General features: G+C 72.9%; 104 protein-coding genes and 1 pseudogene (2 of these 105 cut by a window edge). 46 read left to right on the top strand and 59 right to left on the bottom strand.

From position 1 onward, the window contains the following. Positions 1-322, top strand: the final stretch of a protein-coding gene (locus tag OP18_RS30785) for a polyprenyl synthetase family protein (protein ID WP_033362630.1). It extends 731 nt beyond the left edge of the window; 322 of the gene's 1,053 nt are visible here — the last part of the coding sequence; its start codon lies beyond the left edge, outside the window; its stop codon occupies positions 320-322. On the opposite strand, the gene OP18_RS30780 is transcribed toward OP18_RS30785, so the two are convergent. The 4 genes from OP18_RS30780 to OP18_RS57775 all read right to left on the bottom strand — a co-directional run bounded on the left by OP18_RS30780 (position 258) and on the right by OP18_RS57775 (position 1,925). Further along, the gene (locus OP18_RS30780) at positions 258-593 is read right to left on the bottom strand and encodes a lycopene cyclase domain-containing protein (RefSeq protein WP_052387586.1); all 336 of its coding nucleotides are present in this window, start codon (positions 591-593) and stop codon (positions 258-260) included. The genes OP18_RS30785 and OP18_RS30780 overlap by 65 nt on opposite strands. A 40-nt stretch (positions 594-633) precedes the next feature. Further along, a complete protein-coding gene (locus OP18_RS30775; protein ID WP_052387585.1) occupies positions 634-969 on the bottom strand; it encodes a lycopene cyclase domain-containing protein in 336 nt (111 codons plus the stop codon). Positions 970-971: 2 nt separating this feature from the next. Then, on the bottom strand, positions 972-1,328 hold the full coding sequence (locus tag OP18_RS30770) for an Rv2175c family DNA-binding protein (RefSeq protein ID WP_052387584.1): 357 nt from the start codon (positions 1,326-1,328) through the stop codon (positions 972-974). 99 nt (positions 1,329-1,427) lie between these two features. Beyond that, positions 1,428-1,925, bottom strand: coding sequence for a hypothetical protein (locus OP18_RS57775; protein WP_033362557.1), 498 nt, complete (start codon positions 1,923-1,925; stop codon positions 1,428-1,430). An 89-nt stretch (positions 1,926-2,014) separates the two neighbouring features. On the opposite strand from OP18_RS57775, the gene OP18_RS30760 reads away from it, so the two are divergent. After that, positions 2,015-3,997: a Stk1 family PASTA domain-containing Ser/Thr kinase gene (locus OP18_RS30760; protein ID WP_033362556.1), complete on the top strand. Its 1,983-nt coding sequence runs from the start codon at positions 2,015-2,017 to the stop codon at positions 3,995-3,997. Between the two features lie 200 nt (positions 3,998-4,197). After that, the gene (locus tag OP18_RS30755; protein ID WP_033362627.1) at positions 4,198-5,052 is read left to right on the top strand and encodes a deoxyribonuclease IV; all 855 of its coding nucleotides are present in this window, start codon (positions 4,198-4,200) and stop codon (positions 5,050-5,052) included. Between the two features lie 34 nt (positions 5,053-5,086). Here the strand turns inward: OP18_RS30755 and OP18_RS30750 are convergent, their stop codons facing one another. From OP18_RS30750 to OP18_RS30735, 4 genes are all read right to left on the bottom strand, one after another. Continuing rightward, positions 5,087-6,121 (bottom strand): threonine aldolase family protein, encoded by a 1,035-nt coding sequence (locus OP18_RS30750; RefSeq protein WP_033362555.1) that lies wholly within the window; start codon positions 6,119-6,121, stop codon positions 5,087-5,089. Then, positions 6,114-7,508, bottom strand: a complete 1,395-nt coding sequence (locus OP18_RS30745; protein WP_033362554.1) for a class II 3-deoxy-7-phosphoheptulonate synthase — start codon at positions 7,506-7,508, stop codon at positions 6,114-6,116. Before OP18_RS30745 ends, OP18_RS30750 begins: the two co-directional genes overlap by 8 nt. Positions 7,509-7,576: 68 nt before the next feature. Then, positions 7,577-8,968, bottom strand: coding sequence for a dihydrolipoyl dehydrogenase (gene lpdA, locus OP18_RS30740; protein WP_033362553.1), 1,392 nt, complete (start codon positions 8,966-8,968; stop codon positions 7,577-7,579). Then, positions 8,965-9,930 carry a magnesium transporter CorA family protein gene (locus OP18_RS30735; protein WP_033362552.1) on the bottom strand — a complete coding sequence of 322 codons (966 nt, stop codon included), beginning with the start codon at positions 9,928-9,930 and terminating at the stop codon, positions 8,965-8,967. The genes lpdA (OP18_RS30740) and OP18_RS30735 overlap by 4 nt, the downstream gene beginning before the upstream one ends. Positions 9,931-9,958: 28 nt before the next feature. Between OP18_RS30735 and OP18_RS30730 the strand changes: the two genes are divergently transcribed. Next, a complete protein-coding gene (locus OP18_RS30730; protein WP_033362551.1) occupies positions 9,959-10,747 on the top strand; it encodes a thioesterase family protein in 789 nt (262 codons plus the stop codon). 489 nt (positions 10,748-11,236) lie between these two features. On the opposite strand, the gene OP18_RS30725 is transcribed toward OP18_RS30730, so the two are convergent. The 4 genes from OP18_RS30725 to OP18_RS30710 all read right to left on the bottom strand — a co-directional run bounded on the left by OP18_RS30725 (position 11,237) and on the right by OP18_RS30710 (position 14,872). Further along, complete coding sequence (locus OP18_RS30725; protein WP_156089907.1) at positions 11,237-11,461, bottom strand: hypothetical protein; 225 nt, start codon at positions 11,459-11,461, stop codon at positions 11,237-11,239. A gap of 138 nt (positions 11,462-11,599) precedes the next feature. Beyond that, the gene (locus tag OP18_RS30720) at positions 11,600-13,471 is read right to left on the bottom strand and encodes an endonuclease/exonuclease/phosphatase family protein (protein WP_052387583.1); all 1,872 of its coding nucleotides are present in this window, start codon (positions 13,469-13,471) and stop codon (positions 11,600-11,602) included. Next, positions 13,434-14,081, bottom strand: a complete 648-nt coding sequence (locus OP18_RS30715; protein WP_156089906.1) for a winged helix-turn-helix domain-containing protein — start codon at positions 14,079-14,081, stop codon at positions 13,434-13,436. Before OP18_RS30715 ends, OP18_RS30720 begins: the two co-directional genes overlap by 38 nt. Positions 14,082-14,455: 374 nt before the next feature. Then, positions 14,456-14,872, bottom strand: coding sequence for an NYN domain-containing protein (locus OP18_RS30710; RefSeq protein ID WP_052387581.1), 417 nt, complete (start codon positions 14,870-14,872; stop codon positions 14,456-14,458). A 68-nt stretch (positions 14,873-14,940) separates the two neighbouring features. Between OP18_RS30710 and OP18_RS53305 the strand changes: the two genes are divergently transcribed. Beyond that, positions 14,941-16,950, top strand: a complete 2,010-nt coding sequence (locus OP18_RS53305) for a GGDEF domain-containing protein (protein WP_052387580.1) — start codon at positions 14,941-14,943, stop codon at positions 16,948-16,950. Between the two features lie 159 nt (positions 16,951-17,109). Here the strand turns inward: OP18_RS53305 and OP18_RS30700 are convergent, their stop codons facing one another. From OP18_RS30700 to OP18_RS30645, 12 genes are all read right to left on the bottom strand, one after another. Continuing rightward, positions 17,110-18,396 carry an AAA domain-containing protein gene (locus OP18_RS30700; RefSeq protein WP_033362548.1) on the bottom strand — a complete coding sequence of 429 codons (1,287 nt, stop codon included), beginning with the start codon at positions 18,394-18,396 and terminating at the stop codon, positions 17,110-17,112. A gap of 85 nt (positions 18,397-18,481) precedes the next feature. Then, positions 18,482-19,969 (bottom strand): hypothetical protein, encoded by a 1,488-nt coding sequence (locus OP18_RS30695; protein WP_033362547.1) that lies wholly within the window; start codon positions 19,967-19,969, stop codon positions 18,482-18,484. A 3-nt stretch (positions 19,970-19,972) separates the two neighbouring features. After that, positions 19,973-21,100 (bottom strand): hypothetical protein, encoded by a 1,128-nt coding sequence (locus tag OP18_RS30690; RefSeq protein ID WP_211273722.1) that lies wholly within the window; start codon positions 21,098-21,100, stop codon positions 19,973-19,975. Positions 21,101-21,146: 46 nt separating this feature from the next. Then, positions 21,147-21,950, bottom strand: coding sequence for a hypothetical protein (locus tag OP18_RS30685; protein ID WP_033362622.1), 804 nt, complete (start codon positions 21,948-21,950; stop codon positions 21,147-21,149). 66 nt (positions 21,951-22,016) lie between these two features. Further along, entirely contained in the window at positions 22,017-23,066 is a 1,050-nt protein-coding gene (locus tag OP18_RS30680) for an acyltransferase family protein (protein WP_052387579.1), read from the bottom strand. Between the two features lie 130 nt (positions 23,067-23,196). Then, complete coding sequence (locus OP18_RS58770) at positions 23,197-23,679, bottom strand: DsbA family protein (RefSeq protein WP_162189858.1); 483 nt, start codon at positions 23,677-23,679, stop codon at positions 23,197-23,199. Positions 23,680-24,019: 340 nt separating this feature from the next. Then, positions 24,020-25,207, bottom strand: a complete 1,188-nt coding sequence (gene tuf, locus OP18_RS30670) for an elongation factor Tu (RefSeq protein ID WP_033362545.1) — start codon at positions 25,205-25,207, stop codon at positions 24,020-24,022. A gap of 236 nt (positions 25,208-25,443) precedes the next feature. Further along, positions 25,444-26,526: an FHA domain-containing protein gene (locus tag OP18_RS30665; protein WP_033362544.1), complete on the bottom strand. Its 1,083-nt coding sequence runs from the start codon at positions 26,524-26,526 to the stop codon at positions 25,444-25,446. A 209-nt stretch (positions 26,527-26,735) separates the two neighbouring features. Continuing rightward, on the bottom strand, positions 26,736-27,239 hold the full coding sequence (locus OP18_RS30660; protein ID WP_033362543.1) for a DUF2199 domain-containing protein: 504 nt from the start codon (positions 27,237-27,239) through the stop codon (positions 26,736-26,738). 9 nt (positions 27,240-27,248) lie between these two features. Then, positions 27,249-28,055 carry a pyrroline-5-carboxylate reductase gene (gene proC / locus OP18_RS30655; RefSeq protein WP_033362542.1) on the bottom strand — a complete coding sequence of 269 codons (807 nt, stop codon included), beginning with the start codon at positions 28,053-28,055 and terminating at the stop codon, positions 27,249-27,251. 75 nt (positions 28,056-28,130) lie between these two features. Beyond that, positions 28,131-29,159: a 6-phosphofructokinase gene (locus OP18_RS30650; protein ID WP_033362541.1), complete on the bottom strand. Its 1,029-nt coding sequence runs from the start codon at positions 29,157-29,159 to the stop codon at positions 28,131-28,133. 162 nt (positions 29,160-29,321) lie between these two features. Next, positions 29,322-29,978: a MerR family transcriptional regulator gene (locus OP18_RS30645; RefSeq protein ID WP_033362540.1), complete on the bottom strand. Its 657-nt coding sequence runs from the start codon at positions 29,976-29,978 to the stop codon at positions 29,322-29,324. Between the two features lie 82 nt (positions 29,979-30,060). Between OP18_RS30645 and OP18_RS30640 the strand changes: the two genes are divergently transcribed. After that, complete coding sequence (locus OP18_RS30640) at positions 30,061-31,035, top strand: hypothetical protein (RefSeq protein ID WP_052387577.1); 975 nt, start codon at positions 30,061-30,063, stop codon at positions 31,033-31,035. Position 31,036: 1 nt separating this feature from the next. Next, positions 31,037-31,423 (top strand): ABA4-like family protein, encoded by a 387-nt coding sequence (locus OP18_RS30635; RefSeq protein WP_033362539.1) that lies wholly within the window; start codon positions 31,037-31,039, stop codon positions 31,421-31,423. Positions 31,424-31,472: 49 nt separating this feature from the next. Here OP18_RS30635 and OP18_RS30630 read toward each other — a convergent pair whose 3' ends face one another. Next, on the bottom strand, positions 31,473-31,970 hold the full coding sequence (locus tag OP18_RS30630; RefSeq protein ID WP_245635575.1) for a polyadenylate-specific 3'-exoribonuclease AS: 498 nt from the start codon (positions 31,968-31,970) through the stop codon (positions 31,473-31,475). A gap of 30 nt (positions 31,971-32,000) precedes the next feature. Continuing rightward, positions 32,001-32,891, bottom strand: a complete 891-nt coding sequence (locus OP18_RS57770; RefSeq protein WP_162189857.1) for a phosphotransferase enzyme family protein — start codon at positions 32,889-32,891, stop codon at positions 32,001-32,003. A 294-nt stretch (positions 32,892-33,185) separates the two neighbouring features. On the opposite strand from OP18_RS57770, the gene OP18_RS30620 reads away from it, so the two are divergent. Then, positions 33,186-33,878: a Crp/Fnr family transcriptional regulator gene (locus OP18_RS30620; protein WP_033362537.1), complete on the top strand. Its 693-nt coding sequence runs from the start codon at positions 33,186-33,188 to the stop codon at positions 33,876-33,878. A gap of 185 nt (positions 33,879-34,063) precedes the next feature. Next, entirely contained in the window at positions 34,064-37,624 is a 3,561-nt protein-coding gene (locus OP18_RS30615; RefSeq protein WP_081971254.1) for an adenylate/guanylate cyclase domain-containing protein, read from the top strand. On the opposite strand, the gene OP18_RS30610 is transcribed toward OP18_RS30615, so the two are convergent. After that, positions 37,611-38,318 carry a lysophospholipid acyltransferase family protein gene (locus tag OP18_RS30610; RefSeq protein WP_033362536.1) on the bottom strand — a complete coding sequence of 236 codons (708 nt, stop codon included), beginning with the start codon at positions 38,316-38,318 and terminating at the stop codon, positions 37,611-37,613. The genes OP18_RS30615 and OP18_RS30610 overlap by 14 nt on opposite strands. Before the next feature lie 180 nt (positions 38,319-38,498). On the opposite strand from OP18_RS30610, the gene OP18_RS30605 reads away from it, so the two are divergent. Continuing rightward, a complete protein-coding gene (locus OP18_RS30605; RefSeq protein WP_033362535.1) occupies positions 38,499-39,332 on the top strand; it encodes a DUF308 domain-containing protein in 834 nt (277 codons plus the stop codon). Positions 39,333-39,341: 9 nt separating this feature from the next. Here OP18_RS30605 and OP18_RS30600 read toward each other — a convergent pair whose 3' ends face one another. The 6 genes and pseudogenes from OP18_RS30600 to OP18_RS30575 form a co-directional block, all read right to left on the bottom strand. Continuing rightward, complete coding sequence (locus OP18_RS30600; RefSeq protein ID WP_156089911.1) at positions 39,342-40,130, bottom strand: alpha/beta hydrolase; 789 nt, start codon at positions 40,128-40,130, stop codon at positions 39,342-39,344. Between the two features lie 11 nt (positions 40,131-40,141). Beyond that, a complete protein-coding gene (locus OP18_RS30595; RefSeq protein WP_052387575.1) occupies positions 40,142-41,545 on the bottom strand; it encodes a flavin-containing monooxygenase in 1,404 nt (467 codons plus the stop codon). 396 nt (positions 41,546-41,941) lie between these two features. Next, a complete protein-coding gene (locus OP18_RS30590; protein WP_033362533.1) occupies positions 41,942-42,616 on the bottom strand; it encodes an endonuclease/exonuclease/phosphatase family protein in 675 nt (224 codons plus the stop codon). Next, positions 42,613-43,557: an ROK family glucokinase gene (locus OP18_RS30585; RefSeq protein ID WP_033362532.1), complete on the bottom strand. Its 945-nt coding sequence runs from the start codon at positions 43,555-43,557 to the stop codon at positions 42,613-42,615. The genes OP18_RS30590 and OP18_RS30585 overlap by 4 nt, the downstream gene beginning before the upstream one ends. A 77-nt stretch (positions 43,558-43,634) precedes the next feature. Continuing rightward, positions 43,635-43,994 (bottom strand): annotated as a pseudogene (locus OP18_RS55735) (hypothetical protein); the annotation flags it as partial. Continuing rightward, positions 43,991-44,437, bottom strand: a complete 447-nt coding sequence (locus OP18_RS30575; RefSeq protein WP_033362531.1) for an SRPBCC family protein — start codon at positions 44,435-44,437, stop codon at positions 43,991-43,993. The pseudogene OP18_RS55735 and the gene OP18_RS30575, both read right to left, overlap by 4 nt. A gap of 84 nt (positions 44,438-44,521) precedes the next feature. Between OP18_RS30575 and OP18_RS30570 the strand changes: the two genes are divergently transcribed. Genes OP18_RS30570 through OP18_RS30560 form a run of 3 tightly spaced genes read left to right on the top strand, consistent with a single transcriptional unit; the run spans position 44,522 to position 48,644 of the window. Then, positions 44,522-46,306 (top strand): AMP-dependent synthetase/ligase, encoded by a 1,785-nt coding sequence (locus tag OP18_RS30570; RefSeq protein ID WP_033362530.1) that lies wholly within the window; start codon positions 44,522-44,524, stop codon positions 46,304-46,306. Positions 46,307-46,338: 32 nt separating this feature from the next. After that, entirely contained in the window at positions 46,339-47,943 is a 1,605-nt protein-coding gene (locus tag OP18_RS30565; protein WP_052387573.1) for a sensor histidine kinase, read from the top strand. Between the two features lie 32 nt (positions 47,944-47,975). Next, positions 47,976-48,644: a response regulator transcription factor gene (locus OP18_RS30560; RefSeq protein ID WP_033362529.1), complete on the top strand. Its 669-nt coding sequence runs from the start codon at positions 47,976-47,978 to the stop codon at positions 48,642-48,644. Positions 48,645-49,770: 1,126 nt separating this feature from the next. Here OP18_RS30560 and OP18_RS30555 read toward each other — a convergent pair. From OP18_RS30555 to OP18_RS30540, 4 genes are all read right to left on the bottom strand, one after another. Further along, entirely contained in the window at positions 49,771-50,898 is a 1,128-nt protein-coding gene (locus OP18_RS30555) for a glycosyltransferase family 4 protein (RefSeq protein WP_033362528.1), read from the bottom strand. Next, complete coding sequence (locus tag OP18_RS30550; protein WP_033362527.1) at positions 50,895-52,151, bottom strand: M48 family metallopeptidase; 1,257 nt, start codon at positions 52,149-52,151, stop codon at positions 50,895-50,897. The genes OP18_RS30555 and OP18_RS30550 overlap by 4 nt, the downstream gene beginning before the upstream one ends. 31 nt (positions 52,152-52,182) lie before the next feature. Continuing rightward, positions 52,183-52,404, bottom strand: coding sequence for a hypothetical protein (locus OP18_RS30545; RefSeq protein ID WP_033362526.1), 222 nt, complete (start codon positions 52,402-52,404; stop codon positions 52,183-52,185). Between the two features lie 71 nt (positions 52,405-52,475). Then, a complete protein-coding gene (locus OP18_RS30540) occupies positions 52,476-53,873 on the bottom strand; it encodes an NYN domain-containing protein (RefSeq protein WP_081971253.1) in 1,398 nt (465 codons plus the stop codon). Positions 53,874-54,001: 128 nt separating this feature from the next. On the opposite strand from OP18_RS30540, the gene OP18_RS59880 reads away from it, so the two are divergent. From OP18_RS59880 to OP18_RS30505, 7 genes are all read left to right on the top strand, one after another. Then, the gene (locus tag OP18_RS59880; protein ID WP_052387572.1) at positions 54,002-54,949 is read left to right on the top strand and encodes a GAF domain-containing sensor histidine kinase; all 948 of its coding nucleotides are present in this window, start codon (positions 54,002-54,004) and stop codon (positions 54,947-54,949) included. Between the two features lie 37 nt (positions 54,950-54,986). Next, on the top strand, positions 54,987-56,720 hold the full coding sequence (locus tag OP18_RS30530; RefSeq protein WP_033362525.1) for a DEDD exonuclease domain-containing protein: 1,734 nt from the start codon (positions 54,987-54,989) through the stop codon (positions 56,718-56,720). 1,918 nt (positions 56,721-58,638) lie between these two features. After that, positions 58,639-60,456 (top strand): RelA/SpoT family protein, encoded by a 1,818-nt coding sequence (locus tag OP18_RS30525; protein WP_033362612.1) that lies wholly within the window; start codon positions 58,639-58,641, stop codon positions 60,454-60,456. A gap of 17 nt (positions 60,457-60,473) precedes the next feature. Continuing rightward, positions 60,474-60,989 (top strand): NUDIX hydrolase, encoded by a 516-nt coding sequence (locus OP18_RS30520; RefSeq protein ID WP_033362524.1) that lies wholly within the window; start codon positions 60,474-60,476, stop codon positions 60,987-60,989. Next, complete coding sequence (locus OP18_RS30515; protein ID WP_033362523.1) at positions 60,986-61,813, top strand: nucleotidyltransferase family protein; 828 nt, start codon at positions 60,986-60,988, stop codon at positions 61,811-61,813. The genes OP18_RS30520 and OP18_RS30515 overlap by 4 nt, the downstream gene beginning before the upstream one ends. A gap of 36 nt (positions 61,814-61,849) precedes the next feature. Next, complete coding sequence (locus OP18_RS30510) at positions 61,850-62,137, top strand: Lrp/AsnC family transcriptional regulator (protein WP_033362611.1); 288 nt, start codon at positions 61,850-61,852, stop codon at positions 62,135-62,137. 171 nt (positions 62,138-62,308) lie between these two features. Beyond that, positions 62,309-63,325, top strand: a complete 1,017-nt coding sequence (locus OP18_RS30505) for an aspartate-semialdehyde dehydrogenase (RefSeq protein ID WP_033362522.1) — start codon at positions 62,309-62,311, stop codon at positions 63,323-63,325. A gap of 37 nt (positions 63,326-63,362) precedes the next feature. Here the strand turns inward: OP18_RS30505 and OP18_RS30500 are convergent, their stop codons facing one another. Continuing rightward, positions 63,363-65,300 carry a S9 family peptidase gene (locus OP18_RS30500; protein WP_033362610.1) on the bottom strand — a complete coding sequence of 646 codons (1,938 nt, stop codon included), beginning with the start codon at positions 65,298-65,300 and terminating at the stop codon, positions 63,363-63,365. Between the two features lie 68 nt (positions 65,301-65,368). Between OP18_RS30500 and OP18_RS30495 the strand changes: the two genes are divergently transcribed. Next, the gene (locus OP18_RS30495) at positions 65,369-66,202 is read left to right on the top strand and encodes an alpha/beta hydrolase family protein (RefSeq protein ID WP_033362521.1); all 834 of its coding nucleotides are present in this window, start codon (positions 65,369-65,371) and stop codon (positions 66,200-66,202) included. A 608-nt stretch (positions 66,203-66,810) separates the two neighbouring features. On the opposite strand, the gene OP18_RS30490 is transcribed toward OP18_RS30495, so the two are convergent. From OP18_RS30490 to ctaE, 5 genes are all read right to left on the bottom strand, one after another. Beyond that, on the bottom strand, positions 66,811-67,539 hold the full coding sequence (locus OP18_RS30490) for an MBL fold metallo-hydrolase (protein ID WP_033362520.1): 729 nt from the start codon (positions 67,537-67,539) through the stop codon (positions 66,811-66,813). Between the two features lie 158 nt (positions 67,540-67,697). Next, positions 67,698-69,341, bottom strand: coding sequence for a cytochrome bc1 complex cytochrome b subunit (qcrB, locus tag OP18_RS30485; RefSeq protein ID WP_033362519.1), 1,644 nt, complete (start codon positions 69,339-69,341; stop codon positions 67,698-67,700). Then, positions 69,338-70,432 (bottom strand): cytochrome bc1 complex Rieske iron-sulfur subunit, encoded by a 1,095-nt coding sequence (qcrA, locus tag OP18_RS30480; RefSeq protein WP_033362518.1) that lies wholly within the window; start codon positions 70,430-70,432, stop codon positions 69,338-69,340. The genes qcrB and qcrA overlap by 4 nt, the downstream gene beginning before the upstream one ends. Beyond that, complete coding sequence (gene qcrC / locus OP18_RS30475) at positions 70,429-71,295, bottom strand: cytochrome bc1 complex diheme cytochrome c subunit (RefSeq protein WP_033362517.1); 867 nt, start codon at positions 71,293-71,295, stop codon at positions 70,429-70,431. Before qcrC ends, qcrA begins: the two co-directional genes overlap by 4 nt. An 80-nt stretch (positions 71,296-71,375) precedes the next feature. Next, the gene (gene ctaE / locus OP18_RS30470; protein WP_081971252.1) at positions 71,376-71,975 is read right to left on the bottom strand and encodes an aa3-type cytochrome oxidase subunit III; all 600 of its coding nucleotides are present in this window, start codon (positions 71,973-71,975) and stop codon (positions 71,376-71,378) included. A gap of 129 nt (positions 71,976-72,104) precedes the next feature. On the opposite strand from ctaE, the gene OP18_RS30465 reads away from it, so the two are divergent. The 6 genes from OP18_RS30465 to OP18_RS30440 all read left to right on the top strand — a co-directional run bounded on the left by OP18_RS30465 (position 72,105) and on the right by OP18_RS30440 (position 76,325). Beyond that, complete coding sequence (locus tag OP18_RS30465; protein ID WP_389249547.1) at positions 72,105-73,031, top strand: cytochrome c oxidase assembly protein; 927 nt, start codon at positions 72,105-72,107, stop codon at positions 73,029-73,031. Beyond that, the gene (locus OP18_RS30460; RefSeq protein ID WP_033362515.1) at positions 73,028-73,420 is read left to right on the top strand and encodes a helix-turn-helix domain-containing protein; all 393 of its coding nucleotides are present in this window, start codon (positions 73,028-73,030) and stop codon (positions 73,418-73,420) included. The genes OP18_RS30465 and OP18_RS30460 overlap by 4 nt, the downstream gene beginning before the upstream one ends. Positions 73,421-73,422: 2 nt before the next feature. Beyond that, a complete protein-coding gene (trpD, locus tag OP18_RS30455) occupies positions 73,423-74,466 on the top strand; it encodes an anthranilate phosphoribosyltransferase (protein WP_033362514.1) in 1,044 nt (347 codons plus the stop codon). A gap of 152 nt (positions 74,467-74,618) precedes the next feature. Next, on the top strand, positions 74,619-75,440 hold the full coding sequence (locus OP18_RS30450; protein ID WP_033362513.1) for a hypothetical protein: 822 nt from the start codon (positions 74,619-74,621) through the stop codon (positions 75,438-75,440). A gap of 49 nt (positions 75,441-75,489) precedes the next feature. Continuing rightward, positions 75,490-75,711, top strand: a complete 222-nt coding sequence (locus OP18_RS30445; protein WP_033362512.1) for a hypothetical protein — start codon at positions 75,490-75,492, stop codon at positions 75,709-75,711. Positions 75,712-75,791: 80 nt separating this feature from the next. Further along, entirely contained in the window at positions 75,792-76,325 is a 534-nt protein-coding gene (locus OP18_RS30440; RefSeq protein ID WP_033362511.1) for a phospholipase, read from the top strand. Between the two features lie 43 nt (positions 76,326-76,368). Here OP18_RS30440 and OP18_RS30435 read toward each other — a convergent pair whose 3' ends face one another. Beyond that, positions 76,369-76,812, bottom strand: coding sequence for a cytochrome c oxidase subunit 4 (locus tag OP18_RS30435; RefSeq protein ID WP_033362510.1), 444 nt, complete (start codon positions 76,810-76,812; stop codon positions 76,369-76,371). A 16-nt stretch (positions 76,813-76,828) separates the two neighbouring features. Next, positions 76,829-77,707 carry an aa3-type cytochrome oxidase subunit II gene (gene ctaC / locus OP18_RS30430; protein ID WP_245635574.1) on the bottom strand — a complete coding sequence of 293 codons (879 nt, stop codon included), beginning with the start codon at positions 77,705-77,707 and terminating at the stop codon, positions 76,829-76,831. Positions 77,708-77,795: 88 nt separating this feature from the next. On the opposite strand from ctaC, the gene OP18_RS30425 reads away from it, so the two are divergent. Next, positions 77,796-78,932 (top strand): cysteine desulfurase family protein, encoded by a 1,137-nt coding sequence (locus OP18_RS30425; protein ID WP_081971251.1) that lies wholly within the window; start codon positions 77,796-77,798, stop codon positions 78,930-78,932. A gap of 31 nt (positions 78,933-78,963) precedes the next feature. Next, positions 78,964-79,179 carry a sulfurtransferase TusA family protein gene (locus OP18_RS30420; protein ID WP_033362507.1) on the top strand — a complete coding sequence of 72 codons (216 nt, stop codon included), beginning with the start codon at positions 78,964-78,966 and terminating at the stop codon, positions 79,177-79,179. A gap of 13 nt (positions 79,180-79,192) precedes the next feature. On the opposite strand, the gene OP18_RS30415 is transcribed toward OP18_RS30420, so the two are convergent. The 5 genes from OP18_RS30415 to OP18_RS30395 all read right to left on the bottom strand — a co-directional run bounded on the left by OP18_RS30415 (position 79,193) and on the right by OP18_RS30395 (position 82,885). After that, complete coding sequence (locus tag OP18_RS30415) at positions 79,193-79,600, bottom strand: DUF4395 domain-containing protein (RefSeq protein ID WP_033362506.1); 408 nt, start codon at positions 79,598-79,600, stop codon at positions 79,193-79,195. A 118-nt stretch (positions 79,601-79,718) separates the two neighbouring features. Then, positions 79,719-80,129 carry a thioredoxin family protein gene (locus tag OP18_RS30410; protein ID WP_033362505.1) on the bottom strand — a complete coding sequence of 137 codons (411 nt, stop codon included), beginning with the start codon at positions 80,127-80,129 and terminating at the stop codon, positions 79,719-79,721. A gap of 44 nt (positions 80,130-80,173) precedes the next feature. Further along, positions 80,174-81,154 (bottom strand): carbohydrate kinase family protein, encoded by a 981-nt coding sequence (locus OP18_RS30405; protein WP_033362504.1) that lies wholly within the window; start codon positions 81,152-81,154, stop codon positions 80,174-80,176. Positions 81,155-81,303: 149 nt separating this feature from the next. Then, complete coding sequence (locus OP18_RS30400; protein WP_033362608.1) at positions 81,304-81,672, bottom strand: HesB/IscA family protein; 369 nt, start codon at positions 81,670-81,672, stop codon at positions 81,304-81,306. Between the two features lie 94 nt (positions 81,673-81,766). Then, on the bottom strand, positions 81,767-82,885 hold the full coding sequence (locus OP18_RS30395) for a glycerate kinase family protein (RefSeq protein ID WP_033362503.1): 1,119 nt from the start codon (positions 82,883-82,885) through the stop codon (positions 81,767-81,769). 65 nt (positions 82,886-82,950) lie between these two features. Here OP18_RS30395 and nadA point away from each other — a divergent pair, with 65 nt between their 5' ends. The 5 genes from nadA (at position 82,951) to OP18_RS30365 (ending at position 90,959) form a co-directional block, all read left to right on the top strand. Then, on the top strand, positions 82,951-84,114 hold the full coding sequence (gene nadA / locus OP18_RS30390; protein WP_033362502.1) for a quinolinate synthase NadA: 1,164 nt from the start codon (positions 82,951-82,953) through the stop codon (positions 84,112-84,114). 181 nt (positions 84,115-84,295) lie between these two features. Next, positions 84,296-85,639, top strand: coding sequence for a UDP-N-acetylglucosamine 1-carboxyvinyltransferase (murA, locus tag OP18_RS30385; RefSeq protein ID WP_033362501.1), 1,344 nt, complete (start codon positions 84,296-84,298; stop codon positions 85,637-85,639). 79 nt (positions 85,640-85,718) lie between these two features. Beyond that, positions 85,719-86,342 (top strand): DUF3043 domain-containing protein, encoded by a 624-nt coding sequence (locus OP18_RS30380; protein ID WP_033362500.1) that lies wholly within the window; start codon positions 85,719-85,721, stop codon positions 86,340-86,342. A 190-nt stretch (positions 86,343-86,532) separates the two neighbouring features. Further along, positions 86,533-89,922: a WG repeat-containing protein gene (locus tag OP18_RS60985; RefSeq protein WP_245635573.1), complete on the top strand. Its 3,390-nt coding sequence runs from the start codon at positions 86,533-86,535 to the stop codon at positions 89,920-89,922. A 38-nt stretch (positions 89,923-89,960) separates the two neighbouring features. Beyond that, on the top strand, positions 89,961-90,959 hold the full coding sequence (locus tag OP18_RS30365; protein ID WP_033362498.1) for an aldo/keto reductase family protein: 999 nt from the start codon (positions 89,961-89,963) through the stop codon (positions 90,957-90,959). A 46-nt stretch (positions 90,960-91,005) separates the two neighbouring features. On the opposite strand, the gene OP18_RS30360 is transcribed toward OP18_RS30365, so the two are convergent. Then, positions 91,006-91,782, bottom strand: coding sequence for a site-2 protease family protein (locus OP18_RS30360; protein WP_033362497.1), 777 nt, complete (start codon positions 91,780-91,782; stop codon positions 91,006-91,008). A gap of 5 nt (positions 91,783-91,787) precedes the next feature. Continuing rightward, positions 91,788-91,988: a hypothetical protein gene (locus OP18_RS30355; RefSeq protein WP_033362496.1), complete on the bottom strand. Its 201-nt coding sequence runs from the start codon at positions 91,986-91,988 to the stop codon at positions 91,788-91,790. 106 nt (positions 91,989-92,094) lie between these two features. Here OP18_RS30355 and OP18_RS30350 point away from each other — a divergent pair, with 106 nt between their 5' ends. Together OP18_RS30350 and cobS are read left to right on the top strand one after the other, a co-directional pair. Further along, entirely contained in the window at positions 92,095-93,873 is a 1,779-nt protein-coding gene (locus tag OP18_RS30350; RefSeq protein ID WP_081971249.1) for a bifunctional adenosylcobinamide kinase/adenosylcobinamide-phosphate guanylyltransferase, read from the top strand. After that, the gene (cobS, locus tag OP18_RS30345) at positions 93,861-94,610 is read left to right on the top strand and encodes an adenosylcobinamide-GDP ribazoletransferase (protein ID WP_033362495.1); all 750 of its coding nucleotides are present in this window, start codon (positions 93,861-93,863) and stop codon (positions 94,608-94,610) included. The genes OP18_RS30350 and cobS overlap by 13 nt, the downstream gene beginning before the upstream one ends. A 962-nt stretch (positions 94,611-95,572) precedes the next feature. On the opposite strand, the gene gcvT is transcribed toward cobS, so the two are convergent. Continuing rightward, on the bottom strand, positions 95,573-96,670 hold the full coding sequence (gene gcvT, locus OP18_RS30340) for a glycine cleavage system aminomethyltransferase GcvT (RefSeq protein WP_033362494.1): 1,098 nt from the start codon (positions 96,668-96,670) through the stop codon (positions 95,573-95,575). Positions 96,671-96,784: 114 nt separating this feature from the next. On the opposite strand from gcvT, the gene OP18_RS30335 reads away from it, so the two are divergent. Continuing rightward, positions 96,785-98,344 (top strand): leucyl aminopeptidase, encoded by a 1,560-nt coding sequence (locus OP18_RS30335; RefSeq protein WP_033362493.1) that lies wholly within the window; start codon positions 96,785-96,787, stop codon positions 98,342-98,344. 40 nt (positions 98,345-98,384) lie between these two features. Here OP18_RS30335 and OP18_RS30330 read toward each other — a convergent pair whose 3' ends face one another. Next, positions 98,385-98,699, bottom strand: a complete 315-nt coding sequence (locus OP18_RS30330) for a hypothetical protein (protein ID WP_033362492.1) — start codon at positions 98,697-98,699, stop codon at positions 98,385-98,387. A 158-nt stretch (positions 98,700-98,857) separates the two neighbouring features. On the opposite strand from OP18_RS30330, the gene lpdA (OP18_RS30325) reads away from it, so the two are divergent. From lpdA (OP18_RS30325) to OP18_RS30315, 3 genes are all read left to right on the top strand, one after another. Beyond that, complete coding sequence (gene lpdA / locus OP18_RS30325) at positions 98,858-100,240, top strand: dihydrolipoyl dehydrogenase (RefSeq protein WP_033362491.1); 1,383 nt, start codon at positions 98,858-98,860, stop codon at positions 100,238-100,240. A 48-nt stretch (positions 100,241-100,288) separates the two neighbouring features. Next, a complete protein-coding gene (gene sucB / locus OP18_RS30320; protein ID WP_033362490.1) occupies positions 100,289-102,160 on the top strand; it encodes a 2-oxoglutarate dehydrogenase, E2 component, dihydrolipoamide succinyltransferase in 1,872 nt (623 codons plus the stop codon). Positions 102,161-102,252: 92 nt separating this feature from the next. Beyond that, on the top strand, positions 102,253-103,152 hold the full coding sequence (locus tag OP18_RS30315; protein WP_033362489.1) for a TIGR01777 family oxidoreductase: 900 nt from the start codon (positions 102,253-102,255) through the stop codon (positions 103,150-103,152). Here OP18_RS30315 and OP18_RS30310 read toward each other — a convergent pair. Continuing rightward, positions 103,125-104,345, bottom strand: coding sequence for an extracellular catalytic domain type 1 short-chain-length polyhydroxyalkanoate depolymerase (locus OP18_RS30310; RefSeq protein ID WP_033362488.1), 1,221 nt, complete (start codon positions 104,343-104,345; stop codon positions 103,125-103,127). The two genes, OP18_RS30315 and OP18_RS30310, sit on opposite strands and share 28 nt — an antisense overlap. Positions 104,346-104,466: 121 nt before the next feature. On the opposite strand from OP18_RS30310, the gene lipB reads away from it, so the two are divergent. Continuing rightward, positions 104,467-105,099: a lipoyl(octanoyl) transferase LipB gene (gene lipB / locus OP18_RS30305; RefSeq protein WP_211273721.1), complete on the top strand. Its 633-nt coding sequence runs from the start codon at positions 104,467-104,469 to the stop codon at positions 105,097-105,099. Here the strand turns inward: lipB and OP18_RS30300 are convergent. Beyond that, a complete protein-coding gene (locus OP18_RS30300) occupies positions 105,083-105,676 on the bottom strand; it encodes a DUF6928 family protein (protein ID WP_033362487.1) in 594 nt (197 codons plus the stop codon). The two genes, lipB and OP18_RS30300, sit on opposite strands and share 17 nt — an antisense overlap. Positions 105,677-105,776: 100 nt before the next feature. On the opposite strand from OP18_RS30300, the gene lipA reads away from it, so the two are divergent. Both lipA and OP18_RS30290 read left to right on the top strand, forming a co-directional pair. Next, positions 105,777-106,712: a lipoyl synthase gene (gene lipA / locus OP18_RS30295; RefSeq protein WP_081971247.1), complete on the top strand. Its 936-nt coding sequence runs from the start codon at positions 105,777-105,779 to the stop codon at positions 106,710-106,712. A gap of 24 nt (positions 106,713-106,736) precedes the next feature. Then, positions 106,737-107,435, top strand: a complete 699-nt coding sequence (locus tag OP18_RS30290; RefSeq protein ID WP_033362486.1) for a DUF4191 domain-containing protein — start codon at positions 106,737-106,739, stop codon at positions 107,433-107,435. A 9-nt stretch (positions 107,436-107,444) separates the two neighbouring features. On the opposite strand, the gene OP18_RS30285 is transcribed toward OP18_RS30290, so the two are convergent. Then, complete coding sequence (locus tag OP18_RS30285) at positions 107,445-107,810, bottom strand: RDD family protein (protein ID WP_052387566.1); 366 nt, start codon at positions 107,808-107,810, stop codon at positions 107,445-107,447. Between the two features lie 182 nt (positions 107,811-107,992). Here OP18_RS30285 and glnA point away from each other — a divergent pair, with 182 nt between their 5' ends. Together glnA and OP18_RS30275 are read left to right on the top strand one after the other, a co-directional pair. After that, the gene (gene glnA, locus OP18_RS30280; RefSeq protein ID WP_033362485.1) at positions 107,993-109,417 is read left to right on the top strand and encodes a type I glutamate--ammonia ligase; all 1,425 of its coding nucleotides are present in this window, start codon (positions 107,993-107,995) and stop codon (positions 109,415-109,417) included. A gap of 139 nt (positions 109,418-109,556) precedes the next feature. Then, positions 109,557-110,537 (top strand): DUF2804 domain-containing protein, encoded by a 981-nt coding sequence (locus OP18_RS30275; RefSeq protein ID WP_033362484.1) that lies wholly within the window; start codon positions 109,557-109,559, stop codon positions 110,535-110,537. Between the two features lie 179 nt (positions 110,538-110,716). Here the strand turns inward: OP18_RS30275 and OP18_RS30270 are convergent, their stop codons facing one another. Next, positions 110,717-113,611, bottom strand: a complete 2,895-nt coding sequence (locus OP18_RS30270) for a bifunctional [glutamine synthetase] adenylyltransferase/[glutamine synthetase]-adenylyl-L-tyrosine phosphorylase (protein WP_033362483.1) — start codon at positions 113,609-113,611, stop codon at positions 110,717-110,719. Further along, on the bottom strand, positions 113,611-114,411 hold the full coding sequence (locus OP18_RS30265) for a type 1 glutamine amidotransferase (protein WP_389249166.1): 801 nt from the start codon (positions 114,409-114,411) through the stop codon (positions 113,611-113,613). The genes OP18_RS30270 and OP18_RS30265 overlap by 1 nt, the downstream gene beginning before the upstream one ends. Before the next feature lie 48 nt (positions 114,412-114,459). On the opposite strand from OP18_RS30265, the gene OP18_RS30260 reads away from it, so the two are divergent. After that, positions 114,460-115,343, top strand: the 5' portion of a protein-coding gene (locus OP18_RS30260; protein ID WP_052387592.1) for a S66 peptidase family protein. 7 nt of this gene lie beyond the right edge of the window; 884 of the gene's 891 nt are visible here — the first part of the coding sequence; it begins with the start codon at positions 114,460-114,462; its stop codon lies off the right edge, out of view.

Below are 115,343 nucleotides of genomic sequence, written 5' to 3'. Positions count from 1 at the left end.
CGGGGACCCGGCGGTGACGGGCAAGCCCGCCGGGGACGACCTGCGGGAGGGCAAGCGCACCTACCTGATCGCGGCGGCCCTGGAGAACGGGGCGCCGGCCGCGGTGTTCGACGAGCTGCTCGGCAACCCGGAGCTGGACGCCGGCGGGGTGGCCCGGCTCCGGGAGGTGATCGTGGACAGCGGGGCGCTGCGGCGCACCGAGGACAGGATCGGGCACCTGACCGGGGAGGCCCTGGCGGCGCTGGACGGGGCGCAGGTCACCGAGGAGGCGCGGGAGGTCCTGACCGGTCTGGCCCAGGCGGCGACGCAGCGGACAGTCTGACCCACAGCGACAGGGTCACCACGATGAGGGCGAAGCCGAACGCGAGGTCCTCGATCGGGGCGTACACGAGCCGGATGCCGAGGATGTCGTCCGGGTTGTAGAGGACCACGCCCCGCCCGGTGAGCACGCCGTTGGAGAGCAGCTGGAAGCCGAAGATGATCGGGTACGTGCACCAGAACACGCGCCCGAGGACGATCCGGCTGCGCAGCACGAACACGTCGATGAGGACCGCGACGAGCACGCCCAGGCCGGCCGCCGCCGTGTAGGTCACGACCGCCGCCCCGCGGGCCGCGGCGTCCGCCGCACCCCGGTCACGGCCGCCGCCGGGCGGCGAGGCGCAGCAGGGTCTGCCGGGTCGCCTCGAAGCCGAGGATCGCACAGACCGGCACGACGAGGAAGAACAGGACCTCCTCGAGGGGCAGGCCGCCCGGGAACACGACGCCGAGCATCTGCGCCGGGTCGAACGTCCAGTGCCCGGCGCGGATCGCGAGCAGGTCCCACACGACGAACACGGCCGCGACGGGCGCGATGGTCAGGGTGAGGCGCCGCACCTGCCGGAGCACGCCGACCTTCAGCAGCGGCTCGAGCCACAGCGCGCCGAACAGGCAGCCGGCGAGCACCAGCAGGTACGTCAGGTGCTTGAGCACCGTCAGAAGCCCAACGCCTGCGCGCGGCGCTTGACCTCGGTCGCGCGGTTGCCGCGCAGCGCCTCCGCGGGCGTGCCCGGCAGGGTGTCGTCGGGCGTGTACAGCCACCGCAGGGCCTCTTCGTCGTTGTACCCAGCGTCGTGCAACACCGTGAGGACGCCGGGCAGGTGCTTCACCACGCCGTCGTCGCTGATGAAGTCGGCCGGCACGCGCAGCACACCGTCGGTACGGACGGCGAGGATCTTGCGCTCCCGGACGAGCTGGTGCACCCGGTTGACCGGGATGCCGAGGCGTTCAGCGACGTCGGGCATGGTCAGCCACTCGGTTGGGCCCACAGGTTGTTCGGTCACAGGGAACACAGTGCCATGTCGCTGCGACGACAACTGACGGAGGGGAACGGCTGTGGGGCTCTGGCTCAAGGTCCACCGTGAGGTCACCGGTGCCTGGCGCTCCGCGTGCTACGACGTGTACCGGCAGGTGAGCCGCCGGAAGCTGGCGCAGCTGCTGACGCAGGAGACCGCCGAGTTCGCGCCGCGGCACCGGGCACCGGCCGCGCCGCGCCGGCCGCGCCGGGTGGCGGCGACCAGCGGGGTCGCGCTGCTCGTGGCTGGCGGGGCGGCCGGGACGTACCTGGCGGTCGCCGGCAGCCTCACCGCGCTGCGCACGCCGCCGCCCGCGCCGGCCGCGGCGGCCGGCGCGGCCGGGCCGGCGGTCACCGCGCCGGACGTCACCGGCGGCGGGCCGGCCCAGCCGACGCAGGCGCAGCCGACCCAGGCCCGGCCGCAGGTGCGCCGGTCCGCGCCGCCGCCGGTGCTGGCCATGCCGGCGGTGCCGCCGCCCGCGGGGCGGCCCACGACGAACACCCCGGAGAGCACGCCGACGCCGGCGGCCAGCTCCAGCCCGGCCCCGTCGGCCAGTGCGTCACCGTCCGCATCGGTGCCGTCGCCGACACGCACGGCCTCAAAGACCCCGAAACAAGGACAAAGCAGTGTCGGTATGGCAGGACGCTGAGGAATCCGGTTCACCAGCCGTACACTCGCAGCCAATGGATACCACGGTCGCCGATCCCCTCCTCGGTGCGCTTGTAGACGGGCGCTACCGCGTTCGCTCCCGTGTCGCCAAAGGCGGCATGGCGACGGTCTACACCGCTCTCGACGAGCGGCTCGAGCGCACCGTCGCCCTCAAGATCATCCATCCGGCGCAGTCGCACGACCCGCAGTTCGTCAACCGGTTCACCGACGAGGCGAAGACGATCGCGCGCCTGACGCACCCCAACGTCGTCGCCGTGTACGACCAGGGCACCCACCACGGCCTGCCGTACCTGGTGATGGAGTTCGTGCGGGGCCGCACGCTGCGCGAGGTGCTCGCCGAGCGCCGCCGCCTGCAGCCGCAGGAAGCCCTCGCGATCATGGAGCAGATGCTGGCCGCGATCGCCGCCGCGCACCGCGCCGGCCTCGTGCACCGGGACGTGAAGCCGGAGAACGTCCTGGTCGCCGAGGCGCCCGGCGACACGCACAACCTCATCGACGGCGTGGTCAAGGTCGCCGACTTCGGCCTGGCCCGCGCGGTCGAGGCGAGCGCCGACGAGACCGGCTCGCACCTCATGGCCACCGTCGCGTACGTCGCGCCGGAGCTGGTCACCGACGGGCACGCCGACCCGCGCACCGACGTGTACTCCGCCGGCATCGTGCTGTTCGAGATGCTCACCGGCCGGGTGCCCTACGAGGCCGACCGTCCCGTCGAGGTCGCGTGGCAGCACGTGGACCGGGACGTGCCGTTCCCGTCGCGGTACACCCCGGGGCTGCCGGCGGCGGTCGACGACCTGGTGACCAGGGCGACCCGCCGCGACCCCGGCGCCCGACCGACCGACGCCGGCGCGATGCTCGCCGAGGTGCAGGCGGTCCGCGAGGACATCGGCGTCGAGCTGGCCACCCGCTCGCGGCCCCTGGCACAGCCGACGGTGATCGTGCCGCAGGTCGAGTCGGTGCCGCAGTCGCACAACGTGTACCGCACGGGCTCGGTCGAGCCGGCCCGCCCGTCCTGGTCGCGGCTGCCCACCCCGGCACCGGCGCAGCAGGTGGCGCGGCGCCGCCGGGCGCAGGAGGAGCCGGACGGTCCCGCCGCCCGGCTCACGGAGCTGCTCGCGCAGATCAACGCCAACCCGCGGACCCGCCTGACGGTGATCGCGGCGATGCTCACGCTGGGCCTGCTCGTCGCGGTCGGCGGGTACTGGATCGGCGTCGGCCGGTACACCGACACCCCCGACCTGACCACGATGAGCAGCGACATGGCCGGCCAGCAGGCGCGGGCCGCCGGCTTCAAGGTCAAGTTCGGGCCGCCGCGGTTCGACACGAAGATCGCCAAGGACAAGGTCCTCGCGCAGGACCCGCCGGCACACTCACGCATCCTGGACGGCGGCACGATCACGCTGACGCTGTCGCTCGGCCCCGAGATCCACAAGGTCCCGGACATCGCCGGCAAGGAGTACGACCTCGCCCTCGTCGACGTCCAGGCGACCGGGCTGCAGGCGGCCCGCGCCGAGAAGTTCGACGACGCGGTCCCCGCCGGGTACGTGATCGAGACCGAACCGAAGATCGGCACCGAGGTCAAGCCCGGCTCGACGATCAAGGTCTTCGTCAGCAAGGGCCCCAACCCGGTCAAGGTCCCCCTCCTCATCGGCAAGAACGTCGAGGAGGCCAAGCAGGCCCTCGCCAAGGTGAAGATCACCGTCGGCAAGATCGAGCCCGTCGACAGCGACAAGCCCAAGGACGAGGTCGTCTCGCAGAGCATCGGCGACGGCAACAGCGTCACCGACGGCATGGTCATCGACCTGCAGATCTCGAAGGGCCCGGCGCTGCTCACCGTCCCCGAGGTCCGCAACCAGCAGCTCGACCAGGCCAAGCAGATCCTGGAGTCGATGGGCTTCACCGTCGACGCGCAGGGCTTCGGCACCGTGCGGCAGATGGACCCGCAGCCGGGCACGCAGGTCCCGCCGGGGACCCGGATCCGCCTGCTGGCGTACTTCTAGTGGTCGCGACGACACCGGTCGGCGGGCGCAGGCCCGCCGCCGGCGGCACCACCCGGGCCAGCAAGCCCGCGACCGTCAAGCCCGCCGCCGCTGTCAAGCCCACGGGCGCCGTCAAGCCGCCCGCCGCGGCCAAGCCCGCTGCCGAAGTCGGCTCCGCCGAGCAGGACGCGGCCAGGCAGCGGGACGCCGGCACGGCCGGGCTGACGCCCGTCGGCGGGCACGCGCCGGCCGCCGGCGGCCTGGCCAGGGCGTCGTTGCGCTACGTCGAGCAGACCGGCGCGACCGCCGTGCAGGTGTACGTGTCCAACCCGCGCGGCTGGGCGCTCACCGACGGCGACCCGGACCAGGACGCCGCGTTCCTCGACGGCTGCGGCGAACGCGGCGTCGCCGCCTACATCCACGCCGCGCTGCTGGTGAACCTCGGCTCCCCCACCGCCGCCACCGTCGAGCGGTCGGTCGCCTCGCTGGAGCACGCGCTGCGCCGCGGCAAGGCGATCGGCGCCCGCGGGGTGGTGTTCCACGCCGGCTCGGCGGTCGACGCCGGGCACGCCGACAAGGCCCTGGACGTGGTCCGTGACGTGCTGCGGCCGCTGCTGGACCGGGCGGTGCTGGAGGGCTGGCCGCCGCTGCTGGTCGAGCCGAGCGCCGGGGGTGGCCGTTCGCTGGCGTCGCGGGTCGAGCACCTGGAGGCGTACCTCGCCGCCGTCGACCACCATCCGCACCTCGGGGTGTGCTTCGACACCTGCCACGCCTGGGCCGCCGGTCACGACCTGGCCACTCCGGGCGGCATGACCGCGACCCTCGACGCGCTGGTCCGCGCGACCGGCCCCGGCCGGCTGCGGCTCATCCACGCCAACGACTCGAAGGACGCGTGCGGCTCGACCCGGGACCGCCACACGTCGCTCGGCAAGGGCACGATCGGCGCGGCGGCGTTCGCGGAGCTGGCCCGGCATCCGGCGGCGGCGGGCGTACCGCTGATCGTGGAGACCCCGAGCGGCGAGCTGTCCGCCGACCACGCCGCCGACATCGCCCTGCTCCGCGCCGGCCTGCGCTGAGACAGTGCCGGCGCGGCCCGGGTGAAGCCCCAGGTCAGCTCAGCAGCTTGGTGAGCACCGACACGGTCGTGGCGACGTCGTCGTCGGTCAGGTCCAGGTGCGTGACGAGGCGCACCGTGCGCACCCCGAACGGCGACACGAGCACGCCCAGCTCCCTGGCCGCCGCGGTCAGCCGCGCCGCGTCGAGCGGCGCGTCGCGCAGGTCCAGCAGCACCAGGTTCGTCTCGACGCGGGCCGGGTCGACGACGCCGAGCGGGGCCAGCCCCGCCGCCAGCTGGCGGGCCCTGGCGTGGTCGTCGGCGAGCCGGTCGATGTGGTGGCGCAGGGCGTACAGGCCGGCGGCGGCGAGGATGCCGGCCTGGCGCATCCCGCCGCCGAGGCGCTTGCGGATGAGCCGGGCCTCGGCGATGCGGGCGGCGGAGCCGATGACCAGCGAGCCGACGGGCGCGCCGAGGCCCTTGGACAGGCAGACCGACAGGGTGTCGAAGAGCCGCCCGTACTCGGCGAGGGGCACGCCGGTGGCGACGTGCGCGTGCCAGATGCGGGCGCCGTCGCAGTGCAGCAGCAGGCCGGCGTCGTCGCAGACGGCCCGCAGCCGCCGCAGGGCCGGCAGCGGGATGACGGTGCCGCCGCCGCGGTTGTGGGTCTGCTCGACCGCGACGGCGCGGGTCGGGACCGTGTAGCCGCCCGGCGGGCGGATCATGCCGGCGACGACCTCGGGGTCCAGCGCCCCGCCGAGCGCCGGCCACGTGCGGGTGGAGATGCCGCCATACGCCGCGGCCGCACCCATCTCGTACGTGACGACGTGCGCGTCGGCGTCGCACAGCAGCTCCTCGGCGCGGGGCACGACGAGCTGCAGCGCGATCTGGTTGGCCATGCAGCCGGACGGCGTGAACAGGGCCGCCTCGTGGCCGAACAGGGCCGCGGCGTACTCCTGCAGCTCGTGCAGCGACGGGTCCTCGTCGAAGACGTCGTCGCCGACCGGCGCCTCGGCCATGGCGGCGCGCATCGCCGGCGTCGGCCGGGTCACCGTGTCGGAGCGCAGGTCCGCGACCCGGGCGTCAGCCACGCAGCATCTCCGCGACGAGGAACGCCAGCTCCAGCGACTGCTGCGTGTTGAGCCGCGGGTCGCAGGCGGTCTCGTACCGGCCGGGGAGGTCCTCGTCGACGATCGCCTGGGCGCCGCCGAGGCACTCGGTGACGTCCTCGCCGGTCAGCTCGACGTGCAGGCCGCCGGGGTGCGTCTCCAGCTCGCGGTGGACCTCGAAGTAGCCGAGGACCTCGTCGACGATCCGGTCGAAGTGCCGGGTCTTGTACCCGTTGGACGACTCGTGCGTGTTGCCGTGCATCGGGTCGCACTGCCACACGACGCGGCAGCCGGCGGCGGTGACCTTCTCCACGATCGGCGGCAGCGCGTCGCGGACCTTGTTGCTGCCCATGCGGGCCACGAACGTGAGCCGGCCCGGGATGTTGTCCGGGTTGAGCTTCTCGAACAGCTCGAGGGCCTGCTCGGGGGCCGTGGTCGGGCCGAGCTTGACGCCGATCGGGTTCGCGATGCGGGACATGAAGTCCACGTGGGCGCCGTCGATCTGCCGGGTCCGCTCGCCGATCCACAGGAAGTGTCCGGACAGCCCGTACGGGCGGCCGCCGGCGATGCGGGCGAGGGGGCGCTCGTACTCCAGCGCGAGGGCCTCGTGCGAGCAGTACAGGGTGACGGTGCGCAACGCCTCGTCGTCGTTGACGCCGCAGGCCTGCATGAAGCGCAGCGCCCGGTCGATCTCGCGGGCGATCGCCTCGTAGCGCTGCCCGGCGGGTGACGTGACGACGAAGCCCTTGTTCCAGTCGTGCACGGCGTGCAGGTCGCCCATGCCGCCGCCCAGGTAGGCACGCAGCATGTTCATGGCGCTGGACGAGTTGGCGTAGGCGCGGACCATGCGCTGGGGGTCGGCGACGCGCGCCTCCGGGTCCTGGTCCAGCGAGTTGATCATGTCACCGCGGTACGCGGGGAGCCCGAGCGAGTCCAGCGCCGCGGAGCGGGGCTTGGTGAACTGGCCGGCGACCCGGCCGAGCTTGATGACGGGCAGCGACGCGCCGTAGGTGAGCACGACGGCCATCTGCAGCAGGGTGCGGGCGTTGGCCAGGACGTGCGCCTCGGTGTTGTCGGCGAACGTCTCGGCGCAGTCGCCGCCCTGCAGCATGAACGCCTTGCCGTCGGCGACCAGCGCGAGCCGCTCGCGCAGCTGGTCGACCTCGTAGGGCGCGACGATCGGCGGCACCGAGGACAGCAGCTTGCCGACCTCGTCGACCGCCTGCTGGTCCGGCCACGGCGGGGTCTGCGCCCGGGGCAGGGTGCGCCAGTGGTCGAGACCGAACTCGTCGTCCTCGGAGTTGCCGGCGACGGCGACTCGGGAGATCTCGGGTCCGGGGTATGTGAAGTGGTGCCACTCCTGCCGCATACCTCGAAGCGTACCGACCTCTCAGGACCGGCGGTCGTCGCCGTCCCGCCGGTCCTAGAAACTGAGAGTCACATGTTGATCATGTGCCCGGCCAGGCCGTGGATGGCCTCCTTGACGGCCTCGCCGAGGGTCGGGTGGGCGTGCACGTTGCGGGCGACCTCGTGCACGGTGAGGTCCCACTGCTGGGCGAGCGTCAGCTCCGGCAGCAGCTCGGTGACCTCGGGGCCGATGAGGTGGGCGCCGAGCAGCTCGCCGTACTTCGCGTCACTGATGATCTTCACGAAGCCGGTGGCGTCGCCGAGGCCGTGCGCCTTGCCGTTGGCGGTGTAGGGGAACTTCACCACCTTGACGTCGAAGCCCTGCTCGCGGGCCTGCGCCTCGGTCCAGCCGAAGCTCGCGACCTGCGGCTGGCAGTACGTGGCGCGCGGGATCATGACGTAGTCGAGCTCCATGGTCTCCGCCCCGGCGATCGTCTCCGCGGCGATGATGCCCATCGACTCGGCGGCGTGCGCGAGCATCAGCTTCGCGGTGACGTCGCCGATGGCGTAGATGTGCGGCACGTTGGTGCGCAGCCGCCCGTCGACCGCGATCGCGCCGCGCTCGGTGAGGGCCACGCCGGTCTTCTCCAGGCCGTACCCCTCGACGCGGGGCTGGAAGCCGATCGCCTGCATCAGCTTGTCCGCCTCGAGCACCTCCGTCTTGCCCTTGTTCGAGACGGTGACCTTCACGCCCTCGCCGGTCTCCTCCACCGACTCCACGCGGGTGGAGGTGAGCACGGTGATGCCGAGGCGCTTGTAACGCTTCGCCAGCTCGGCGGAGACCTCCTCGTCCTCGAGCGGGACCATCCGGTCGAGGAACTCCACGATGGTGACCTTGACGCCGTAGTTGTGCAGCACATACGCGAACTCGACGCCGATCGCGCCGGCGCCGGCGATGATGATCGAGGACGGCAGCTCCTCGCTGAGGATCTGCTCCTCGTAGGTCACCACCCGGTCGGACCGCGAGGTGCCGGGCAGCAGCCTGGTGGTGGCCCCGGTGGCGATGATGCAGTTGGCGAACGTGACGGTCTCGTCGCCGACCCGCAGCGTGTGGTCGTCCACGAAGACGCCCTTGCCCTGGTACTGGCGGATCTCGTTCTTCTTCATCAGGTAGTGCACGCCCTTGACCCGGCCGTCGGCGACCTTGCGGCTGCGCTGGAACGCCGCACCGTAGTCGAAGGTCACCGACCCCTGGATGCCGAACGTCTTGGCCTCCGCGGTGAAGATGTGCGCCAGCTCCGCGTTGCGCAGCAGGGCCTTGCTGGGGATGCAGCCGACGTTGAGGCATACGCCGCCCCAGTACTTGTCCTCCACGATCGCGGTGCGCAGGCCGAGCTGCGAGGCGCGCACGGCGGCGGTGTAGCCGCCCGGACCGGCGCCCAGCACGACGACGTCGAAGTGTTCGGTCTGTTCAGTAGTCACAGCCAGTCCTTGCGTTTGAAGGTGAGGTACAGCGTCACGGACAGCACCACGATCAACGCGGCGGAGGTCACGAAGCCTGAGCGGTGCTCGAAACCCGGAAACGGCAGATTCTGCCCGTAGTAACCCGTAACAGCGGTGGGCACCGCGATGATGGCAGCCCAGCTGGTGACCTTCTTCATGATGTTGTTCATCCGGTTGCCCTGCACCGCCAGGTTCGACTCCAGGATGGTCGCCACGAAGTCGCGCAGGCTCTCGGTCCATTCCGTGACGCGCAACACATGGTCGTACAGGTCCTGGTAGTAGGGGGCGATCTCCTCGTCGACGAGCTTGGCCCGGGTCAGGCCGTTGACCACCTCGCGCATCGGCAGCACGATCTTGCGCAGGTGACTGAGGCCACGCCGCAGCCGGAAGCTGCGCTGCTGCACCTCCCGCACCGCCTGCGGGGTCTCCTCGAAGAGTTTGTCCTCAAGCGCCTCGAGCGCGTCGTCGAGCTCCTGCACCGCGTCGAAGTGCCCGTCGACGACCACGTCGAGCAGCCCGTGCACCAGGTACGCGACCCCGTGCGGCGCCAGCTCGGCCGTCGCGTCCCACCGGCGCACCACCGAGTCCACGTCGAAGCCGTCGCCGTGCACCGTGACCAGCGCCCGTGGCGTGATGAACGCCGACACCGGGCACACCGTCAGCTCGCCCGGCCCGCTGTCGAAGCTGGCCTGGTACGCGCTGAGGAACAGGTGCCCCCGGTAGTGCCCGAGCTTCGGCCGCTCGCGCGGCGACGACGCGTCCTCGATCGCCAGCTGGTGCAGCCCGAACTCCTCCTGCACCTGGTCGTACTGCTGCGGCGTCGGCGACTGGAGATCCAGCCACACGACCGTGCCCTCGGCCGCGAGGTGCTCCGAGATATCGTCGATCGGGAAATCCTCGGCCACGAGGTCACCGTTGCGGTAGAGCCGCGTGCGCGCCATGCCGTCATCCAACCAGAAGGAGGCAGGTGTGGCAGGCTTCGGCGCCGCGACACAGGTCCGCGCCACCGGCGACGGCGGCTTCGACGCCGAGCTGGATCCACTGTGGACCGTCGGCGGCAAGCCCAACGGCGGCTACCTGCTGGCCATCCTCGCCCGCGCCGCCATCGGGTCCGCCGCCACCCACCCCGACCCGCTGTCGGCGAGCGCGGTGTACCTCTCCCCGCCCGACCCCGGCCCGGCCGCCGTCACGGTCGAGGTGCTGCGCACGGGGCGCTCCGCGACCCAGGTCCGGGCCCGTCTGACCCAGAAGGACCGCACCTGCGTGGAGGCCCTGTTCACGCTCGGCACCCTCGCCGCCGCGGCCGCGCCCCGCTGGGTCGACGCCGCACCCCCACCGGTCCCGGCCGCGGACACCCTGTCCCGCACGCCCGCCCAGGCCCCCGGCACCGGCCTGCGCATCGACATGCTCGACCAGTTCGAGCAGCGCATCGACTGGCAGGGCGTCGGCGACCCACCCGGCGAGCTGCGCGGCTGGCTCCGCCTGCCGGACGCGCCCTGGGACCCGGTCTCGCTGCTCTTCGCCGCCGACGCCTTCCCGCCGGCGACGTTCACCCTGGGCAGCAACGGCTGGACCCCGACGCTGGAGCTGACGGTGTACGTCCGCGCGCTGCCCGCCCCGGGCCCGCTCCGCGTCCGCCAGCGCGCCCGGCTGCTCACCGACACCTTCGTCGACCAGGTCTGCGAGATCTGGGACGCCGACGGCCGGGTCGTCGCCCAGGCCACCCAGCTCGCCGCGTACCGCATGCCCCCGGCCTGACCGCCCACGCCCCGGGCCACGTCGCCCAGCCCCCGGGCACGTGCCGGAGCCGGCCAGGTACTCCGCCAAGCCCAGCCCGCTGAGGAACGGCGCCCACCACGACTCCGCCAAGTCCAGCCCCTAACGGAAGCCCAGCCACGACGGCGCTAGGAAGCGCAGCGCCCGATCCCCCCAGTCCAACCGGCCTGCAAGGTGCGACCGCAGGGAGCATGGGGGCCGCGGGTGGGAACCCCCGCCGCGCGCCGCCCGCGGCGCGCAGCCAGCACAGTGCCCCGCCAAGTCCAGCCCCTAACGGAAGCCCAGCCACGACGGCGCTAGGAAGCGCAGCGCCCGATCCCCCCAGCCCAGCCGGCCTGCAAGGTGCGACCGCAGGGAGCATGGGGGCCGCGGGTGGGAACCCCCGCCACGCGCCGCCCGCGGCGCGCAGCTGACACAGCACAGCAACAGGCCCCCGCGCCGCTTGCGACGTGGGGGCCTGTTTGAAAAGAGTTAGTGCTTGACGCGCTTGCGCACGGTCTTGCTGGCGGTCCGCCAGGCGTTGACCGCACGCTGGCGCGGCGTCGGCTTCCGGCGGCGCCGCACGACCGTCACCACCGCAACGATCACGGTGGCCACGCCCGCGGCGGCGGTCACCAGCGGAACGGGCCGACGGCGTGCCACGTCCTTGCCCTGCTCGGCCAGGTCGGCCGCGCGCTGCTTGGTCTTGGCGGACATCGTGTCGACCGTGTTGCCAAGGTCGTTGCGCGTGTCGGTGGCGGTGCCACCGATCGTGCTCCCGTTCGCATGTGTGACGCTCATCGCTGCCCCTTTCTCTCTCTGAGCGTCAGGTTGCCCAGCGACGGGCCGGCTCAATCAGGTCAATGTTGTGACGATCGGCGCATGGTCCGACGTCACTACCCCGCCGACGCTGACGTCGGTGCAGGTCAGCCCCCGGACGAGGACGTGGTCGATCTGCTTGACGGGGCGGTCGGCGGGGAACGTGCGCACGGGGCGGAACGCGGCGAAGCCGTCGGCGTACCCGGCGGCGGCGAACGCCCGCATGGACGCGTCGCCGGGTTCGATGTTGAGGTCGCCGGCGATGAGGGTGGGCCGGCCGGCACCGAAGCGGGTCGCGAACGCGGCGATCTCGCCCACCTGGACGAGGGGTTCGGCGTCCGGGGGCGGCTGGATGTGGGTGGAGACGACCGCGATCTCCCGGCCGCCGAAGCGCACGACGACGCCGAGGGCCTGGGCGCCGGTCGGTGCGCCGGCGGCGGTCAGCGGCACGGTCTCGACGGCGCCGACGGGCAGGTCGGTCAGCACCGCGTCGCCCCAGACGGCGTCGGCGGCCGGGGCGAACCAGTACCGCATGCCGAGCTCGGCGGCGAGGACGCTCAGGTCGTCGTGGCCGCCGTTGAGCAGCCAGGCCCGGTCGACCTCGGACAGGACCACCACATCCGGGTCCGACGCGGCGATGGCCCGGGCGGCGGCACCGGGCCGGTAGGTGCCGTCGAGCCCGAAGCCCATGCGGATGTTGTACGCGACGAGCCGCAGCCCCCGTCCTGGCTCGGCGACGGCGGAGGCGGCCGGTGCCGTGGTGACCCCGAGCAGCGGCACGAGCAGGCACACGGCGAGGGCGGCGAGCCCGGAGCGCCAGGTCAGCCCGACCGCGGGGGTGCCCCGGCCGGCCCGCAGCAGGACCGCCGCGGGTCCGGCGGCCACGGCGAGGGGCACCCACTGGTTGGGGTAGCCGAGGTCGTACGCCGCGTAGTACGCCACGGCGGCGACGGCGAACACCACCATCCCGCCGAGCGCGGCGTACCCGGCCCGGGGTCCACGCCCGGCGTCCTGGTCGGGTGCGGCGTCGGCCTCGGCGGCGCGGAAGGCCCGGCCGAGGGCGCCGCAGCCGAGCAGCAGGGCGAGGAACAGCCCGTCGGGGCCGCCGTACCCGAACAGGGCCGCGGCGGCGAGCAGCAGCACCGCGGCGAGGACCCGGTCGACGCGGCCGCCGAGCCGCCCGGTGGCGCCGGCCAGAAACCCGGCCACGGCCAGGCCGAGCAGCAGCTCCGGCAGGGCGGGCGGGGCGGTGGTGGCGACGGGCTCGAACCGGTACGACACGGCGACCGTGGCCACCGCCGGTGACAGCGCGAACATCCCCGCGAGCAGCATGGCCGGCCCGGCCAGGAACCAGGCCCCGGCGGAACTGCGCCCGGGCGCGGCGCGGCGTTGGTACCAGAGCAGCACCAGGCACTCCAGGGCCACGATCGGCGCGGCCCACCAGCGCGACTGCCAGCTGAGGTCGACGGTGCGCAGGGCGGCGTGCTGCAGGGCGGCGGCGGCCAGCCCGAACGGCACCCCGGTGGCGGCCGGCCCGCCGCGCACCGCGCTCGCGGCGAGCCAGCAGAGCCCGGCGAGCAGGCCCACGGAGGCGACGTACAGCTGCGGCTGCCCACCGTGGACGAACACCAGGGCGAGCCGGGCGGCGGCGAGACCGGCGGCGCCGGCGAGCGCGACCTTCGCCGCGTCCCACCGGGCGGCGAGCGGCACGACCGCGAACGGCACCAGGAACCACAGCAGGGCGAACGCGCCCATGAGCTCCGCCGGCGTGGAGGCCGCCTGCCCGAAGATCGTGATGATCGACGGGAGCCAGACCCGCAGCAGGTCGGTCAGGAGCAGGGTCCCCGCGGCGACGGCGAGGACGCGGGGGTCAGTCCTCGCGAACGACAACCTGGACGGCGGCGTCATCGTCGAGACGATAGCCGACGCCGCGCACGGTGGCGATGATCCGGGCGGCCTCGCCGAGCTTGACCCGCAGGCGCCGCACGTGGACGTCGACGGTGCGCTCGGTGCCGACCATGTCGTAGCCCCACACCTGGCGCAGCAGCTGCGCGCGGCTGAACACGCGGCGCGGGTGCTCGCACAGGAACAGGAACAGGTCGTACTCGCGGCGGGTCAGCGGCACGGGCGCGCCGTCGCGCAGGACGAGCCGGGAGCCGGTGCACAGGTACAGCGACGGGGCGTCGGGTGCGGCCGCGCCGATCCGCTTGACCCGGGTGGTCTCGGTCGCGCCGCTGGCGGCGGGCTCGGGGGCCTCGACCAGCCGCAGGTTGCGCCCGGTGTGCTGGGACGGGCCGTGCTGCAGCGTGTGCGCCGGTGCCCCGGTGCGCGGCAGCGCGGCGCTGGTCTGCGGGCCGCGCTGGATCTGCTGCTTGGCCTGGCTGGCGGCGAGCGCCTCGAGGTCGCTGATCAGACGGGACGCCTCCGGTGGGAGCTCGTCGCCGTTGAGGGTGATGTGCACGGTGATGGTGACCACCGACGGCGTCACCTCAGGAGCGCCGACGACCGAAACGGCCATTTTCATTTCCTCTCGAAAAGCCTTTGGAATGACGCCGAATCAACGGTTAGCCGCTCTACAAAGGCCGTCGAAATGGTGTGCACGCCGCGAGACCCAGAGTGGGTCAAGGAGTACCTCTTGGCACATGGGACCGACCTTACCAGCATCGTCACGCCCCGCGACAGTGCTGTTACCTGCCGCACAGAATAGATCGATGACAATTTGTCTGATGTTTTTGGCCGACATTCACCGGCCATTCACGACACGTCTACGAGTCCAGCTTCGTCACCCTACGATGACCGGTCAATCTCTTCCCACATCGTAGGAAGATCCGCTGGCGGATAGTCGGCAAACCCATGCCAAGGTGCGCACATATTGCCGACAAATCCTATCCGCTAGGTAGCATCCGGTCGTCCATCATATGAGATCGACGCCAGCAACTCGCCAGGACTGACAATACTCGCCCCGAGTTCGCGCACCCGTTGGCGGAGCGCCCTGTCGGCGGTCACCACCGCGACCGGACGATGCCGCACATTGTCGGCGACGAGCGCGACGATGTGGTCGTCACCGGATCGCGGCGCGGCTTCCACGTGCACGCCCTCCACCGCCGGCACGCCACCCGCGGCACCCTCCACGACCAGCGTGAACGCGCCGGACAGCGCGGCCGGCAGGGCGGCGGCGTCCCGCGCGGCGAGCGCGTCGCGCAGCCGGACCGCGGCGCCGCGCCGGTCGCGCCACCAGCCGTCGGGCACGGAGCCGACGACGTTCGCGCCGTCCACGACGATCAGCGGCTCGGCCTGTGCGGCATCCATGTGAGCAGTCTTACCCGCCGAACGCTCATCAGCCGCCGTACCGCGCCGATGTCGTGCGCGGAGGCGCCATGGAACAGATCCGCGAGACGGCCGGTGTCACCCTGCGCGCCATTGTGCGGTACGTACGCGCCAGGGGCGGCGACACCGCGGTCGCGCACATGCTCAACCTCGCCGGCGAGCACGAGCCGCCCGAGGCCTACGACGACGCCCGCCGCTGGTGGTCGTACGAGACGAAGATCAACGTGTTCGCCGCGGCCGCGCAGGCGCTCGGCGACGAGTCGGTCGGGCTGCGCGTCGGGCAGAGCATCCTGTCGTACTCCGTGAACACCCCGCTGCGGCTGGGGCTGCTCCTGCTCGGCGGGCCGACACAGCTCATCCGGCTCATCGCGACGACCAGCGCCAAGTTCAACGCCACCGCCGACATGGCGACCCTGTCCACGGGGCACGGCACCGCGACCGTGCAGTACCGGCTGCGCGCCGGCTACCAGCCCAGCCGCTACGACTGCGACTACACCCGCGGGCTGCTCACCCAGCTGCCGGCGCTGTTCGGGCTGCCGACCGCCACCGTCACCCACGACATCTGCCAGGTCGCCGGGGCCGAGGCGTGCGTGTACACGGTCCGCTGGCGGCAGCGGCGACTGCTGTCCTGGCTGTGGCGCGGCCAGCGCCGCACCGCCGACGCCGCCGACGACGCCCTGGCCGGGCGGATGGAGCTGCTGCAGCGCACCGTCGCCGAGCTGGTCGCCGCCGAACAGCCGGAGCGGGCCCTCGCCCTCGTCGCCGACCGGGCCGGCTACGCGGTCAACGCCCAGGCGTTCCTGCTCGTCGCCTCGCCCGCGCCGGACCAGCCGCGGCAGGTGCACGGCTACGGGCTCACCGACGCGGAGATCGCCGTGCTCACCGACGCGCCGCCGACCAGCTTCGCCGGCACGATCGTGGCCGAGATCGCCTCGCCGAACCGTTACTACGGCTATCTCGTCGCGTACTGCGAGGACTTCTTCGACGCCGAGCGGCGGATGCTGGACGCGTACGCGAACCTGGCCGCCGTCGCCCTCGACGCGCTGTCGGCCCTGGACACCGCCGCCGAACGGCAGCGCACCGCGGAGCGCCTGCTCGCGCTGGCCCGCCAGCTCACGCTCGCCCGGACCCCGGCCGAGGTCGCGACCGTCACCGCGGACGCCGTCCGCTCCGTCATGGGTGCCGACTCCGCCACGGTACTGCTGCACCAGCACGGCAAGCTGCGGATGGCCGCCAACGCGGGGGTGAGCGACAGCCGGCTGCGCAAGGCGCAGAACCTCACCGTGTCCCGGCAGGACACGGACCTGTTCGACCGCTTCCGTGCCGGCACCGGCCAGCCCCGCGTCTACGACCGCACCTGCACCGACCCGTTCATCCTCGCCATGCTCGACACCTTCGACCACGACATGATGATCATCGTGGACATCGCGTTGCCGGAGCACCCGTACGGCATCCTCGTCGCCGCCTACGACACGCCCCAGGGCACCGCCCGCGCCCGCGAGATCATCAACCGCATGTCCGGCGTCGCCGACCAGGCCGCCACCGTGCTGCGCACCTGCGAGCTGCTCGAGGAGACCTGGCGCCTCGCGCACGCCGACCCCCTCACCGGCCTGGCCAACCGCCGCGCGTTCATGGCCGCGCTCGACACCGCCCTCGGCGTCGGCGGCGGCGGCGTGCTCTTCATCGACCTCGACGGCTTCAAGACCGTCAACGACACCCTCGGCCACGCCGCCGGCGACGAGCTGCTCACCGCCGTCGCCGCCCGGCTCACCGCCCAGGCCCGCACCGGCGACCTGGTCGCCCGCCTCGGCGGCGACGAGTTCGTCGTGCTCGCCCACGGCACCTCGGGCGCCGACACCCTGCCCGAGCTCACCGGACGCATCCAGCGGGCGTTCACCGAGCCGATCACCCTGACCGGTGCCGGCGCCCCCCGCACGGTCCCCGCCCGCGCCAGCGTCGGCGGCACCCGCTTCCACGCCGGCGAACCACCCCGGCACGTCCTGCACCGCGCCGACACCGCCATGTACGAAGCCAAACGCGCGACGCTCAGCAGTTACTAGTCACCAGCTTCGGGCGGCTCCCGGGCCCGGTAGGCGGGGCGAGGTTCGCGGCGAGCCGGGTGCGGCTCGGCTGACCTCGGACACTTGACCGCCGAGGACCGGGCCGTCGAGGCGTCGCGTTGATCGGCAGTTGGGCTGCCGCAGTCAGCCGCGCCGAAGCTAGTGACCGCCGCTGAGGTGGGCGAGCATGGCCTGGTTGGCTTCCCAGCCGTCGGGGAAGCGGACCGGGACGTTCAGGTGGACCGGTTCGGCGGACGGGTGGGTGTCGAGCAGCTCGGCGATGCCGGCCCTGGCCACGACGATGCAGGCGTGCCGGTGGCGGGAGGCGAGCACGCACAGGCGGCCGGCCTCCAGGTGGAAGGCGCTCGCGTCGCGGCGGCCGGACAGCGGGTGCAGGATGACGGTCACGTCGTACTCGCGGCCCTGCAGGCGGTTCGCGGTGTCGACGGTGACGTCGGCGGCGACGGTGCCGGCCAGGGCCTGGCGGATCGCGGCGACCTGGTCGCGGTGGGCGGCACCGACGGCGACCCGGTCGACGGTGACGGGGCGGCCGTCGGGGGCGTGCTCGGAGTAGGCGACCGGGCCGAGCTGCAGCAGGCGGGTCACCAGGTCGGCGATCGCGGCGACCGCCTCGCGGTCGGTGCGCACCGTGTGCCGGGCGGGCAGCTCGTGCAGCGCCCAGCCGGTACGCCGGGCCGTCTCCAGCGTCGCGTCGAGGGTCGCGTCGCCGAGGGCGCGGGCGGAGAACTCCAGGCGCCGGTCGGCGGGTTTCGTGCCGGCCTGGAACGGGGTGAACGGGTAGAACGCCGAGGACACCACCTCGGCCGCCGACGGCGGGAGCCGCCACGACACCGGCAGGCGGTGCACGGGCAGGTCCGGGTTGTGCCGCAGCAGCACGGCGACGGCGCTCTGCATCGGGTCCCACGACAGGCCGGCCCAGCGTTCCACGGCGACGACCGAGAACGGGTCGAGCTGACCGGGATCGCCGACGAAGAGCGCGCGGGAGAACCGGCCGGCGACGCGCAGCAGCATGTCGGAGCGCATCTGGTACGCCTCGTCGACGATCGCCCGTTCCCAGCTGCCGTCGGTGACGGTCGCCCACTTGGCGGCGGTGCCGATGGTGACGGCGCTCGCGGCCATGTCACCGACGGCGCCGCTGACCGTGACGGTGCCGTGTTTGATGACGCGTTGCGCCGGGACGTACGTCGACGCCGACAGCCGGCCGATGGCGAGCGTGGGCGCGGCGGTGGCGAGCCGGTCGATGAGGTCGTCGACCTGCTCGTTGGTCTGGGCGACCACCATGAGCCGCTCGCCGGCCTCGGCGAGGGTCCGGGCGGCCCGCACCACGAGGGTCGACTTGCCGGCGCCCGGCGGTGAGTCGACGACCACGCCGCGCCCGGCGGCGGAGCCGAAGTCCCGCAGGATGTCGTCGATCACGGTGGTCACGTCGTCCCCTCCGCTGCGCTCCGGCGCCGCCGCGAGCCAAGCACCGCGCCCATGGTTCGCGGCCCTCCGCTGCGCTCCGGCCCGCTCACGACCAGTCCTCCGCGGCGTCGTTGTCGCTGGGACCGTAGTCGACGACCGCTGGCGGGCCGCCGTGCGTCCAGGGGGTGTCGTCGCGGCTCGGGAACCGGCCCGGCGGCTGGTAGGCATCGGTGACCGGACCGTACGTGACGCGCTCCCCCACCTCGGGCACCGACCCGGGCGCCGGCTGCTTCGTGGAGCGGCCCATGCCCTTGCTCAGCTCCAGGACCACGTCCACGCTGGACACCGACACCACCATCGCCTGCTGGGCCAGGCGCGCCGGGCTCACCAGCAGCGCGCCCGGCTCCAGGCGCACCGGGTCCTCGGTCTGCACCGTGATGTGGGGCCGCAGCGCCGCCTTCTTGCCCGACGTGTCGACCCGGTTCGGTGACGCGGCGACGACGGTACCGGTGAACGCCTCCCCGGACAGGCGGAACTCCGCCATCACCAGCGGGTCGTCGAGGGCGCGCTGGGCGTCGTAGCGGGCCTGCTCCCGCTCCAACCGGTCGAGACGGCCGGCGGCGGCGACCGCGCTGTCCCGCCGGGGCTGCGGCAGCGCGGTCCCGTCGGCGAGGGCCATGTGGTACATGGTGAACACGTCGCGGTCCATCGCCCACCGGACCTCGACGGACGCGCCGGCCGGGCGGGCCCGCAACAGCCGCACGGCCCGCCAGGTGAGGTCCCAGGTGGGGCGCATCTGCTCGGCGACGGCGGTGGTGAGCGCGGCCAGGGCCCGCTCCCGGGCGAAGTCGTCGCCGTCGGAGCGGGCGACCGCGGCGAGGGCCGGCGCCAGGATCTCGTTGTCGAAGGTCGGGTCGGTGCTCGGACCGGCCGGCGGGGAGCGCAGCGGGTCCTCGGCGAGCGCGGCCGCGGCGGCGCCGTCCAGGCCGCCGGGCGGGTCGATCCAGCCGAGGAGCGCGGCGAGGTTCGCGTCCTCCAGGCCGCTCTGCCCGGTGGCCCAGTGGTTGCCGAGGACCTCCGTCATCGCCAGCAGCATCGAGGAGCCCGGGTGGTCGGCGCGTTCCCGCAGGAACGTCAGCCACTGCCCGAGGATCGGCACGGTGCGGTGCACCGGGTACGGGCCGAACGGCCGGCGGAACCGGGTCGAGCGCCCCAGCAGCCGCACGAACTCGATGCCGCCCCGGTTGGGCACGATGACCTGCGGCGCCTCGGCGTAGCGCAGCTTCGTGCCGCTCGCGGCGGTGTCGACGCCGCGGGCGCAGCCGTCCACGTACGACAGCACGACCCTGGCCAGCTCGGCGACGAAGTCGAAACGCTGGGTACGGTCGCGCGGGTTGGCCACCACCAGCAGCCGCGGCTGGTCCGGATCGGTGCCGACGATCGCCGCCAGGGGCGCGGCGGCCTCACCGGCGAGGCTCAGCGGCACGAGGACGAGGGGCCGCTCGGCGATGTGTGTGTGCCGGACCGTGGTCAGCGGCTGCGCCCGGCCCGACTCGACCGCCTCGGCCCGCGCCAGCGCGGTCAGGATGCTCACGATCTATCCGATGCCGTCGAGGCACTCGGTGCGCAGCTTGTGCGCGAAGCGCAGCAGCCCCGCGATCTCCTCCTGGCCGGCGCCCGGGGTCAGCGTGCCCCGGGCCAGGCCCAGCACCGTGCCGATGCTCTCCACGCCGCCGAGGTCGTCACGCACCGAACGGCCCAGCGCCGACGTGGACCCGGCGGCCTCGTCGCGGCAGAAGAACGCCATCTCGCAGGTGCCGAGACAGTCCGGGCTGTACCGGGCGTCGATCGTGCTGACCGCCTTGCGCAGCTCGTCGGCGGGGCGGGTCGGCTGCTGGTCGGCATCGTAGGCGAGGTCGAAGGACAGCCCGGCCGGCAGCGCGTCGAGGATCGCCTCCAGCCGGGTGAGCCGCGACAGCTGCCGCCGCAGCACCGTCAGCTGCTTGCGCACGTCGACGAGGGTGGCGGTCGGCCGGTTCGCGAAGTTCTCCGGGCAGACCAGCACCACCTCGTGCGACACCGTCTCCGGCGGGTGCCCCAGCTCGGCGAGCAGCTCGCGCATGGCCATGACGTACACCGCGGACTGGGTCGCGGCCGCGGCGGTCTTGCCCGGGTCGGCCTGCCCGTCGATGACCGCGAACGACTTGATCTCCACGACGTGGAACTTGCCGCCGGCCCGGAACGCGATCAGGTCCGGCTCCAGGTACGCGTAGTACCCGGCGATCTCCAGCCGCAGCATCGGGTGGTCGAAGAGCGTCCCGGCGTCGTCACGGTCCGACGCGGCCCGGGCCAGCAGCGCCTTGGTGCGGGCGTACCGGACCTCGCGGCTGGCGTTGCCGCCGACGTTGGACAGGTCGTCGTAGGCGACCTCGGGGATCGCCAGCCCGAGCCGCTCCCGCAGCAGCTGCAGCAGCTCCGCCGCGCCGTCGGCCTTGACCTGCGCCTCGAAGGCGTTGCCGCGGGCGATCGCGAACCGGGACTGGCCGAAGCCGGCGGGGAAGCCGAGCTGCCCGGCGACGGCGCCCTTGTTGACCCCGGCGGCGTCCATCAGCCCGCGGCGGCCACACCCCGGGTTGCTGGTGAGCGCCGCGATGGTGCGCGCGTTGTGGTTGCGCGGCGCCACCGTGCCGCGGATGCGGTCCAACCGGTCGACCAGTGGGTCCATGAGCGGTCTTCTTTCGGGGAAGCGGTTCGCGGTGTGGTGCTCGTGTTCATGTGGCGCCCGCCGTCCGGCGGATGCGCTGCAACCTGGCGCCGAACAACGCCTCGGATCCGTCGAGGCGTTCCTCGGCCCTGGCCGCCGCCGCGGCGCGGTCCGCGGTGTCGGCCTCCAGGTGCACGTCGAGCTCGGCCTGGGCGAGGCCGGCGACGGTCTCGGGGGTGATCCCGGCACCGCCCACGCCGCCGGCGCCAGGGATGCTCGCGGCGAACCGCCACAGCAGCCGCCGCGCGTCGTGGGCGTCCTCGGGCAGTTGCGCCACCCGCTGGGCCACCTTGATCGCGCCGGTGAGGAAGTCGACGCGGGCGCTGAGCGGGCCGACGACCCGCGTCCGCAGGGGCCAGGTGGACAGCGCGAGCAGCCCGCGCGCCGGCGACAGCAGGTCGGCGGTGAGCGCGGGACACAGGTAGTACGGCCGGCCGAACGGCTGGACGCGGAACGAGCGTTCCTCGTCGCGGCGTAGGCTGGTCAGGCGCGCCGCGACCAGCTCGCCCGGGAAGAAGGCGTCGTGGACGGCGATGATGAGCTTCGGCGCGGCCGGCACCGTGAGCAGGGTCAGCGCGTGGTGCACCTGCTCACGGATCGACAGCATCGGCTTGTGTACGGGCTGCGGCGCCGGCCTGGCCTGGTCCTCCAGGTCGGCCAGGGCGTCGTCCCAGGCGTGCTCGGCCTGGCGCAGCTCGGCCCGCAGGGCACGGGCCTGCATCCGGTCACCGGTGGTGGCGGCCCGCCGCAGCTCGCCACGCAACCGGTCGATCCGCCGCTCGAGCATCTCGATGGTGATCGGTTCGGACACGAACGGCACGGTAGCTGGTTCCAGCAAGTTCCAGCAAAGACCAGTGTCGGCGTGTCGCCTTGCTTTTTACACCGGTACTGGTTGCGCCCGGTCGTCGAGCCGTCCGGCAGGTGCCCGGGACGGCAGCGGGACAAGCCTCGGCCGGCGCCTGGCGGCCAGGTCCTCGACCCAGCCCAGCGCCAGGACCACCAGCGTGACCAGGGCGAACACCAGCACGAGCTGGAGCAGTCCGCCGTACGGGCCGAGCAGCGACACACCGGCCGCGACCGCCGCCAGCCGGACCGCGGTGATCACCGCCTCGTGCCACAGGTAGATGGTCAGCGCCCGCCGGTTGATCGCCTCCACCGCCGGCTCGGCCGCGCCGAGGCTCAACGCCGCCGGCGCCGCGTGCAGCATCACCAGCAGGAAGGCCGTCGACCACAGGGCGTCGGCGATGGGCGCGTCGTTCATGTCGTACCCGCGCGGGCCGGGGTGGCTGTACAGGATGGCCAGGCCGATGCCGCCCATCACCAGGCACGCCGGCCAGAGCACCTTGCGCGAGATGCGCTGCAGGGTGCCGTCGTGGTGGGCGAAGCCCAGCATCCACATCGGCGCGTACATGAAGAAGTCGCGGACCATGCCGCCGGTGCCGTGACCGGTCTCCCACAGCGCGACGAGGACCCCGAACGGCACCAGCACCGTCGGGACGGGTGCCTTGCGGAACAGCCACAGCATGAGCGGCGACAGGATGATGAACCAGAGGTAGGAGCGGACGTACCAGATCTGGCTGAACCAGACCCCGCCCTTCTCCGACGTCGGCGGATCGTCCAGCGGCAGGAACCACAGCACCAGCCGCCAGCTGTGCTCCAGCCCGCCCATCAGGGACATGAGCACCACGGCGAACGCGCCGAGCACCCAGAACGGCACGACGATGCGGCGCATGCGGCGCCCGATCGCCTTGAGGCCGAGACCGTCGCCACCGCGGTCGAGCGAGGCGGCCATGAGGGAGCCGCCGAGCGCGAACATGAGGCCCATGGCAGGGAACGCGACGGTCAGCCACGCGAAGCCGAGGGTGTGGTAGGTCACCACCCGGACGATCGCGACGGCTCGCAGGAGGTCTACGTACCGGTTCCGCATCCCCTACAGGTTGCCCTGACGGTCTTAGCGGCAACCTTCGTTCAGCTCAAAATTGGCTGTGTTTCTTCTCAAAGATTCTAGGAAGGACAAGCCGTAACCCTCCCGGCAATCGACGCTGTTCACCCTGATCTCACCCGATTACCCTCTTTTCGGCAGTCTCAAGCGTCTCGCGGAGCGAGTCGAAGTCGAACCCGCCCTCGTGCGGGACCCCGTTGACGAAGAAGGCCGGGGTGGACCGGACACCGGCCGACCGGCCCGCGGCCATGTCCTCGTCGACCCGCTGGTAGTGGGCGCGGGTGCCGCCGGTGCCCGGGAGGCCGAACTGCTCGGCGTACCGGGACAGGTCCGCGTCCTCCAGGCTGTCCTGGTGCGACAGCAGCAGCGCGTGCATCCCCCAGAACGACCCCGCGTCGGCGGCGGCCTCGGCGAGCAGGGCCGCCGGCATCGCGCGCGGGTGCTGGTCGACGAGCGGGAAGTGCCGGAACGCGAACCTCAGCCGGCCGGCGAAGTGCAGCTGCAGCCGCTCCACCACGCCGAACGCCCGCCCCGAGTACGGGCACTGGTAGTCGCCGTACTCAAGCAAGGTCAGCGGCGCGTCAGCAGGCCCTTGCACATGGTCGTTGTCCATCCGCAGCAGTTGCCCGGCGGCGGGCGGTTCATGCAGTGCTGGCTGCGCGCCGCGGGCGGCGCGCGGCGGGGGTTGCTGTGCTGGCTGCGCGCCGCGAGCGGCGCGCGGCGGGGGTTCCCACCCGCGGCCCCCATGCTCCCTACGGTCGCACCTTGCAGACCGGCTGGACTGGGGGGATCGGGCGCTGCGCTTCCCAGCGCCGCCGTGGCCGGGCTCCCGTTCAGGATTGGGCTTGGCGGAGCCGGCGTGGGCGGCGTTCGTCATTCGCTCGCGTTGACCTTGGAGACGACACGCTGGGTGGGTCTCCAAGGTCGACGCTGCTGCGCTAGTCGAGCAGGGTGGTGACGGTGCCGGCGGCCACGGTGTGACCGCCCTCGCGGACGGCGAAGCCGAGGCCGGGGTGCATGGCGACCGGCTTGCCGAGCTCGACGGTGAGGTCGACGGTGTCGCCGGGCATGACCATCTGGAGGTCACCCAGGTCGACGGCGCCGACCACGTCGGTGGTGCGGAAGAAGAACTGCGGCCGGTAGTTGGCGAAGAACGGCGTGTGCCGGCCACCTTCGGAGGTGGTGAGGGCGTACAGGTGCGCGGTGAAGCGCCGGTGCGGCGACACCGAGCCGGGCACCGCCACGACCTGGCCGCGCTGCACGTCGCCGCGGCGGATGCCGCGCAGCAGCAGGGCCGCGTTGTCCCCGGCCTCGGCGCGCTCCAACCGGCGGCCGAAGGTCTCCAGGCCGGTGACCACGCTCGAGCGGGTGGGACCGAGGCCGACGACCTCGACCGGGGCGTTGAGCAGCAGCGTGCCGCGCTCGACGGCGCCGGTGACCACGGTGCCACGGCCGGTGATCATGAGCACGTTCTCGATCGGCATCAGGAACGGCTCGGCGAGCACGCGGGCGGGCACCGGGACGTACCGGTCGACCGCGTCGAGCAGGTCGAGCACCGAGCGGACCCCGACCGGGTCGCCCCGCAGCGCCCGCAGCGCGGAGACCCTGACGACCGGCACGTCGTCGCCGGGGAAGCCGTAGCCGGTGAGCAGCTCACGGATCTCCAGCTCGACGAGGTCGAGCAGCTCGGCGTCGTCGACGGCGTCGGCCTTGTTCATCGCCACGACCAGGTGCGGCACGCCGATGCGCCGCGCGAGCAGGACGTGCTCGCGGGTCTGCGGCATGACCCCGTCGACCGCGCTGACGACCAGGATCGCGCCGTCGACCTGCGCCGCGCCGGTGATCATGTTCTTCACGTAGTCGGCGTGGCCGGGCATGTCCACGTGCGCGTAGTGGCGGGTGGCGGTCTCGTACTCGACGTGGGCGATGTTGATGGTGATGCCCCGGCTGACCTCCTCCGGCGCCCGGTCGATCCCCTCGAAGGAGGTGTACCGGTTGACGGACGGGTCGAGCTCGGCGAGCACCTTGGTGATCGCGGCGGTCAGGGTCGTCTTGCCGTGGTCGACGTGACCCATGGTGCCGATGTTGAGGTGCGGTTTGTTCCTCGTGTACGCCTGCTTGGTCATCTGACACTCCACAGTGGATGTGTGGTGGGTGTGCAGAACCGTGCGGCCACCCGGGAGGTGGGTGGCCGGGCCACCCTCCTCCGTCGGTTCCGCATGAAGGCTGCGGGAGGAGGGTCAGCTTCGCAGGGCCTGGGCGCACGCGACCGCCGAGGCGGCCGATAGGCCTGCCTCGAAGAGGGCGGTCGTCGTGATCACGCCGTGAACATAGCTCGCCGTCGCTGCGGACGGCAACGCGTTTACTGCTTGGGCAGGCGCAACGCGATCGTCGGGGCGTCGGCCATGACGGAGTTGGGGGCGCCGCCCTTGGCGACCGAGGCCGGCGGGCGGTCCGCGCGGCCGACGGTGACCTCCGGGTAGAGCTCCACCTCGTCCCACTCCCCCATCGCCTTGGGCTCACCCCGGTGCAGGTCGACCTCGCGGGGCGGCACGGAGGAGCCGGTGCGGGCCAGGACCGCGGCGCCGTTGGTGCTGACGTCGGTGACCAGGACCATGCCGTCGCGCAGCTCGAGCCGGACGTGGCTGCGGCTGACCCGGCGGGTGGACTCGTCGTCGAGCCAGTTGCCGATGGTGATGCCGCCGGGCTCGTCGGGCGCCCGGCCGACGACGACCGGGCGGGCCGCGGTCAGCGGGAAGCGGGCGCGCACGATGCCCTTGATCCGCACCGCCATCGTCATGGCGGGCGGGCGGGGGCCGGCGTCGATCAGCCGCTCGCCGTGGCGCGGGCACAGCGGAGCGCCACTGGGCAGCGCGGGCGGTGGCTGGCCGGCGCCGGCAGCGGGCTGCCGGCCGAACGTCGGGCAGTCGGCGGCCGGGCAGCGCCAGAACCGGCCGAGCACCGGGTGCGGCCGCGGCGACGAGCCGGTCGAGGGGGCCAGGGCCAGCTCCATGCCGCCGGCCGCGCCGGTGGTGAGGTAGACCGGGCCGGGGTGGCCGGGCAGCGGGGTCCGGGTGATCACCGGCAGGCCGGTGAGCCCGGCGACCTCCCGGACCCGGGCGGCGGTGCGCCCGCCGGGCGGCAGCATCTCGATCAGCCCGTCGTCGGACCAGCGGCGCAGCACCATGCGCTCGTTGGAGGTGAAGTCGGTGTCGGACATGGCGCCACGCTCGGCGACGGCGTACAGGGCGACGTTGCCGTCGCCGAGCTGCCGGCTCAGGGCGTCGACGAACATGCCGAGGCGCAGCAGCGCGGCCGGGCGGCCGCCGTCGAGGTCGACGCTGCGGGCGGCCTCCACCAGGTCGATGACCCCACCCACCGCGAGGGGGTCGACGCTGAGTCTCCGCTCGACCGCGTCGAGCGCACGGCTGGTTTCGAATCGCACCCGGTTATCATGCCGCAAAGCCGCCGCCGACCACGTCCGCGGCCGACGGCGGGCTTCACGCCGCGCTCCTCGGCTGGGGAAGGGCACCGAGCGCGGGACTCGCGACGGGCGGGGGGCCACCGGTCACGGTCGCGACAAGCCTCACTACCCGTAACGTTAAAGCACCGCTGCGTACGCAGATACGGGTGAATGCCTGAATGAACGCGGTGTCAGCCGCCGCAGACGGCGGCGACCGCCGTCAGCTCGTGGGCGGCGATGCCGTCGCGCTGGTGGGCGGCGAGGGGGTGCTCGTGCGCGCGGACCTCGACGAGGGGGCGCAGCCCCGGCGGGCGGGTGTGCACCCGCACGCGCAGGCGCAGCGTCTCCGGGTAGCCGGGGATCCGGTTGGCGAGCTGGCCGAAGAACGGCGGCTCGGCGGCCCGCTGCGGGTCCTCCCACTGCTCGACGGCGCGGGCGAACCCGGCGGCGCTGAGGCTGACCCAGACGCTGTACGTGAGCGCGTCGCGCACCCCGTGGATCGGCACCTCGATCAGCGCGCGGATGAAGAAGTGCTGCTCCTCGAGCTCGGGCAGCTCGACGAAGCAGAGTTCCTCCTCGAGGAACGACGCGCCGCCGACCCCCGGCACGCCCCACGTGTCGGGCGCGGAGAACGACCACATGCTCGGCACGTCGCCGAGGTCCTGCCCGCAGCAGGTACAGGTGATGACGGTCACGCCGCAGATTCAACCACTCTGCGCGGCGAGCTCCCTGGCACGGTCCCGGGCGGCCTCCAGCGCGGCCAGCAGCGCCGCGCGCACACCGTGGTTCTCCAGCTCGCGGATGGCGTTGATGGTGGTGCCGGCCGGTGAGGTCACCGCCTCGCGCAGCTTCACCGGGTGCTCGCCGGACTCGCGCAGCATCACCGCGGAGCCGATCGCGGTCTGCACGATGAGGTCGTGTGCGACCTGGCGGGGCAGGCCGAGCAGGATGCCGGCGTCGGTCATCGCCTCGACCAGGAAGTAGAAGTAGGCGGGGCCGGAGCCGGACAGCGCGGTCACCGCGTCCTGCTGCGACTCGGGGACCCGGATGGTGCGCCCGAGCGGCCGGAACATCTCCTCGGTGAGCGCGAGGTGCTCGGCGGTGGCGTGCGAGCCGGCCGAGATCGCGGTCATCGCCTCGTCGACGAGCGCCGGGGTGTTGGTCATGACCCGCACCACGGGCGTGCCCTCCGGCAGGTGCCGGGCGAAGAACGAGGTCGGCAGGCCGGCGCACAGCGACACGACGAGCTTGCCGGCGGGCAGCTTCGGGCCCAGCTCGGCCAGCAGCGTGCCGGCGTCCTGCGGCTTCACCGCGACGGTGAGCACGTCGGCCTCCCGCAGCGCGGTCGCGCTGTCCACGACCCGGATGCCGTAGCGCTCCTCGAGCTCCTTCGCCCGCTCGGGGCGGCGGGCGGTGGCCAGCAGGCGGTCGGCGGACCAGCCGGCCCGCAGCAGCCCCGACAGCAGCACCTCGCCGAGCTTGCCGGCGCCGAAGACGGCGATGGTCCGCACGAACGCACTCCCTAGGGTTGAGAAGACGTCGCGGGCCCGGCCCCCGCGACGGGGACCGGGCCGCGACGGACGGGCTCAGGAGCCGAAGAAGACCTCGGCCTCGGTGTACCGCTCGACCGGGACGGTCTTGAGCTCGCGGGTCGCGTCGGCGAGGGGCACCCGGACGATGTCGGTGGACTGCAGCGCGACCATCTTGCCGAAGTCGCCCTCGTGCACCGCGTCGATGGCGCCCAGGCCGAAGCGGGTGGCGAGGACCCGGTCGAACGCGGTCGGCGTGCCACCGCGCTGGATGTGGCCGAGCACGACCGTGCGGGCCTCCTTGCCGGTCTTCGCCTCCAGCTGCTCGGCGAGCCACTGGCCGATGCCGCCGAGGCGGACGTGGCCGAACGCGTCGAGCTCCTGGTTGTGCAGGACCATCTGGCCGTCGAGCGGCTGGGCGCCCTCGGCGACGACGACGATCGGCGAGTACTGCGTCTGGAAGCGCTTCTCGACGTAGCCGGCGACCTGGTCGACGTCGAACTGCCGCTCCGGCAGGAGGATGACGTTGGCGCCACCGGCGAGGCCGGCGTGCAGCGCGATCCAGCCGGCGTGGCGGCCCATGACCTCCACGACGAGGGTGCGGTGGTGCGACTCGGCGGTGGTGTGCAGCCGGTCGATCGCCTCCATCGCGATGTTGACCGCGGTGTCGAAGCCGAACGTGTAGTCGGTCGCGCCGAGGTCGTTGTCGATCGTCTTGGGCACGCCGACGACGTTGACGCCCAGGTCGGTCAGCTTCGCCGCGACGCCGAGGGTGTCCTCGCCGCCGATGGCGACGAGCGCGTCGATGCCCAGCTCGGCCAGGTTGGACTTGATCTTCTCGACGCCGCCGTCGATCTTGAACGGGTTGGTCCGGGAGGAGCCGAGGATGGTGCCGCCGCGCGGCAGGATGCCACGGACCTGCGCGATGCCCAGCTCGCGGGTGTTGCCCTCGAGCGGGCCGCGCCAACCGTCACGGAAGCCCACGAACTCGTGACCGTAGGTGGAGATTCCCTTGCGGACCACGGCACGGATGACCGCGTTGAGGCCGGGGCAGTCGCCGCCGCCGGTCAGTACGCCGATACGCATGCTAGATCTTGCCTTCCTGGTTGCGGTGCTGCCCGGCCGCGCTGCCCACCCCTGCTGACGGGCAGGCTGGCGACACGGCCGAGCCGGAGGGTCCCACTCGTTGGCGACGCTGCCGTTTCACAGCGCACTGTAGTCGCTCCTCCTGAACGTGCCGACGTCGCATCAGTCGGCCTCCGCCGCCTGACAGTTGTCCTCGCGAATGCCGAACATCTTGGCCGACTCGTGCTCCTGCGCCATCCGCCGCAGGGCCGCCAGCAGGGAGTTGCCCAGCACCGCGCCGACCACGGCGGCGTGCACCTTACTCTCGTTGTCACTCTCGCGGGCGACGAAACCCAGATCGTGCACCGCGATGCGCTCCGCGGCGTCCGCGTAGTGCTCCAGCAGGTACTCCGCATCGGCTCCGACCTGCTGAAACGCGGCGATCACCTCGGCCGCGGCATGCCGGGTGCGGGCGTCGTCGGACAGCAGCCAGCCGCGCTGCGCGATCAGTGCGCTCACCCGGTCGTGCGCGGCGGTGAGCACGGCCGGATCGCCGCCCTCCCGCGTGCCGACGGTGGCCGGCAGGGCCTTGCCGAGCACCTCGTGCACGTCGGGATCCGGCTCGTCGAGCTTCGTGAGCAGGTCGCGGATGGTCGCGATCGGCAGCCGGCCGACGTCCAGCAGGACCCGCACCAGGCGCAGGCGCTGGACGTGGCGATCGTCATACCGGGCCTGGTTCGGGCTGGTGAGCTCGCCCGACGGGAGGAGCCCTTCCCGCAGGTAGTACTTGATCGTCGGCACCGGAACGCCGGCCTTCTGGCTCAGCTCAGCGATTCGCATCGGGCTCCTTTCACGCTTGACATGGATAGTATAGCTTCCCGATAGTGGACAGCACCGCTATCCATTTATCCGGGAGTCTCTGATGCGTCTCGCACAGCTGCACCGCCCGCTCATCGTCACCGCCGCCGCCATGTCCCTGCTCGCCGTCCTCACCGGCGCGGGGATCCTCCTCGACGACCGCGAGCTGCTCGGCGTGCCGATCTGGCTCAAGCCGTTCAAGTTCTCGGTCTCCATCGCCGTCTACTCGGCCACCTTCGCCTGGATGCTGTCGCTGCTGGACCGCCGGCAGCGGCTCGGCTGGTGGCTCGGCACCGTGAGCGCCGGCACCCTCATCACCGAGATCGTCATCATCGTGGCGCAGGCGGCCCGCGGCCGGCAGAGCCACTTCAACAACCAGACCGCGCTGGACTCCACGCTGTACAGCGTGATGGGCGCCACCATCGCGATCGCCTGGGTCTGCACGCTGATCCTGGCGATCCTGCTGCTCATCCAGCGGCTGCCGGACCGGGCCGACGCCCTCGCCGTGCGCTTCGGGCTGATCGTCGGCCTCGCCGGCATGATGGTCGGCTTCCTGATGACCATGCCGACCAAGGCGCAGCTCGACCTGCCCGACGGCGAGGCCCCGAAGATCGTCGGCGCGCACAGCGTCGGGGTGGCCGACGGCGGCGCCGGCCTGCCCCTGGTCAACTGGAGCACCACCGGCGGCGACCTGCGCATCGGGCACTTCATCGGCATGCACGCGCTACAGGCGCTGCCACTGCTCGGGTTCGTGCTGGCGCTCGCGGCGCGGCGCTTCGCCCGGCTGCGCCCGGGCCGGGTGCGGGCCCGCATCGTGACGGTCGCCGGCACCGCGTACGGGGCGCTCACCGTCCTGCTGGTGTGGCAGGCGCTGCGCGGGCAGTCGGTCGTCCACCCCGACGCGCTGACCCTGGCGGCCCTCGGCGGCCTGCTCCTGGCGACCGCCGGCGGCACGGTCTGGGCCCTGCTGACCCCCGCCGGCCCCGCCGGCACGCCCGTCCCCGTCGCCGCCGGCCCGGTGCCGGCCGAGGTGCGCTGACATGGCCGGCCCGCTGTTCCAGCTCGCGTTCCTGGTGGTCGTCCCGTTCTGGGCGCTCATGATCGTCGCGCCCGGGTGGCGGCGGACCGGGCGGATCGCCGCCTCCCCGTACATCGTGCTGCCGGCGCTGGTCGTCTGGGCCGTGGCGGTCGCCCCGGTGCTGCCGGACTTCGCCGCGGAGATGCTCGACCCGGACCTCGCCGGGGTGCGCGCCCTGTTCGCCGACGACGACGTGGTCGCCGCCGTGTGGGCACAGGTGCTCGCCTGGGACCTGTTCGTCGGCCGGTGGATCTACCTGGACAGCCGCGAGCGGCGGATCCATCCGCTGGTGATGGCGCCGGTACTGGTGCTGACGCTGCGCTCCGGCACCGCCGCGAGTCAAGACTGAGCCCATGGCTCGCGGCTCCTCCGCTGCGCTCCGGGCCGCTCACGGGACGTCACGCCCGGCGCATGACGGCCCAGCGGGCCAGGTTGTGCCGGGCGTCGACGAGCGCGTCGTGCCGCCCCTCCGCGACCGGCAGGGTCGGCCGGCCCGCCTCGTCCCACAGCTGCCGCAGGTCCTTGGTGAACCTGGGGATCTCCCGGGGCAGCGTCGGCATCGGCCCCCAGAGCTGGGCGAGGGCCACGTGGTCGTAGGCCGCGTACCAGGCCCACAGCTCCAGCTCGTCCGCCTCGCCGGCGCGCAGCGGCTCGACCAGGAACTCCAGCAGCTCCTCGCGGATGCGCTCCCGGGAGCGCCACGCCTTGTCGGCCGGCGAGGGCAGCTTGTCCAGCACGTTGCGGCGCACCCACGGCACGGCCCGCGAGCCGTCGAACTCCGTGGAGACCGCGTAGTACTCCCGGCCGTGCTCGTCCACCACCCCGATGGAGACCAGGTCGATCAGGCGACCGTCCTCGATGAACTCACAGTCGTAGAAGTAGCGATACACCGACACCGCCCCCATCCTGCCGGGCCGCGGACGGGCCTACACCAGCAGGGTCGCCAACCGGGTCAGCTCGGCGTGGTCACGGGGCGTGCCGCCGCCGGCGTGGATCCGCGCGGCGACGGCGGCGGCCCGAGCGGCGGCGCACAGGGCCAGCATCGCCGGCAGGACCGCGCGGCACTCGTCGGCCGGCACCGGCCCGGCCCGTACGTACGCCTCGACGAGCGTGTCGGTGCCGGTGCCGCCGGCGCACAGCACGGCGTGGGCCAGGTCGTACAGCAGCGGACCGGTGCCGGCGGCACTCCAGCCGATCAGGCCGACCCGGCCGGTGCCGGTGTCCAGGCGGAACCGGCCGGCCGCCGGCGCGCCGTGCCGGACGCCGTAGGTGAGCTGGTCGGTGACCATGATCCGGCGCACCGCCGCCGCCGTCTCGCTGACCGCCGGGCCGAGCCACGGCTCCATCGCCAGGTGCGGCGCCGCGACCGGCACCGGTGCCGCCTGGAACTTCGCCAGGTCGGGGTGCACGAACCGGCGCAGGCAGCGGTGCGCGGCCCCCAGCGCGCCGCCCCACCAGTGCTGGTCGAGCGGGTCGTCGGCGTGCAGCGGGCGCCCCGGCACCAGGCGCAGCAGGGCCAGGACGCCGTCGCCGGCCTGGGTGGTCAGCGCGCCGTCGGCGGCCCGGACCGGGCGGCCGGCGCACAGGCCGGAGGCCTCGACGTGTTCCGCGGCACACAATCCGGCCTCGAAGCCGCGCCGAGCGGTCGCCGGCGCCCATTTCGCCACGAATCGACCCGGGTCCCCCGGCGACGTATCGAATTGTCCGTCGTCGATCTGGACCTGCCAGGCGGTGGCGCCGAGAGGAATGCACGGACCGGGGCTGCACTGCCAACTCCTGCGCAGCGTGGTGTGCACCTGGGCGGACTCGGGGGCCACGCAGCGCATTATGCGCCCGCATCGGCGTCCGTGTCCGGAAAACGCCGGTACCCGGGGGTCCGGTGCTCGCACCACCGGCACCCCCGGGTGCCCGACGCCAACCCCGCCCCCCGGCGGTTCGCGTGCTGGCACTAGCCTGCCTGCGTGCTCATGTGCGGGCTGTCGGTGAGCCGATGCGGGGGATGTACAGACTCCGACACGCGCGTCATGATCTGGTAGAAGTTCCGTACTGCGCTCGCGATCACCTACGGTGATCATGAGTCCGATCAACGCTGCACCGGGAGGGGTTTGACCGTGGAGGGTCGGCTGCCAGATCCCGGCGACGCACTGACCGGTGTGGAAATGTTCAGTGGTCTGGAGCCCGACGTGCGTCAGCGGGTCATCCAGGCGGCGGTGCCACGGACATACCGCAAGGGCCAGCTGCTGTTCGTCGAAAACGATCCGGGCGAATCACTCATCGTGCTCAAGCGCGGTGCCGTGATGGTGTTCCGGACCGCGCCGACCGGCGAGCGCGCGGTCCTCTCGGTCGTCCGCCCGCCCGACACGCTCGGCGAGGTGTCCCTGCTCGACGGCGCGGCCCGCTCGGCGTCCGCGGAGGCGATCGAGGACTGCCAGGCCCTCGCCCTGTCCCGGCACGCGTTCATCGAGCTGGTCCACGCCAACCCGCGCATCCTCGACGCCGTCATGCGCTCGCTGGGCGCGCTCATCCGCCGGCTCACCGAGCAGAACGCCGACCACGTCTTCCTCGACCTGCCGGGCCGGGTCGCCAAGACGCTGGTCCGCCTCGCCGGCGAGACCAACGCGCCGATGGTCACCATCGAGCTCAACCAGAGCCAGCTCGCCGAGATGGCGGGCGGCTCGCGGCAGAGCGTCAACCAGGCCATCGGGTCGTTCGCCAGCCGCGGCTGGCTGCGCACCGAGGGCCGGCGCATCGTCGTGACCGACCTCAGCGCCCTGCGCCGCCGCGCCGGCATGACCGACCGCTGACCCGGGGCCCGGGCGCGCCGCGGCGCGCCCGGCCTGCCGGCTCCGCGCCGCACACCCACCGACCATTTGTCGTTTCTCACCGTGCCCCGCGCGGCGGTCCCCGCCCCGCGGTGGGGTCCCTGGCAGGACATCTGGTTGGTCGGGTGGCCGGCGTGTGAGGATGTGGCGAGGGTCCGAGTTGGGGAGTGTCGGCGATTTCCAGTCAGTGCGCACGCTGTGGCCGCCAGGCAGGCGACGGCGATCGGTTCTGCGGTGGTTGCGGCGCCGAGCTGAGCCCGGCCTGCGCGACGTGCGGGCGGTCGCTCAGCGCTGACGCGTCGTTCTGCACCGGCTGCGGCACCCCGCGCGCCGCGACCGGCACCGCCGCCGGCGGCCCGGCCCGCGCCGACCGTGGCGCCGGTCACATGGGTCGCGCCACCGTGCCGATCCCCGCGACCCGCAGCGAGGACCGCCGCCGCATCAGCGTGCTGTTCGTCGACCTGATCGACTTCACGCCCTACGTCGAGCGCGCCGACCCCGAGCTGGTCCGCGAGCTGCAGAAGGGCTTCTTCTCCACCGCCCGCGAGGTCATCGGGCAGTACGGCGGCGTGGTCGAGAAGTACATCGGCGACGCGGTGATGGCGCTCTTCGGCGCGCCGGTGGCCACCGAGACCGACGCGGTGCGCTGCGTGCGGGCCGGCCTGGAGCTGCAGCGGGTCCTGGCCCGCTACGCCAGCACCGGCGACGGCGAGCGGGCGCTGCGCTTCCGGGTGGGCGTCGCGACCGGCGAGGCCCTGGTCGACGTGGCCGCGGCCCGCGACGGCGGCCAGGCGATCGTCGCCGGCGACGTGGTCAACACCGCGTCCCGGCTGCAGTCGCTCGCCCCGCCCGGCGGGGTCCTCGTCTGCGGCAGCACGTATGCGCTGACCAAGTCCTCGATCCGCTACGAGGCGCAGCCGCCGGCGACGCTGCGCGGGCGCTCCACCCCGACCGAGGTGTGGCTGGCCCTCGCGCCGCTGCGTCGCAACCACCCCGACCGGGAGGCCGGCTCCACCCCGCTGGTCAACCGGACCCACGAGCTGAGCCTGCTGGTCAACGCCCTGCACCGGGGGCTGCGCGAGCGCACCCCGCAGCTGGTCACCGTCATCGGCCACGCCGGCATCGGCAAGAGCCGCCTGGTGCACGAGCTGTTCCTGCACGCCGAGCGGCTCTTCGACGCGCCCGTCGCGTGGCGCACCGGGCGCTGCCCGCCGTTCGGGGAGAACGTGACCTACGCCGCGCTCGCCGACATCGTCAAGGCGCAGGCCGGCATCCTGGACACCGACACCGCCGAGACGGCCCGGGAGCGGCTCGACACCGCGCTCGGCGCGATCGTCAGCCCGTCGGAGGCCGAGCGGCTCGCCGACGCGCTCAGCCCGCTCGTCGGCCTGCCCGGGCCGAAGCTCGCGCCCGACGAGACCGAGTCCGCTTGGCGCCGGTTCGTGGTCGCGCTCGCCGCGCACCGCCCGACCGTCCTGGTCTTCGAGGACCTGCACTGGGCCGACGAGTCGATGGTCCGGTTCGTGGAGCGGCTGGGCGCGTCGGTGCGTGACGTGCCCCTGCTGCTGCTGTCCACGGCCCGCCCGGAGTTCCTGGAGCGCAACGCGAGCTGGGCCGGCGCCATCGCCGGGTCGGTCACGATCACGCTGCCGCCGCTGCGCGACGCCGAGATCGCCACCATGTACGCGCACCTGCTCGGCCAGGCGGCGTTCCCCGGGCACTCGCTCAACTCGCTGGTCGAGCTGGCCGACGGCAACCCGCTGTACGCGCTGGAGTACACCCGCATGCTCGCCGAGCAGGGCAACCTGCGCACCTCCGACGCGCTCGGCCGGGTCCTGCCGATGCCCGACAGCGTGCACGCCGTCATCGCCAACCGGGTCGACCTGCTGGAGGCCGCGGACCGGGCGGTGCTGCAGGCCGCCGCCGTGGTCGGGATGAACTTCTGGCCGGGCGCGGTCGCCGCCGCGATGAGCCGCCCCGCCGACGGCATCGAACGCTCGCTGCGCCGGCTGGAGCAGCGCGACCTGATCCACGAGCAGGCCGCCTCGACGATGGAGGGCCAGACGGAGTACCGCTTCGGCCACGTCCTGGTCCGCGACGTGTGCTACCAGCGGCTGCCGCGCACCGAGCGGGTCGCCCGGCACGAGCTGACCGCCGCCTGGCTCGACAGCGTCGCCGCCGACCGCGACACCGACCTGGCCGAGGTCGTGGCCAACCACCGGTACACCGCCTACGAGATCGCCAGCTCGCTCGGCCTCGACGCGCCCCGGTACAGCGTCCCCGCCCGCGACGCGCTGCACCGGGCGGCCCGGCGCACGTACGCGCTGCACGCCCTCGACGCGGCCGCCGCCCACGCCGGCAAGGCCCTGGCCCTGTGCGACGACGCCACCGACCAGGGCGAGCGGCTGCGCATCGAGCTGCTCGCCACCGAGATCGCCTTCTACGCCGACCCGGACTCGTTCCTCGGCGCCGGCGGCACCGACCAGCTCGCCGGGCTCGCCGATCGGCTCTACGCGGCCGGTGAGCAGGCCAGCGCCGCCCGGGCCTGGACCATCCTCGGGCAGGCGGCGTGGCTGCGCGCGGACCGGCTCGGCGCGCTGTCGTGCCTGGACCGGGCGGTGGAGCTGTTCGACGAGCTGCCCGACGCGCCGGAGAAGGCCGACGCGTACGCGGAGCTCGGCCGGCTGCACATGTCCAACTTCGAGGTCGAGCCGGCCGTCGCCGCGGCCAGCGCCGCCGCGGAGATCGCCGACCGGCTTGGCCTCATCGAGGTCGCCACCAGCGCCCGGATCACCATCGGCACCGCGCTGTTCCAGGCCGGCGACCGCTCCGGGCTGGTCGAGCTGCAGGCCGCCCTGGAGGTGTGCCGGGAGCGGCGGCTGCTGTCGGAGCACCGGGCGATGCGCAACGTCGCCTGGGCGCTGGTGGAGGACGGCGACTGGACCGCCTCGGCAGCCATGTACGAGAGCAGCCGCAAGACGGTGCCCGGCAGCCACACCCTGGCCACCGGCTACTCGAACGTGGCGCAGGTCGCGTACTTCACCGGCGACTGGCCGACCCTCATCGGCGTCGCCGAGCGCGACCCGGCCTCCGAGTGGGACCTGCAGGTGCGCGGGGCGCACGCCTGGATGAAGATCCTGCGCGGCGAGCCCTTCGTCAACCCCGAGGAGATCGAGGACCTCGTCGCCGCCGGGCGCCGCAGCGGCTTCTACCGCCTGCAGTGGACCGTGCTCGGCCACGGCGCGCTGTGCCGCGCGCTGCAGGGCCGGGAGCGCGACGCGGAGGCGCTCATCGTCGAGCTGGCCAAGACGTGGCGGGAGGTGCGGGCCATCGCCAGCGGCGAGTGGATCGACGCGACCGCGCACGCCGCGGTCCTCGCCGGCCGGGTCGCGATGATGGCGATCCGCGACATGCTCGCCGACGTGCCGCACCGCACCCCGTGGGTCGAGGCGGCGATGCGGACCATCACCGGGGCGATCGCCTTCGTCGACGGCGACTTCGCCCGGGCCGCCGACATGCACCTGGCCGCCGCGGAGCTCTACGGCGAGATCCCGAACGCCTCCGCCCGCATCCTGTCGCTGACGTGGGCGGTGCAGGCGCTGGGGCGGCTCGGCCCGGACTCGGCCGACCGGCTCGAGCCGTGGCGCAGCGAGCTGGTCGCCTTCGCCACCCAGGCGGGGGCGCCGATGCTGCTGGCCCTGGCCGAGCTGCCGCCTACGCCGCTATAGGCTGCTCGGCCTTGCTGGCCGGCGGGGCGCTCTTGACCTTCTGCGCGTACATGTCGATGTACTCGCGACCGGACAGCGTCATCAGCTCGTACATGATCTCGTCGGTGACCGCGCGCTCGATGAACCGGTCCCCCGCCATCCCGGCGTAGCGCGAGAAGTCCAGCGGCGCGCCGAAGCGGATGTGCACCCGCTTCAGGTTCGGCAGGATCTGCCCGATCGGCTGGACCTTGTCCATGTTCATCATCGCCACCGGTACGACCACCGCGCCGGACTCCAGCGCCAGCCGGGCGACGCCGGTCTTGCCCCGGTAGAGCCGGCCGTCCGGGGAGCGGGTGCCCTCCGGGTAGATGCCGAAGACGCCACCCTCGCGCAGGATCTTGAGGCCGACCTCCAGGGCCGCGCGGGCCGCCTTGCCGCCGGAGCGGTCGATCGGGACCTGGCCCGTGCCGGCGAAGAACATCTTGGTGAGCCAGCCCTTCACCCCTTTACCGGTGAAGTATTCGGCTTTCGCCGGAAATGTGACCCGCCGCTTCACGCTCAGCGGCATGAAGATCGAGTCGGCGAAGGAGAGATGGTTGCTGGCGATGATCACCGGCCCCTCGGCGGGGACGTGTTCGAGGCCCTCCACCTTGGGGCGGAAGATGAGCTTCAGCACCGGCCCGAGGACGATGTACTTGAGGAACCAGTAGAGCACCGCTCAACCTTCCACGATCTGCCAGACAATCGGTGATGACCGTCGCAAAGAGCCTACGAACCAGTACGGCACACCACAACGCACTCCCGGAAGCACCACTGGGCATGTCAGGATTTCGGTCAGCGGTTTTTTCGCGGCGGACCCGGTCGTCGCGGTGTCGGCCGCAGGGAGGGGCAGGCGGTGCCAGGGGGTGGGGCGCGGCGCGGCCGGCGCGACAACGGCCTGGTAGCGCAGGAGTACGCGGTCGTCGGGGACGTCGACCCCAGGGTCGGCGAGCATCTGCTGGACGTCCTGGCCGCCGGTGGCATCGCGGCATACCTCCAGCCTGCCACCGACCTGCACCCGGTGACGCGCACCACGACGCTGCCCGCCAGACCCACCGATCGGCTCTACGCTGATCGTGACCATCTCGCCACGGCCCGCGACTACTTCAGCCAGCTCACCGCCGTGCCCGAGCAGCACACCCCACCCGCCGAGGCGGCCCAGCCGGCCACGGCGACACCCGCCCCGGAGGCCAAGACGAGCCGCAAATCGGACGACGAGACGTTCGCCAGCATCATCGCCGGCTTCCACACCACCGTCGATCCGACCAGCGCGCCCTGGCCCGCCGCCGAGGATCTCGACTCCTCCGGCGCCGCCGCCGCCGACATGGACACCGAGCCGGCGCCGCGCACCCCGCTGCGCCGCGCCTCCGACGCCGTCGACCGCTCGCTGCTGGACGGCCTGGACTCCTTCGGCGCCGACCTGCCCGACGACGAGGACGACGAGGCCGGGTACACGCCGCCGCCTCCCCCGCCGCTGCCGCGCATCGCGCCGTCGACGCTGCTGGCGGTCATCGGCCTGGTCGCCGGCCTGATGCTGCTGATCTGGCCCGACCTGCTGCCGGTCTTCGGCCCGCAGTCGACGCTGTTCCTCGGGTTCGCGCTGCTGCTCAGCGGGTTCGTCAGCCTGATCCTGCGGCTGCGCCCCGGCGACGAGGAGGACGACGACCCGGACAACGGCGCCCGCGTCTGACAAGCCCGGCTAGCCCGGCAGCTTCTCCAGCCAGTCCAGGATCGCGTCGATCGGCTCCTGCCAGCGGGCGTCGAGCATCAGGTCGTGGCCCATCCCGGGGAAGAGCAGGGGCGAGCCGCCGTACCGCCGGGCGACCCACTCCAGGGCGGACGCCGACACGATGCGGTCGTCGGGGCTGCCGGCGACGAGCACCGGCGGGGCGCCGACCGGCTGCTCCGGCTCCCGGCGGCGGATCAGCTGGCGTTGCGCGCCCGCCGGCACCCGCTGCAGGCGGGCCGCGTACGACTGCGCCTCCTTCGCCGGCAGACCCCGGCTGAACAGTTGCCCCGCGCGCACCGAGACGCGGCCGCCGAACAGGCCCGGGACCGTGCCGCCGGGGTTGCGGCGCAGCAGGCCCAGGGCGGTGGCTGGCCCGCCGAAGACGGGGGCGACGAGGACACCGGCCCGGGCCGGGTACCTGGCCAGGGCCATCGCCACGACGAGGGCGCCGGCGCCGTGGCCGACGAGGACCGCCTGCTTCGGCAGGCCGGCGGCGACCTGGGTGACGTCGTGGACGTAGTCGCGCAGCCGGGCGTCGGGGTCGGCGCCGCTGCCGCCGTGGCCGCGCAGGCTCATCGCCGAGGCGGGGAAGCCGCGGCGGGCCGTGTGCTCGAGCCAGTGCTGGGCGAAGGCCCAGGCGCCGTGGCCGTACCCCGGGACGAACAGCACCGGGGGGCGGTCCTGCGGCGACTCGGGCTGCTCGGTGAGGACCTCCCGCTGGACGGGCTTCGGCGGGTCGGACCACTCGTCGGCGCGCATCACACGGGTGGTCAACGGACCGCCTCCAGCTCGTGCAGGGACTTCTCGAGCGCCTGCAGGTACACGAAATGGCTGACCTCGAACCAGTGCCGCGTCGAGTCGGTGACCTTGCCGGCGGTGAAGCGGCGGTCGCCGTCCTGCCGCAGCCGGGCCCAGAGGGCCTGGGCCTTGGCCGGGGACGCGTCGAGCACGCGCAGCCACTGGGCGATGAACACCGTCTGCCAGTGCGCGAGCGTGAACACGCCCGAGTCCGGCTGCAGCAGGCCGGCCACGGCGAGGGTCGGGTGGGTCCGCGACAGCATCTGCAGCGCCAGCCGCGGCCGCCCCGCGGCGTCCGTCGACAGCAGCTCCGGGGCGAGGAAGTCGAAGTTCGGCAGGTACCCGGTGGCGAACACCACCAGGTCCGGCTCGACGGTGCGCCCGTCGGCCAGGACGACCTCGGTGCGCTCGAACCGCCTGATGTCCGGCAGCGGCGTGATCCCGCCGTGGCCGAGGTAGTAGGGCAGCTGGCTGTTGACCAGCGGGTGCATCTCCAGCAGCCCGTGGTCGGGCTTCTGCAGGCCGAACCGGGTGAGGTCGCCGACCGTCATGTTGATCGTGCGCTGCAGCAGCCACTGGCGCAGCCGGAACGGCAGCCGCATCGCCAGGATCCGGTCGTTGACCTGGTCGGCGGGCTTGCCGAGGGCGTACTTCGGCGCGTACCAGTAGCCGCGGCGGGTCGAGTGCCAGCACTTCGCCGCCTGCTGGGCCGCCTCGACCGCGATGTCGCAGCCGCTGTTGCCGGCGCCGACGACGAGGACCTTGCGCCCCCGCAGCTGGGCCGCGTCCTTGTACTGGCTGGCGTGGATCACCTTGCCGCGGAAGTCGGCGAGCCCCTCGTACTCGGGCATCTTCGGCGACCAGTTGTGCCCGTTGGCGGCGACGACCGCGGCGTAGCGCATCGTGCGCGGCGCCCCGCCCCGCGAGCCCCGGACCGTGACGTCCCAGCGCGGGGGCCCACCGTCGGGGTCGTCGGCGGGCTCGACCCTGGCCACGTCGGTGCCGAACCAGATGTGCTCGCGCAGCGAGAAGTGGTCCGCGTACCGCTCGAAGTACGCCAGCAGCTGCGAGTGGTGCGGGTAGTCGGGCCAGTCGTCCGGCATCGGGAAGTCCGGGAACTGCGTGAACGGCTTCGACGAGATCAGGTGGGTGCTGGAGTACACGGGGCTGCGGTCGTGCCGCCAGTTCCACCCGCCGCCGACGCCCGTCTCGCGCTCGTAGCAGTCGACCCCGAACCCGGCCTCGCGCAGGTTCTTGATCGCCGCCAGCCCGGTGCCGCCGGCGCCGATGACGCAGACGGTGTCGCCGCGGTCGTAGACGGGCTCGCCGTCGCGCCAGTGGGTCGCGCCGCCGGACAGTTCGTCGAAGCTTGTCACCCGCGTCGTCTCCCCACTGCACCACGCATGCCTGTCGCGCGCAGATCCTCGTCCGCTCAGCGCTGGTTTGTCCAGTCCCGCACGTGACGGCCGGTGCGCCCCTCCGGGCCACCGGTGGCGGGTGAGTTGACCTTGGACACTTTGACCGGTCCAGGGCGGTCAAAGTGTCCAAGGTCAACCGCGCGTTGGGTGCTGCGGCCGTCCACGGCCGCGTGGCCGCGACCGCCAGGTCGCGTCCGGGGTGACTGCACGCGGACCTGGCAGGGAGGCCGTTCACGGCCGACCGGTGGCTGACGGGAGCGACGGCCCGGACCACCGCGGACCGGAGCCAGCAAGGACCACGGACCGCGGCGGCTCCGGCGACGAGGGCACGGGCCGGGGACCCCGAAAAAGCGGTCAGTCTGGCAGGTCCAGTTCCACGACGACCGGGAAGTGGTCGCTGGCCAGGCGGGCGGCCGGGGTGTCGACGACCTCGTAGGACAGCACGGTGACGCGGGGGTCGACGAAGACGGCGTCGAGGCGGTCGCGCGGGGCGGCGCACGGGTACGTGTGGCGTTCGTCGGCGCCGGCCGCGTCGACGAGGCCGTCGGCGAGGGTGCGCCAGGCGGCGCCGCCGGAGTTCTCGTTGAGGTCGGCGGCGAACACGACCGGCTCGGCCGGCTCCGCCAGGCGTGCCTTGAGCACGGCGGCCTGGGCCGGGCGTTCGGTCGCGTCGGTGGACAGGTGGGAGCCGACCGCGACGAACGTGGCGCGGCCGACCCGGCAGCGCACGAACGCGGCGCCGCGCATGTGGCGGCCCGGGGTCAGCGGGTACCTGATGTCGAACCCGTCGAGCGGGCGGACCCGCAGGTTCGTCAGGATCAGGTTGCCCAGCGCGGGCAGGCCGCCCCCGGCGACGACGAGCTCGAAGTCGCGGGCCAGGTCCGCCGACTTCTGCCGCCACCGGAAGCGGCGGGGCGCCTCCTGCAGGATCGCCACGTCCGGGGCGACGCCCCGCACCACCTCGGCGAGGGCCCGCCGGTCGTCCCGCAGGCTGTGCAGGTTGTACGACAGGACCCTGAGCTTGGTCATACGCGCGCCAGGTCGGCGGCTCCGACCACTCCCGCGAGGTTGCCCATGAGGGCGGGGCGGACCTCGGCGACGGGGAGCCGGCCGCGCTGGGCGAGCTGCTCCTCGTAGCTGGCGCGGGCCGGCTTCATGAGCAGGTCCCCGGCGTCGATGACCCCGCCGCCGACGACGATGACCTGGGGGTCGAGGATCTGCACGATGTCGGCGAGGGCGACGCCGAGCCAGCGGCCGATCTGCTCGAACGCGCCGATCGCGACGGTGTCGCCGAGGCGGGCGGCCTGGGTGACGGCGGGGCCCCTGATCGCGTCGGGGTCGCCGCCGGCGAGGCCGAGCAGCTGCTCGGCGAGCTCGGGCCGCTCCCGCGCGTCGGCCTTGGCGAACCGGACCAGGGCGTTGCCGCTGGCGTACTGCTCCAGGCAGCCGAGCCGGCCGCAGCCGCAGGGGTGCCCGCCGGGGACCATCGTCATGTGGCCGAGCTCGGCGGCGATGCCGTTGGTGCCGCGGATCAGCGAGCCGTGGATGACGATGCCGCTGCCGATGCCGGTGCCGACGGTGAACAGCACCATCGAGTTGTCGGCGTCGCGGCCGGCGCCGAACTGGAACTCCGCCCAGGTCGCGGCGTTGCCGTCGTTCTCCACCACGACCGGCAGGCCGACCGCGGCGGTGATCTTCTCGCGCAGCGGCTCGTTGCGCCAGGCCAGGTTGGGTGCGAACTGCACGATCGAGCGGGTCGCGTCGATCCAGCCGGCCGCGCCGATGCCGACGGCGTCGACGGGGTGGCTCGCGGCCAGCTCCCGGATCACCTCGATGATGCGGTCGGCGGTGCGGGCGGGGTCCTCGGCCGGCGTGTCGCGCCGGGTCTGTGCGAGGACGTCACCCGCGCTGTCGACGACGCCGCCGAGCACCTTGGTTCCGCCGATGTCGACTCCGATGGTCAGCCCCACCGCGTCTGTCTCCTCTCGCACAGGCGCTATGCCTCAGGATCAATCTTGGGCTTGACGGCCTTCTTGGCCATCGGTTTCGGCGACTTCGGTGTCTCCGTGGTGGCGTGCTGCCACACGTCTTCGGTGTTGTCCGCGGCTTCCGGTGTACCGGTGGATCCGCTGTCGCGCGCCGCGCCGGGGCGGGCCTGGGTGCCGGCGGCGCCGAACGCGCGCAGGACGCCGGCGAGGCCCACCGCCAGGTCGCCGACGCCGGTGGCCAGGCGCTCGGCGAAGTCCGGGTCGGGGTCGCGGGCGGCGGCGATGGCCTTGCAGACCGGGCACACGCAGCACTCGGCGGAGCCGGTCGCGAACCCGGCGGTGCTGTTCGCGGCCACCGACAGGGCCGCGAGGGCGGTCGCCACCAGGCGCTCCGCCTCCTCGCGCGGGTCGCGCGTCACGCCGCGCCCTCGACGCGCCGCTTGAGCTCCTTGAGCGCGGTGTCCATGATCATCTTCTCGGCCTTCCGCTTGAACATGCCGAGCATGCCGATCGCCAGCTCCACGGACAGCGAATAGGTCACCGTGGAGGTCCCGTCCGCGTTGGCGGTAATGTCATAGGAGCCGTCCTGCTGCTTCTGCATCTTCGACGGCGCGACCAGGCTCCATTCGATGCGGGTCAGGTCCTCGGCGTATTCGTACCGCAGGGTGTATTCGTCGGAGACCGGTCCCGAGTCCAGCACGAAGCTGACCTGACTCGCGTAGCCGTCCTCGTACTCCTCGATCACCTCGACCGACTTCACGGCCGCCACCCATTCGGGGTAGCGGGCGAAGTCGGCGATGACCTCGGCGATGCGCTCCGGGGGCGCGTCAATGACGATCGACTGCGTCGAAGTGTCGGCCATGCGTGGCAGGCTACCTCTGCGGTGCGCCTGGCGATCCGTCGGCAGGGTAGGTTCCCGAATACGGGTTGAAAGAAGGAGTCGTACGTGCGCGAGTTCACCGTGCCCCCGGCGGTCACCGTCGGCGATCACGCCACGCTCACCGACCCCGTGTGGGACAACGCGGCGGCGGCGCCGGACGCGGTGCAGTTCCAGCGGCAGACCGGTGCCGGCTGGCAGGACGTCACCTGCGCACAGTTCCACGACGAGGTCGTCACCCTGGCCCGGGGCCTGCTCGCGGCCGGCATCGAGCCGGGCGAGCGGGTCGCGCTGATGAGCAAGACGCGCTACGAGTGGACCCTCATCGACTACGCCATCTGGTCCGTCGGCGCGGTCACCGTGCCGATCTACGAGACCTCCAGCGCCGAGCAGGTCGCCTGGATCCTCGAGGACTCCGGCGCGGTCGCCTGCTTCGTCGAGACCGACGCGCACCGCGACACCGTCGCGGCCATCCGTGACCAGCTGCCGGCCGTCGCGCACGTGTGGCAGATCGACGGCGCGCCGGGCGCGGTCGACGTGCTCGGCGCCGACGGCGCCGCGGTCCCCCGCGAGGACGTCGACCGGCGGCGCGCCGAGGCGAAGGCCGACGACCTCGCCACGATCATCTACACCAGCGGCACGACCGGCCGCCCCAAGGGCTGCATGATCACGCACCGCAACATGCTGTCGGACATCGTCAACGCGATCCCCGAGCTGCAGTCGCTGTTCCACCAGGGGGCCCGCACGCTGCTGTTCCTGCCGCTGGCGCACTCCTTCGCCCGGCTGATCCAGATCGGCGTGGTGCAGGCCCGGGCCACGATGGGGCACACCGCCGACACCAAGAACCTGGCCGCGACCCTGCAGACCTTCCGGCCCACGTTCGTGCTGTCGGTGCCCCGGGTGTTCGAGAAGGTCTACAACACCGCGAAGCAGCGCGCGCACGCCGACGGCAAGGGCGCGATCTTCGACCGGGCGGAGCGGGTCGCGATCGACTTCAGCGCCGCCCAGCGGCCCGGGCCGCTGCTGAAGGTGCAGCACGCCCTGTTCGACCGCCTCGTCTACAGCAAGCTGCGCGCCGCGCTCGGCGGCCAGTGCGGCCGGGCGATCTCCGGCGGCGCGCCCCTCGGCGAGCGGCTCGCGCACTTCTACCGCGGCATCGGCGTCACCATCTTCGAGGGGTACGGGCTGACCGAGACCTCCCCCGCCACCAACGCCAACCGCGACACCGGCGCCCGCATCGGCACCGTCGGCCGCCCGCTGCCCGGGGTCACGATCCGCATCGACGACGACGGCGAGATCCTCGTCCAGGGCGACATCGTGTTCAAGGGGTACTGGAACAACCCCGCCGCGACCGCCGAGGCGATCGACGCCGACGGCTGGTTCCACACCGGTGACATCGGCGAGCTGGACGACGACGGGTACCTGCGCATCACCGGCCGCAAGAAGGAGCTCATCGTCACCGCCGGCGGCAAGAACGTGGCGCCGGCCGTGCTCGAGGACCGGGTCCGCGCGCACCCGCTGGTCAGCCAGTGCATGGTGGTCGGGGACCGGCAGCCGTTCATCGCCGCCCTGGTCACCATCGACCCCGACGCCCTGCCGGCCTGGGCCTCGGCGCACGGCAAATCCGCCGACATCGCCGCGCTCACCGACGACGCCGAGCTGCGCGCGGAGATCCAGCGGGCGATCGACGACGCGAACACGGCCGTGTCGAAGGCCGAGGCGATCAAGGTCTTCCGGATCCTGCCGCAGGACTTCACCGAAGCGACCGGGACGCTCACTCCGTCGTTGAAGGTGAAGCGGAACGTGGTCCTGAAGGAGTACGCCGGCGACATCGCCGCCATCTACGAGCGCTGACGCTGCCACCTACCGGTAGGGAGGACCATTCGTTGACCGAGCTGACGGTGCTGGGCGACCGCCCCCGAGGCGCCGTGATCGCGGTTCGTGTCCTGATGCTCGCGCTCGTCGCGGCACTGCTGCTCATCGACGGCGCCCACACGGACGAGCTGCTCTGGTTCGCCCTGCTGCTCGTCGCCGCGGCGATCGCCACCGTCGCGCCGCCCGGCCACCGGGTCGCGCAGCTCGGCCGGGCCGCCGAGGTGCTCGTCCTCACCCTCGCCGCCTCGACCACCGACGACAGCTTCCTGGTGTTCCTGCCGGTGCCCGTCATCGGCTCGGTGCTCGCCGGCGCCAGGCGCACCACGGCCGTGCTGCTGGGGCTGGCGGCGGTGGTGCTCGCCGCCGGCGGGGCCGCGGAGGGGATGCTCACCGACCGCGGCTACCTGGGCGCCTGCCTGCAGTGGCTGGTGCTGGCCGGGGCCGGCGCCTACCAGGCGGCCGTGCTGCAGCGGGTACTGCTGGCCCGGCGCACCGACGAGACGCCGCAGCCGTACGTCGAGGCCACCCGCCTGCTGACCCAGCTGCGCAGCGTCGCCCGGCAGCTGCCCGGGGCGACCCTGGACCCGGGCGGCCTCGCCGAGCACCTCCTCGACGAGGTCCGGGCCATGGTCCCGTCCTCCCGGGGCGCGGTGCTGTCCGGCAGCGGCGGCGGGCGCCTCGTCGTGCTCGCCCAGGCCGGCGTGGAGCGCCTCGACTGGGAGACCGCCCTGGACACCGAGAGCTCCGTCGCCGACGCGTGGGCCACCCAGCAGCCGGTCGTGTCGAGCCGCTCGCAGGCCCGGTCGGTCACCCCGAGCCGCGACATCTCCTCGATGGTGGTGCCGCTCGTCGCCGGGGTGCGCACCGTCGGGCTCATCATCCTGGAGAGTGACAGCGCCGGGGCGTACCCCCCGCCGGTCCTCGCCCGGGTCACCGGCCTGACCGGCGCCGCCGCGCTGCGCCTGGAGGCCGCGCTGCTGTTCGACGAGGTCCGGTCCCTGGCCACCACCGAGGAGCGCCAGCGGCTCGCCCGCGAGATCCACGACGGCGTCGCCCAGGAGCTCGTCATGGTCGGCTACGGCATCGACAACGCGGTCGCCGCGCTGCCGGACGCCACCGCCGCCGAGGAGGAGCTGCGCGTCCTGCGCGCCGAGGTCACCCGGGTCATCACCGAGCTGCGGCTGTCGCTGTTCGAGCTGCGCAGCGAGGTCGACCGGTACGGCGGGCTCACCGCCGCGATCGCCGACTACGCGCGTACCGTCGGCGCCTCCGCCGGCCTGCGCGTGCACCTCTCGCTCGACGAAACCACCGCCCGGCTGCCCGCCGCGGTCGAGGCGGAACTGCTGCGCATTGCCCAGGAAGCCATCACGAACGCGCGGAAACACGCCGGCGCGGAGAATCTTTGGGTAACGTGCGCGGTCGATCCACCGTTCGCACAGGTAGAAATCTCCGACGATGGAAGCGGCATAGGTGAGAACCGCCCGGACGGACGCTATGGTCTTGCGATCATGGCCGAGAGAGCGGAACGTATCCGAGGCCGGTTGGAGATCACACCGCGCGTGCCGAATGGGACCACAGTGGCGGTTGTGCTCGGAACCGCACCGCGTGCGCGGTAGCGTGAAGGCACCAGAGGGAGAGAGCACCGGGAATGTCGACTACCGCGACGCCGACGACACGCACCAAAGTTCTGCTCGTCGACGACCACGATCTCATCCGCAGAGGGCTGCGGCACGCGTTCGAGCGTGACCGCCAGTTCGAGGTGGTGGGTGAGGCCGCGACGGCCGCCGAGGCGATCCGCCAGGCCGGGGCGCTGCAGCCTGACGTGGTCATCATGGACCTGCGCCTCCCCGACGGCAGCGGCCTGGAGGCGACCAGGGCCCTGCGCAAGACCAGCAACACCATGGGCATCGTGGTGCTGACCATGTACGCGGGCGACGACCAGCTCTTCGGGGCCCTCGAGGCCGGCGCGTCCGCCTTCGTGCCGAAGACCGCCCCCGCCGACGAGGTGGTGGCGGCGGCCCGCCACGCGGCCTCCGCCCCCAGCGCGTTCACCGCCGCCGACCTGGCCGAGGCGATGAAGCGCCGGCTCGCCCCCAGCGGCCCGCAGCTGTCCCCCCGCGAGGGCCAGGTGCTGCGCCTGCTCGCCGACGGCATGAGCGTCGCCGGCATCGCCAAGCAATTGTTCGTCTCCGAGTCCACCGCGAAGACGCACATCTCGAAGCTGTACGAGAAGCTCGGCGCCGCCAACCGCGCCCAGGCCCTCATGACCGCGCTCCGCCTCGGCCTGCTCGAAGCCCCCGACGCCCCGAAGTTCTGACTTTCCGATAGGCGCTGGCCGATCTGCCCCCAACCCCCAGAACGGCCAGCCTGTCGTTTCTCCATCCGGCGACCCGCCCGACAGCACCACCGGCGCATTGACTGCGGTCGCGGTGGCGGGCGGGAAATGTCGGGAAATGTGCGCCGTTTCTTGTGCTTTCTCCCCGGGCGTGATTCGGGTTCCTCCGCAGTTGCGAGGTTCGCTTGGGTGCCGATACCCGAGGTGGCCACGGACCTGGAGCCGGCCTGATGTTCGCCTGACGGCGGATGGTCACGCCGTCCGGGGTCTTCCCCGGTGCCGGGCCGGTCCGGTGGCAGCCCCCGCGCTCCTCGATCCGCCGGGCATGACTGACGCACGGCCGCCGACGAGCACCGTGACACCAGCGAGGCCGGCACCCGTCCCGCCCGCTTTACCCTGCTTTACCCTGCTCGCTTACCCTGCTCGCGTCCTGGGAGCCACGGGCGAGTCAGCCACGCCACTCAGGGCGTGACCAGTCTGCGCGGCGCAGCGCGCGGGTCGTGTCCAACCGGTGCCCCGGCCCACGCGGACACACCGGCCGGAGCCACCGCAGCCCACAGTCGGCGCGGACCGCACCCCACGTGGACACGACCACCGATCAACCCAGCCGCACACCTCAACCCGCCACCGCTCACTGCCACACGGCCCAGCCCGCCCGCGCCCCACGCGGAGCGCAGGCCACCCGAACCACCGCCTCGGCCCACCCGAACCAAACCAACCCGCCCACCAGGCCAACCCACCACCACACAGCCCAGCCCGCCCCCGCCCCACACGGAGCGCAGGCCCCCCGAACCACCGCCTCGGCCCACCCGAACCAAGCCAACCCGCCGCCAGGCCAACCCGCCGCCAGGCCAACCCGCCGCCAGGCCAACCCGCCCACCAGGCCAACCCGCCCCACCAGCCCGACGCGGCGACCAGCCGGTCGAAGGTCGGCCCGGGCGCGAGCACACGCGGGCCCGGCGGTGCGACCACGCCAAGCGACCACGCCAAGCGACCACGCCAAGCGAGCACGCCAAGCGAGCACGCCAAGCGAGCACGCCAAGCGTCCAGGCGGTCGGCGGGCAGAGGAAGACCGGGGCGGGTGAGCGGCGAGCAGCCAGCCGGGCGGTCAGCTCGTCGGGGTGAGCAGCGTGCGGAGGCGGTCGGCCTGGGTTTCCCAGCGCCAGTCCGACTCGACCCAGGCGCGGCCCGCGGCGCCCATCTTCGTGGCGAGGGTCCGGTCGAGCAGCAGGGTGGTGATGCGGTCGGCGACGGCGGCGACGTCGCGGCCGGGGACGACGAAACCGGTCTCGCCCTCGCGGACGGCGTCGGGGGCGCCGCCCGAGTCGCCGGCGACGACGGGCAGGCCGGTGGCGGAGGCTTCGAGATAGACGATGCCGAGGCCCTCGACGTCGAGGCCGCGGCGGCGGGTGCGGCACGGCATGGCGAAGACGTCACCTGCCGCGTAGTGGGCGGGCAGCTCCGCCCAGGAGACCGAGCCGGTGAAGACGACGTCGCGCTCGACGCCGGACTCGCGGGCGAGGCGCTCCAAAGTGGCACGGTACGGGCCGCCGCTCACCATGAGCAGGGCGGCGTCGGGGACGGCGCGCCGGATCAGGGGAAGCGCCCGGATCAGCACGTCCTGGCCCTTGCGCGGCACGAGGCGGGACACGCACACGATCACCGGACGGTCGGTGAGGTGGTGGCGGGCGCGGATCAGGTGCCGGTCGACCTGCGGCGAATACGCGTCGACGTCGACGCCGGGGGCGAGGCGCTGCAGGGACGTGAGCCCGTCCAGGACCCGGGCGAGCCTCGTGCGCGTGTACTCACCGAGGTACGTGACGACGTCGGCGCCGCGGCCGATGCGGCGCAGCAGCGTGCGGGCGCCCGGCAGCGCGGCCCAGCCGACCTCGTGGCCGTGGGTGAGGGCGACCACCCGCCCGACGCCGGCGCGGCGGCGCAGGCCGTCGGCGAGCAGGCCGAGCGGGGCGGCGGCGCCGAACCAGACGCTGTCGCAGCCGTGGGCGCGGGCCAGCTCGGCGGCGCGGCGGGCGACGCCGGGGGTGGGCAGGAGCATGCCGGTCGCCTCCCGCACCACCTCGAACGGCTGCTCCGCGTCGAACTTCGCCGCGTCCCGGAACGTCGATGCATACACGACGACCGAACCGGCGGACTGGCGCACGGCGAGGTTATGCACGAACTGCTGGATGCCGCCGGGGCGGGGCGGGAAGTCGTTGGTGACGAGCAGGCTGGTCATCGCTCGCCCCGTGCCCAGGCCCGGGCCTCCGCCATCCGCTGCACCGCGGTCGGGTGCGACCCGAACAGGAACTGCTCCACCGGGTTGGGGTCGGGGTCACCGAGGTTGACCAGGGAGAGCCGGCCCTGCATGGCCTCGAACCCGGCGGGGTCGTCGGTGAGCCGCAGGGCGTGCCGGTCGGCGCGGGCCTCGACGCGCCGCGACACGAACGCCTGCGCCGGGCCGGCGAGCAGCCCGGCCACGGTGGCGACCGCGACCAGCAGGGCCACCGCGCGGGGCTCGCCGATCGTGTCGACGCCGGCGCGGCGCAGCAGGGCACCCCACGAGCCGAGCAGGTAGAGACCGCACACGGCGGCGGCCGCGCCGAACGCGCCGAGCAGGGTGCCGGTCAACACGTCGCCGTCCTTGGCGTGGCCGAGCTCGTGCGCGACGACCGACTCGACCTCCTCCGGGGGCGCCTTCTCCAGCAGGGTGTCGTAGACGACGATGCGGCGGGTCGGGCCGAGCCCGGAGACATACGCGTTGACGGCGCGGGTGCGCCGGGACGCGTCGGCGACGAGCACGTCGCGGACGGGGACGCCGTCGCGCTCCGCGAGGGCGATGAGCCTGGTCCGCTGCTCGCCCTCGGCCATCGGGGTGAACTTGTTGAACACCGGCTCGACCAGGACCGGGAAGACGAACGACAGCAGCACCGTGAGCAGCGCCGCCCCGGCCGCACCCCACGCCCACCACCAGCGCGGCGCGAAGTGGGTGATGGTGAAGAAGCCGACCAGCGCGATCGCGCCGATCACGGCGCCGACGGCATAACCCTTGAGCATGTCGACGGTCCACCCGGACCAGTCCTGCGTCGAAAGCCCGTAACGCCGCAGGATGGACTGGCGCCACGCGGCGAGGGGCAGCGCCGCGACCTCGCCGATGAAGACGACGGCGAGGCCGCCGAGCAGCGCCCGGGCCAGCCAGTGGCCGCCGAACGGCCGCGACACCTGCTCGACGATCCACGCGCCGGCCGGCGTCAGGCCGAGCAGGAGCGCGACGAGCAGGCCCAGGGCCAGCGACAGGTAGGTGCCGGGGCGCAGCGCCGCGTGGAACGCCCGGCCCTTGGCGACCGCGTCGGCGGGCAGCGTGTCGAGCGCGGCGAGCTGGTCGGCGCGCGGTGCCGGCGGCGCTGACCAGGGCACCCGCAGCGCCGCGACCACCACCACCGCGACGAGCAGCACCGCTAGGGTGATCGCCGCCCATGCGCGAGGGGTCACGCCGCACCTCCAGGTCGGAAACTCCGCAAGCTTATGCGGCGCGGTGCCGCCCCGGCCGGCGTGGTGCCGGCGTCTCGACGTGCGTGGGGTCCAGCACGGTGACCTCGAACCCGGCGCGCTCGAACACCTCGATCGCCCGGACCTCGGCCGCACCGAGCTGGTGCAGGGCGGGTGGGGTGTCCAGCAGCAGGGTCACCACACAGCCCCCGCAGGCGGTGTCACGCACTGAGCAGGTCTCGCAGTCGACGAGCATCGCTCCTCCTCCGTTGACCGTCCGTAGCACCACGGTAAGCGGGGGGTACGACAAAAACGCGTTTGCGCAGGTCAGGAGCGTGAGAGGCGGCGCAGCAGGGTGTCGTTGCCCAGTGGGTACGCGCCGTGGCGGCGCACGCCGTCGATGACCTCCTTGTCGGAGGAGATCACCACGACCGGCCGGCCGGCCGGCTCGGCCCTGACCAGGCGGCGGATCAGCTCGTCGGCGGTCTCGCCCTTCTTGGAGAAGAGCACCCGCACGCCGCGCGGCGCCGGCGGCAGCCCGACGACCCGCTCGGCGCCGTCGAACACGACGGTCACCTCGGCCCTGGTCTGCGCGACCAGGCCACCGACGCCGGTGATGAGGCGGTTGCGCTGCTGCTCGAGGGAGAGCTCCCCGTAGCCCTTCTTGGTGACGTTGTACCCGTCGACGATCATGTGCGCCTTCGGCAGGCTCAGCAGCTGGTCGAGCCGGGCCGGGTCGTCGGCGTCCAGGGCGCGGGCCGCGCCGGTGCCGGCGGCGTTCTCCGGCCGGTCGGCGTCGTGCTCGGCGACGAAGTCCGCGGGGAGCCGGTCGGTGGGGTCGAGGGCCAGCTCACGGCGCAGTCCCACGGCGGCCTGGCCGATCGTCTCCAGCAGCAGCCACAGCCGGGCGTCGTCGACGGCGCGGGCGTCCTTGGCGCTCTGCCGCTGCGCCCCGGCGGCGGTCTCGGCCTCGGCGAGCTTGGCCCGCATGCGGCGCAGCTCGGCGTCGTGGTCGGCGGTGGCCCGCGCGGCCCGGCCCTTCTCGCTGGCGAGCATCTCGGTCGCCTTGCGCTCCTTGGCCTGGCTCTCCCGCAGCGCCTTGCCCAGCGAGCGGACCTCCTCCCGCAGCCCGGCGGTCTCGTCGCGGAGCCTGGCCAGCTCGTCGCGCAGCTTGTCGGCCTCGACGCGGGCGACGGCGCGGTCGTGCTCGGCGCGGGCCAGCCGCTGCTCGACGTCGCGGACCCGCTCGGACGCGGCGGCGCCCTGCGCCTCGGCGCGGACCGCGTCGGTGGCCCGCTCCACCAGGTCGCGCCAGCCGTCGGGGCGGGCGAGATAGGCCAGCGCGGCCACCTCGACGGGGTCCGCGGCCGGCGGCGCGACCCCTTCCAGGATGGAGGCGCCCAGGTCACCGGCGTCGTTGACGACCCTCGTGGCGAGGCGCTGGCGCAGCAGCGGGTCCCCGGACAGCTGCATCGCGATGACCGGGCCGCCGAGCCGGGCGCGCCGGTTGGGCGCGAACTTCGCGACCCGCCGCAGCGGCATCGGCAGCTCGTCGAGGGGCAGGCCGGTCATGGCGCCGGCGGCGAGGGAGATGACGCGCTGGCGGATGGTCTCGGGCAGGACCGGCTCGGCCCCGCCGTCGGAGTCCGGCAGGTCGACCGGCTCCGGCGCAGGCGTCACCGCGGCCTCGTCGTCGAGGTCGTCGGGAGCGTCGTGCGCGGGCATCACTCCAGTGTCGCATTGTCGACCAGATTCGCCCCGGATGGTCTCCAGACAGCCGGCTTCCCTCGAAAGGCTAAAAGCTGACTTATCCTTATTTCACCCGATTGGGTACGCCCGCGAGGAGGCACCACATGCAGCCGCCGGTACCCGAGAACGAGGCGGAACGCGTCTCGGCACTGCACGACCTCGCCGTGCTGGACACCCCGCCCGAGACCGATTTCGACGACATCGTCCGGATCGCATCCGAGGTGTGCGGCGCGCCGATCTCGCTGGTCACCCTGGTCGACACCCAGCGGCAGTGGTTCAAGGCCAAGATCGGGCCCGTCGGACCGGCCGAAACGCCCCGGGAGGTCGCGTTCTGCGCCCACGCGATCATGGGCCGGGACCTGATGGTCGTGCCGGACGCCACCGCCGACGCGAGGTTCGCCGACAACCCGTTCGTCAACGCCGAGGACGGCATCCGGTTCTACGCCGGCGCCCCGCTGCTGACCAGCGAAGGGGCGGCCCTGGGCACCCTGTGCGTGGTCGACCACGCGCCGCACCGGCTCAACCTGGACCAGATGCGGGCGCTGCGCGCGCTGGCCAAGCAGGTCACCGAGCTGCTCGAACTGCGCCGGCTGGTCGCCGCGACCGCCCTGGACGGGCAGCTGGAGGCACGGTCGGTCGACCTGACGTATCTGACCGAGGCCCGCATCCGGGAGCTGCGTCCGATAGCGGATGCCCGCAACATCGCCATCACACTTGGCGTCGCGGATGCGGCATCGGTACAGGCGGATCCCGGCAAACTCTCCAGAGCGCTGGACTACGTGATCTTCTCTGCCCTCAAGGTGGCCCCCGCGGGTGGACGGGTCGCGGTGCGGGTGCTGGCGACGCCGGTGCCGGCGGTCGAGCTCAGCCATGCCGGCGGCTCGATCGCCCCCGAGTGGGAGGCCGACCTGCGGGGCGTCCGGGTGGCCGACGAGCTGGTCCCGCGGGCCGTCGCCGACATCCTGCGGGCGCACGGGGCGACCGTCGTGCGCACCAGCCAGACGTTCGGCTCGCCGGACGTCCGGTTCGAGCTGCGGTTCCAGCCGCACTGACCGATTTTTTGTCACACCCTGGTCGTAGTGTGCGCGCGTGGCCGACTACCACCAGGAAACGCTCGATGCCCTGTTCGACGACCCGCGCGCGGCGACGCTGTTCGCCACGACGTTCGTGGTCGTCGACCTCGAGACGACCGGCGGCGCGCCGGACGGCGGCGGCATCACCGAGATCGGCGCGGTCAAGGTCCGCGGCGGCGAGATCCTCGGCGAGTTCGGCACGCTGGTCAACCCGGGTGAGCGGCTGCCCGCGTTCATCACCGTGCTGACCGGCATCACCGAGGCGATGCTGGTCGAGGCGCCCACGATCGACGCGGTGCTGCCGGCGTTCCTGGAGTTCATCGCCGGGGCGGTGCTCGTGGCGCACAACGCGCCCTACGACACCGGGTTCCTGAAGGCGGCCTGCGCCAAGCACGGTCACGCGTGGCCCAAGCCGATCGTGCTGGACACCGCGGCGATCGCCCGGCGGGCACTGGTCGCCGACGAGGTCCCCAACAACAAGCTCGCCACGCTCGCCCGGCATTTCCACGCGAGCACCCAGCCGATCCACCGCGCACTCGACGACGCCCGCGCCACCGTCGACGTGCTGCACGGCCTGATCGCCCGGCTCGGCAGCCACAAGGTGCACACCGTCGGCGACACGATCGAGTTCGTCAAGGCGGTCAGCCCGTCCCAGCGGCGCAAGCGGCACCTGGCCGAAGGGCTGCCCGACGCCCCCGGGGTCTATGTGTTCCGCGGCCACAAGGACCGCCCGCTCTACATCGGCACCAGCTCGTCGATCGCGACCCGGGTCCGCAGCTATTTCACCGCCGCCGAGAAGCGCGCCCGCATCGACGAGATGATCAACGCGGCGGAGCGGGTCGAGGCGATCCTCTGCGCGCACTCCCTGGAGGCCGAGGTGCGCGAGCTGCGACTGATCGCCGCGCACAAGCCGCCGTACAACCGCCGCTCCAAGTTCCCCGAGCGGGTCATGTGGCTCAAGCTCACCGCCGAGGCCTATCCGCGGCTGTCGGTCGTGCGCGAGGTGCAGGCCGACGGGGCGGCGTATCTGGGGCCGTTCGGCTCCCGGCGCGGCGCCGAGCTGGCCGCCGCCGGCATCTACGACGCGCTGCCGATCCGCCAGTGCACCCACAAGCTGTCGCTGCGCACGAAGACCCCCGCGTGCGCGCTCGCCGAGCTGGGCCGCTGCCCCGCGCCGTGCGAGCACCGCATCTCCCCCGACGACTACGAGGCCGCGGCCGCCGAGCCGTTCCGCACCGCCACGACCGGCGACCCCGGCACGGTCGTGCGGGGGCTCATGGCCCGCATCGAGACGCTGTCCGCCGCCGAGCGCTACGAGGACGCGGCGACGATCCGCACCCGGCTAATCGCGTTCCTGCGCACCGCGATCCGCATGCAGCGGCTCGCGTCGCTGACCAGATTGCCCGAGCTGATCGCGGCCCGGCCCGCGGCGAAGGGCGGCTGGGAGCTCGCGGTGGTGCGCCACGGCCGGCTCGCCGCCGCCGGCGTGTCACCCCCCAGGGTGCATCCACAGCCGACGCTCGATGTGGTTCTCGCCACAGCGGAGACCGTCCAACCGGGACACGGGCCGACGCCGCGCGCGACGCCCGAGGAGACCGAGCGGATCCTCGCCTGGCTCGAGCGACCGGAAACACGCCTGGTCAAGGCCGACATGGGATGGTCATCACCGGCCACCGGCGCCGGCCGGTGGCGCCCGTTCCTCGCCCGCGCGGAGGCCGCCGCGTCGGTGCGGATCGACTTGGAGGGGTGAGCGCATCAGACGATCGCACATACTCAAATGACCGATCGGATGCCACGAGGGAAACTAGGCTGGAACCTACCCAAACCCAGGCCCGCCCGGCCCGTCGGTGAGGAGGTGCCGCATGGAGCCCGGTCTGCATCAGTCCGGCGCGCCCCTTGATGCTGGCCCCTCCACGGTCACCGGCGCCGGGGGCGGCAATCCGGGGTCCGGTGGCGTCAACTCCGGGTCCGCGTCCGCGCACAGCGAGTTCATGTTGGACCCACTGACGCCCGGGGGCAAGCCCAACGAGCCGGCGGGTTTCCTGCACACGCTGCCGACGGGTTTCACGGCCGCCGGCGGGTCGCCGTTGCCCCCCGTGCCTGGCGGCGCGTCGCCGTTGCCGTCTTTACCTGGCGCCACGTCGCCGTTGCCATCCATGCCTGGTGCGACGTCGCCGTTGCCTTCCGTGCCCGGCGCGACGGACGCCCACCAGCTGCTCGACGCGGTGGGCGAGGTGCTGCTCGGTCCCCGGGGGTTGCCGACCGCGGCGATCAACGTCCCCGAGTCCCCGGCCCGCCGGCGGCGTCTGGAGCCGCACCAGGACCGCAACAGCCGGGACCGGGTGCAGCCGGAGCCGCAGCGGGCGTATGTCGACAGGACCCCCGCCGACCAGCCCGACCCCGGCCACCCCGAGTCCGACGGCCGGCCCGCCGATCACGAGGCGAACGGCAGGCCCGCCGGTCACGAGGCCAACGGGCACGGGCCGGGGAGCGTCAAGACCGGCGACCCGGGGCCCGAGGGGCGCGGGTCGGGCGAGCGCGAGGCCGGCGGGCACGAGCCGGGCGGTCAGAGGTCCGACTGTCAGGAGTCCAGCCCTCAGGAGTCCGGCCCTCAGGGATCCGGCGTTCGAGGATCCGGCGGCCAGGCATCCGGCGCTGAAGAGTCCGGTAGTCAGGGGTCCGGCGGCCGGGGGTCGGCTTCCACCGACGCTTCCACCGACAGGGACGCTCTGGACCGCGGCGCTCAGGATCGGGTCCCGCAGGATCGGGTCCCGCAGGATCGAGTTCCGCAGGATCGAGTTCCGCAGGATCAAGTCTCGCAGGGCAGCGGTAGGTCGGACCCGGGTTCGCAGGAGCGCGGCGGTCAGCGCCGGGATGCGCGGGAGTCCGGCGGGCACGAGGAAGCGGGCGTTCGGCAGCGGGCCGATCCGGGTGACGAGACCCCGGATCACGGTGCTGGAGCTGACCTGGACGGGGAGCCCGGCGCACAGCCGAACACCCGGCGGGACGCAGGCGATGCGCAGGCCGAGGTGCCGCAGGAGTCGGCGGGGGCCGACACCGCGGTAGGCGACGCCATGGAGACTGCCGCTGGGGCGGAGGCCGTGGCGGTGGTGCGGGAGCGTCGCGGGCCGCGGGACGAGCAGGCGGTGCCCGGGCAGTGGGCGGCGCAGGCGCCGCGGGCGCCGCAGGGTCAGCGGGTGCCGCAGGACCACGGTGAGACGCGCAGGGACTGGCCGGCCAACGAGCGGCCCGTGGGGACCCGGCCGCCGGCGGCGCGGCCCGGCGGCGAGCGGCCCCGCAACGAGCGGTCCACCACCGAGCGCCACCCAGCCGACCGGCACCCCACGGACAGGCTCACGACCGACCGGCCCACCACGGAACGCCCCCCGGCCGACCGCCCCGCAGGACGATCCCCCACCACGGACCGGCCCGCCGCGGCCAACACCCCCACAGCACAAACCCCCACGGCGCAGACCCGCGCGGACACGGCGCCCACGGGCAAGGCACCCGCAGACAAGGCGCTGACAGACGACGCCGCCGGGGGCGGTGAGCGGGGCGAGAAGCAGCAGCGGGACAAGGAGCGGAGCCCGAAGCGGTCCGCCGTCGACGACCGGTTCGCGGCGCCGCGGGCGCGGCTGACCGCGCCGCCGACCGAGGACTCGCCGGCGGTGCCGCCGCCGCCGACGTACTCGGCGCTGGTGGGCGGGTCGGTGCCCGGGGACCCTACGTCGACGTACTCGGCGGTCATCGGGGCGCGGCTGCGGGCGATGCTGCCGTGGCAGACGACCGAGGACCCCCTCGCCAACGTGCTGCGGATGCACCGGACGATCCATCCGACCGGCGACGTGGCGCTGCTGCGGCGGGCGTACGCGACGGCCGAGCAGATGCACCGCGGGCAGATGCGCAAGAGCGGCGAGCCGTTCATCTCGCACCCCCTCGAAGTGACGGAGATCCTCGCCGACCTGGGGATGGACACGACGACGCTGGTGGCGTCGCTGCTGCACGACACGGTCGAGGACACGGACTACACGCTCGGCGCGCTGGAGCGGGACTTCGGCGGCGAGGTGGCGCTGCTGGTCGACGGCGTGACGAAGTTCGACAAGATGTTCTACGGCGCCGACGCCGAGGCCGAGACGATCCGCAAGATGATCGTCGCCGCCGGGCGGGACGTGCGGGTGCTGGTGATCAAGCTCGCGGACCGGCTGCACAACATGCGGACGCTGGACGCGCGGTCGATCAAGTCGCAGGTGCGGATCGCGACCGCGACGCGGGAGGTGCTGATACCGCTGTGCGAGCGGCTCGGCATCCAGGCGTTGAAGCGGGAGCTGGAGGACTGGGTCCTGCGGGCGATCAGCCCCGGCGGGTACGCGCTGATCGACGAGTACGTGCGCAAGCGCAAGGGCTGGGACGGCTACCTCGAGCGGGTCATCGCCGCCGTCACCACGGACCTGAGGAAGTTCGGCATCGACGCGCAGGTGTCACCGCGGCCGCGGCATCTGTACTCGATCTGGAAGGACACCGTCGACGGCAACTACGAGGACCCGCACGACATGCCGCGGGTCGTCATCATCGTCGACGGGCCCGAGACGGACTGTTACGCGGCGCTGGGCGCGGTGCACGGCAAGTGGCGGCCGGTGCCGGGGCGGTTCAAGGACTTCATCGCCACGCCGAAGAACAACAACTACAAGTCGCTGCACACCACGGTGCTCGGGCCGGAGGGCCGCTCGCTGGAGGTGCTGATCCGCACCGAGGAGATGCACCAGGCCGCCGAGTACGGCATCGTCGCCAACTTCCGGTACCCGCACGCGGCGGCGAAGTTCGGCCCCGCGTCGAAGGCGGAGCAGCTGACCTGGCTGCGGCGCCTGCTCGACTGGGAGGCGGCCGCCTCGGACCCGTCGCAGTTCATCGCCTCGCTGCGCTGCGACCTGGCCGAGGACCAGATCCTGGTGCTCGCCGAGGGCGGCGGCCGGCCGGTACTGCTGCCGCAGGACGCGACCCCGGTCGACCTCGCGTACATCCTCGGCGCCGACATCGGCAACCGGTGCATCGGCGCGAAGGTCAACGGCCGGCTGATCGCGGTGTCGTCGCCGCTCGCCGACGGTGACACCGTCGAGATCATCACGCGGACCGGGCAGCGCGACGAGTTCGACTTCGACGCCGACGCCCCGGCGCGCGGGCCGTCGCCGGAGTGGCTGGAGTTCGTGAAGACGCCGCACGCGCGGCTGCACATCAGCCGGTGGTTCGAGGCGCACGAGGCACCCGCGATCACGGTCGCCAACAAGGTGCGCCTCGGCCGGCTCGCGATCGGGCTGGCGCTGCGCCGGCAGGGCCGCGGCCTGGCCAGCGACCTGCCGCTGGTCCGGCTGGCGACCAGGCTCGGGTACCCGGACCTGGAGACGCTGCTGGTCGCCGTCGCCGACCACAACCGCACGGCGGACGAGGTGGTCGAGGAGTTGATCGCCCTGGTCGACCACTCGCCCAGGTAGGCCGCTAGCCTTTGCCGATGGCGGTGAAACAACAACTGCGCATGGTGGCGTACCGGACGTTCTACCGTCTCCCCGCCCGCTGGAAGCGCCGGATCGTGCGGACGTTCCAGCCCACGTACACGATCGGCGCGGTCATCCTCGCCCGCGACCCCGAGGGCAGCCGGATCCTGCTGCTGCGGCAGCCGCCCGGGGCCGGCTGGTCGCTGCCGGCGGGGCTGATGGACCGCGGTGAGCGGCCGGTGCAGACGGCGGCCCGCGAGTTCGCCGAGGAGACCGGGATCAGGTTGCCGCCGGAGCGGTTCCGCCCGGCGAACCCCAACGCCGTCGTGCACACCCGCGGCCAGTGGGTCGACATGGTGTTCGAGACCGAGGTCGAGCCGACCGCCGAGCTGACGGTCGACGCCGCCGAGGTCCTCGAGGCCGCCTGGCACCGCCTGGACACCCTGCCGCCGCTGACGGTGTCGACGTCGCAGCTGCTCGCCCACTACGGGATCGGCCCGTACAAGGACTACCCCGAGGTGCTCACGAAATGACCGGGATCTGCGCGGTGATCCTGGCCGCCGGCGAGGGGCGGCGGCTGCGTCCCCTGACCGAGCACCTGCCGAAGGCGCTCTGCCCGGTCGGCAACGTCGCCCTGCTGGACCGGGCGATGGCGCGGGTCGCGGCGCTCGGCATCAGCGGCCCCGCCGACCTGGCGGTCAACGCCTGCTACCTCGCGGAGCAGGTCGTCGCGCACGTCGGTGACCGCGCCCACCTCTCCGTCGAGCCGGGCGACCCGTTCGGTACGGCCGGCGGCCTCGCCCTGCTCAAGGACTGGATCGGCGGCCGGGGCGTCCTGGTCGGCAACGCCGACGCGTACCTGGCCCCGGACGAGGCCGGCGCGCGATCCGACATCGCCGGGCTGCTCGACGACTGGGACGGCAGCACCGTGCGCATGCTCGCCGTGCCCGGCCCGCCGAAGGAGTTCGGCCGGCACCGCTTCGCCGGGTTCTCGCTGCTGCCGTGGGACCTGGTGGCGCACCTGGAGCCGGTCCCGTCGGACCTGGTGCGCACCACGTGGCGACCGGCGGAGCGCGAGGACCGCCTGGAGATCGTCGAGTACCGGGGCACCTACCTGGACACCGGCACGCCCCGCGACTACCTGCGGGCCAACCTGCACGCCGTACACCGGCGGAATCTCGTCGACCCGACCGCGACGGTGACCGGTCAGGTGGAGCAGGCGGTCATCGGCGCCGGTGCCGTCGTCGCGGGCCGGGTGACCCGCGCGGTGGTGTGGCCGGGCGGGGAGGTCGGCGCGGGCGAGACGCTGCGCGACGCCGTCCGGGTCGGGCGGGAGCTGACCGTCGCCGCCGACTAGCATGACGATGTCCACATGCTGGAAGGAGCACCGCAGGTGATCACCGCGATCGTCCTCATCGACTGCGCGACCGACTCGATCCCCGAGGTGGCCGAGAGCATCGCCAACCTCCCCGGTGTCAGCGAGGTCTACTCCGTCGCCGGCAACGTCGACCTGATCGCGATGGTCCGCGTCCGGCAGTACGAGGAGATCGCCGAGGTCATCGCGGCCGGCATCTCGAAGGTGCCCGGCGTGGTCGACACCGACACGCACATCGCGTTCCGCGCCTACTCGCAGCACGACCTGGAAGAGGCGTTCGCGATCGGCCTGCCCGACACCGACTGACCGCCGGAAAATTTCCGGCGTATTTCGCCGGGGACGGCCGCAAGCCGTCCGCCGGCGGCCGGAGCCGGCCGCAAGAAGGCACCGTTTTGCCTGGTAAAGGGCGGGTGTGACGGTCGGGAGTGCGGCAAATCGCATCGAGCCGCCCTGACCGACCCGGTAATCTCGACGCCCATGAGGATCGGCATCGTCGGAGCCACGGGCCAGGTGGGCAGCGTCATGCGCCACATCCTGGCCGAGCGTCAGTTCCCGGTAGACCAGTTGCGCCTGTTCGCGTCCGCCCGCTCCGCGGGCCGGCCGATCGACTGGCAGGGCCAGCAGATCACGGTGGAGGACGCGGCGACCGCCGACTACTCCGGCCTGGACATCGTGCTGTTCTCCGCCGGCAAGGGCACGTCGAAGGAGCTGGCGCCGAAGGTGGCCGCCGCCGGTGCCGTCGTGGTCGACAACTCCTCCGCCTGGCGGATGGACCCGGACGTGCCGCTCGTCGTCGCGGAGGTCAACCCGCACGCGATCGCGAACCGCCCGAAGGGCATCATCGCCAACCCCAACTGCACGACGATGGCCGCGATGCCGGTGCTGCGCCCGCTGCACGAGGAGGCCGGCCTGGTCGCCCTCGTCGCCGCCACCTACCAGGCGGTGTCCGGCGCCGGGCTCAACGGCGTCGCCGAGCTCGACGAGCAGGTCCGCAAGGTCGCCGACGGCGCCGCCGCGCTCGCGTTCGACGGCTCGGCCGTCGAGTTCCCGGCGCCGAAGCAGTTCGCCCGGCCGATCGCGTTCAACGTGCTGCCCCTCGCCGGCTCGGTCGTCGACGACGGCTCATTCGAGACCGACGAGGAGCAGAAGCTGCGCAACGAGAGCCGCAAGATCCTCGAGATCCCCGGCCTGAAGGTCTCCGGCACCTGCGTGCGGGTGCCCGTGTTCACCGGCCACTCGCTGCAGCTCAACGCCCGCTTCGAGCGGCCGATCACGGTCGAGCGGGCGATCGAGCTGCTGTCGGACGCGCCCGGCGTGGTGCTGACCGACGTGCCGACGCCGCTGCAGGCCGCCGGTGCCGACCCGAGCTTCGTCGGCCGGATCCGCGCCGACGAGACCGTCGAGCACGGCCTGGCGCTGTTCGTCTCGAACGACAACCTGCGCAAGGGCGCCGCCCTCAACGCCGTCCAGGTCGCCGAGCTTCTCGTCAAGTAGGCGGGTGTGGGGAGGGCCCGGGCCCTCCCCACCTCCCTCAGACGTGCCGGCCGAACCACTCCAGGATCGCGTCGAACCTGGCGACCCGGTGCGACGGGCGCCCCGAACGGGACAGCTCGTGCCCCTCCCCCGGGAACAGCAGCAGCTCCACCGGGGTCCCGCGCCGCTTGAGCGCCACGAACAGCCGCTGGGCCTGCTCGACCGGGCAGCGCCAGTCGTGCTCCGAGTGGATGATGAGCATCGGGATGTCGATCTTGTCGGCGTACGTGAGCGGGCTCTGCTGCTCGAACGACCCGCCGTCGGCGCCGTAGAGCGAGTCCGCGAACAGCCAGCCGATGTCGGAGCTGCCCTGGAAGCTGTCGATCGCGTTGACCGCCCGCTCCGAGATCGCCGCCTTGAACCGGTCGCCGTGCATCGCGGCGAGCCAGGTCGTCATGAACCCGCCGTGCGAGCCGCCGAGGACCCCGACCCGGCCGGCGTCCAGGTCGCCGTCGGCCAGGGCGGCGTCGAGCAGGGCGAGCAGGTCGACGGCGGAGACCTCGCCGACGTTGCCGCGCACCGCCCGGCCGTGCGCCTCGCCGTAGCCGGACGAGCCGCGGGGGTTGCCGTAGACGACCGCGTAGCCGGCGCCCGCGTACACCTGCGCCTCGTCGAAGAGCCGCCAGCCGTACTGCGCGAACGGCCCGCCGTGGATCATGAGCAGCACCGGGTGCGGCCCGTCGCCCGCGGGCTTGACCACCCACCCGTGCACCGGGTAGCCGTCCGGCGCCGCGCCGGTCACCTCGACCTGCGGCAGCGCGGTCACGCCGGCGGAGAAGTCGGTGAGCTTGACGTCACCGGCGTAGACCTCGCCCCAGTCGGCCGGGCCGGCGATGGTGGCCACGATCGTGTCGCCCGCGGCGGCGAACCCGGCCACCTGCCGCTCCCCGTCGATGAGGATCTCGGGGGTACCGCCGTCGTACGGCACCCTGAGCAGCTGTACCGCGCCGCGGTGCTCGTTGGTGAACAGCACGCCGCGCTCGGTGCCCGCCACGTCGCCGCCGGGTGCGGCCAGGGTGTACGCCTCCGGGTCGAGCAGCTGCCGGGCCGGCCCGCCCTCGATCGGCACCGACCACAGCGACTCGTTGCGCATGATCGGGTCGACCCGGCCCTCGCCGGCGAGGTTGGCGGTGAACAGCACCGACCGGCCGTCCGGCGCCCACCGGCACAGGCCCATGCTGTACGTCGTGTCGGTCAGCGCCCGGACCTCGCCGCCGCCGGCCGGCATGACGCACACGTCGGAGGCGAAGTCGTCACCCCACGTGTCGTGCCGCTCGGAGACGAACGCGAGGGTCTGCCCGTCGGGGCTCCACTCCGGGTCGCCGTGGCTGCGCTCGCCGTCGGTGAGCCGGGTCAGCGTGCCGTCGAGGTCGGTCACGTAGAGGTGCGCCGGCCGGTCCAGCAGGAACCCGAGGCCGTCCACGCGGTAGAAGTACCGGGTGATCCGCCGCGGCGGCTCGCCGTCCGGGCCGATCGTCTCGCCGTCCTCGGTCTTGCCGGTGCCGTAGCGGCCGTCCTGCGGTACCCGCGCGGAGAACGCCAACCGGGAGCTGTCCGGTGCCCAGGCCGGCGTGCCGGCGCCCAGCGGCAGGTCGGTGAGGCGGCGCGGCTCGCCACCGCCGAGCGGCAGGACGCACAGTTGCGGCGCGCCGTCGTGCTCCGCCTTGGCGCCGCCGGCCCGGCTGCCCGCCGCCTTCGTCGCCCGCAGGAACGCCAGCCACCGCCCGTCCGGCGAGATCCGCGGGGCGCTGTCGTGCCAGCCGTGGGTCAGCTGGACCGGCGCGGCGCTCCCGTCGGTCCGCACGAGCCAGAGCTGCGAGGTGTACGAGTCAGCGGCGAACTCGAGCCTGGTCACCGCCACGACGGCGATCGTGCCGTCAGGGCTGACCGTCGGCGCGCCGGGTAGGCGCATTTGGGACAGATCGATTGGCTTCACGTCCCGCACAGTAGCCTGGGTCACACTTCTTACTCACGGGTAACCTCCTACCTCTACCCTACGAATCCATGGAGTTCCTGGACCGGGGTACCGATCGGCTCGCGCTGCACCCGCACCCGGCCGGCGACGCCGCGACCCTCGCCGTGCTGTGGCCCGCGATGGGCGTCCCGGCCCGCTACTACCGGCACTTCGCCGCCGCGCTCGTCGCCACCGGGATGGAGGTCGTGGTCGCCGACCTGCGCGGCACCGGCGACAGCACGCCCCGGCCGTCGCGGGCCTCCCGGTACGGGCTCGCCGAGCTCACCACCGACGTCGAGGCCGTCCTGGACCACCTCAAGCCCCGCCGCGCCGGCCGCCGCACCCTGCTCGTCGGGCACTCCCTCGGCGGCCAGGTCTGCGCGCTGCACCTCGCCACCCGGCACGCCGCCGGCCTGGACCCCGGCGTCGACGGGCTGGCCCTGCTCGCGGTCGGCCTGCCGTACTGGCGCCGCTACCCGGGCCGCATGGCGCCCGGCACCCTGGCGTTCACCCAGACCCTCGCCGCCGCCTCGACCCTGCTCGGCGTCTGGCCCGGCTGGGGTTTCGGCGGCCGCCAGTCCCGCGCCGTGATCAGCGGCTGGGCGCACACCGCCCGCACCGGCCGGTACCCCTCCCTCGGCGGCGTCGACGTGGAGGCCGCCCTGCCGGGCGTGCGGCTGCCGGTGCTCGCCGTGGACATGGAGGCCGACCAGTACACACCGGCCCCGACCGTCGACCACCTGACGGCGAAGCTGTCCTCGGCCCAGGTGGTGCGCCAGCACTATTCGGCCGCGGAGGCCGGCGCGCCGATCGACCACTTCACCTGGGCGCGGCACGGCACGCCCCTGGCCACCCGCGTGGCCGACTGGGCCGCCACGATCTGACGCCGCTTCGTCGGTCCGTCGTGGTGTACGGGCGGCGCGGCGGCATGTCGGCCGCCTGGTCGGGTGCGCTTCCGCCGGGCGGTCGGCCAGCCTGCTTGATCACGGCACCACGCTGATCGCGAAGCCGCACTGATCACGGCACCACGCTGATCGCGAAGCCGCACTGATCACGGCACCACGCTGATCGCCACGCCATGCTGATCACGCCACCACGCTGATCGCGAAGCCGCAGTGATCACGACCCCTCGCTGATCGCCACACCATGCTGATCGCCACGCCACGCTGATCACGGCTGGCCTGGCGATCTGGCGGTTTGCGTCAGGCCGCGTCCCCGGCCACAGTCGGCGCGCCGCAGGTCTCGGTCAGGCGGACTTCGGCGTTTGGCAGGCCGGATGAGGCGGCTCCGTGGCCTGATCCGCCCGCACCGTGAGCTGGTCTGCCCGGCTTCGTGAGCTGGTCTGCCGCCCCGGTCAGGCGGCCGGCGGCTCGGTCAGACCAGCGGCTCCGTCAGGCGGCCAGCGGCTCCGTCAGGCGACCGGCGGCTCCGTCAGGCGACCGGCGGCTCCGTCAGGCGACCGGCGGCTCCGTCAGGCGACCGGCGGCCTCGGTCAGGCGACCGGCGGCTCCGTCAGGCGACCGGCGGCCTCGGTCAGGCGGGTGGCGGTGTCCTCGGTGAGCGGGTCGCCGTGGCCGAAGCAGGCGATCTCCGGTCGCAGCGCGGCCTGGTGGCACATCGAGGCGACCGCCTGGGCCGGGTCGGCGTTGAACACGCCCAACATGACGGTGCCGTCGGGGGCGCGGGCGATCGTGTCGCCGGTGAACAGGATCCGCTCCGCCGGCAGGTGGAACGCGACACTGCCCGGGGTGTGGCCCGGCACGGCCACGGCGACCGCCTCCACGCCGCCGCCGAGATCGATCACGTCGCCGTGGCGCAGTTCCAGGTCGACCCGTGCCGGCGCCGGTGGGTCGGTCGGCATGGTGGCGTGGATCTGGTCGTACAGTTGCCGCTCCCAGCCGGACAGGACCGGCGGTGGGCCGGCCGCCTCGCCCCTGACGACCGGGGCCTCGTCGCGGTGCGCGGCAATGAGCACGTCGCCCCAGGCGGCGACCTCGGCGGCCGATCCGACGTGGTCGACGTGTGCGTGGGTCAGCAGCACCCGGCGCAGGTCCTGCCGCCGGAACCCGAGGGTCTCGACGGCCTCGGCGATGCGGGGTCCCGACCCGGGCATGCCGGTGTCGACCAGGGTCAGCCCGTCGGGGCCGCACCACAGGTACGCGTGCCCGACCGGCGACGCGAGCAGGTACAGGCGGCTGGGCAGCACCTCGACCAGGTCCATCCGAGCACCGTAGGCCCGTGCGGGCGGCGGCGCCCAGCCCGGTTCGCCCTCAGCGGATCAGCCAACGGCGAACCAGCGCACAGCGAAACCAGCGGAAAACCAGCGACGCCCCCAGCGCTGCGTGGTGCAGGGCTGAGGGCGTCGCCGTGGTGCTGGGGTCAGTGGCCGCTGGTGATCTCTTCGCGGTCACGGTCCTCTTCGAGCTGGCGTGGCTTCGGCGCGGGGCCGGCCTTCTCGATCGGGTAGAAGAAGCCCTTGACCGTCGGAGCGAGCGCGCCGAGGCGGTTCATCTTCTTCGGCACGACCCAGCCGGCGTAGTCGAGGCCGTGGTGGCCGTCACCCTCGTGGCCGTTGCCCGCGTGGCCGTTGCCGGCGGCGGTGGGCAGCGGCTGGTGGATCTCGACGAACCTGCCGTCGGGGAGGCGGCGGATGATGCCGGTCTCCACGCCGTGGGCGAGGACCTCGCGGTCGTGCTGCTGCAGGCCGAGCGCGATGCGGTACGCCACGTAGTAGGCCAGCGGCGGCACGATGAGCAGACCGATGCGGCCGGCCCAGGTCATCGCGTTGAGGCTGATGTGGAACTTGTCGGCGAGGACGTCGTTGCCACCGGAGATCAGCAGGACCACGTAGAACGCGATGGCCATGGCGCCGAGCGCGGTGCGCAGCGGGTTGTCGCGGGGGCGCTGCAGCAGGTTGTGCACCGCCTTGTCCTTGGAGAACCGCGCCTCGATGAACGGGTAGAAGATCGGCAACATCGTCAGGATGCCTGGTAGCACCACCGTCGGCCAGAAGATCGGCGGGATGGTGTACCCGGCACCGTAGAAGAAGTCGAAGCGGATCTCCCAGGCCGGGAAGAGACGGGTCGAGCCGTCGAGGAACATGACGTACCAGTCGGGCTGGCTCGCCGCCGACACGACCGCCGCCTTGTACGGGCCGAACAGCCAGATCGGGTTGATCTGGAAGAGACCGGCGAGCGCGGCGATCATCGCGAACACGATCATGAAGAAGCCGCCGGCCTTGGCCGCGAAGCCGGGGAACATGCGCACGCCGACCACGTTCTCGTTGGTCCGGCCGGGGCCGGGCCACTGGGTGTGCTTCTGCTTCACCAGCAGGCCCATGTGGACGCTGATGAGCGCGAGCAGCGCACCCGGGACGAGCAGCACGTGGACGATGTACAGGCGGTCGAGGATGACCTCGCCGGGGAACTCGCCGCCGAACAGCGACGTGGTCACCCAGGTGCCCACGACGGGGATCGACAGCATGATCGCGCTGGCGATGCGAAGACCCGTGCCGGACAGCGCGTCGTCGGGCAGCGAGTAACCGCCGAAGCCCTCGAGGAAGCCCATCCAGAACAGCAGGACGCCGACGATCCAGTTGGCCTCGCGCGGCTTGCGGAACGCGCCGGTGAAGAACACGCGGAACATGTGCACCACGATCGCGGCCATGAACAGCAGCGCCGCCCAGTGGTGCATCTGGCGCATGAAGAGGCCGCCGCGCACGTCGAACGACAGGTGCAGCGCCGTGTTGTACGCCTGCGACATCTCCACGCCGCGCAGCGGCGCGTAGCTGCCGTCGTACACGACCTCACGCAGCGACGGGTCGAAGAACAGCGCCAGGAAGATGCCGCTGAGGATCAGCACGACGAACGAGTAGAGCGCGATCTCCCCCAGCAGGAACGACCAGTGGTCGGGGAAGACCTTGTTCAGCAGCCGCCGCAGCGGGGTGGCCGCCTGGAACCGCTCGTCGAGTGCCCTGGCGGAATTGGCCGGGAGTGCCCGGACGTCGATCTTGCGCCGTTTCATGGCCGCTCCCAGAAGGCCGGTCCGACCGGAATCTTGTAGTCCTGCGTCGCGATGAAGTACCCCTCATCGTCCACCGTAATCGGCAGTTGCGGCAAGGCGCGGCTGGCCGGACCGAAGACGGGCCGCGCGTTGTCCGTGATCTGGAACTGCGACTGGTGGCAGGGGCACAGCAGGCGGTTGGTCTGCTGCTCGTAGAGGCTCGCCGGGCAGCCGGCGTGCGTGCAGATCTTCGAGTAGGCCACGAAGTTCTGCCACTGCGAGCCCTTGTTGACCTCTTTGGCGTTCTTCAGGGTCGCCTCGGCGTCCTCCTCGCGGAGGTGGATCAGCAGCGTCGGCGAGTCGGCCCACTTGTTGGTGGCGCCGTGCGGGATGCCGGGGAAGACGGTGATCTGGCCGCCGACGCTGACGTCGGCGGGGCGGATCGGGGTGCCGTCCTCGTGCGTGAGGCGGACCGGCTTGCCGTCGTTGTGCTTGGGGTCCCAGCCGGTGGTGAAGAAGACGTTCTCGCCGTCCTGGGTCGGCGCCTTGATCAGCGAGCCGACGAGCAGGGCACCGGCGACGGCACCGAGCGGCGCGGCACCGGCCAGGAACGCCAGGCCGACGAAGCGGCGGCGCTTGAGGCCGAGCTCGTCGCCCATGTTCAGGATGGTCGCCGCGGTCAGCACCTGCTCGGTGCTGTCGGACGGGCCGTCGTGCCGCTCCTGGATCGAGACCTCCTCGGGCAGGAGCTTCTTGCTCCACACCACGATGCCCAGGCCGAGGGTGAACAGGGCCAGGCCGAGGGTCGCGCCGAGGACCGGCGTGTAGAACGGGTACAGCGAACGGTAGGTCGAGTCGCCCTCGCCGTACTTCCACGGCCAGGCGATGTAGGCCACCACGAACGCGGTCGACATCAGGCCGGTGAGCAGGAACAGGAACGCCAGGAGGCGCTCGATGCGGCGCTCCGCGCGGGTGCCCGGCACCGGGAACCGCGGCGCGTAGTGCACGATCTGCACGCCGTCGCGGCGGGCGCCTTCCTTGACCAGGTCGAACCGGGTCAGCGCCGCGTCGCTGGCGTCGAACTCGACGTCGGTCGAGTGGTGGGTGGTCATGACTTCCCTGCAATCCACAGCGTGGCGAACACGAGCGCCGCGATACCGACGAGGAAGATGACGAGGCCCTCCGGCACCGGGCCGTACCGCCCGAGGCTCCAGCCGCCCGGGTCGGTCGCCTCGTTCTGGTTCAGGTTCTGGATGTAGGCGATGATCGCGGCCTTGTCGTCCGGGCTCAGCTGGTTGTTGCCGAACACCGGCATGTTCTGCGGGCCGGTGAGCATCGCCGCGTAGATGTCACGGTTGGTCGAGTGCTGCAGCGACGGGGCGTACTTGCCCGAGGACAGCGCGCCGCCGCCGGTGGAGAAGGCGTGGCACGAGGAGCAGTTGACCCGGTACAGCTCGCCGCCGTGCGCGAGGATCTTGTCGTCGCTCTGCGCCTTCTTGACCTGCTCGTCCAGGCTCTGCGAGTCGGGCAGCTGGGGGCCGCCGCCGAGCTCCTGGATGTAGGCACCGAGCTGTGCGGCCTGCTCCTGGTTGAACTGTGGCTGCTTGCGCTCGGCCTGCGCCTCCTGGCGGGCCAGCGGCATGCGGCCGGTGTTGACCTGGAACTCCACGGCGGCGGAGCCGACCCCGATGAGGCTCGGCCCGCGGTTCTCGACGCCCTGGGCGTTACGGCCGTGGCAGGTGATGCAGCTGACCTCGTAGATGGCCTTGCCCTCGGCCGCCGACTCGGACAGCTTCACGGTGTCCTCGGCGCGGCCGACGCCGGGCGCGTAAGCGGTGTAGAGGCCGCCGACCACTGTGAGCGCCGCGACCAGGCGCACGGCCGCCGACAAGCGCCGGCGAAGCTTGCCCCGCGCCGCGCGCGCGCCACCCGGCACCAGCCGGGCAAGCGGCCGCTTGCTCTGCTCAGAAGTCATGGCCTCACCTTTGTCGTCATCACCTATGTCGTCTCAAGAAGTGCGTGGTCCCGGGAGCGTGTGACGCGCGGCCCGAACGCCTACTGCAGGAAGTAGATCATCGCGAACAGTGCGATCCACACCACGTCGACGAAGTGCCAGTAGTAGGACACGACGATCGCCGCGGTCGCCTGGGCGGGGGTGAACCGGCCCATGGTGGTGCGGATCAGATAGATGATGAAGGCGATGAGCCCGCCCGTGACGTGCAGGCCGTGGAAGCCGGTCGTCAGGTAGAACATCGAGCCGTAGCCGTCGCCGTTGATCTTCACGCCCTCGTGCACGAGGTTGACGTACTCGTTGACCTGGCCGAGCACGAAGATGAGGCCCATCACGAAGGTCAACGCGAACCACCGGCGCAGGCCGTGCACGTCACCGCGCTCGGCGCGGAACACGCCGATCTGGCAGGTGATGGACGACAGCACCAGGATGGTCGTGAAGGTCAACGCGTACCAGACGTTGAGGACCTCGGTGCGCTCGTGCCACAGCTCGGGAGCCGCCGCACGGATCGAGAAGTACATCGCGAACAGCGCCGCGAAGAACATCAGTTCGCTGGAGAGCCACACGATCGTCCCGACACTGACCATGTTGGGCCTGGTCAGTGAGTGGATCTGGCTCTTGGCAATCGCTGGGGCCGCAGTCACGCCGTCATTATTGCCCCCCGATCATCGCCGAATGCTCGCGGGGTCCACCAGAGCCGGACGTTTCGTGCGCGGGCATAGGCTGGGCACGTGTTCCGAGCTGCTGAACCAGGTCCTCCGTCCGCGGCGGGCATCCTCGGTTCGTTCCACGTGTCATGGCTGACCCTCGCGCTGATCGTCGCCGCGGGCCTCTACCTCGCCGGCGTCCTCAGCCTGCGCAGACGCGGCGACCGCTGGCCGGTCTCGCGTGTCGTGCTGTTCCTGGGCCCCGGGCTGGGCTCGATCGCCGCGGTGACGATGACCGGCGTCGAGAAGTACGACACGACGCTGCTGAGCGTCCACATGATCCAGCACATGATGCTGTCGATGATCGCGCCGATCTTCCTCGCCCTCGGCGCGCCCGTGACCCTGGCCCTGCGCACCCTGCCGCCGCGCGGCCGGGCGGCGCTGCTGGCCGTGGTGCACTCGAGGGTGGCGCGCGTGCTGGCCTTCCCGCTGGTCGCGTTCGGCTTCTTCGTCGTCACGCCGTTCGTGCTGTATTTCACGTCGCTGTACGAGCAGACGATGCGTCACGCGTGGGTGCACGAGCTGACCCACGCGCACTTCATCGCCGTGGGCTGCCTGTTCTTCTGGCCGCTGATCGGCCTGGACCCGCTGCCGGGGCGCTGGCCGTACCCGGCGCGGGCGCTGCTGATGTTCCTGTCCACGCCGTTCCACACGGTCCTCGGGCTGACCATCATGCAGAGCAAGCAGCTGCTCGGCGGCGACTGGTACCCGTCGCTGGGGCTGACCTGGACGGACCCGGCGCACGACCAGGTCGTGGCCGGCGGCATCCTGTGGGCGGGCGGGGAGATCGTCTCGGTGACGATGCTCGCCGTGCTCGTCGTGCAGTGGATGCGCCAGTCCGACCGGGAGGCCCGGCGGGTCGACCGGCGGCTGGACCGCGAGGAGCGGCAGCGGCGCGAGGAGCAGGAGTGGTCCGCCCGCACCGGCATCGCCATCACCGATGACGGTACGATCCCCGAGGCACCCGCCACACGAGGAGCAGCGCGCACATGACACAGCACACGGTCCTGCTGTACAGCGACGATCCCGAGGTCCGCGACCGCATGCGGCTGGCCATCGGCAGCCGTCCCGCGGCCGACCTGTCGGTGAAGTTCGTCGACGCCTCCACCTACGCGGAGGTCGTCCAGCTCGTCGACGACACCGACGTGGACCTGCTGGTCCTCGACGGCGAGGCGACGCCCGGCGGCGGTCTCGGCATCGCCCGCCAGCTCAAGGACGAGATCACCAACCCGCCGCCGGTCGTCCTGGCGATCGCCCGGGCCGCCGACCGCTGGCTGGCGTCCTACGCCCGGGTCGAGGGCACGATCATGTACCCGTTGGACCCGGTCGTCACCGGCAAGACGGTGTCGGACCTCCTGCGCTCGCTTCCCGTCCAGGGCTGAGCATGGGCGAGCGGACCTGGCCCCAGCTGCTCAACGCCCTGCTCCGTGGCGAGGACCTCGCTCCCGACGACGCCGGCTGGGCGATGGGTGAGGTGATGGCCGGCTCGGCCACCCCCAGCCAGATCGCCGGCTTCGTCGTCGCGCTGCGCGCGAAGGGCGAGACGTCCGCCGAGGTCGCCGGCGTGGCCGAGACGATGCTGTCCGTCGCGCCGAAGGTCCCGCTCACCGACGCCGAGCGCGACGCCGCCGTCGACATCGTCGGCACCGGCGGCGACCGCGCCAACACCGTCAACATCTCCACCATGGCGGCCGTGGTGACCGCCGCCGCCGGGGTGCCCGTCGTCAAGCACGGCAACCGCGCCGCGTCGTCGTCCACCGGCGCCGCCGACCTGCTCGAGGCCCTCGGCGTCACCATCGACCTCGGCCCCGACGAGGTCGCCCGCTGCGTGCGCGAGGTCGGCATCGGCTTCTGCTTCGCCGCCCGGTTCCACCCCGGGATGCGCCACGCGTCCGCGACCCGCCGCGAGATGGGTGTGCCCACCGTCTTCAACTTCCTCGGCCCGCTCACCAACCCGGCGCAGCCCACCGCCGCCACCGTCGGCTGTTTCGACGCCCGCATGGCGGCGGTGATGGCGTCGGTACTGGCGGGCCGCGGCTTCTCCGTGCTCCTGGTGCGCGGCGAGGACGGCCTGGACGAGTTCACCACCGGCGCCCCGACCCGGGTGTGGACCGTCACCGGCGGCACGGTCACCGAGACCCTCCTCGACGCCGTCGACCTGGGCCTGCCCCGCTCCGCCCCCGGCGACCTGCGCGGCGGCGACCCCGCCCACAACGTCGAGGTGGCCCGCCGCATGTTCGCCGGCGAGCCGGGCCCCGTGCGCGACGCCGTCCTGCTCAACGCCGCCGCCGCCATCGCCGCCCGCGCCGGCCTCTCCCCCACCGACCTGCCCGCCCAGCTGAAGGCCGGCCTGGCCCGCGCCGCCGAGGCGGTCGACTCGGGCGCCGCCACCGACCTGGTCGCCCGCTGGGCCGCCTTCAAGCCGTAGCCCGCCCCCGCTCAGCCTCTTCGGCCGGCCTGGTCCCATGGACGAGGCCGGCCGTCGCGGTTGCCCGTCCGGCCGTCGGCTCCCGGCGGCGGGCGTCGCGGTGCAAGGCACGGCACCCGTGACCGGTGGGCGGCGCGCGGCGTTGACGTTGCGTGGCCAACACACCGAACTCGCAGAAGAAGGCGCTGCTGTCGGCGGTCGTCGCGGGCGCGTTGACCCTCGGTTTCGCCGGCATGATGGCGAGGTCGTGCGGCGCGCCGGTCAAGGAGCGGGCCGAGGCCGCCAACCCGGCCCTCGAGCTCGTCGACAGTCTCGCGTCGCGGCTGGTGCTGGGCCTGCAGACGGACGCGACGATCCAGTACTCGACGGCCGGCGGGGCGACCGTGATCGTGTCGCAGTCGGCGCCGCGGCGGGCGTACCGGGGCGCCGGTGTCACGTACATCTCGACGCCGGACGGGACGTACCTGTGCCGGGCGGTGACCCCGTCGCCGTCGCCGCCGGCGAAGGCCAGGAAGAGCCCTCAGCCGGTCGTGCGGTGCGACGAGGGGCCGGGGGTGGACGCGATGTCCCCGACGCAGGCCAGGGCGATCAGCGAGGCGTTCGGGGGCGAGTTCATGGCGCCCGAGGCGGCGATGGGCCGGCTCGCGACGATCGCGCGGGGCGAGGACGTGCGGACCGGCACGTCGAAGCGGGGCGACGCGCAGTGCGTGTCGGTCACGGCGCTGGGGATCCGCACGGAGACGGCGTGCGTGAACCCGGCCGGGCTGCTGGCGTACTTCGACGGCACGACCGACGCCGGCCGGTACACCCAGCTGACCCTGCAGTACACGACGCCCAGCGTCAGCGACGAGGCGTTCCTGCCCCCGGACGCCGCACCGAAGGCGTCCCCGAAGGCGTCCAGCACGCCGAAGGCGTCCGCCAGGCCGGCGCGGACCCCGAGCCCGAAGGCGTCGCCGGGTGGTACCGAAAAGTGATCCGACACGCCGCCGGGTGTGCTGTGCCGGCGGGACGTGCGGTGGCAGCGTGACGGGCATGGAGCTGCACTGCGACACCTGCGCCCGGCAGCGGACCTTCGAGCGCCCGGCCTGCACCGACCATCCCCGCGACACCTGCCCCGACCGGGCCTGCACGGGCTGCGGCGCGGCGATCGTGGTGGCGCCGGTGATCATGCTGATGGACCGCCGGTCGCGGGTCCTGCTCGGGCGGCGACCGCGGCGGGACACCGGCCGCCGCCACGCCGCCTGAACGACCATTCAGCTCTCCGGAGCGACCGTTCGGCGCAAGCGCGGCACGCCCGTACACATCGAGACTGAACAATCTGTGGCATGAAGCTCCGGCGCGTCGCCGTCCTCGCGTCCCTCGCGTTGGCCGGCATCATCAGCACCGCATCCCCCGCCACCGCGGCCACCGTCGAGGAGAAGCTGGCCGTCATGTCGTCCTGGTCACAGCCGACCGCCGCCAGCTACGACGCCTGGAACAGCGCCCGCCAGCACCAGTCCGACTGGGCGTCCTACGGCTTCGACTGGTCCACCGACTACTGCTCGACCAGCCCGGACCAGCCGCTCGGCTTCGACTTCCGGCTGCCGTGCCAGCGGCACGACTTCGGCTACCGCAACTACAAGGCGGTCGGGCAGTTCCCGGCCAACAAGTCCCGCATCGACGACGCGTTCTACCGCGACCTGAAGGCGAAGTGCGCCACGTACAACGCGTTCGTCAGGCCGGCCTGCACCAGCCTCGCCTGGACGTACTACCAGGCGGTGGCCGCGTTCGGCAGCGTGGTGGTGAGCGACGCCGACCTGCAGCGCGCCGCCGACCTCAAGGAGCGCGGCGAGCTCGCCGCCGCCAAGGCCCGGGCATGAAGAACGGGGGCCCTCCCGCGGAGGGCCCCCGTTTCCGGGTGTCTCAGTGCTCGGCGCCGCGCCGGCTGCCGGTGTAGTACTCGAACATCAGGCCGCAGGTCGCGACGATGACCGAGACGAGGCCGACCGCCACGAGCCACCACTGGTCGAACGCCAGGCCGATGCTCGCGGTCGCCGCGGACAGGGCGATGCCGATCGGCCAGTAGCTGCCCGGGCTGAAGAAGCCCAGGTCGCCGGCGCCCTCGTGGATCTCGGCCTCGGGCCGGTCCTCGGGACGCGGCTCGATGCGGCGCGAGATCAGCCACAGCGCGCTGCCGATCATCGTCAGCAGCAGGCCGGACAGGATCAGCGCGACGACGCCGATCCACTCCACGCCCTCATGGCCGGTCTGCTCACGCGGCGCCACGCTGGTCCACCAGCCATAGAGCGCCGACATCGCGAACACGAACAACGCGAGCACGAAGAACAAGCGTCCTTCTGACTTCATCGCCGTGCGCCCCTTCTCAGCTCGAGGACCGCTTGGTGCGGTCGGTGTTGAACGGCTGCGTCTTGGTCGCGTACCCCTGGTTCGGGAAGCCCAGCTGCGCGAGCGCCTCCGGCGTGCTCTTCCCGGCGCCGCGCAGGTCCAGGTACTGCCGGTACTGCTCGGCGGAGACGACCCGCAGCTCGAAGTTCATCATCGAGTGGTAGGTGCCGCACAGCTCGGCGCAGCGGCCCACGTAGGCACCGGCGGCGTTGTCCTTGAGCTTGATCTCGAACCTGTTCTCCACGCCGGGGATGACGTCCCGCTTGAACAGGATGTCCGGCACCCAGAACGAGTGGATGACGTCCCGCGAGGTCTCCTTGAACTGCACCGACTTGCCCGCCGGCAGCACCAGGACCGGGATGTAGTCGTCGGCGCCGACCGTCGTGATCGGCTGCCCGTCGGGGCCCTTGGTGTCGCTGTACACGAACTGCCAGTTCCACTTCGAGGCGATGACCTCGACGCGCACGTCCGGGTTCTTCGACAGGCGGTCGACGTCGGTCTGGATGATCGCGGTGTAGAAGAACAACACGGCGATGACCACGAACGGCGCGACGGTGTACAGGATCTCGAACGGCATGTTGTACCGCGTCTGGGGCGGCAGCTCGTCGCCGCGCTTGCGGTAGCGCACGACGCACCAGAAGATCAGGCCCCAGACGAAGACACCGACCACGAGGGCCGCGACGACGGACCCGATCCACAGGTCATACATGCGGTCGCCCTGCTGGGTGATGCCCTTCGGCCAACCGAACCCGGCGAACGCACTGTCGACGGAGCACCCGGCGAGCAGGGTCGTCACCGCGACGGCCGAGACGGCGAGCCCGACGGCGCGCGCGGGGCTCAAACCTCTTGAGACCACCTGCTCCTGCCTCCTTAGCAGCGCCGTGCGGCCCGTTTCGGGACCGTCGCACGGCAAGCCTCACCAACGCTGGCGAGCGTACTCGACCATGCGCGGTCCGCCCGGCTTGGGGTGGCAGTGTCCGGCCCACGATAGCGTTGCGCGGGTGGGTGTCTACTTCGACGCGGCCACCGCGATGCCGCCGCATCCCGTTGCGCGGCAAGCCTTTCTGGCCGCGCTGGACGACGGATGGGCCGACCCGGGCAGGCTCTACAACCCGGCCCGCCGGTCCCGCCAGCTGCTGGACGCCGCCCGGGCCGCGGTCGCCGAGGTGCTCGGCACCCGCCCCGACGAGCTGCACTTCACCGCCGGCGGCACAGATGCGGTCCGCCGCGCCGTCGAGGGTGTCCGCCGCGCCCGCGGCCTGCGCCGGGTCGTGCACAGCGCGGTCGAGCACTCCGCCGTCATCAAGGCCGCCGGCGACGCCGCGGTCGCGGTGCCGGTGTCACTGACCGGCCGGGTCGACCTGGCCGCGCTGGAATCGGCGGTCGGTTCGCCGGAAGTGGCCATGGCGGCGCTGCAGAGCGCGAATCATGAGGTGGGGACGGTCCAGCCCGTCGAGGCGGCCGCGCGGTTGTGTGCGGCGGCAGGGGTACCGCTGCTCGTCGACGCCGCACAGTCGATCGGGCGTGCGCCGCTGCCCACCGGCTGGTCCCTGCTGGCCGGCAGCGCCCGCAAGTGGGGCGGCCCGGCCGGCGTGGGCGTCCTCGCCGTGCGCAAGGGCACCCGCTGGGAGCAGCCCTGGGAGCCCCCGGCGGACGTGCCGTCGGCGGTCGCCGCCGCGGCGGCGCTGCGGGCCGTGCACGCCGCCGCCGCGGCCGAGTCGGCCCGCCTGAGCGCCCTGGTCGAGCGGATCCGCGCCACGGTCGCCGCCACCGTCCCCGACGTCGAGGTGGTCGGCGACCCCGACGAGCGGCTGCCGCACATCGTGACGTTCTCCTGCCTGTACGTCGACGGCGAGGTCCTCCTGCACGCCCTCGACCGGGCCGGCTTCGCGGTGTCGTCGGGCTCCGCCTGCACCGCCGACACCCTCCAGCCCTCCCACGTGCTCGCCGCGATGGGCGTGCTCACCCACGGCAACGTCCGCGTCTCCCTGCACGGCGGCGTCTCCGCCGAGGACGTCGACCGGTTCCTGGCGGTGCTGCCCGGCCTGGTCGCCGACGTCCGCGCCGAGCTCGGCATGTGAGCCCGCGGGCCGGCGGGCAGATACTGGAGCGGTGAGCGAGCCCCTGGTCGTGCAGGCCCTCGGCAAGCGCTGCCCGCTGCCGGTCATCATGCTGGCCAAGCTGGCCGCCGGTCAGCCCGCGGGCACCCGCATCGAGGTGCTCGCCGACGACCCGGCGGCCGCGGTCGACATCCCGGCCTGGTGCAGGATGCGCGGCCACACCTTCGTCGCCACCGAGGCCGACCGGCACACCGTCGAGCTCCGCTGACCGGAGACGGGCGCTACGCGGCCCGCAGCCTCCTGATCAGCAGGTACGCCTCGCAGCCGAGGCAGAGGCCGAAGACGGCGTTCAGGAAGGCCGCCACCAGGGCGAACGACGCGCCCACCACACCCAGGACCGGGCTTCCTGCCAGGTAGCCCACGACGGTGACCAGGGTGAACACCAGACCGACCGCCTGGGCGAAGCGGACCGGGGCCGCGTCCTCACGGTCGGTGGGCGGGCCGAGGCGGGGGGCCACCAGGAAGCGGTAGAGCAGGCCGTACGGGGTGAGCCGCGGGTCGTACGCGCCGATGGCGAAGATCACTGCCTGGGCCAGGGCGAGCCAGCCGCTGCCGGTGAGCAGGACGGCGACGAAGACGATGGTGGTGAGGGCGGCCGAGAACCGGGGCCCGCGCGGGTCAAGGCTCATGCCGTCACCTCCGCTCCGCTGCGGACCGCTCATGCCGTCACCTCCGCTACGCTCCGGCGCCAGCCTGAGCTCCACCCTGAGCTGCCGATTCGCAGTCCTCCGCTGCGCTGCGGACCGCTCATGCCGCGAGCACCTCCGTCACGGTGGCGCGCAGGGAGGCGCGGTCGGGGACGCCGACGGTGCGCCGGGCGATGGTGCCGTGGCGGTCGACGACCAGCAGGGTCGGCAGGCGCCAGATGCCGAGGTCGCGGACGGCGTCGAGGTGCTCCTCGGCGTCCAGCTCGACGTGCCGCACGGCGTCGCGGGTGCCGGCGAACTCCCTGGCCAGGTCGGCGCAGACGGCCCGGACCTGCCGGCACGGCGCGCACGTGGCGGAGGAGAAGTGCAGCAGGGTGACCGTGTCGCGGGCCGGGGTGAGCAGGCCCGCCGGCAGGTCACCCCCGGCCGCGCGGAGGCGGCCGTAGCGGGCCCGGTACACGAGCCCGGCCACGGTCGCGAGGGCGAGCAGCGCCAGGACCACGATCGTCACAGCGGCAACTGTACGCCCGTCCCTACTAGACCGATAGGGAAGGTTCAGGCGGGCAGGTACGCCCGGATCTCGTCCGCGGCCGCGTCGCCATAGGACTCGGCGATGCGCTTGGTGAACTCGGCGGGCAGGATCTCGTACTCCTGCGGGCCGACGGTCTCCAGGACCAGCGCGGCGACCATCGAGCCGACCTGCGCGGCCCGCTCCAGGCCGAGGCCCCACGACAGGGCGGCGAAGAAGCCGGCGCGGAAGCCGTCGCCGACGCCGGTCGGGTCGTTGGCGACGACACCCTTGGCGACCGGCACGTGGATCTCGCCCGGCAGGTCGCGGCCGCGGATGAGCGCGCCGTCCTTGCCGAGGGTCGTGACGAGCACGCCGACCTTCTCCAGCAGCGACTCGGTCGTGAGGCCCGTCTTGGACTCGAGCAGCTCCTTCTCGTAGTCGTTGGTCAGCAGGTACGCGGCGCCGTCGATCAGCTTGCGGATCTCCTCGGCGGACATGCGGGCCAGCTGCTGCGAGCAGTCGGCGGCGAACGGCACGCCGAGCGCCCGGGCCTCCTCGGTGTGGCGGACCATCGCGACCGGGTCGTTGGCGCTGATCAGGATCAGGTCGATGCCGCCGACGCGGGCGTTGACCGGGGAGAGCTCGATGTTGCGGGCCTCGGACATGGCGCCGGCGTAGAACGACGCGATCTGGCACATGTCGTCGTCGGTGGTGCAGACGAACCGGGCGGTGTGCGCGATCTCGCTCACGTAGACGGAGTCGCAGTCGACCCCGTGCCGGGTCAGCCAGCTGCGATAGTCGCCGAAGTCGGCGCCGACGGCACCGACGAGGATCGGCTTGAGCCCGAGCAGCGCCATGCCGTAGGCGATGTTGGGCGCGATCCCGCCGCGGCGCACCGTCAGGTCGTCGACCAGGAACGACAGCGAGACCTTGTGCAGCTGGTCGGGCAGGAGCTGCTCAGCGAAGCGGCCCGGGAAGTGCATCAGGTGGTCGGTCGCGATCGAGCCGGTGACGACGATCTTCATGGAAACCTCGGTCTCAAGACAACAGGGCCTGCACAGAGTAGTAGCCGCCGCCGGTCAAGTCGCGCTGGAGGCCTCGCCGCCGCACCTGCCTTGATCAGCACGAAGCCGCCCTCCGCGGACGGAGGGCGGCTTCGGCAAGGAGGCGCCGCCTAGTGGAACGAGTCGCCGCAGGCGCAGGAGCCCTGGGCGTTGGGGTTGTCGATGGTGAAGCCCTGCGCGTCGATCCGGTCCGCGAAGTCGATCGTCGCGCCGGTCAGGTACGGCACGCTCATGCGGTCCACGACGACCTCGAAGCCGTCGTAGGTGCTGACCTTGTCCCCGTCGAGCGAACGCTCGTCGAAGAAGAGCTGGTACCGCAGGCCGGAGCAGCCGCCGGGCTGGACCGCGACGCGGAGCCGCAGGTCGTCCCGGCCCTCCTGCTCGAGCAGGCCCTTCACCTTGAGCGCGGCATCCTCGGTGAGGCCGATGCCGGCCGGGTTGTCCGTCTGAACAGGCTCGGCAAACTTCGAAGCGGTCACGATCAAGGCTCCCTGCGGTGATGTCTACAGTTCCATCTGAGGTCAACACGGTGACCGCCGATGGCATTCCCTCCCATAGTGACACGCTTTCGTGCTAGCGGCTCCACTGGCGAGCCAGCCGTTCGCCGAGTTCACGCAGGCCGTCGGCGGGCCGGGCGAGCGCCTCGGCGACGCTGCCGAAGTGCTGGACCAGCGCGTGCGCCTCCGTGACGCCGATGCTGGCGGCCTCCCGGCGGCCCGCGTCGACGCGCCCGGCGACGACCACACAGGGCACGCCGAGGTCACGTGCGGCGTTCGCCACACCGGCCACGACCTTCCCCCGCAGGGACTGCTCGTCGAAGGCGCCCTCGCCGGTCACGACCAGCGACACCTCCTCCAGCTCGGCGTCCAGGCGGGTCAGCCGGCGGACCAGCCCGATGCCGGACTCGACGCGGGCGCCGAGGGCGAGCAGGGCCGCGCCGAGCCCGCCGGCGGCGCCCGCGCCCGGCAGGTCCGCCAGCCCCGCGGGCGCCCCCGGCAGCGCCTGCAGCACCCCGGCGAACCGGGTCAGCGCGGCGTCGAGCTGGAACACGTCTTCCCTGGTCGCGCCCTTCTGCGGGCCGTAGACGGCGCTCGCGCCGCGCAGCCCGAGCAGGGGACTGTCCACGTCGGTGGCGGCGATCAGGGTCGCTCCCCGCAGCCTCGGTACGCCCCCCAGCGCGACACAGTCGATCAACGCGGCGCCGCCGTACGGCAGCGCGTACCCGGACCCGGCCAGCGGCGCGGCACCGAGGGCGGCGAGCAGCCCGGCACCGCCGTCGTTGGTGCCGCTGCCGCCGAGCCCCACGACGAGCGTCGTCGCGCCCGCCTCGACCGCGGCGAGCAGCAGGGTGCCGAGCCCGAACGTCGTGGTGTGCTTCGGGTCACGTTCGGCCTCGGCGAGCAGGTGCAGCCCGCACGCCTCGGCGCTCTCCACGTACGCGACGTCGCCGTCGAGCACCACGTGGCCCTCGGCCGGGCGGCCCAGCGGCCCGGTCGTCGGCACGGTCAGCACCCGCGCGTGCGGCAGCGCCGCCGCCAGGACCGCGGCGAATCCGGGACCGCCGTCGGACAGCGGGCGCAGGACCAGCTCGTCGCCGGGTTTGACCTGGTGCCAGCCGGCGGCGAACGCCTCCGCGGCGGCCACCGCCGAGATCGTCCCGGCGAACTTGTCCGGGCACACCAGCACGCGCATCCGGACATTGTGCACGTCTCGTAGGTCACAGTTCCGCGGTACCGCACGCGTGGGACGATCGAAGGGTGACCTGGGCTGAACCGTCGTCAACCGCCACCGCACTGCTGCTGCTGGGCCGCGGCGCCGATCCCGACACCGAGAAGGGTGTCGAGTGTCCCGGCGACCTGCCCGCCCCGAGCGACCCGGACCTCGTCGAGCGGGCGAAGCGCGCCAAGGCCGCCCTCGGCGACCGCGTGTTCGTGCTCGGCCACCACTACCAGCGCGACGAGGTGATCCAGTTCGCCGACGTGACCGGCGACTCGTTCAAGCTGGCCCGTGAGGCCGCCGCCCGGCCCGACGCGGAGTACATCGTGTTCTGCGGCGTGCACTTCATGGCCGAGAGCGCCGACATCCTGACCTCCGACACGCAGCGGGTCGTGCTGCCGGACCTGGCCGCCGGCTGCTCCATGGCCGACATGGCCGCGCTCGTGCAGGTCGAGAAGGCGTGGGAGCACTTCGCCGCCCTCGGCATCGCCGGGGACGTGGTGCCCGTGACGTACATGAACTCCACCGCCGACATCAAGGGCTTCGTCGGGCGCAACGACGGCGTGGTGTGCACCTCCTCCAACGCCGAGACGGCCCTGCGCTGGTCGTTCGAGCGTGGCTCGAAGGTGTTCTTCCTGCCCGACCAGCACCTGGGCCGCAACACCGCCGTGCTGAAGATGGGCATGAGCCTGGACGACTGCGTGCTGTACGACCCGCACAAGCCCGGCGGCGGGCTGACCGACCAGCAGCTGCGCGACGCGAAGATGATCCTGTGGCGCGGGCACTGCTCGGTGCACGGCCGGTTCACCCTGGCCAGCGTCGAGGACGTGCGCGCGCGGGTGCCCGGGGTCAACGTGCTGGTCCACCCGGAGTGCCGGCACGAGGTGGTCACCGCCGCCGACCACGTCGGCTCCACCGAGTACATCATCAAGATGATCGAGGCGGCGCCGGCCGGCTCGGCGTGGGCGGTCGGCACGGAGCTCAACCTGGTCCGCCGCCTCGCGCTGGCGCACCCGGACAAGCAGATCATGTTCCTGGACCGCAACGTCTGCTACTGCTCGACGATGAACCGGATCGACCTTCCCCACCTCGTGTGGGCACTGGAGGAGCTCGTCGCCGGCCGCGTGCCGAACGAGATCACCGTCGACGCCGACACCGCGCACTACGCCCGGGTCGCGCTCGACCGGATGCTGGCCCTGCCGTAACGCGCACCGCTCCGTCACCCTCTGTGGTGACGGAGGGATGATCGCTGTCGGAGTCACGTCTTCGTGCCATGCCGGACGTGCGCTCGGCGCTCGCATGCCGTAGATGTGGTTATGCTGCTGCGCGGGTTCACGCTCCGTCAGCACGTCTCCTCTTCAATTCCTGCCTGCAGGAGGGTTTTCCGTGACCAACTACGACGCCGGTGACGTCCTCACCGTGCACGGCGGCGCGCCGCTCAACGGCGAGCTTCGGGTGCGCGGTGCCAAGAACCTCGTCTCCAAGGCGATGGTCGCGGCGGTGCTGGGCGAGACCCCGAGCCGGCTGTTCGACGTGCCGGCGATCCGCGACGTCGAGGTGGTCACCGGCCTGCTCGAGCTGCACGGCGTCAAGGTGACCCGCGGCCCGCTCGACGGCGAGCTGCACTTCGACACCTCCGACGTCGAGTCGGCCAACGTCGACGAGATCAACGTGCACGCCGGCTCCAGCCGCATCCCGATCCTGTTCTGCGGGCCGCTGCTGCACCGCCTCGGCCACGCGTTCATCCCCGACCTCGGCGGCTGCAACATCGGCGGGCGCCCCATCGACTTCCACATCCAGGCGCTGCGCGAGTTCGGCGCGGTCGTGGAGAAGTCCGAGAAGGGCATGGACATCACCGCGCCCAACGGGCTGCACGGCGCGAAGCTGCAGCTGCCGTACCCGAGCGTCGGCGCGACCGAGCAGATCCTGCTCACCGCGGTGCGCGCCGAGGGCGTCACCGAGCTGCGCAACGCCGCCGTCGAGCCGGAGATCATCGACCTCATCTGCGTGCTGCAGAAGATGGGCGCGATCATCAAGGTGCACACCGACCGGGTCATCGAGATCCAGGGCGTGCCGCGGCTGACCGGCTACACGCACCGCCCGATCCCCGACCGGATCGAGGCGGCCAGCTGGGGCGCGGCGGCCCTGGCCACCCGCGGCGACGTCTTCGTCCGCGGTGCCCGGCAGGCCGACATGATGACGTTCCTGAACCTGTTCACCTCCGTCGGCGGCGCGTTCGAGATCGACGACACCCCGGGCGAGGGCGGCATCCGCTTCTGGCACCCGGGCGGCGAGCTCAACGCCGTGGCGATGGAGACCGACGTGCACCCGGGCTTCATGACCGACTGGCAGCAGCCGATGGTCGTGGCGCTCACGCAGGCCCGCGGCCTGTCGATCGTGCACGAGACGGTGTACGAGCGGCGTCTGGGCTACACCGCCGCGCTCAACCAGATGGGCGCCACCATCCAGACGTACCGTGAGTGCCTCGGTGGCACCCCGTGCCGCTTCGGCCGGCGCAACTTCATGCACTCGGCCGTCATCGCCGGGCCGTCCAAGCTGCACGCCGCCGACCTGGTCATCCCCGACCTGCGGGCCGGGTTCAGCCACCTGATCGCGGCGCTCGCCGCCGAGGGCACCTCCCGGGTGTACGGCGTCAAGCTCATCCAGCGCGGCTACGAGGACTTCGAGGGCAAGCTCAACGCCCTCGGCGCGCACGTCGAGCTCGGCTGACGACGCACGGTGACGCGGGCGGCCCGGCAACGGCACGGACCGTTGGGCCGCTCGCGCACCGTCCGCTACCCTTCACGGCGTGCCGTCGTTGTTTTCCCGCAAGTCAGCAGAGCCAGCCGAGGCCCCGGCCGAGGAGCCGGCGCAGCCCGAGGTCAGCTCCGGTAAGCGCCAGACCCTGAGCAAGCGTGAGCTCGGCAAGACCACGCCGAAGCGCGTCGTGGCCGGCCGCCGGGTCGTCGAGCCGCCCGCGACCAACCGCCGGGAGGCCGCCAAGCGCATGCGGGAGCGGCAGCGGGCCGAGCGGCTCGAGGCGCGCGAGGGCATGGCCAACGGCGACGAGCGCTTCCTGCTGCCCCGCGACAAGGGCCCCGAGCGGCGGCTCGTGCGCGACATCGTCGACTCGCGCCGCACCATCGGCACGTTCTTCTTCGGCACCACGTTCCTGGTGATGCTCGTCGGCTTCAACCGCAACCTGAACCCGAGCATCTACTTCGCGGCCAACGCCCTCTTCGGCGTCATGGCCGTCGCGACCGCGATCGACAGCTTCCTCATCTCGCGGACCATCAAGCGGCTCATCAAGCAGCGCTTCCCCTCGACCAACGAGCGGCTCGGCCGGCTGTACTTCTACGCGATCATGCGCGCCATCTCGTTCCGCTTCATCCGCAACCCGAAACCCCAGGTCAAGATCGGCGCCTCCGTCTAGGAGCCGGTCGGCGGCACGACCGGGCCCTCCGGGCGACAACGATTCGGCGGCGGCGGCCCGTCCGACGGTGGCGTTGGACGGCTCCCAAGCCGTACCCTCCCTTCGCGACCGGACCACGATTTCACCGGGTAGGCGCGTGGCGGGCGCCGGTGCATGATTGGTGCCGGAGTGGGGCGAGGAGAGCGAAGCTGTGAGCGACGAGTACCCGGGGGAAGAGCCGGGAACCGCCGCGCCCACCTGGGCGGCCGTGCCGACCATGCCGTGGTCCAGGGTGCCGGAGCAGCGACGTGACGAGCAGGCCCCGCCGGGCCGCGGCGCCCCCGACCACCACGGCGAGCCGTGGGCCGAGGACCCGCGCCGCCCGCACGGCGACCCCCGGCGGTTCGGCGGCGACCCCCGCGACGGTCGCGGGCCCGGTGGGCCCGTCGACGAGCGCGGCCGGCCGCACGGTGCGCCGCCGCGGTGGGCGCAGGGACAGCAGGGCGGCCACCCGCAGCAGCCGCCGAGGCAGGGTCCGCCGCAAGGCCCGCCGCAGGGCTACCAGCCGCCGCCTCCGGTCCCGCCGGGTCAGCACGGGCGGCCCCCGCAGGGCGGCTACCAGGGTGCGCCGCACCCGCAGCAGGGCTATCCGCCGGTGCCGCAGCAGGGCCGCCCGGGGCAGGGCCGGCACCCGCAGCAGGGGCACGACGACCGCCGCGGCTACGACGACCGGCGCGGGCACGACGGCGGCCACGACCCGCGGCGCGGCTACGACGGCCCCTACGACGACCGGCGGCGTCACGACGACCCGCGCGGCTACGACGACCGGCGCGGCCACGACGACCGCCGGGGGCACGACGACCGGCGGGGCCATGACGACGCCCGCGGCTTCGACGACCGGCGCGGGCGTGACGGCGCCTTCGACGAGCGCCGCGGGCACGACGGCGACCCCCGGCGCGGCTACGACGGCCCCTACGACGACCGGCGGCGTCACGACGACCCGCGCGGCTACGACGACCGGCGCGGTTACGACGAGCGTCGCGGGCACGACGGCGGGTACGACGACCGCCGGGGCTACGACGACCGGCGCGGGCACGACGGCGGCCGCGGGTATGACGGTGGTTACGACGACCGGCGCGGCTATGACGGCCCGCCGGCCGGGTACGGCCGCCCGCAGCAGGGCCGGCCCCGCAACCCCGCGCTCGACGAGCCGACCGACGAGGTCCCCCGGGTGCGCCGCGGCGCCGCCGCCGCGCCCAGCGCCGGCCGGGCCACGGTCTACGGCGCTCCCCCGGCCGACGCGCCGATGAGCGCTCCGCCGGCCGGCACGACGTACGGCGGCCAGGGCCGCTCCACCGTCTACGGCGCCCCCGCCCAGCAGGGCCCGCCGCCGGCGCAGGGACGCACGTACGGCGCGGCCGCGCAGGGTGCGCCGGGGCCGCGGACGTACGGGGCGCCGGTGCAGCCGGTGCGCGACGACCGGGACCTGGCGGACCGGCCGGTCTCCTCGGCACCCGTGTCTTCCGCCCCGGTGTCGTCGGCGCCTGTGTCGTCCGCGCCCGTCTCGTCGGCGCCCGTCTCGTCGGCGCCGCAGTCACCCCTGCCCGGCCACGGCTGGCAGGACGACCCGAGCAACCGGCCGGTCTCGTCGGCACCCGTGTCGGCCGCGCCCGTCTCGGCGGCACCCGTGTCGTCGGCGCCGGTCTCGTCGGCACCCGTGTCGGTGGCGCCCGTGTCCTCGGTTCCGGTCTCTGCGGCCCCGGTTTCAGCGGTGCCGCCCGCCCACGCGCAGCCTCCGAGCCACGCGCAGCCTCCGAGCCACGCGCAGGCACCCGCTCAGGCGCAGCCGCCCGTACCGGCGCAACAGCCACCGGTGGCCGGCCAGCCGCAGCCCGGTCAGGGAGCGCCGCAGGTGCCGGCGGAGCCGGTGGCGGTCGAGGGCGAGCTGCCGGTGGTGACGGTGGCGCCGTTGAGCGCGCCGCCGCTGGTGACGCCGGATGTGCCGTTCAACGCGTTCGGGCCCGCCGGAGGCGGGGAGACGGGAGCCGCGGCGGTGGCCGTACCGGAGCAGCAGCCGGAACAGGAGGGGGCAGCCGCTGTGCAACAGACCGCCATGGACGCCTACCGCTCGGCGCCGCTCACCGGTGCCGGCGTCGACGGGCTGCAGGCCACCGGCTACCTGCCGATCGTGCGGCCCGGCGCGGAAGGCTTCCCGGCGGAGCTGGCCGCGCTGCTGCCGACGTCGCCGGCGCCCGCGGCCCGCAGTGCCCCGGAGGAGACCGCCGGTCCCGACCCGGAGCAGGTCCTCGCCGGGTACGTGTGGCGGTTCGACCCCGACACGCTGCGCGAGCAGATCGAGGGTGACGAGGTCCAGGAGCTCACCGAGATCCGGGACCAGCTGACCGGCAAGCTCAACGGCGTCGCCGACAACCCGACCAGGGCGCGCCTGCTGAGCCTGCGGGCGGTCGTGTCGCGGATCCTCGGTGACCTGCCGAAGGCGTTCGCCGACGGCAAGCTCGCCCTCGCGCACGCCGAGGCGACCGGTGAGCTGCGCCGCATCGCGATCGCGCAGGCCCGGCTCGCGCACGTGCTGCAGTGGCGGGAGGAGTTCGAGGAGGCCGACCGGCTGTTCACGCTCGCCAACAGCAGCGAGCTGCCGGACCGGCTGCGCGCCACCATGCACCAGCACGCCGGCAAGTGCGCGTACGACCAGGGCCGCTACATGGAGGCGTGCAACCACTTCGAACGGGCCCTCGACCTGCGCAAGGAGGAGGACCCGGAGCTCATCGCGCAGACCGAGCTGGCCTTGGACGCGGTGTTCCGGCGGGTCGCGGAGAAGGGCTGGGGTCCCTACCCGCGCAGCCGCGAGGAGATCCTGCAGATCCGCAAGCCGCCGGCGCCGGCGTTCGACGAGCAGACCCAGCGCTGGGGGTACATCGAACCCGACGGCAACTTCTGCATCGGCCCCGGCTACGTGGACGTGCAGCCGTTCCGCGACGGGGTCGCGTGGGTGCAGCGGCAGGGCTCCGAGACGTGGGAGCTGATCGACGACACCGGCAAGCTGCTCATCGAGCCGGCCGCCGGGTACCTGGGCGTCGGCAGCTTCTCCGACGGTGTCGCCTGGGTGTCCCAGGACGGCACGAACCGGTGGATCGCGATCGACAAGACCAACGCGGTGCTCATCTCGACCGGGTTCGACGACGTGCGCCCGTTCCGCCGGGGCGTCGCGGCGGTCCGGCGCGGCGAGCACTGGGGCGCCGTCGACAGCGTCGGCCGGGTCGTGGTGTCGTTCCAGTACGACGGCTTCGCCACCGCGCTGCTCGACGGCCGGTACATCGACGGCTTCAGTGACGAAGGTCTCGCCGTGGTGTCCCTGGACGGGCGGAAGGGTGTCGTGGACCGCTCGGGCCGGGTCCTGGTCCCGCCGGTGCACCACACGCTGATGATCCACCCGGTCGCGTTCCTGTTCGCGGACGACGCGCAGCGGTGGGGGGCGCTCGACCGGCGCGGCCGGACCGTGATCGAGGCGACGTTCCCGAGCCGGACGGGCGTGACGGACGAGATCGACCGGCTGCTCGCGGACACCCGGCCGGTCATGTAGTTGCACACCGGGGCGCCCGGTCCTGTAAGCAAGAGGGTATGGAGTTTCGTCACCTCGGCCGGTCCGGGATGCTCGTCAGCGAGATCTCGTACGGCAACTGGATCACCCATGGCTCACAGGTCGAGGCGGACCAGGCCACCGCTTGCGTCCACGCCGCCCTCGACCTCGGCATCACCACCTTCGACACCGCCGACGTCTACGCCGGCACCCGGGCGGAGGCGGTGCTCGGCGACGCCCTGAAGGGGCAGCGCCGCGAGGGCCTGGAGATCTTCACCAAGGTCTACTGGCCGACCGGGCCGGGCCGCAACGACCGGGGCCTGTCCCGCAAGCACATCCTCGAGTCGATCAACGGCTCGCTGCGCCGGCTGCAGACCGACTACGTCGACCTGTACCAGGCGCACCGCTACGACTACGCCACCCCGCTCGAAGAGACCATGCAGGCGTTCGCCGACGTCGTGCACAGCGGCAAGGCCCACTACATCGGCGTGTCGGAGTGGCGGGCCGACGAGATCCGCGAGGCGGCCGCCCTCGCGAAGGACCTCAAGATCCAGCTGGTGTCCAACCAGCCGCAGTACTCGGCGCTGTACCGGGTCATCGAGGCCGAGGTCGTCCCGGCGTCGCAGGAGCTCGGGATCGGGCAGATCGTGTGGTCGCCGCTCGCCCAGGGCGTGCTCACCGGCAAGTACCTGCCGGGCCAGCCGCCGCCGGAGGGGTCCCGGGCCACCGATGAGAAGTCCGGCGCCAGCTTCATCTCGGTGCTGCTGCGCGACGAGGTCCTGACCGCGGTGCAGCAGCTCAAGCCGCTCGCGGAGCAGGCCGGGCTGAGCATGGCCCAGCTGGGCATCGCGTGGGTGCTGCAGAACCCGAACGTGTCCTCGGCGATCGTCGGCGCGACCCGCCCCGAGCAGCTGCAGGACAACGTGAAGGCGGCCGGCGTGAAGCTCGACGCGGAGCTGCTGAAGCGGATCGACGAGGTGCTGGAGCCGGTCGTGGAGCGCGACCCGAACCGCACGCAGAGCCCCGCGCAGCGTCCGTGACCGGTGGAACAGGGGGCCGCGTGTCCGCGGCCCCCTGTTCCGTGCGTCATGACCAGAACTTGAACAGCTGGTAGCCGTCGGAGGCCAGGTAGGACGGCAGGCCGAGCGCGTCGCCGAGGGCGTAGACGACCTCGAAGAACCAGCCGCCGATCACCGGCGACCACAGCAGCGCGATGAGCAGCAGCATCCCGTACGGCGCGACGTGGTTGAAGCCGCGCTGCCACTGCGGGCTGAGCCACGGGAACAGCAGGTTGCCGCCGTCGACGCCCGGCATCGGCACGAAGTTGAGGATGCTCGCGGTCAGCTGCAGGAACGCCAGGAACGCCAGCGCCGCCCAGAACGCGGGGTCGCCGCCGGCGTCCAGACCGAGGCTGAACGGCACGATCAGCACCACCGCGAACAGCAGGTTGGTGGCCGGCCCGGCGAAGCTGATCAGGCTGTCCACGACCCGGCTGCGGATCACCGAGTGGTTGACCCACACCGCCCCGCCCGGCAGGCCGATGCCGCCGAGCAGCAGGAACACCACCGGCAGCACGAAGGACAGCAGCGGGTGCGTGTACTTCGTCGGGTCGAGCGTCAGGTAGCCGCGGTGCGCCACGTCGTGGTCGCCGCCCCGGTACGCGACGAGGGCGTGCGCGTACTCGTGCAGGCACAGCGAGATCGTCCAGCCGGCGGCGACGAAGAGGAACACGTCGATCTGCACGTTGCCGAAGCCGGTCCAGGTCATCCAACCGGCGACCGCGAACAGCGCGACGATGCCGAGGAACAGCGCACTGGGCCGGAACGCCTCGCGGGGCAGCGCCGAGACGCGGCCGTACGACATGCGCCTCAGCCTCCCGCCGGCAGCAGGCTCATCTTGTACTCCGTGCGATCGTCCTCGGTCAGGATCGCCGTCGTCGCGCCCTTGGCGACCAGCTCACGCCAGCTCTGGCCGAGCCAGGACTCCGCGTCGGACTGGCTGGAAAACGCCTCGTTCGGGCCGTCGACCGCCCGGCTCTCAGCGTCTTCGAACTGCCATGTCCACGCCATCAGTCACGCTCCCGTCCCAGGTAGGTAGTTTCGAGCGTATCGGGCTGACGGCCGAGTGCCGATGCCGGCCACCGGAAAGTGAACCCCGGGCCATAAAGTACGGGGCATGCGGTTGCTGGTGCTCGGTGGAATCCGGTCCGGGAAGTCGGAAGTGGCGGAGTCGCTCGTCGCGGACGCGGAGCGGGTGCGTTACGTCGCGACCGCGCCCGAGCTGCCGGGCGGCCTGTCCGACGAGGCCTGGTCGGCGCGGCTGGCCAGACACCGTGAGCGGCGGCCCGCCGGGTGGAGCACCGAGGAGATCGGCACCGACCCGGAGCGCCTCGCCGACCTGCTGCACGCGGCGAAGCCCGAGGACGTCCTGCTCGTCGACGACCTCGGCGGGTGGCTCACCGCGCTGTTCGACAGCACCGGCGACTGGTCCGACCCGCACGCCCTCGACGACCGCATCGCCGCGCTCGCCGACGCGGTCCGCGGCTGCCCGGCCGCGCTGCTGGTGATGGTCGCGCCCGAGGTCGGGTTCGCGGTCATGCCGGTCACGCAGGCGGGGCGGACGTTCGCCGACGCCAACGGCACGCTCAACCAGCGGGTCGCGGCCGCCAGCGACGGGGTCGCGATGGTCGTCGCCGGCGAGGTCACCTGGCTGCGCGGCGGCGAGGCGGTCGGGCACGCCGGCGGCCGGTTCGCCGCTTTTGACGCCGGCGCCCGCCCTGCCGACACGACCCCGTTCGAGTTCTCCGGCGCGGTCGCCGGGGCGGTGCTGTCCACGGCCGACGGCGGGGAGACCCTGTCGTTCCAGCCGGGCATGGAGCTGCCGCTGCCCGACGAGTCGACCGCGGCCGAGGCCGCGGACCGGCTGCTCACGCTCAAGCTCAACGGCGCCGGCCTCGGCGGCCTGGTCCCCGTCGTGCGCTTCGCCGGCGGCACTCAGGGCCGGCCCGACCCGCGCCCGTGGCAGCAGCCGCGGGTCCTGGTCCTGCGCGGCGACCGGACCGGCGCGTTCGCCGCCGGCGACTCCGCCGCCGCCGCCGACCAGCGCCTCCAGGACGTCGTAGAGGGCACCGGCACCCTGGCGCTGCTGGCCGCGACCGCCGGCGCCAGCGTGCAGGCGATCGACTGCCCCGAGGCGGGCCCGGCGGAGCTGCACGACTCCCTCGACGACGGCAGCGTCGACGCGGCGCTGACCCTCGGCTGGCGGCTCGCCGACGCCGCCGCCAACGAGGGCGTCGACCTGCTCGTCCTGGCCGCCTGCGGAGCCGGCTCCGACGCGGCGGCCGCGGCCATCGTGGCGGTCCTCACCGGCGGCGAACCGGCCGCGCTGCTCGGCCGGGTCGTCGACGCGTCCGGGTTCGTCGACGACGCCGCCTGGATCCGCAAGGTCGGCGCGATCCGCGACGCCCGGCACCGCATCCGCGCCCGCAGCCGCGAGCCGCACACCGTGCTGTCGATGCTCGGCGGCGGCGACATCGCGGTCGCCACCGGCATCCTGCTCGGCGCCGCGTCCCGGCGGCTGCCCGTCATGGTCGACGGCCCGGTCGGCATCGCCGCCGGTCTGGTCGCCCGTGACTACGGCGCGCAGACCCGGCACTGGCTGCTCATGGCCGACCACGGCGAGAACCCCACCGTGAAGCTGGCCGCCGACGTGCTCGGCGTGACCCCGTTCCTGCAGCTCAAGCTCGCCCTCGGCGAAGGCGGCACGTCCCTGGTCACGCTGCCGCTGATCAACACGGCGCTGACCCTGGCCGCGGCGACCCCGCCCCGCGAGCCGGTCACCGAACCCGCCGACGGCCTGTCCGAGCAGGAGCGCATCGAGGCGGAGATCCAGCGGGTCGTCGCCGACTCCCCCACCGCCGAGATGCCCTACGTGAAACCGTCGTGGGAGGCCTGAGGCTCGCCCTGACCCTCTTCACGGTCGCCCCGCTGGGCGTGTCGCGGGTCGACCGGGGGACGGCCCGCACGGCGATGGCCGTCGCCCCCCTGGTGGGTCTCCTCCTGGGAGCGGTACTGGCGGCCGCGGCCCTCGGCCTGCGCGCCGCGGGGGCGTCCGCGCTGGTGGCCGCCGCGGCGACGGTGGCACTGTCGGCCCTGTGCACCCGGGCGCTGCACCTGGACGGGCTCGCCGACACCGCGGACGGGCTCGGCTCGTACCAGGGCTCCGAGAAGGCCCTGGAAATCATGAAAAAGTCGGACATCGGCCCTTTCGGCGTGGTGGCGATCGCGGCGGTCCTGCTGCTCGACGCGAGCGCGCTGACCAGCGTGTACTCCCACCCGTGGCCGACGGCCCTGGCCCTGGTCGCCGCCGGCGCCGCGGCCGGCCGCCTGGGCGCGACGATCGCCTGCCGCTCGGGCCTGCCCGCCGCCCGCCCGGACGGCCTCGGCGCTCTCGTCGCTGAGACCCTCCCCCGGCCGATAGTGATGCTTATCACACTGCTGGTCGCGGCGGCGGGCGCGGCACTGGCCGGCCCGGTGCGCGGCCCGCTCGCGGTGCTGCTGGCCGCGGGCGTGGCGTGGGCGCTGACCCTCCACGCCCGGCGCCGCCTGGGCGGCGTCACGGGGGACGTGATCGGCGCCTGCGTCGAACTGGCGACGATGACGGCCTGGCTGGTGCTGTCGACGACGCCGTGACCGGGGCGACGCCCCTGGCGAGCGCCCCGCCTGGCGAGAACCCCGCCTGGCGAGGACCGCGACCTGGCGAGGACCGCGACCTGACGAGGACCCTGCCTGACGAGGACCCTGCCTGACGAGGACCCTGCCTGACGAGGACCACGGCCTGACCAGGACCACCGCCTGACCGGGCTCACGACCTGACGAGATCACGACCTGAGGTGCGCCACGGCGGATGAGCGCCCGGCCCGACGACCCCGGCCGGCGAAGCCCCCGGCCGGCGAAGCCCCCGGCCGGCGAAGCCCACGGCCGGCGAAGATCCCGGCCGGCGAAGCCCCCGGCCGGCGAAGATCCCGGCCGATAACGCTCACTCATCAGCCAGGAGCACACCCGACTCCGTCAGACCCGACGACCGTCACGCGGCAGCCACGGGTCCCACCGGCAACCGCCACGCCGCACGAGTGGCCCGGCCACGATCACCACTCCAGGCGACGGTCACGCCCGGCCAGGACCACGTCCGGCCAGGACCACGCCCGCGCGATCGCGTCCGACAGGTCCACGGCTGAGGCGTCCACGCTTCACCGGGGCCGAGGAGCAAGATCGACGACTGAGCCGCACCGCGGCGACCAGCGCCGGCCAGCAACCCGCCGAGTCAGCGACCCGCCGAACCAGCCACTCCGCCGAGTCAGCGACCCGCCGAACCAGCCACTCCGCCGAGTCAGCGACCCGCCGAACCAGCGACCCGCCGGACCCAGTCAGCGAAACGCGTCCAACGACATCCGCCTCAGGCGCTCAGAGGTCTCATCCCCCGCATGCCAACCGCGCCACCCCCGGAGGCGTGCCGGCCGACCGCTCAACGTCACGGTACTCCACCCATGGAAATTGATCTTCGGAGTGGTCGCTCTCCGTAACCTACCGGCACCGCGGGGAGGAGCACCACCGGCGCTCCTCCCCAAAAGCCGACGTGACCGGCCCGGCGAGGCTCAGCGCACGTTCGACTTCACGAACGGGGGCTTCACCACGCGGACCTTCGACCGGCGTCCCCGCACGTCGAGCGCGATCTCGTCGCCCTCCTTCACCCCGGACACCGTGTCGATCAGGGCGAGCCCGATCCCCACCTTCCGCGTCGGTGAGAACGTCCCGCTGGTCACCTCGCCGATCGCGGTGTCGCCGTCGGCCGGCAGGACCGTCATGTGGGCGCGCGGGATGCCGCGGTCCAACGCCTCGATGCCCCACAGGAGGCGGCGCGGGCCGGCGGCCTTCTCGGCCAGCAGGGCGTCGCGGCCCCAGAACTGCTCCTTGCCCCAGCCGACGGCCCAGCCGGAGCGGGCCTGGACGGGGGTGATGTCCAGGGAGAGGTCCTGGCCGTGCAGCGGGTACCCCATCTCGGTGCGCAGCGTGTCGCGGGCGGCCAGGCCGCACGGGCGGGCGCCGGCGGCGATGATGGCGTCCCAGAGGGCGTGCGCGTCGTGGGAGGGCACGACCAGCTCGTAGCCGTGTTCGCCGGTGTACCCGGTGCGGCACACGACGACGTCGCTGGCCTGGAACGACGAGACGGTGAAGCTCATGTAGTCGTGGTCGGTGGGCAGGCCGATGCCGGTGAGGATCTCCCGGGAGCGGGGACCCTGGACGGCGAGCACGGCGAAGAGCTCGTGCTGGTCGACCACGCTGATCCCGGTCGGCGCGGCCGCGACGAGCCGGCGCACCACCTCCGCGGTGTTCGCCGCGTTGGGGATCAGGAACACGTCGTCGTCGCCGAAGCGGTACGCGATGAGGTCGTCCACCACGCCACCGTTGTCGTCCAGGCACAAGGTGTACTGCGCCTGGCCCGCGGCGATACGATTGAGGTCGTTGCTGAGGCAGCGGTTGACGAAGTCGGCCGCGCCGCGGCCGCGCACCCGGGCCTTGCCCAGGTGCGACACGTCGAACGCACCGGCGTCCTCGCGGACCGCCGCATGCTCCTTGAGCACGCCGCCTCCGGCGTATTCCAGCGGCATGTCCCAGCCACCGAACGCCGCGAACTTGGCACCCAGCGCCGCATGACGGTGATACAACGCGGGGTGCCGCAAGGGTTGCGTCATGCCCGCAACCTATCGCGTTGGTTATCGTGTCCAGCACCCGAATCGGCGGCATGCTGAAGGTGCGGTACCGCCGCAGCGAACGCTGACGCAGAACACCAGTGATGTGGAGCCCGAGTGACCGCCCTGAACCTGGTCGACACCGACCCCGCCGAGCTCGCCGTCGACGCCGTTGTCGTCGGTGTCTACGCACGGGACGGTGCCGACACCAAGCTGCTGCTGGCCTCCGGTGCGCAGAGCGTCGCGGCGGCGTTCAGCGACCGTCCGGGCGGCGGGCTGGCCGAGACGCTGCGGGTGCTGGGCGCGACCGGCGCGCCGGGTGAGGTGACGAAGGTCGCCGCGTTCGGTGCGGTGGCCGCGCCGCTGGTCGTGGCGGTCGGGCTGGGCCCGGAGCCGGCGGGTGCCGCGCCGGCGGCGGAGACGCTGCGCCGGGCCGCCGGCGCGGCGACGCGCGCCCTGGCCGGGTCGGCGTCCGTGGCGCTGGTGCTGCCGCTGTCGGACCGCGACACACCGACCGACGAGGAGCTGACCGCCGGGGTGCGCGCGGTCGCCGAGGGTGCCGTGCTGGGTGCGTACCGGTTCGCCGGGTACAAAACGAAGGCGTCGGCGACGCGGCCGGACCCGGTGCGCAAGGTGGCGCTGCACGTGCCGGACGCCGGGTCGCGCCTGGCCAAGGCGGCGGTGAAGCGGGCGGGCACGGTGACCGCGGCGGTGGTCCGCACCCGCGACTGGGTCAACACCGCCCCCAACGAGCTGCGGCCGCCGCAGTTCGCCGCGCAGGCCGCGGAGGTGGCGCAGGCCGCCCAGCTGGACGTGACGGTGCTCGACGAGAAGGCGCTGGCGAAGCAGGGGTACGGCGGCATCCTCGCGGTCGGGCTCGGCTCGGCGGCGGCGCCGCGGATGGTGCGCATCGCGTACGAGCCGGCCGGCGCCACCCGGCGGATCGCCCTGGTCGGCAAGGGCATCACGTTCGACACCGGCGGCGTGTCGATCAAGCCGGCGCAGGGCATGTGGGAGATGAAGTCGGACATGGCCGGCGCGGCGGCCGTCGTGTCGACGATGCTCGCGGTGGCGGCGCTGAAGCCGAAGGTCGCGGTCGTGGCGTACGCGCCGATGGCGGAGAACATGGCGTCGGGCAGCGCGTACCGGCCGGGCGACGTGGTGACGATGTACAACGGTCACAAGGTCGAGGTGCTCAACACCGACGCCGAGGGCCGCATGATCCTCGGCGACGCGATCGCCCGGGCCTGCGAGGACGAGCCGGACTACCTGTTCGAGGTGTCGACGCTGACCGGCGGCCAGGTGATCGCGCTGGGCAAGCGGATCGCCGGTGTGATGGGCACGCCGGAGCTGTGCGAGCGGGTGCGCGACGCCGGTGAGCGGGCCGGTGAGCCGGCGTGGCCGATGCCGCTGCCGGAGGACGTGCGCAAGGGCATGGACTCCGAGGTCGCCGACATCTCGCAGGTCAATGCGGGGATGGACCGGGCGGGGCACATGCTGCAGGGCGGCGTGTTCCTGTCGGAGTTCGTGACCGAGGGCGTGCAGTGGGCGCACATCGACATCGCCGGGCCGAGCTACCACTCCGGTGAGGCGTTCGGGTACTGGTCGAAGGGCGGCACGGGTGTGCCGGTGCGCACCCTGATCGGCCTGGTCGAGGAGATCGCGGCCGAGGACTGACGCAGCCAACACGAACGCGACACAAAGCCCGCCGGACGGATCAGTCCCCGGCGGGCTTGTTGCGGGCGTTGTAGTCGCGCATCCGCTGCGGGTACCCGACGAGCGCCACGTCGTAGATCGGCATGCTCATCCGGTGCGCGAACTGGCGCGCCGCCTGAGGGTCGTCCACCCGGCGGCGGGTCCATTCGCCGTCGTGTGCGATCAGCAACAGTGTCGTCTCCGTCACTGTGGTGCGGGGTTCGATGAACCCCTCGACGCCCCGCCGGGACCGGACGAACTCCTCCAGGTGCCGCAGATCCTCGCGGTTCGCGGTGCGCCCACCTGCGGCGGGCTTGCGGCGGCGGAACCAGGCCACGATCCGTATCCCTCCCCGTGTGGATCCCCCGCGAGCGGGCACCCGGCGTACGACGTCGGGGCACCTACCGTCGCAGGCGGACAGCGGTGGTGACAAGATGGCCAAGGATCGTCATGCCATCACGGACCCACCGGTCCGTGCATCACCTGGGAGAATTCGTGAGCGACCCACACGCCAACTCCTTCGACGTCCTGATCCTGGGCGGCGGCAGCGGCGGCTACGCGGCGGCGTTCCGCGCGGCGCAGCTGGGCCTGTCCGTCGGCCTGGTCGAGAAGGACAAGCTGGGCGGCACCTGCCTGCACCGCGGCTGCATCCCCACGAAGGCACTGCTGCACGCCGGTGAGGTCGCCGACGCGACCCGGGAGGCGGAGCAGTTCGGCGTCCTGGCGTCGTTCAACGGCGTCGACATGAAGGCGGTCAACGCCTACAAGGACGGCGTCATCAGCAAGCTGTACAAGGGGCTGCAGGGGCTCGCGAAGGCCCGCAAGGTGACGCTGATCGAGGGCGAGGGGCGTCTCGTCGCGCCGGACGCGGTCGAGGTGGCCGGCACCCGCTACCAGGGCAAGAACGTGGTCCTGGCGACCGGTTCGTACTCCAAGACGCTCCCGGGCCTGGAGATCGACGGCGAGCGGGTCATGACCAGCGAGCACGCGCTGGCGCTGGACCACGTGCCCGCGTCCGCGGTGATCCTGGGCGGCGGCGTCATCGGCTGCGAGTTCGCCAGCGCGTGGAAGTCGTTCGGCGTCGACGTGACGATCGTCGAGGCCCTCCCGCGGCTCATCGCGGTCGAGGACGAGGCGAGCTCGAAGGCGCTGGAGCGGGCGTTCCGCAAGCGTGGCATCAAGTTCAAGGTCGGTAAGCCGTTCGAGAGCGTCGAGCGCACCGACGCCGGCGTCCGGGTGAAGATCCAGGGCGGCGACACGATCGAGGCGGAGCTGCTGCTCGTCGCCGTCGGCCGCGGTCCGACGACCGCCAACCTCGGCTACGAGGAGCAGGGCATCACGATGGAGCGCGGGTTCGTCATCACCGACGAGCGGCTGCGCACCAGCGTCCCCGGGGTGTATGCGGTCGGCGACATCGTGCCGGGCGTGCAGCTCGCGCACCGCGGCTTCCAGCAGGGCATCTTCGTCGCCGAGGAGATCGCCGGCCAGCACCCGCAGGTGATCGACGAGGCGGGTATCCCGCGCGTGACGTACTCCGAGCCCGAGGTCGCGTCCGTCGGGCTCAACGAGTCGAAGGCCCGTGAGCTGCACGGCGACAACATCGAGACGGTGCAGTACGACCTGTCCGGCAACGGCAAGAGCCAGATCCTGAAGACCGCCGGTTTCGTGAAGCTGGTGCGGGTCAAGGACGGCCCGGTCGTCGGGGTCCACATGGTGGGCGCCCGGGTGAGCGAGCTGATCGGCGAGGGACAGTTGATCTACAACTGGGAGGCGTTCCCGAGCGACGTCGCCCCGCTGGTGCACATGCACCCCACGCAGAACGAGGCGATCGGTGAGGCGTTCCTGGCGCTCGCCGGCAAGCCGTTGCACGTCCACTGATCATCAGGGACCCGACCGCCACAAGCACTGTTCGAGGAGACTGTTCATATGCCGGTATCGGTCACCATGCCCCGGTTGGGCGAGAGCGTCACTGAGGGCACCGTCACCCGCTGGTTGAAGCAGGAGGGCGACCAGGTCGAGGCCGACGAGCCGTTGCTCGAGGTCTCCACCGACAAGGTCGACACGGAGATCCCGTCACCGGCGGCCGGGGTGCTCACGCGCATCGTGGTGCAGGAGGACGAGACGGCCGAGGTCGGCGCCGAGCTGGCCGTCATCGGCGACGCCGGCGACGCCGGTGAAGCCCCTGCCGCGCAGGAAGCGCCGGCCGCCGAGGAGCCCGCCGCCGAGGAGCCCGCCGCGCAAGAGGCGCCCGCGGAAAGCACCGAGCCCGCCGCAAGCGCGAAGCCCGCGGAGAGCGAAGCGCCCGCCGCGACGCCCGCCGCGTCGGGCGACACCACGTCGCTGAAGATGCCGGCGCTGGGCGAGTCGGTGACCGAGGGCACCGTCACCCGCTGGCTCAAGCAGGTCGGCGACGCCGTCGAGGCCGACGAGCCGCTGCTGGAGGTCTCCACCGACAAGGTCGACACGGAGATCCCGTCGCCGGTCGCCGGCACGCTGCTGGAGATCAAGGTCGCCGAGGACGAGACCGTCGAGGTCGGCGCCGAGCTGGCCGTGATCGGCGCCGCCGGCGCCACCGCGGGCGGCGGGCAGCCGGCGCAGCACGCGCCGGCCGACGAGGCGCAGCCGGAGCAGCAGGCCCAGCCCGCGCAGCAGGTCGAGCGGCCCGCACCGCCGGCGCAGCCGAAGGCGGAGGCGAAGCCCGAGCCGAAGCCCGAGCCGAAGCAGGCCGCGGCGCCCGCGCAGGCGGCCGCGCCGGCACCCGCGCAGCCGGCGCAGGCCGCCCCGGCCGTCGCCGCGCCCGTCGCCGCGGGCCCGTCCACCTCGGTCGGCGCCAACGGCAAGGTCGAGGGCGACGAGGCCGGCTACGTGACGCCGCTGGTGCGCAAGCTCGCCGCCGAGCACGGCGTCAACCTGTCGGCGCTGTCGGGCACCGGCGTCGGCGGACGCATCCGCAAGCAGGACGTCCTGGACGCCGCCGCGAAGGCCAAGCAGGCCGCCGTGGCACCCGCTCCCGCCGCGGCCCCGGCCGCGCAGGCCCAGCCGGCCGCCCCGGCGGCGAAGGCGACGCCGAGCCCGCTGCGCGGCCAGACGCAGAAGCTGACCCGGATGCGGGCCCTGATCGCCCGCCGCATGGTCGAGTCGCTGCAGGTGTCGGCGCAGCTGACCACGGTCGTCGAGGTCGACGTCACCAAGGTGGCGAAGCTGCGGGCGAAGGCGAAGCAGCAGTTCCTGGACACGCACGGCGTGAAGCTGTCGTTCCTGCCGTTCTTCGCCCTCGCGGCGGTCGAGGCGCTGCGGGTGCACCCGTCGGTGAACTCCTCGATCGACCTGGAGGCGGGCACCGTCACCTACCACGACGCCGAGCACCTGGGCATGGCCGTGGACTCCGAGAAGGGGCTCATCGTCCCGGTCATCCGCAACGCGGGCGACCTGAACCTCGGCGGCCTGGCCAAGCGGATCGCGGACGTGGCGGAGCGCACCCGGTCCAACAAGCTCAACCCGGACGACATCGCCGGCGGCACGTTCACGCTGACCAACACCGGCAGCCGCGGCGCGCTGTTCGACACGCCGATCATCAACCAGCCGCAGGTGGCGATCCTCGGCACCGGCGCGGTCGTGAAGCGGGCCGTCGTCATCACCGACCCGGAGCTCGGCGAGATCATCGCCCCGCGGTCGATGGTGTACCTGGCGCTGTCGTACGACCACCGCATCGTGGACGGCGCCGACGCCGCCCGCTTCCTCACCACCGTGAAGGAGCGGCTCGAGGGCGGCAACTTCGAGGCCGACCTCGGCCTGTAACACGCGGACCACGGGACAGGGGCGCCTCCGGGCGCCCCTGTCGCGTTGCGTCGATTTGTGGTTGAAGCCCGGTGACTGGGCAAGATGACCGCATGCAGATCGTCATCGCGGGCGCGTCGGGGTTCCTCGGCGGGCGGCTCGTGCCGCACCTGCGGGCCGCCGGTCACCAGGTCACCCAGCTCGTGCGCCGGCCCGCGCGCAACCCGGGTGAGTTGCGGTGGGACCCGGCGGCGGGGCTGCTGGACGCCTCCGCCCTGGCGGGCAAGGACGCCGTGATCAACCTGGCGGGTGCCGGTGTGGGTGACCGGCGGTGGACCGCGCAGTACAAGGAGACGCTGCGCAGCAGCCGGGTCGACACGACCCAGACGCTGGCGAAGGCGATCGCCGCCGCCGGCCCGGACGGGCCGCGGGTGCTGCTCAACTCCTCCGCCGTCGGGTTCTACGGCGACACCGGTGACCGGCCCGTCGACGAGCTGTCCCCCGCCGGTGAGGGGTTCCTCGCCGACCTGTGCCAGGTGTGGGAGGCCGCGACCAGGCCCGCGGAGGACGCCGGCGCGCGGGTGGCGCTGCTGCGCACCGGGCTGCCGCTGGCGAAGGACGGTGGGCTGCTGCAGCCGCTGTACCTGCAGTTCAAGCTGTTCGCCGGGGGCAGGATGGGCAGCGGCCGGCAGTACCTGCCGTGGATGTCGCTGCCGGACTGGCTCGACGCGGTCCTGTTCACCCTCGACCGGGACCTCGCGGGTCCCGTGAACCTCACCGGTCCCGAACCGGTCACCAACGCCGAGTTCTCCGCGGCCCTCGCGAAGGTCATGCACCGGCCGAACCTGCTGCCGGTGCCGGGGTTCGCGGTGAAGGCCGCCGTCGGCGAGTTCGGCGGCGAGGCCCTGGCCAGCCAGCGGGTCCTGCCCGGGGTCCTGGTGCGCGAGGGTTTCCCGTTCGCGCACCGGACCGTCGAGGCGGCGCTTCAGCAGGCGGTGTCGGCCAGCACGTAGTAGTTCGGGCCGGTCTGCCGCAGGCCGTGGGTGATGAACACGTTGTAGAGGCCCATCGCCTGGTTGGAGCCGTTCGCGTAGGTGTACCCGCCGCTCTGGTGCGCCCGCCCGGCGGTGACGTGCGCGTAGTTCGACGCCCGCACGCACGGGCCGGCGGACGGCGTCGACGACGGGGTGGACGACGGCGTCGGCGAGGCGGTCGGCGAGGCGGTCGCGGTGGGGGTGGTGCCGCCGCCGTCGAGGCCCCAGTCGCGGGCCTGGTAGTACGACGAGCAGATGGTGTCCTTGTAGTACGTGCCGGCGGTGCCGCACTGCTCGGTGGCGCTGCCCGGGTCGACGGGGGTGGCGTGGGTCATGCCGGAGACCAGGTACACCTTGACCTTGTCGGCGTAGTTCGCCAGGGACGTGCCGCCGGGCAGCGACGACGTGGAGGTCGGCGTCTGGGACACGCCGAGCACGTTGGTCCACTGGTCGCGCAGCTCGGTCGCGTTGGCCGGGGCGACCGTCGTGTCGGACGTGCCGTGCCAGATCGACACGCGCGGGCGGGTGCCGGTGTAGCCGCTGTACGCGGCGCGGACCAGGTCGCCCCACGCGGCCGGGGTCTTGTCGACGCCGGGGTTCATGCAGCTGAAGGCGCTGGTCGTCGAGGTCGCGCAGCGGTACGGCAGGCCCGCCATGATCGCGCCGCCGGCGAACACGTCGGGGTACGTGGCGAGCATCACCGCGGTCATGGCGGCGCCGGCGGACAGGCCCGTCACGTACACGCGACCCCGGTCGACCTGGTAGTTGGTGGCGGCGTAGTCGACCATCTGCTTCACGGAGAGGGCCTCGCCGCCGCCGCGGGCGGTGTCGCCGGTCTCGAACCAGTTGAAGCAGCTGGAGCTGTTGTTGGCGGACTTCTGCTCCGGCAGTACCAGGGCGAAACGCCACAGGTCGGCGTACTTGCGCCAGCCCGCGTTGGTGAAGTAGTCGGTCGCGTTCTGGGTGCAGCCGTGCATGGCGACGACCAGCGGCGCGTTCGCCGGCAGCCCGTCGGGGCGGTAGCTGTACATGGTGAGGTTGCCGGGGTTGGAGCCGAAGCCGGACACGGCGGTCAGCGTCGCGGCGTAGGCGGGGGTGGACACGGCGGTCAGCCCGATCGCGGCGGCGACCGCGGCGATCGCGGGCAGGACGAGACGCAGGAAACGGGGCATGGCGGTGCCCTTTCTCTCCGGGGGATGCCCACGCTAGGTGTGACGCGTCACGCACCACTATGTCCGTTGTCCACACTTTCTGAGCCTGCTCGGCGTGCCGGGGCGAGGGTTAGGCTGAGGCGTGACCAGCATTCTGGGTTTTGAGGTGGTGCGCGCCGGTCTCGTCGACTACGAGACGGCCCTGGCCGAGCAGCGGCGGATCCACGAGGCCGTCGCGGACGGCACGGCACCCGACACGGTGCTGCTGCTGGAGCACCCGAGCGTCTACACCGCGGGGAAGCGGACCGAGCCCGCCGACCGCCCGTTCGACGGCACGCCCGTCATCGACGTCGACCGCGGCGGCAAGATCACCTGGCACGGGCCGGGGCAGCTCGTCGGGTATCCCATCGTGAAGCTGCCGGACCCGATCGACGTGGTCGCCTACGTGCGCCGCATGGAGCAGCTGCTGATCGACGTGTGCGCCGAGTTCGGCCTGGCCACGGTGCGGGTCGAGGGGCGCAGCGGGGTGTGGGTCGCCGCCGACGGGCGTGGCCCGGACCGCAAGGTCGCCGCGATCGGCATCCGGGTCGCGCGGGGTGTGACGCTGCACGGCTTCGCCATCAACGCCGACTGTGACCTGTCGCGCTACGACATCTTCGTGCCGTGCGGCATCCGCGACGCCGGTGTCACGTCCCTGTCGGCGGAGCTGGGCCGCGACGTGACCGTCGCCGAGGTCCTGCCGGTGGTGGAGCGGCACCTCACGACGCTGTACTGACCGCCGCGCCGGTGACCCGGTAGGCGACGACCGGGATCAGCTCCGGGTCGACGTCGTCGAGGCGGTCGTGGCCGGCGCAGCTGAACCCCATGAGCGCCTGCAACGCCCGGTCGCCGAGCCCGGCCGGGTCGTGCGGGGCGTCGGCCTCGAAGGGCAGCCGCTCCCCCGTGTCCTCCAGGACGCCGGGGTCGGTGCAGACGCTCAGCGCGCGCACCAGCGCACCGTCGCGCCACAGCCCGAAGCTGCACCACGCCGCGTCGCCGTGCGCGGCGTGCAGCAGCGTCTGCCGGCGGCCGGTCGCCGCGTGCACGACCGGGTCGAGCTGCGAGGGCCGCTGCGGGGTCAGCGTCCAGCTGCTCACCAGGTCCAGGCCGGCGTAGCAGCCGACGTACACGACGTCGCGCGGCGGGTCGAGGGCGTCGGCGAGCAGCAGGTCGCCGATCTCCTCCAGCGCCGCGCCGGGGAAGAGCCGCTCGGCGAGCAGGCGGGCGGCGGGCTTGTCCAGCACGGGACAGGCCCGCAGGACATCGATGGGATTGCCGTCGGAGGAGACCACCAACGTGTCGTTGAACGCCACGGTTGCGTGATTGCCTGGCGCGTGCGCCGGGAAACGTCCGGGACGTGACGTCAATCGCGTTCCCGGCGGCTGGGCAGGCCCCGGGCGTAGGCTTTCCGGTGTGACAGCCGTTGTTCCGGAAGGCCGTCGTCTGCTGCGCATCGAAGCGCGAAACGCGGAGACGCCGATTGAGCGCAAGCCGCCGTGGATCAAGGTCTCCGCGAAGATGGGGCCTGAGTACACGCACCTGCGAGGCCTCGTCCAACGCGAGGGCCTCCACACGGTGTGCCAGGAGGCCGGCTGCCCCAACATCTACGAATGTTGGGAGGACCGGGAGGCGACGTTCCTCATCGGCGGCGACCAGTGCACCCGGCGGTGCGACTTCTGCCAGATCGACACCGGCAAGCCGGCCGAGTTCGACGCCGACGAGCCGCGCCGGGTCGCCGAGTCGGTGGCGACGATGGGTCTGCGCTACGCGACGGTGACCGGTGTCGCCCGCGACGACCTGCCCGACGGCGGCGCCTGGCTGTACGCCGAGACGGTCCGGCAGATCCACGGCCTGGTCGAGGGCTGCGGCGTGGAGCTGCTCATCCCCGACTTCAACGGCGAGCCGAAGCTGCTCGGCGAGGTCTTCGAGGCCCGGCCCGAGGTGCTCGCGCACAACGTCGAGACCGTGCCGCGGATCTTCAAGCGGATCCGTCCCGCGTTCCGTTACGAGCGTTCCCTGGACGTGCTGACCCAGGCCCGCGCCGCCGGCCTGGTCACCAAGTCCAACCTGATCCTCGGCATGGGCGAGGAGCGCGCCGAGATCTCCCAGGCGCTGCGCGACCTGCACGAGGCCGGCTGCGAGCTGGTGACGATCACGCAGTACCTGCGGCCGACGCCGCGGCACCACCCGGTGGAGCGCTGGGTGAAGCCGGAGGAGTTCGTGGAGCTGGCCCAGGAGGCGGAGCAGATCGGGTTCGCCGGGGTGCTGAGCGGGCCGCTGGTGCGCTCGTCGTACCGGGCGGGCCGGCTGTACCGTCAGGCGCTGGACAGCCGGGCGCTGAAGGCGTGAGCGTCTCCGATTAGACTCGGAGGCATGGCAAAGGCCCAGGAGCCGGAGAAGGTCTCCTTCTTCACTCGGCTCAAGCAGATCGGCATGGTGTTCTCGTTCACCGCCAAGCGTGACAAGCTCTTCGTCCCGCTGGTCCTGGTGGTGGTCCTCGTGCCGCTCATCGCCGTCGGCGTGGCCATCGCCCTCGGCGTGTCCTGGGTGTGGGCGCCGATCGGGGTCCTGGCCGCGCTGCTGGGCACGGTGATCGTGCTCAACCTGCGCTCGCAGAAGGCGATGATGCGTGAGGCCGAGGGCCAGCCCGGCGCGGCGGCCTCCATCATCGAGAACATGCGCGGCGACTGGCGGGTCACGCCCGCGATCGTCTCCACGACGCAGTTCGACATGGTGCACCTGGTCATCGGCCGGCCCGGCGTGATCCTGCTCGGCGAGGGCAACCCGGCCCGCGTCCGGGGCCTGATAAGCCAGGAGCGCCGCCGCCTGGTGAAGGTCATCGGCAACGCCGAGCTGCGCGACTTCGTCATCGGCAACGAGGAGGGTCAGCTGCCGCTCGCGAAGCTGCGCAACACCCTGGTCCGGCTGCCGCGCACGATCACCGGCAAGGACGTCAACTCCCTCGACAAGCGGCTCAAGGCCCTGTCGGCGCGCCCGCAGATGCCGCGTGGCGCGATGCCGAAGAACATGAAGCCGCCGAAGGGCGCGTTCAAGGCGATGCGCGGCCGCTGAGCCCGCGCCTCACGAAGCCGCCGGCACCACGGTCACCACGATCGAGCCGGCGGCTTTGTCGTGCAGTCCCCGGCCGTCCTTGTCCATGATCAGCGCCGGCACGAACAGCAGCAGCAACGCGCCCCGCAGGATCGCCCGGGGCACCCCGAGCGGGCCTCCTGTGGCCATTGACACACAGCGGATCCGCACCAGCCACATGCCGAGGGTCTGACCGAAGAAGCCGAGGAACAGCGCGTACACGACCAGCAGCAGCCCGGGCGCGAGCCACGGCGCCTCGACCGGGTCCGCGAACGCCCTGCTGATGAGCAGGCACGACAGCCAGTCGACGAGGATGGCGCCGAAACGCCGGAAGAGCGGTGCCGGGCTGAGTTCCACGACGGCCCAGCCTACCGGGCGATCTCACCCCGCTGATCGGGCAGAACCTGGGTGGCGAAACATAGTGGAAACAATCGAGACACGCCCGGGCAATCGCGCAGTTCTACGGTCGCGTCCAACCAGCCACCTTCACACTGAAGTGATCACCACGAGACTGGTACTGCCTGCGACCTGGAGGACGAGTGTTCGCCAATTCTGACGAGCTGCTGCGATACGTGAAGGACGAGGGCGTCCGCTTCGTCGACATTCGCTTCTGCGACCTGCCGGGCGTCATGCAGCACTTCAATGTCCCCGCCGAGTCGTTCGACGAGAGCGTGTTCAGCGACGGTCTCGCCTTCGACGGCTCGTCCATCCGTGGCTTCCAGGCGATCCACGAGTCGGACATGATGCTGCTGCCGGACGTGACGTCCGCCTTCATCGACCCGTTCCGGATCGAGAAGACTCTGGCGCTCAACTTCTTCATCCACGACCCGTTCACGCGTGAGGCCTACTCGCGTGACCCGCGCAACGTGGCGAAGAAGGCCGAGGCGTACCTCGCGTCGAGCGGCATCGCCGACACCGCCTACTTCGGCCCCGAGGCGGAGTTCTACATCTTCGACTCGATCCGGCACGAGACGTCGGCCAACCAGGCCTACTACTACATCGACTCGGTCGAGGGCTGGTGGAACTCCGGCAAGGACGAGCCGGGCGGCAACCGCGGCTACAAGACCGCGTACAAGGGTGGCTACTTCCCGGTCCCGCCGGTCGACCACTACGCCGACCTGCGCGACCAGATCGTGCAGCGGCTCCTCGGCGCCGGCTTCGTCGTCGAGCGCTCGCACCACGAGGTGGGCACCGCCGGCCAGGCCGAGATCAACTACAAGTTCGGCACCCTGCTGCAGGCCGGCGACCAGCTCCAGCTCTTCAAGTACATCGTGAAGAACACCGCCTGGGCCGCCGGCAAGACCGCGACCTTCATGCCGAAGCCGCTCTTCGGTGACAACGGCTCCGGCATGCACACCCACCAGTCCCTGTGGCTGGGTGGCGAGCCGCTGTTCTACGACGAGGCCGGCTACGGCGGCCTGTCGGACACGGCCCGCTGGTACATCGGCGGTCTGCTGCACCACGCGCCGTCGCTGCTGGCGTTCACCAACCCGACGGTCAACTCCTACCGCCGCCTGGTCCCCGGCTACGAGGCCCCGGTCAACCTGGTCTACTCGCAGCGCAACCGCTCCGCGTGCACCCGTATCCCGGTCACCGGCACCAACGCCAAGGCCAAGCGCGTCGAGTTCCGCGTGCCGGACCCGTCGGCCAACGTCTACCTGGCCTTCGCCTCCATGCTGATGGCCGGCCTGGACGGCATCAAGAACAAGATCGAGCCCCCGGCCCCGATCGACAAGGACCTCTACGACCTGCCGCCGGAGGAGGTCGCCAACGTCAAGCAGGTCCCCGGCTCGCTCGACGAGGTCCTCAACTCCCTCGAGGGCGACCACGGCTTCCTCCTCGAGGGCGGCGTGTTCACCCAGGACCTGATCGACACCTGGATCTCCTACAAGCGCGCCAACGAGGTCGACCCGGTCCGCCTGCGCCCGACCCCGCACGAGTTCGCGATGTACTACGACGTGTGACCCGTCCCCCGCGCTGAACGGCGCGGCAGGCACCACGTCCTGAAACGGCGGTCGCGTCCGGCTCTCACCAGCCGGGCCCGGCCGCCGTTCCGCGTTGCCGCCCGGCCTCATCGGCCGCTGCCCCGTTACCCTCTGCCTCGTGACGCACGAGAAGGAGATCGTCGAGCCGGTCGACCTGTGCCTGCCGGACGGGCGGCTCAACCCCGCCGCGGTCGGCTGGACCCGCCGGCCGCTGCACCGGGCGAACCTGCGCGGCTGGGGAAGGGCCAAGCGTTGGGAGTACTGGGGGATCGTCACACCGACCCACATCGTGGGCCTCGTCGCGTCGTCGCTGGACTACGCCGGTGTGCACGGCGTCTACGTGCTGGACCGCGCCACGAGGGTCGAGGTCGGCAAGGACGTGGTGGTCCCCTTCGCCCGTGGCGCCGTCCTGCCGCCCGTCAGCGGCGCGGGGACCGCGAGCGTGCGGGGCGCCGGCCTGTCGATCGACATCGACCAGACCCCCGAGGGCAGCACGATCCGCGCCACCGCACCGGGCGTCGAGGTCGACCTCGTCGTGCCGCTGCCACCCGGCCACGAGTCGCTCGGTGTCGTGGTCCCGTGGAGTCCGCGGCGGTTCCAGTACACGGTCAAGGACGTCGGCCGCCCGGTGCACGGCTCGCTGCGGGTGAACGGCGCGACGCACGCCGTCGCCGGGGAGGACTCGTTCGCCGTGCTCGACCACGGCCGGGGCAAGTGGCCGTACGCGATCCGGTGGAACTGGGCGGCCGGCAGCGCGCCGGGCGTGTCGGTGCAGCTCGGCGGCAGGTGGACCGACGGCACCGGCTCGACCGAGAACGCGCTCTTCACCGGCGGGCGGCTGCACAAGCTCGGCGCCGAGCTGCGCTGGAGCTACGACCGCCGGGACTGGCTGCGCCCGTGGCGGATCAGCGGTGACCGGGTCGAGGTGGAGTTCCACCCGTTCCACGAGCGGGTCGCGCGCACCAACCTCGGCGTCGTGGCCAACGAGACCCACCAGTGCTTCGGGCACTTCTCCGGCTGGGTCGAGGCGGACGACGGCGGACGGGTGCGCCTGGACGGCCTGGTCGGCTGGGCGGAGGAGGCGTACAACCGCTGGTAGCCGAGGCGGCAACCGCTGCCGGCGCCGCGGGCGGCCACCCGCCGGGCGGCCCGACCGTGCGGGTGGGGTCGGGCACGTCCGACCGCCCCGCCGCGCCCGCGCAGGCGGTGCGAGCGCGGCGAGCATGGGGGTCCGGGGTGGGGGAACCCCCCGGGCGGCCGCGGCGACAGCCGCCCGAGCTAGGAACTGAAGATGCGCTCGACGGCCTGGCGGGCGTGGCGGGCCACGCGGAGGTACTCGTCCAGGAACTCCTGGGGTTCGACGCCGCCGAGGATGCGGGCGACGGCGGCCAGGTCGGGGCCCTGGCGGGGCAGCTGGTCGGTGGCGCGGCCGCGGACCAGGGTCAGCAGGTTGCGGATGCGGGACGCCTGCTGCCAGGCGGCGCGCAGGCTGGCGGCGTCGGCGGTGTCGACGAGGCCCGCCTCGGTCGCCGCCTCCAGGGCCTGCAAGGTGCGAGTGGTGCGCAGCCCGTGGACGGCTCGGCCGTGCTGGAGCTGCAGCAGCTGGACGGTCCACTCGACGTCGGCGAGGCCGCCGCGGCCGAGCTTGGTGTGGGTGGCGGGGTCGGCGCCGCGGGGCAGGCGTTCGCTGTCGACGCGGGCCTTGAGGCGGCGGATCTCGTGGATCTGGTCGCGGGTGAGACCGCCGTCGGGGTAGCGGACGGTGTCGGCGAGGGCGAGGAAGCGGGCGCCGAGGTCGGTGGAGCCGGCGACGTGGCGGGCCCGCAGCAGCGCCTGCGCCTCCCAGGTCTTCGACCAGCGGGCGTAGTACTGCTGGTACGCGCCGAGGCTGCGCACGAGGGGACCCTGGCGGCCCTCGGGGCGCAGGTCGGCGTCGACGCCGAGCGGCGGGTCGTGGGCGGGGCGGGACAGCAGCCGGCGCAGCTCCTCGGCGACGGTGAGGGCCAGGCCGCTGGCGGCGTCCTCGGCCATGCCGGGCGGCGGTTCGTAGACGAAGAGGACGTCGGCGTCGGAGGGGTAGCTGGTCTCCTCGCCGCCGAGGCGGCCCATGCCGATGACGGCGAACTCGAGGCCGGGGGCGGCGGTGACGCCGAGGGTGGCGCTGAGGGTGGCGTCGATGACGGCGGACAGGGCGACGCCGACGGAGGAGACGTCGAGGTAGCCGAGGAGGTCGGCGCAGGCGATGCGGAACAGCTCGCGGCGGCGGGACGCGCGCACGGCGTTGATCGCGGTCTCGGGGTCGTCGTGGTGGGCCGCGGCGGCGGCGAACTGGGTGCCGAGCTGGGCGGCGGTGCGGGGCACGAGCTCGGCGTCGTCGGCGAGGAGCCGCAGCGCCTCCGGGTCGCGGACGAGCAGCTCGGTGACGTACCGGGACAGGGCGAGCAGCCTGGCCAGCCGCAGCGCGACGGGGCCGTCGTCGCGCAGCAGCCGCAGGTACCAGGGGGTGTTGCCGAGCTTCTCCGACACCTGCCGGTAGGCGAGCAGGCCCCGGTCGGGTTCGGGGGCGTCGGCGAACTCGCTGAGCAGGACGGGCAGCAGCTGCCGCTGGATCGCGGCGGTGCGGGACACGCCGCCGGTGAGGGCCTCGATGTGGCGCAGTGCCCCCGCGGGGTCGGCGAAGCCGAGCAGCTCCAGGCGGGCCTTGGCGGCGGCCGTGGTGAGCCGCAGCTGCTCGCTGGGGACGCGGGCGACGGCCTCCAGCAGCGGCCGGTACAGCAGCTTCGCGTGCAGGCGGCGGACCTCCTGCGCGTGGCGGACCCAGTCGGCGCGGAACGACTCGACGGCGTCGCGGGCGGCGTTGGGCCGGTAGCCGAGGGCGTGGGCGAGCCAGCGCAGCGCGGCCGGGTCGTCGGGCACGGTGTGGGTGCGGCGCAGGCGCTGCAGCTGCAGGCGGTGCTCGACGGTGCGCAGGAAGCGGTACGCCCGCAGCAGCGCCTCACCGTCGGCGAGCCCGACGTAGCCGCCCTCGATGAGGCCGCGCAGGCCGGCGATCGTGGTCGGGGTGCGCAGCGACTCGTCGGCGCGGCCGTGGACGAGCTGCAGCAGCTGCACCGCGAACTCGATGTCGCGCAGGCCGCCGGGGCCGCGTTTGATCTCCCGGTCGAGCTCGCTGCGCGGGATCTGCTCGATGATGCGCCGCCGCATCGCGCGGACCTCGTCGACGGCCTCGGGGCGCTCCGCGGCGGACCAGATGAGCGGCTGCAGCTCCTGCAGCCACCGCTCGCCGAGGGCGAGGTCCCCGGCGGCCGGCCGGGCCTTCAGCAGCGCCTGGAACTCCCACGTCTTGGCCCATTTGCGGTAGTACGCCAGGTGCGAGGCGACGGTGCGCACGAGCGCGCCGCGGCTGCCCTCCGGGCGCAGGGCGGCGTCGACGGGCCAGGCGACGAAGCCGCAGATCTCCATGAGCCGGGCGGCGAGGGTGCTGCCGGCCCGCATGGCGACCTCGACGTCGGTCCCGTCGGCGGGTTCGGCGACGTACACGACATCGACGTCACTGACGTAGTTGAGCTCGCGGCCGCCGCACTTGCCCATCGCGACCACGGCGACGGTGCACACGGCCGCCAGGTCGGGGTGCTCGGCGGACGCGATCGCCAGGGCCGCGGCCAGGGTCGCGTCGGCGAGCTCGGTGAGCCGGCGCATCGTCACGTCGACGTCGGCGGCGCCGGTGAGGTCGGCGGCGACGATGCGCAGCAGCTCCCGCCGGTACGCGCTGCGCAGCGCCGGGACGGTGGACACGTCGCGGGTCGCGTAGCCGGCGGGGCGCTTGTTCTGCTCGCCCTGCAGCTCGCGCCACTCCTGCGGGTTGGCGACGAGCAGGTCGCCGAGGGTCGCGGACACGCCGAGCACCCCGATGAGCCGGCGGCGCAGCGCGCGGTCGGTGAGGACGGCGTCGCGGACCTCCTCGCCGGCGGCCTCGACGAGCCGGTGCAGCTGGCGCAGCGCCAGGTCCGGGTCGGCGGCGAAGTACAGCGTCTCCAGCAGCGTCGTGGCGTCCTCGCCGGTGGGGCGGCGGGTCTCCGGGTCCCACAGGCGCAGGCCGTCGGGGCCGGCGAGGGCCGAGGAGCGGCCGTCGTCGGTGAAGCCGTAGCGGGCGAGGTGACCGGGGTGCGCCATCATGACGGCCCCAGCAGCGGCAGGGACCGCAGGCCGCCGTCGCCGCGCGGCACCCGGCCGAGCGCGACGGCGGCGAACCGCTCCGTGAACGGCCGCCACACGTCGGCGACGTCGGGCAGCGCGGCCTCGACGCTCTCCAGCAGCTCGATCGGGTCGATGCCGAGCTCGCCGAGGGTGCCGACGCCGTCCATCGCCCACGCGGCGAACATCTCCAGGTCGCACTCGATGTGGAACTGCAGGCCCCAGGCGACCGGGCCGATGCGGAACGCCTGCACCGGGTAGTGGGTGGAGGCGGCGAGCAGGGTCGCGGTGACCGGCAGCTCGACGATCTCGTCGCGGTGCCAGTGCAGCACGTCCGGGGCGAACGGCACCGCGGCGAACACCGGGTCCTGGTCGGCGACGTCGCGGCGGGCGACGAGCCGCACCCCGATCTCGGGGCCGGCGGCGCTGCGCTCGACGGTGCCGCCGTGCGCCTGCGCGAGCAGCTGCGCGCCGAGGCAGACCGCGAGGGTCGGCACCTTGTGCCGGACCGCCTTGCGCAGCAGGCCCTCCAGCTGCGGCAACCACGGTGACGCCCGCTCGCCGTCGGGGTCGGGGAACGCGTCCTGCTCGCCGCCGAGCACGACGAGGGCGGCGTAACCGTCCAGGTCGGCGGGGAGCGGGTCACCGGCGTGCGGGCGCACCACGGCCAGCTCGAGGCCGCCGCCGGTGAGCCAGTCGCCGAGCCGGGCCGGCCCGTCCGTCGGGTCGTTCTCCACCACGAGCGCCAACCGTCCCCGCGGGGACCCTTCGATCGTCACGACCCGACAATAACGACCGTGGAAGCGTTGCAGCCGGGGGACACCGTCATGCTCGTGTCCCCGTCGGGACCGACCCTGCCGGAGCGGGTCGAGCGCGGCATCGCGCTCCTGGAGCGCTGGGGGCTGCGGGTCCGGGTGGGGCGGCACGTGTTCGACCGCAACGGCTACCTCGCCGGCCACGACGACGACCGGCTGCGGGACCTCAACGCCGCGTTCGCCGATCCTGACGTCCGCGCCGTCGTGTGTACGCGGGGAGGGTACGGCGCGCAACGCATCGTCGACGGGCTGCGGCCGGGTACCCCGAAGCACCTCGTCGGGTTCTCCGACATCACCGCGCTGCAGCTGGCGGTGTGGCGGCACGGGCGGTGGCCGAGCGTGCACGGGCCCGGAGCGGCCTGGTTCGACGACCGGTTGCCGGCGGCGTCGGCGGCGTCGCTGCACGCGGCGCTGTTCACGTCCGGCCCGCTGCGGTCGTACGTGAGCGACATCGAGGAGACGAGCGTGGTGCGGGTGCCGGGACCGCCGGTGCGGGGTGTGCTGCTCGGCGGGAACCTGTCGATGCTGGCCAGCACCGTCGGCACCGCGGACATGCCGGACCTCGCCGGGGCGATCCTGCTGCTGGAGGACGTGGCGGAGGCGCCGTACCGGGTCGACCGGATGCTGACGCACCTGCGGCGGGCCGGCGCGCTGCGCGGCGTGGCGGGGGTGGCGGTCGGCCAGTTCACCGACTGCGTGGGCGGTGGCGCGACGAGCGTCGCCGACGTGCTGCGCGAGCACCTCGGCGCGCTGGGGGTGCCGGTGCTCGGCGGGCTGCGGGTCGGGCACGGCGTCGGGCAGGAGACCGTGGTGCTCGGCGCCCCCGCCATCCTGGACGCCGGGGTGGGCTGCCTCACCAGCCGCGAAGCGGTGATCGGTGACAGCGCTGCGGCAGG

This window comes from Dactylosporangium aurantiacum, from assembly GCF_000716715.1.
Lineage (GTDB): Bacteria > Actinomycetota > Actinomycetes > Mycobacteriales > Micromonosporaceae > Dactylosporangium > Dactylosporangium aurantiacum.
Note: the sequence above shows the minus strand (reverse complement) of the source record. Positions and strands in the feature narration are given on the sequence as shown.

What these genes read in the sequence shown, in the direction of transcription:
- OP18_RS30515 (WP_033362523.1), top strand. Translation starts at nt 60,986, where the DNA reads ATGACCGGGATCTGCGCGGTGATCCTGGCCGCCGGCGAGGGGCGGCGG.
- gcvT (WP_033362494.1), bottom strand. Translation starts at nt 96,670, where the DNA reads ATGACGCAACCCTTGCGGCACCCCGCGTTGTATCACCGTCATGCGGCG.
- OP18_RS30575 (WP_033362531.1), bottom strand. Translation starts at nt 44,437, where the DNA reads ATGGCCGACACTTCGACGCAGTCGATCGTCATTGACGCGCCCCCGGAG.
- OP18_RS30690 (WP_211273722.1), bottom strand. Translation starts at nt 21,100, where the DNA reads ATGGACCCACTGGTCGACCGGTTGGACCGCATCCGCGGCACGGTGGCG.
- OP18_RS30640 (WP_052387577.1), top strand. Translation starts at nt 30,061, where the DNA reads ATGCGTCTCGCACAGCTGCACCGCCCGCTCATCGTCACCGCCGCCGCC.
- OP18_RS30560 (WP_033362529.1), top strand. Translation starts at nt 47,976, where the DNA reads ATGTCGACTACCGCGACGCCGACGACACGCACCAAAGTTCTGCTCGTC.
- OP18_RS30600 (WP_156089911.1), bottom strand. Translation starts at nt 40,130, where the DNA reads ATGCGCGCCGACGAGTGGTCCGACCCGCCGAAGCCCGTCCAGCGGGAG.
- tuf (WP_033362545.1), bottom strand. Translation starts at nt 25,207, where the DNA reads ATGACCAAGCAGGCGTACACGAGGAACAAACCGCACCTCAACATCGGC.
- OP18_RS30720 (WP_052387583.1), bottom strand. Translation starts at nt 13,471, where the DNA reads ATGACGCCGCCGTCCAGGTTGTCGTTCGCGAGGACTGACCCCCGCGTC.
- OP18_RS30590 (WP_033362533.1), bottom strand. Translation starts at nt 42,616, where the DNA reads ATGACCAAGCTCAGGGTCCTGTCGTACAACCTGCACAGCCTGCGGGAC.
- OP18_RS30360 (WP_033362497.1), bottom strand. Translation starts at nt 91,782, where the DNA reads ATGTCGTACGGCCGCGTCTCGGCGCTGCCCCGCGAGGCGTTCCGGCCC.
- OP18_RS30415 (WP_033362506.1), bottom strand. Translation starts at nt 79,600, where the DNA reads ATGAGCCTTGACCCGCGCGGGCCCCGGTTCTCGGCCGCCCTCACCACC.
- OP18_RS30405 (WP_033362504.1), bottom strand. Translation starts at nt 81,154, where the DNA reads ATGAAGATCGTCGTCACCGGCTCGATCGCGACCGACCACCTGATGCAC.
- OP18_RS30680 (WP_052387579.1), bottom strand. Translation starts at nt 23,066, where the DNA reads ATGCGGAACCGGTACGTAGACCTCCTGCGAGCCGTCGCGATCGTCCGG.
- OP18_RS30315 (WP_033362489.1), top strand. Translation starts at nt 102,253, where the DNA reads ATGCAGATCGTCATCGCGGGCGCGTCGGGGTTCCTCGGCGGGCGGCTC.
- OP18_RS30735 (WP_033362552.1), bottom strand. Translation starts at nt 9,930, where the DNA reads ATGGCGCGCACGCGGCTCTACCGCAACGGTGACCTCGTGGCCGAGGAT.
- OP18_RS30395 (WP_033362503.1), bottom strand. Translation starts at nt 82,885, where the DNA reads ATGCGCGTGCTGGTGTGCCCGGACAAGTTCGCCGGGACGATCTCGGCG.
- OP18_RS30365 (WP_033362498.1), top strand. Translation starts at nt 89,961, where the DNA reads ATGGAGTTTCGTCACCTCGGCCGGTCCGGGATGCTCGTCAGCGAGATC.
- OP18_RS30650 (WP_033362541.1), bottom strand. Translation starts at nt 29,159, where the DNA reads ATGCGTATCGGCGTACTGACCGGCGGCGGCGACTGCCCCGGCCTCAAC.
- OP18_RS30760 (WP_033362556.1), top strand. Translation starts at nt 2,015, where the DNA reads ATGGATACCACGGTCGCCGATCCCCTCCTCGGTGCGCTTGTAGACGGG.
- OP18_RS30645 (WP_033362540.1), bottom strand. Translation starts at nt 29,978, where the DNA reads ATGCGAATCGCTGAGCTGAGCCAGAAGGCCGGCGTTCCGGTGCCGACG.
- OP18_RS30505 (WP_033362522.1), top strand. Translation starts at nt 62,309, where the DNA reads ATGAGGATCGGCATCGTCGGAGCCACGGGCCAGGTGGGCAGCGTCATG.
- OP18_RS30725 (WP_156089907.1), bottom strand. Translation starts at nt 11,461, where the DNA reads ATGTCCGCCAAGACCAAGCAGCGCGCGGCCGACCTGGCCGAGCAGGGC.
- OP18_RS30440 (WP_033362511.1), top strand. Translation starts at nt 75,792, where the DNA reads ATGAAGCTCCGGCGCGTCGCCGTCCTCGCGTCCCTCGCGTTGGCCGGC.
- OP18_RS30460 (WP_033362515.1), top strand. Translation starts at nt 73,028, where the DNA reads ATGACACAGCACACGGTCCTGCTGTACAGCGACGATCCCGAGGTCCGC.
- OP18_RS30555 (WP_033362528.1), bottom strand. Translation starts at nt 50,898, where the DNA reads ATGACCAGCCTGCTCGTCACCAACGACTTCCCGCCCCGCCCCGGCGGC.
- OP18_RS30745 (WP_033362554.1), bottom strand. Translation starts at nt 7,508, where the DNA reads ATGCGGCAGGAGTGGCACCACTTCACATACCCCGGACCCGAGATCTCC.
- qcrA (WP_033362518.1), bottom strand. Translation starts at nt 70,432, where the DNA reads ATGACCACCCACCACTCGACCGACGTCGAGTTCGACGCCAGCGACGCG.
- OP18_RS53305 (WP_052387580.1), top strand. Translation starts at nt 14,941, where the DNA reads ATGGAACAGATCCGCGAGACGGCCGGTGTCACCCTGCGCGCCATTGTG.
- OP18_RS30495 (WP_033362521.1), top strand. Translation starts at nt 65,369, where the DNA reads ATGGAGTTCCTGGACCGGGGTACCGATCGGCTCGCGCTGCACCCGCAC.
- OP18_RS30435 (WP_033362510.1), bottom strand. Translation starts at nt 76,812, where the DNA reads ATGAAGTCAGAAGGACGCTTGTTCTTCGTGCTCGCGTTGTTCGTGTTC.
- OP18_RS30490 (WP_033362520.1), bottom strand. Translation starts at nt 67,539, where the DNA reads ATGGACCTGGTCGAGGTGCTGCCCAGCCGCCTGTACCTGCTCGCGTCG.
- qcrB (WP_033362519.1), bottom strand. Translation starts at nt 69,341, where the DNA reads ATGAAACGGCGCAAGATCGACGTCCGGGCACTCCCGGCCAATTCCGCC.
- OP18_RS30355 (WP_033362496.1), bottom strand. Translation starts at nt 91,988, where the DNA reads ATGGCGTGGACATGGCAGTTCGAAGACGCTGAGAGCCGGGCGGTCGAC.
- OP18_RS30710 (WP_052387581.1), bottom strand. Translation starts at nt 14,872, where the DNA reads ATGGATGCCGCACAGGCCGAGCCGCTGATCGTCGTGGACGGCGCGAAC.
- OP18_RS30545 (WP_033362526.1), bottom strand. Translation starts at nt 52,404, where the DNA reads ATGCTCGTCGACTGCGAGACCTGCTCAGTGCGTGACACCGCCTGCGGG.
- OP18_RS30425 (WP_081971251.1), top strand. Translation starts at nt 77,796, where the DNA reads ATGCGCGGTCCGCCCGGCTTGGGGTGGCAGTGTCCGGCCCACGATAGC.
- OP18_RS30540 (WP_081971253.1), bottom strand. Translation starts at nt 53,873, where the DNA reads ATGCCCGCGCACGACGCTCCCGACGACCTCGACGACGAGGCCGCGGTG.
- OP18_RS30290 (WP_033362486.1), top strand. Translation starts at nt 106,737, where the DNA reads ATGGCAAAGGCCCAGGAGCCGGAGAAGGTCTCCTTCTTCACTCGGCTC.
- OP18_RS30350 (WP_081971249.1), top strand. Translation starts at nt 92,095, where the DNA reads ATGCGGTTGCTGGTGCTCGGTGGAATCCGGTCCGGGAAGTCGGAAGTG.
- OP18_RS30520 (WP_033362524.1), top strand. Translation starts at nt 60,474, where the DNA reads ATGGCGGTGAAACAACAACTGCGCATGGTGGCGTACCGGACGTTCTAC.
- OP18_RS30310 (WP_033362488.1), bottom strand. Translation starts at nt 104,345, where the DNA reads ATGCCCCGTTTCCTGCGTCTCGTCCTGCCCGCGATCGCCGCGGTCGCC.
- OP18_RS30635 (WP_033362539.1), top strand. Translation starts at nt 31,037, where the DNA reads ATGGCCGGCCCGCTGTTCCAGCTCGCGTTCCTGGTGGTCGTCCCGTTC.
- OP18_RS30270 (WP_033362483.1), bottom strand. Translation starts at nt 113,611, where the DNA reads ATGGCGCACCCCGGTCACCTCGCCCGCTACGGCTTCACCGACGACGGC.
- OP18_RS30715 (WP_156089906.1), bottom strand. Translation starts at nt 14,081, where the DNA reads ATGGCCGTTTCGGTCGTCGGCGCTCCTGAGGTGACGCCGTCGGTGGTC.
- OP18_RS59880 (WP_052387572.1), top strand. Translation starts at nt 54,002, where the DNA reads ATGCAGCCGCCGGTACCCGAGAACGAGGCGGAACGCGTCTCGGCACTG.
- qcrC (WP_033362517.1), bottom strand. Translation starts at nt 71,295, where the DNA reads ATGACTTCTGAGCAGAGCAAGCGGCCGCTTGCCCGGCTGGTGCCGGGT.
- sucB (WP_033362490.1), top strand. Translation starts at nt 100,289, where the DNA reads ATGCCGGTATCGGTCACCATGCCCCGGTTGGGCGAGAGCGTCACTGAG.
- trpD (WP_033362514.1), top strand. Translation starts at nt 73,423, where the DNA reads ATGGGCGAGCGGACCTGGCCCCAGCTGCTCAACGCCCTGCTCCGTGGC.